This window comes from Bradyrhizobium sp. BRP20 (assembly GCF_020194215.1).
GTDB lineage: Bacteria > Pseudomonadota > Alphaproteobacteria > Rhizobiales > Xanthobacteraceae > Bradyrhizobium > Bradyrhizobium yuanmingense.
Genome location: NZ_JADYVY010000005.1, coordinates 337,563 through 434,467, shown reverse-complemented (window position 1 = coordinate 434,467; position 96,905 = coordinate 337,563). Strand labels below are relative to the sequence as shown.

Genomic DNA, 96,905 nt, shown 5'->3' with positions numbered 1-96,905 from the left:
TCCCGGAACTGCACCCCCGCCCCCGCCGTTATGGCTCGGGCGGCCGCCCGGCCGCGTCAATGTTGCAGGCGAGATGCTCGCCTCCGCCAGCCACTTTCCGCTAAAATGCCCGAAAACCGCGCCGATGCATGAGGTCAGCCATGAGCTTCCGCCGCGACACCATCACAAAGCCGATCTTCTCATGGGCGCGCGGCGTGCTGCCGGCGATGTCCGACACCGAGCGCGAGGCGCTGGAGGCGGGGGACGTCTGGTGGGATGCCGATCTCTTCACCGGCAACCCCGACTGGTCGAAGCTGCTGAAGGTCCCGCAGGCGACGCTGACGGACGAGGAGCGGGCCTTCCTCAATGGCCCCGTCGACGAGCTCTGCGCCATGCTCGATGAGTGGAAGATCTTTTGGGAATCGCGCGACCTGCCGCCGGACGTCTGGCACTTCGTCAAGCGCGAGAAATTCTTCGGCATGATCATTCCGAAGGAGTACGGCGGCCTCGGCTTCTCGCCCTACGCGCATTCGGAAGTGGTGCGCAAGATCTCGACCCGCTCGATCGCGGCCGCGGTCACCGTGATGGTGCCGAACTCGCTCGGCCCCGGCGAGCTCCTGATGCGCTTCGGCACCATTGAGCAGCAGCAGCGCTGGCTGCCGCGCCTCGCCGACGGTCGCGAGATTCCCTGCTTCGGCCTCACCAGCCCGGAAGCCGGCTCCGACGCCGCCTCGATGGTCGACACCGGCATCATCTGCAAGGGCGAATTCGAGGGTCGCGAGGTCGTCGGCCTCCGCCTCAACTGGCACAAGCGCTACATTACGCTCGGTCCCGTCGCGACGTTGCTCGGTCTCGCCTTCAAGGCCTATGATCCCGATCATCTCGTGGGCAGCCGGGAAGAGCTCGGCATCACCGTGGCGCTGATCCCGACGAACCTGCCCGGCGTCGAGATCGGGCAGCGTCATCTGCCCTCCATGCAGGTCTTTCAGAACGGCCCGAATTGGGGCCGGGACGTCTTCATCCCGCTCGACTACGTCATCGGCGGCAAGGAGCGGCTGGGGCAGGGCTGGAAGATGCTGATGACGGCGCTCGCCGCCGGCCGCGGCATCTCGCTGCCGTCGCTGTCGGCGGCCGGGGCCGCCTATGCCGCGCGCACCACCGGCGCCTATGCGCGCATCCGCGAGCAGTTCGGCATCTCGATCTCCAAGTTCGAAGGCGTCGAGGAGCCGCTCGCCCGCATCGTCGCGACCGCCTACCAGCTCGACGCCGCGCGCCGGCTCACCTGCGCGGCACTGAACGCCGGCATCCATCCCGCCGTCATCTCCGGCATCATGAAGCTGCACGCGACTGAGCGGATGCGCACCGCGGTCGACGACGCCATGGACATCCATGGCGGCAAGGCCGTGATCGACGGTCCGCAAAACTATCTCGGCAATCTCCACCGCGCCGTGCCGGTCGGCATCACCGTCGAAGGCGCCAACATCCTGACCCGCAATCTCATCGTGTTCGGACAAGGAGCCATCCGCGCCCATCCTTACCTGCTCGACGAGATGAACGCGCTCGCCGATAGCGATCGCGAGCGCGGCCTCGGCGCGTTCGACAAGGCGTTCTGGAAGCATGTCGGCCACAGCTTCAGGACACTCTTCCGCGCCATGGGTCGCAGCTGGACCTTTGGCGCATTCGCCCCAGTGCCCGATGCGGGCGATGCCACGCCCTTCTATCGCCAGCTCTCGCGCTACTCGGCGGCTTTTGCGCTCTGCGCCGACATGGCGCTGCTGACGCTCGGCGGCGCGCTCAAGCGCAAGGAAATGCTGTCGGCCCGCTTCGGCGACATCCTGTCCGAGCTCTATCTGCTCTCGGCCGCGCTGAAGCGCTGGCAGGACGAGGGGCGGCAGAAGGAGGATTTTGCCGCGCTGGAATGGTGCATGGCGACCGGGTTCAAAACCATCGAGAACCGGCTCGCCGAAATCCTGGCCAATCTGCCGAACCGCTTCGTCGCCGGCTTCCTCAGGCTCGTGGTGCAGCCGTTCGGCGCCCGCGTGCTCGGCCCGTCCGACCGCATCGTGCACCAATGCGCTGCCATCGTGCTGGAGCCGTCGGCGGCACGCGAGCGCCTCACGCCGGATCTGGCCCATGTCGACGACGACAGCGGCTTTGCCCGGCTGGAGCACGCGTTCAAGCTGGTCGCGGCGACGGATGCGATCGCCAGGCGCATGCGTGCTGCGCATATCCGCGACTGGAAGGAGGCGGTGACCAAGGGCGTAATCACGCAAGCCGAGGGCGAGCAACTCGCCGCTGCCCGCGAAGCCGTCACAAAAGTGATAGAGGTCGACGATTTTGCGCCGGAGGCGCTGTCGCCGATTTACAAGAAAACCGTCAATGTGCATCAGTTCTTCCAGGAACTCGGTGAGCAGAGGGCGGCGAGCTGATGGCACGACCGGTATTCATCGTCGACGGCAGCCGGACGCCGTTCCTGAAGGCGCGTTCGGGGCCAGGGCCGTTCACGCCGGTCGATCTCGCCGTGCAATGCGGCCGACCGCTGCTGGCGCGCCAGCCGTTCTCGCCCGATAGCTTCGACCAGGTCATCCTCGGCTGCGTCAACGTGATCGCGGACGAGATGAATCCGGCCCGCGTCGCCGCGCTACGGCTCGGCATGGGCGAGGACATGGTCGCCTTCACCGTGCAGATCAATTGCGGCTCGGGCATGCAGTCGATCGACACCGCCTACCGCTATATCCGCGAAGGCCATGCCGACATGGTTTTGGCCGGCGGCACCGAGGCGCTCAGCCACGCGCCGCTGGTCTGGCCGAATTCCGGCGTGCGCTGGTTCGCCGGCCTTGCCACCGCAAAGGGCATGGCCGCGAAGCTCGCCTCGGCGTTCAAGCTGAGGCCGCGCGATCTCAAGCCGATCATCGGCCTCGAGCGCGGCCTGACCGATCCCGTCACCGAGCTGAACATGGGCCAGACAGCCGAGGTCGTCGGCCATCTCTTCGGCATCACGCGCGCGCAGTCGGATGCCTACGCGGCCGACAGCCATCGCCGGCTCGCGCATGCGCAAAGCGCGGGTTATCTGAAGGGCGAGGTCGAAACCGCGTTTTCCCGCGACGGCAAGTTCTTCGACCACGACGATGGCGTGCGTCCGGACTCCACGGCGGAGACGCTCGCCAAGCTCCGGCCGGTGTTCGAGCGGCCGTGGGGCCAGGTCACCGCCGGCAATTCCTCGCAGATCACCGACGGTGCCTCCTGGGTGATCCTCGCCTCTGACGCTGCCGTTGCAAAGCACAAGCTGACGCCGAAAGCTGCGATCGTCGACAGCCATTGGGCCGCGCTCGACCCCAGCATCATGGGGCTCGGTCCGGTGATGTCGGTGACGCCGCTGCTGAAGCGCAACGACCTCACCCTCAAGGACGTCGAGACCTGGGAGCTGAACGAGGCTTTTGCAACGCAAGTGCTCGGCTGTCTCGCCGCCTGGAATGACGACAAGTTCTGCCGCGAAATATTGCGGCTCGACGGCGCGGCCGGCGAGATCGACCGCGAGCGGCTGAACGTCGACGGCGGCGCGATCTCGCTCGGCCATCCCGTCGGCACCTCCGGCAATCGCATCGTGCTGCATCTCGTCAACGCGATGAAGCGGCTCGGCACTCGGCGCGGAATTGCCACCGAATGCATCGGCGGCGGGCTCGGCGGCGCCATGCTGATCGAGGCGGTATGACCATGGATTCCAAGATCATGACCGTGCTCGCCGACCGCGTGCTGGAGCTCGGGCCGCGCCCTGCGCCGGATGGTCCCTACAAGCACTTCAAGCTGACGCGAGATGAAGACGGCGTCGCCTGGCTGCTGTTCGACCGCGCTGATGCCAGCGCCAACACCCTGTCCTCCGACGTGATGGAGGAGTTCGACGCCGTGCTCGCAGCGATCGAGACCGAGCGCCCCGTCGGTCTCGTCATCCGCTCGGCAAAGCCGTCCGGCTTCATCGCCGGCGCCGACGTCAATGAATTCCGCGGTGCCAACGATCCCGGCATGGTGGAGACGCGCATCCGCGCCGCGCATGCGGTGGTCGACCATCTGGAAGCCTTGAGGCTGCCGACGGTCGCGGTCATCCACGGTTTCTGCCTCGGCGGCGGCCTCGAGGTGGCGCTGGCCTGCCAGGCGCGCATCGCGATCGAAGGTGCGCGCTTCGGCTTCCCGGAGGTGATGCTCGGCCTGCATCCCGGCCTTGGCGGCACCGCGCGTTTCACTGCGCTCGTCAATCCGACGCAGTCGATGGCGCTGATGCTGACCGGGCGCACCATCGATGCGCGCCGAGCCAGATCGCTCGGCCTCGTCGACACCGTGACGCAGGAGCGGCATGTCCAGGGCGCGGTGAAGGATGCGCTGTTCGGCCGCCTGAAGCGGGCCAAGCCTGGACTGCTGATGCGTGCCGCCAATCTCGGGCCGGTGCGCGGCCTGCTGGCCAAGCGCATGCGAGCGGAGGCCGCGAAGGCCGCATCGCGCGAGCATTATCCGGCGCCCTATGCGCTGATCGATCTCTGGAAGCGCATGGCGGCAGCAAATCCGCGATGCTGAAGGCGGAACAGGCCTCGTTCGCCAAGCTGATGGTGACGCCGACCGCGCAGAATCTGATCCGGGTCTTCTTCCTGCGCGAGCAGATGAAGAAGGCGGCAGGCGCCGGCAGCACGGTGAAGCATATCCACGTCATCGGCGCCGGCGCGATGGGCGGCGACATCGCGGCCTGGTGTGCGGGGCAGGGCGTTCGCGTGTCGCTCGCCGACATGAAGCCGGAGCCGATCGCAGGCGCGGTCAAGCGCGCGGCCGACCTCTACGGCAAGATCATCCGCAAGCCCACCGACGTGCGCGACGCGCTCGATCGCCTGATCCCCGACATGGACGGCGAGGGCGTCCGCAACGCCGACCTCATTATCGAGGCGGTGCCGGAAAAGCTGGAGCTGAAACAGAAGGTCTATGCCGGACTCGAGCCGCGGATGAAGCCCGGAGCCATCCTTGCGACGAACACGTCCAGCATTCCGCTGCAGGATCTGCGCACCACGCTGGCGCGGCCGGAGCGGCTGGTCGGCCTGCATTTCTTCAACCCGGTGTCGCGGCTGCAATTGGTCGAGGTTGTCAGCCATGACGGCAACGATGCACACGTGCTGAAAGAGGCGCTCGCCTTCGTCGGCGCGATCGACCGTCTGCCGCTTCCTGTAAAGAGCTCGCCGGGTTTCCTCGTCAACCGCGCGCTGACGCCTTACATGCTGGAAGCGATGGTGATGCTGGACGAGAAGATCGACCAGCGCCTGATCGATGAAGCGGCCGTGCAGTTCGGCATGCCGATGGGTCCGATCGAGCTGGCCGATCAGGTCGGGCTCGACATCTGCCTCGACGTCGGCGACATGCTGCGCACCAAGTTCGGCGATCTCCTGCCGCCGACGCCGGCCTGGCTGCGCGAGAAGGTCGCCAAGGGCGAGCTCGGCCGCAAGACCGGCAAGGGCTTTTACACCTGGAAGGACGGCAAGGCGGAGAAAGTAGCGTTGCCGGAGACCGGACCGCGGGTCACCGACCAGATGATCGACCGCCTGGTGTTGCCGATGTCCAATGTCTGCGTCGCGGCGCTTCGCGAGGGCATTGTCGACGATGCCGACGCGGTCGATGGCGCCATGATCTTCGGCACCGGTTATGCACCCTTCCGCGGTGGCCCGCTGAATTACGCGCGCACGCGCGGCGTGGAGAACATCGTATCCACTCTGCGCGCGCTGGCGGAACGATTCGGCGCGCGCTTCGCGCCCGATCCGGGCTGGGACAATTTCAAGTGAGAGCCATATGAGCGAACAAGCGGCCGGACCGAGCGGGGATCTCTGCATCCGCACGCTGGCGATGCCGGCCGACACCAATGCCAATGGCGACATCTTCGGCGGCTGGCTGCTCAGCCAGATGGACGTCGGCGGCGGCGTGTTCGCCTCGAAGGTCGCGCGGTCGCGCACCGTGACGGTCGCGATCGAGGCGATGAATTTTCGCAAAGCGGTCTATGTCGGCGATCTCGTCTCGGTCTACGCCAATCTCGTGCGCGTCGGGCGCACCTCGCTGACCGTGCATCTCGAGGCCTGGGCATTGCGGCGCAAGGAGTTGCATCCGTTCCTCGTCACCGACGGTCATTTCACCTACGTCTCGATCGACGACCACGGCCGTCCCCAGGCGATCCAGCGAAACGATCCGCCGATCGCGACGTAATCGCGCGCGACGCACTGTCCCATATTGCGAGGCCTTGCAGCGCCGCAGAACGCGGCACGAGCAAGTCACATCGTCGCGGCTTCGCCAAGAACCAGTCAAGAACCAGTCATAAAACGGATGAGGTCCCGGCGTACTCAATTGCGTGTCGATTCGGGGTGGAAACGCCGCAATGCCCTTGGGAACCTTTGGGCGGGAGCGCCGTTGTTTGCCCGCACTGAGGAAGCCACGGACTATGCCGGACAGCTACATCATCGAAGTCGATTCGCAGACCGCAGGTATCGTCGTTCGTTCTTCTGGAGGCTACTGCTTCTTCGCCTCATCGCACCGTTTCAACCGTCTCGAAGGCCAGCTCTTCCGCAACGCCCGCGAAGCCGAGCGCGCCGCGCGCAGGCTGGTGAATGGCGACGTGAAGGAGGCGGCGTAACTGTCATTCCGGCCCGCGAGGCGTGGTCGGAATTTTTTGCCGCCCTTGATGTTGCTGCCTTCTTCCTTCTCCCCTCATGTCCGCCGAAGCCTTGGCGAAGGCGGATGCGGGAGAAGGTGGCGCGAAGCGCCGGATAAGGGGTTGGCTCCGCGAATTCAATAGAGAGTTAGATCCGCGGATAGATACCCCTCACCCGGCTTCGCTTTGCGAAGCCACCCTCTCCCGCAAGGGGAGAGGGGAAAGACGTGATCACAACTTCGTCGCCGCCCGCGACAACAGCTTCCACTCGTCGCCTTGCTTCTGCCAGTTCATCAGGATGTGAAGGTTGGTCGATACTTTTTTCCCATCGGCCGCCATCTCCTGCTCGCCCAGCCAGTGGAAACGCACGATCGCTGCGGGGCCGACGACCTTGATGGTGGGATCCTTGTATTCGATGGACAGAAACTTCGATTTGCCGTCGGTGGCGTTGGCGATGAACGCCGCCTTGTCTTCGACCTTGCCGCTGGAATGGCTGTAGCTCAGTTCCTCCGCGCAGAGCGCGCCGAGCGCCTTGGGATCGGCCGCGATCTGGGCGAGGCGGAAGGCCTCGACCCTCTTCGCCACGGCGTCCTCGTCTGCCGAAGCGGCGAGCGCCGGCGTGGCGAACGCAAGCGCGGACACGGCGAGCGTCGAGAGAGCCAGATCCCGTCGGTTGATCGTCATCGTTTCCTCCTTTTTGATCTTGCAATCAGTGTTGCAGTCGCACGCGACTTTGTCGAGTGTCACCTGCCTCATGTGGATGCGTCATTGCGCGATCGAGGCCGTATTGATACGCCTTCCGCATCGATGCGCCGCGCATTTGGGAAAGTACGGAAATGATCGAGACCAAACACGATGGAATGGGCCGGGCGCTGTTGTTCGACATCGACGGCACGCTCGCCGACACCGATCCGTTGCACTTGAAGGCTTTCAACCAGGTGCTCGGCCCGCACGGACACGTCTTCGATCACGCACGTTTCTCCCTCGAGCTGCAGGGCTTCGCCAATGTCGCGATCGGCGAGCGCTTTCTGCCCCACGAGGCGCCGGAGCGGCGCGCCCTCATCCTCGAAGAGAAGGAGGAGGTCTTCCGCACGCTGGTGGCCGGGCAGATCGCGCCGCTGCCGGGCCTGATGGCGCTGCTCGACCGCGCCGATGGCGCCGGCATCCCCATGGTCGCCGTGACCAACGCGCCGCGTCTCAACGCCGAGCTGCTGCTCTCAGGACTCGGCATCACGCATCGTTTCAAGGCGCTGGTGATCGGCGCCGAGCTGCCGCACGGCAAGCCGCATCCGCTGCCCTATCAGGAGGGGCTGCGTTTCGTCGGCGCGAGCCCGCGAGCCTCGATCGCATTCGAGGACTCCCGCACCGGCGTGCAGTCCGCAACGGCCGCCGGCATTCCGACTGTCGGCATCCGCACCAGCCTCAGCCATGCTGACCTGGTTGGAGCAGGCGCGGTCGCCTCCGCCAGCGCGTTCGACGACCCGACGCTGCTCGCACGTCTTGCAAGTGCCATGGCATGGTGAGAAATGGCGGGGTGAGGACCTTCATCCGTCAACCGTGATCGGCGTCCGCATTGACCGCAGGCGCGAACCGCCGCACCATGCATCATTCTGATTTGAGGCCTTTGCCGTGACCGGATTGACCCATCGCCAAGCCGAAATCCTCAACATCGCGCGCGCCTCCGGCCGCGTCATGGTCGAGGAGCTGGCGCGCCGCTTCGAGGTGTCGGCGCAGACCATCCGCAAGGATCTCAACGATCTCTGTGAACGGCGTTCGCTGACCCGCATCCATGGCGGCGCCATCATCGCCTCGGGCGTGGAAAACCTCGCCTATGAGGCGCGCCGCTTCGTCGCCGCCGACGAGAAGAAGGCGATTGGCGCTGCCGCCGCCTCGCTGATCCCGAACGGCTGCTCGCTCTTCATCAACATCGGCACCACGACGGAGGAGGTGGCGAGCGCGCTGACCTCGCATGAGGATCTGCTCGTCATCACCAACAACCTCAATGTCGCCATGCTGCTCTACCGCCATCCGCGCATCGAGGTGGTGGTCGCCGGCGGCACGGTGCGGCGCGCCGATGGCGCCGTGGTCGGCTCGACCGCGACGCAGCTGATCGGACAGTTCAAGGTCGACTATGCCATCATCGGCGCCTCGGCGATCGACGAGGAGGGCGCGCTGCTCGACTTCGACTACCGCGAGGTGCAGGTGGCGCAGGCCATCATCGCCAATGCCCGCAGCGTCATGCTGGTCGCCGATTCCACAAAACTTCGCCGCAGCGCGCCGGTGCGCATCGCCCACATCACCCAGATCCAGACCTTCGTCACCGACCAGGAGCTGCCCGAGCGCCTCGCCACCATCTGCCACAGCAAGGGCATCGAGGTGGTCGAGGCGATGCCGAAGGGCGCGGAGGTCGACGATGCGTCGGCCGAGGTGCAGGATGCCGCACCGGAAGCCGCACCAGTGGTGCGGCTGAGATAGAGGCTAAGCGTCGTCCCAGGGGTTGAGCAGCGGAACGCCGAAGGCCGCAAAATCCTTCACGTTGCGTGTGACGAGTGTGAGATCGTTGACCAGCGCAGTCGCCGCAAAGAAGCCGTCCATGACGGACAATGCGACGCCGCTCTTGCGGTTCTGCGCCATGAGGTCACCCCAACGCTCGGCCACTGTTTGGTCGATCGGCAGGACGCGCTCGGCAAACCGCGCAGGCAAATCGTGGGCAAGCCAGACGGCCAGCGCGGTGCGTCGGCGACCATCCTCAAGCAATGCGATGCCACGGCGAAGCTCGGCGATCGAGGCGACGCTGATGAACGCACGGTCCTCATCGATCCTATCCAGCCATGCCACAACTTTTGGCGAAGGCGCGGGCCGCTGAACTTCCGAAAGCACGTTGGTGTCCAGCAAAAGGTTCATGGCACTTCGTCGCGTGGCGCGTCGTGCAGCCGGTCGAGTTCAAGGTCGGCGCCGCGCAACGGCGAGGCCAGCAGGAATTCGGCCAGGGTGCCCTTGCGCGCTGTCTTGCGCGCCCATTCCTCGACGGAAACGATGACGGCATTCGGCTTGCCGTGACGGGTAATGACCTGCGGGCCGGTCTGGGCGCGGTCGAGCACCTCGGACAGTCGCGCCTTGGCATTGGCCAACGTCCAGCTGTCATTCGTTGGAAGCGCGTCGGGTTCAACGTTACGATTGACCATAGGGATAAACCATTTTGACTAGTATGACTATAATCGCTCGACGCTGACTAATCAAGGTACTGGTGCCTCCCAAATCGCCGTGGCGCTGCCCAACATGAACTCCTCTTGCTCACCAAGAAACTTCCGCTTTCGCTTCCTTTCGCCTCTCTTTCATCTTGCTTTCGTTTTTCGGTGTGATCTAATCAAAAGCGAAAGTAGCCGCTTGATGGAACGGGCGGTCGCCGGGGGATGCGTCTGTTGGAGCGTATTTTCGATCTCGCCATCATCGGAGGCGGTGTTAACGGCTGCGGCATTGCGCGTGACGCGGTGGGCCGCGGCAATACCGTTTTCCTGTGCGAAATGAACGATCTGGCGAGCGGGACATCGTCGTGGTCGACCAAGCTCGTGCATGGCGGCCTGCGCTATCTCGAATATTACGAGTTTCGGCTGGTCCGCGAGGCCCTGATCGAGCGCGAGATCCTCTGGGGCATCGCGCCCCACATCATCCGGCCCCTGCGTTTCGTTCTGCCGCATCACGCCGGCCTGCGCCCGGCCTGGCTGCTGCGCCTCGGCCTCTTCCTCTATGATCACATCGGCGGCCGCCACCTGTTGCCGGCGACCCGCTCGGTCGATCTCAAGCGCGATGAGGTCGGCAAGCCGCTGATCCCGAACCGCTACAGCCGCGCCTTCGAATACTCGGACTGCTTCGTCGACGACGCCCGCCTCGTCGTGCTCAATGCGCGCGATGCCGCCGACAAGGGCGCCGAGATCCGCACCCGAACCCGCGCCACCGAGATTCGCCAGTCGGACGGCGTCTGGACCGTCAGCATGGTCGATACGCTGACCGGCGCGCGCTCGCAGATCCAGGCCAAGGCGCTGATCAATGCCGGCGGGCCCTGGGTCGAGGACGTGCTCGGCCGCGGCGCCGGCGTGAATGCGAAAGCCAAGGTGCGCCTGGTGCAGGGCTCGCACATCGTCGTGAAGAAGCTCTACGACCACGACCGCGCCTACATGTTCCAGAATGCCGATGGCCGCATCATCTTCGTGATCCCGTACCAGGACGACTTCACGCTGATCGGCACCACCGACCGCGACTATGACGGCGATCCTGCCAAGGTGAAGGCGACGCCTGAAGAGATCGAGTATCTTTGCAAGGCGGCCAGCGAATATCTGGCCAAGCCCGTCGCGCCCGCCGACGTGGTCTGGACCTATTCCGGCGTGCGTCCGCTCTATGACGACGGCGCCAGCGAGGCCAAGGCCGCGACGCGCGACTACGTGTTCGAACTCGACACGCCCGGCGGCGTGCCGCTGCTGTCGATCTATGGCGGCAAGATCACGACCTATCGCAGGCTCGCCGAAGAGGCCTTGGAGCGCCTTGCGCCTTACTTGCGCAGTGCGAAAGCGCGCGAAGGCTGGACCGGCAAATGGCCGCTGCCGGGCGGTGACATGAACGTATCCGACATCGACGGCCTGATCGCCGAGCTGCAGCGCGGCTATCCCTTCCTCAGCCATGAGCATGCGCGGCGCCTGGCGCGCGCCTATGGCACCCGTGCCATCAAGCTGCTCGGCGATGCAAAATCGGCTGCGGATCTCGGCCAGGCCTTTGGCGCCACGCTAACCGAGCGCGAGGTCCGCTATCTCATGGCCAACGAATGGGCCGTCACCGCCGACGACGTGGTCTGGCGCCGTTCCAAGCTCGGCCTGCGACTATCTGCCGACGAGATCGCGACCCTCGACGACTGGATCAGGAGCCATGCCGTGGCGCAAAGTCCCCTGCTGGAAACGGGAGGACGCTCATGACCGTGACACTCGATCACGTGACCCGGACCGTGGAAGGCGTGCCGCACATCCGTGACGTCTCGCTGACGCTCGAGAGCGGTACGCTCAACGTGCTGCTCGGGCCGACGCTGTCAGGCAAGACCTCGATCATGCGGTTGCTCGCCGGCCTCGACAAGCCGACCACGGGCAAGGTGTTCGTCAACGGCAAGGACGTCACCGGCGCCGACGTGCGCCAGCGCTCGGTCGCGATGGTGTACCAGCAGTTCATCAACTACCCCTCGCTCACGGTCTACGAGAACATCGCCTCGCCCCTGCGCGTGCAGGGCAAGCCGCGCGACGAGATCGAGGCGCGCGTCGCCGAGGCCGCAAAGCTGCTGCGGCTCGAGCCGTTCCTGAAGCGCACGCCGCTCCAGCTCTCCGGCGGCCAGCAGCAGCGCACCGCGATCGCACGCGCGCTGGTCAAGGGCGCCGACCTCGTGCTGCTCGACGAGCCGCTCGCCAATCTCGACTACAAGCTGCGCGAGGAGCTGCGGGCGGAGCTGCCGCGCATCTTCGAGGCCTCCGGCGCGATCTTCGTCTATGCCACAACCGAGCCGACCGAGGCGCTGCTGCTCGGCGGCAACACGGTGTGCATGTGGGAGGGCCAGGCACTGCAGATGGGTGAGACCACCAATGTCTATCGCCGGCCGCAGACCTTGCGCGTTGCGCAGGTGTTTTCGGATCCGCCGCTGAATCTCGTGGGCCTCGAGAAGGGGAACGGCATGGTCCAATATGCGGGCGGGAGTGCAGCGCCCGCGTCCGGGCTTTATGCCGGTCTGCCCGACGGCTTCTATCGCGTCGGCTTTCGTGCCCATCAGCTCGGGCTTGCCAATGGCGAGGCCGACCGTCACGCCTTCCACGCCACTGTCACGGTGACCGAGATCACGGGTTCGGAGAGCTTCGTGCATCTGACCCGCGACGGATCGAATTGGGTGGCGGTGCTGCACGGCGTGCACGAGTTCGAGCCGGGCCAGATGCTCGATGCCGTGCTCGATCCCAATGATGTCTTCGTCTTCGATGCTGCCGACCGTCTGGTCGCGGCACCGGGCTCTTAGGAGGGAGATGCGCCATGGCCCGCATTGACCTCGTCGATCTCGCCCATTCCTACGGCGGCAACGATGCGCCGCAGGAGAGCTTTGCGCTCAAGCCTGTCACCATGACCTGGCGGCAGGGCGGTGCCTATGCGCTGCTCGGCCCCTCCGGCTGTGGCAAGACCACGCTTCTGAACGTCATCTCCGGCATCATCACGCCGTCGCGGGGGAAGATCCTGTTCGACGGCAAGGACATCACACCGCTGTCAACCCAGAAGCGCAACATCGCGCAGGTGTTCCAGTTTCCGGTGATCTACGACACCATGACGGTGGGGGAGAATCTGGCGTTTCCGCTGAAGAATCGCGGCGTGCCGAAGGCCGACATTGACAGGCGCGTCGCCGAGATCGGTCGCCTGCTCGATCTCGAGCCCTATCTGAACCGCAAGGCCACGCGCCTGACCGCCGACGCCAAGCAGAAGATCTCGCTCGGCCGCGGTCTCGTGCGCAACGACGTTGCCGCCGTGCTGTTCGACGAGCCGCTGACGGTGATCGATCCCGAGCTGAAATGGCAGCTCCGCTCCAAGCTGAAGGCGCTGCATCGCGAGCTCGACCTCACGATGATCTATGTCACCCATGACCAGACCGAGGCGCTGACCTTCGCCGACACCGTCGTGGTCATGCATGACGGTCGCGTCGTGCAGAGCGGCACGCCGGCCGAGCTGTTCGACAAGCCGGCGCATACGTTCGTCGGCTATTTCATCGGTTCGCCCGGCATGAACATCCTGCCGGCCGAGGTGAGGGGGCGCGAGGCCAGGATCGACGGCCACGTCATCGCGCTGAACCGCAGCTACGACAACCTGCCTGCAGGGGCGAAGATCGAGATCGGCGTGCGTCCCGAATTCGTCGAGGTGGTCGCGCCCGCACCTGGCCTGCTCACCGCCAGGATCGATCGCATCGACGATCTCGGCCGCATCCGCTTCGCGCGCGTGCGCGTCGGTGATGCCAAGCTCGCGGCGCGCGCTCCTGGCGGCTTCACCAGCGCGGACGGTACCGCCGGGCTGAAATTCGATCCGTCGCACGTCCACGTCTATGCCGACAGCCTTCTGGTGGAGGGAGCCGCCTGATGGACAAGACCGTCAACCAAAAAGCCTGGTTCCTGGTGCTGCCGGTGTTCCTGGTCGTCGCCTTCTCGGCGGTGCTGCCGCTGATGACGGTGGTGAACTATTCGATGCAGGACACCTTCGGCAACAACCAGTTCTTCTGGAACGGCGTGGGCTGGTTCAAGGAGCTGCTCGATCCCTCCACCGACCTCGGCGGCCGCTTCCTCGCCTCGCTCGGCCGCAACCTGTTCTTCTCGCTCGTCATCCTGGCCATCGAGGTGCCGCTCGGCATCGTCGTCGCGTTGTCGATGCCGCGCGAGGGCTGGACCGTCGCAGCCTGCCTCGTCATTCTCGCGCTGCCGCTGCTGATCCCCTGGAACGTGGTCGGCACCATCTGGCAGATCTTCGGGCGTCCCGACATCGGCCTGCTCGGCTACGTCCTCAATGCCATGGGCTTCGATTACAATTACGTCTCCAACGACGTCGATGCCTGGTTCACGGTCATCGTGATGGACGTCTGGCACTGGACCAGCCTCGTCGCGCTGCTGTGCTATGCCGGCCTGAAGTCGATTCCCGAAGCCTATTACCAGGCCGCGCAGATCGACGGCGCCTCGCGCTGGGCCGTGTTCAAGGCGATCCAGCTGCCGAAGATGAACCGCGTGCTCTTGATCGCGGTGCTGCTGCGCTTCATGGACAGCTTCATGATCTACACCGAGCCGTTCGTCGTCACCGGTGGCGGGCCCGGCAATTCCACCACCTTCGTGTCGATCGAGCTGGTCAAGATTGCGCTCGGCCAGTTCGACCTCGGCAAGGCCGCGGCGCTGTCGCTGGTCTACAACCTCATCATCCTGATCGTCTGCTGGATCTTCTACACCGTCATGACCAATGCCGGTGTCGAACGCAAAGTCCAGGCTTCGAGCGAGCCGGCGGCGGAGCCCAAGCCCGCGGCCGCGCTCAAGCCCGTGCCCGCACTCGAGCCAAGGGAAGGAGTGGCCTGATGCATTCGATCCCCGGCCGTCGCCTCATCATGGGGCTGTTCCTGATCTTCCTGCTGCTGCCGATCTACTGGCTCGTCAACATGAGCTTCAAGACCAACAGCGAGATCGTCTCGACGATGACGCTGTGGCCGCACACTCCGACGCTGCAGCACTACAAGCGCATCTTCACCGACGAGAGCTGGTATTCGGGCTACATCAATTCGCTCGAATACGTCGTCCTCAACACCATCATCTCGATCGCCGTGGCGCTGCCGGCGGCTTACGCCTTCTCGCGCTACCGTTTCCTCGGTGACAAGCATTTATTCTTCTGGCTGTTGTCGAACCGCATGGCGCCGGCGGCGGTCTATGCGCTGCCGTTCTTCAATCTCTATTCGGCGATCGGCCTGTTCGACACCCCCTGGGCCGTCGCGCTCGCGCACTGCATCTTCAACGTGCCGCTCGCGGTGTGGATCCTCGAAGGCTTCGTCTCCGGCGTGCCGCGCGAGATCGACGAGACCGCGTTCCTCGACGGCTATTCCTTCCCGCGCTTCTTCATCAAGATCCTGGTGCCGCTGATCGCGAGCGGCATCGGCGTCGCCGCCTTCTTCTGCTTCATGTTCTCCTGGGTCGAGCTCTTGCTCGCGCGCACGCTGACGTCGGTGCATGCCAAGCCGATCGCAGCGATCATGACGCGTACGGTGTCGGCGGCCGGCATGGATTGGGGCCTGCTCGCCGCCGCCGGGGTGCTCACCATTATTCCGGGCGCGCTGGTGATCTGGTTCGTCCGCAACTACATCGCGCGCGGTTTCGCGCTCGGCCGCGTCTGAGGAGGCATCAATGGAATCCATCGCATGGATGGCCTGGACGCTGCCGACCGCGATCTTCTTCGCCGCGCTCGCCTGCACGCTTCTCGTGATGACCTGGCTCGCCGCGGTCTATCCCGAGGCCGAGCGTGTCGGCGTGCTGCGCATCCCGACCACGCGCGGCGACCGTCTGTTCATCTCGCTGATCGCGGCCGCCGTCATCCACCTCGCCTGGATCGGCCTCGTCGGCACCGACGCGATCGCTACGCTGCCTATCGGCGAGGAGGGGTTTGAAATCTCGAGCCTGTGGCTCGCATCAGGAATTTCGCTGGTCACGGCCGCGCTCATTTTCCGCACGGTCTGAAGCTTGCGAAGGGACGGCCAGATCCGGGACCAACCCGGGCCTGTATAAAAGTTTGTCGCTGCAACGGAGGAACAACATGCGACAGTTTAGGAGAAGGAAAGGTCCATTGACCAAGAATAGTTTTCTGACCATGTCCAGCGCCGCTGCGATCATCGCGGTGTCGTTCGCCGTCTCGGCGCCGGTTCGCGCCGCCGACGAGGCCGTGATCCAGAAATGGATCGCGGAATTCACGCCTTCGACGCTGTCGAAGGAAGACCAGAAGAAGGAGCTGGAGTGGTTCGCCAAGGCCGCCGAGCCCTTCAAGGGCATGGAGATCAACGTCGTCTCCGAGACGATCACGACTCATGAATACGAGGCGCAGACGCTCGCCAAGGCATTCTCCGAGCTCACCGGCATCAAGCTCAAGCACGATCTCATCCAGGAAGGTGACGTCGTCGAGAAGCTCCAGACCCAGATGCAATCGGGCAAGAACGTCTATGACGGCTGGATCAACGACTCCGACCTGATCGGCACGCATTTCCGCTACGGCCAGACCATTGCGCTGTCGGACTACATGACCGGCGAGGGCAAGGACGTCACCAACCCCATGCTCGACGTCAACGACTTCATCGGCAAGTCGTTCGGCACCGGGCCGGACGGCAAGCTCTATCAGCTGCCCGACCAGCAGTTCGCGAACCTCTACTGGTTCCGCTACGACTGGTTCACCAATGCCGACTACAAGGCCAAGTTCAAGGCCAAGTATGGCTACGAGCTCGGCGTGCCCGTGAACTGGTCGGCTTATGAAGACATCGCCGAGTTCTTCACCAACGACATCAAGGAGATCAACGGCGTCAAGGTCTACGGCCATATGGACTATGGCAAGAAGGACCCCTCGCTCGGATGGCGCTTCACCGACGCCTGGCTGTCGATGGCCGGCAACGGTGACAAGGGCATTCCGAACGGTCTGCCGGTCGACGAATGGGGCATCCGGATGGAGGGCTGCCGCCCCGTCGGCTCTTCGGTGGAGCGTGGCGGCGACACCAATGGTCCGGCCGCAGTCTACTCGATCACGAAGTATCTCGACTGGATGAAGAAGTACGCCCCGCCGCAGGCGCAGGGCATGACCTTCTCCGAGTCCGGCCCCGTGCCGTCGCAGGGCAACATCGCCCAGCAGATGTTCTGGTACACCGCCTTCACTGCCGACATGGTGAAGCCGGGTCTGCCGGTGGTGAATGCGGACGGTACGCCGAAGTGGCGTATGGCTCCGTCGCCGCACGGCTCCTATTGGAAGGAAGGCATGAAGCTCGGCTACCAGGACGCTGGCTCCGCCACGCTGCTGAAGTCGACTCCGCCGGATCGCCGCAAGGCAGCCTGGCTCTATCTCCAGTTCATCGTCTCCAAGTCGGTGAGCTTGAAGAAGAGCCATGTCGGTCTCACCTTCATCCGTGAATCCGACATCTGGGACAAGTCGTTCACCGAGCGTGCGCCGAAGCTCGGCGGCCTGATCGAGTTCTACCGCTCGCCCGCGCGCGTGCAGTGGACCCCGACCGGCAACAACGTGCCCGACTATCCGAAGCTCGCGCAGCTGTGGTGGCAGAACATCGGCGATGCGTCGTCCGGTGCGAAGACGCCGCAGCAGGCGATGGATGCTCTCGCGGCGGCCCAGGACTCCGTGCTGGAGCGTCTGGAGAAGTCCGGCGTGCAGGGCGCCTGCGGTCCGAAGCTGCACAAGAAGGAGTCGGCCGAGTACTGGTTCGCCAAGGCCCAGAAGGACGGCACCATCGCGCCACAGCGCAAGCTCGCCAACGAGAAGCCGAAGGGCGAGACGGTGGACTACGACACCCTGATCAAGTCGTGGCCCGCCACTCCGCCCAAGCGCGCGGAAGTGAAGTAAGCGGCGCTTAGAGCGATATCAAACACGAAAGGCCGGGAGCGATCCCGGCCTTTTTCTTTTGTCGTTGTGGTGCGAGGGTTTTTCACACCCTCGGTGTCATTGCCCGCCTAGTGCGCAATTGCGCACAGGGGCGGGCAATCCAGTATTCCAGAGACGGTCGTGGTTGAACCGAGAAGCCGCGGCGTACTGGATGCCCCGCCTTCGCGGGGCATGACAGCGTCATGTGTGGAGAAGAACCTACTCCGCCGGCTCGGCCGCGAGCGTCGGGTAATCCGTGTAGCCCTTCGCACCACCACCGTAGAACGTGTTCTTGTCCCAATCGTTCAGCGCCGCTCCCTGCTTCAGCCGCTCGACCAGGTCGGGGTTGGAGATGAACGGCTTGCCGAAGGCGATGAGGTCGGCGGCGTTCGCGTCCAGCACCTTGCTGGCCAACTCGAAATCGTAGCCGTTGTTGGCGACGTAGGCGCCCGAGAAGCGGTTGCGCAACGATGCATAGTCGAACGGCGCGATGTCGCGCGGCCCCCCGGTGGCGCCTTCGACCACATGGAGATAGACCAGCTTCAGCGCGCTGAGGCCGTCGACGATGTGATCGTACAGGGCCTGCGGGTTGGAATCCGAGATGTCGTTGGCCGGCGTCACCGGCGAGATGCGGATGCCGGTGCGCTCGGCGCCGGCCTCGGCGACGACGGCCTTGGAGACCTCCAGCATCAGCTTCGCGCGGTTCTCGATCGAGCCGCCATAGGCATCAGTGCGCTTGTTGGCGCCGTCCTTGGCGAACTGCTCGAGCAGATAGCCGTTGGCGCCGTGGATTTCGACGCCGTCGAAGCCGGCTTCCAGCGCGTTCTTCGTGGCGCGCTTGAAGTCGTCGATGATCCCGGGAATCTCGGAGAGCTCGAGCGCGCGCGGCTCGGAGACGTCGGCGAAGCCGCCGTTGACGAAGGTCTTGCCCTTGGCTCGGATCGCGCTCGGTGCCACCGGGGCTGCGCCATTCGCCTGCAGATCGACGTGCGAGATGCGGCCGACATGCCAGAGCTGGACGAAGATCTTGCCGCCGCGTTCATGCACCTTGTCGGTGACCTTGCGCCAGCCGGCGACCTGCTCCTTGCTATAGATGCCGGGCGTGTCTTGGTAGCCCTGACCTTGTTGCGAGACCTGGCTCGCCTCGGTAATCAGGAGGCCTGCGGATGCACGCTGGGCGTAATATTCGGCGGCGAGCGGACCGGGCACGAAGGTGCCGGGTACGGCGCGGTTGCGCGTCAGCGGCGCCATGACCAGACGGTTGGCCAGCGTGATGGGGCCGAGCTTGTAGGTCTCAAACAATTTGGTCGAACGGCTCATGGGAATGCTTCCGGGCGATGAGAGGTCTCGAACAATTGTGCATCGCGACATCGGGCGCAAGGGATGAGCCATACGCAAAGTGCAGGCGAGCTACGCGGCAGGGCGCGCGTAGCATAATTCGTGTGCAATGTCGGCTGCGACAGCGAAATCCCACTGTCGCGGTCGTGCGATTTCAGAAATCAGTTCGCGCCGAGGAAATCGCGCTTGCCGATCTCGACGCCGTTGTGACGCAAGATGCCGTGGGCGATCGCGGCGTGGAAATAGAGGTTCGGCAGCGAGAACGAGCTCAGGAATTGCTGTCCCGTCATGGTGATGGTCTTGCCGGGGCCGATCGGAAAGGTGACGTCCTTGGCGTCGGCGCCCTCAAACTGCTCGGGCTTGAAGGATTTGACATAGTCGATCGTTTTCGCCAGCCGCTGCTTCAACTCCGCAAAGCTCGTTTCGGTGTCGGGCGTCGAGGGGACCTCGCTATGCGTCAGCCGCGCACAGCCTCTGGTCGGATAGTCGCTGACCAGCTGTATCTGCCGCGACAGCGGCAGCATGTCCGGGAAGAGGCGCGAGCCGAGCAGGACGCTGGGATCGATCTTCCTGGCCGCGCAATGCGCCTCAGCTTTGGTGAGCAGCCCGGTCACGCTGTTCAGCATCTGCAAATAAGCGGGGACGACGGCGTCGTAGAAGGACATGTGATGCTCGCTTCAAAGGGTGGGAAATCTCAGGAGAAAACCTGAGCCACTCACATGGGAGCCTCATGGAAAATTGCAATCGCGGAAAGCCGCTTGTGCGATGCGAAAATTCTACCGCACCGTCGTCTGGGGCAGGACCTGCGCCGTGCCGCCGCGCATGCGCGCAAGCAGCTCGGCGGTCGGCCAGGAATCCGCCGGCAGGCCGTACTTGATCTGCGTCGCCTTCACCGCGGCGCGGCTCTGCTGCCCCAGCACACCGTCGACCTTGCCGACGTTGAAGCCGGCGCGCACCAGCAGCTGCTGCAATTCCTTGAGCTCGTTGAACGGCAGCTGCGCGACCGGCGCAGCCGGCTTGCGCATCGGCGCCGCCCCGGCGATGCGCGAGGCGAGATAGCCCGCGGTGGTCGCGTAGATCAGCGAGTTGTTCCACTCGGTGTAAGCCGCGAAATTCGGATAGGCCATGAAGGCCGGCCCGAAGCGTCCCATCGGCAGCAGCACGGAGGCTGCGAGATTGTCGTTCGGCAAGGGCCGGCCGTCGGGATAGGTGACGCCGAGTTGCGCCCATGTCGAGCGCGGCTCGCGTACCGTGAGATCGGTCTTTTCCCACGGCAGGTTCGGCGGCACCTTGATCTCCTCCAGCCACGGCTCGCCGCGCCGCCACTTCAATCCGTTTGCGATGTAGTTCGCGGTCGAGCCGATCACGTCGGCCGGCGAGCGCAACAGGTCGCGCCGTCCGTCGCCGTCAAAGTCGACCGCGTAGTTGACGTAGTGCACGGGCAGGAATTGGGTCTGGCCGAGCTCGCCGGCCCAGGAGCCGATCATCTCGTCGGGATGCAGATCGCCGCGGTCGATGATCTTCAGCGCCGCGATGGTCTCGTTCACGAACATCTCCGAACGGCGGCAATCATAGGCGAGCGACACCAGCGATTTCAGCGTCGGCAAATTGCCCATGTTGGCGCCGAAATCGCTCTCGAGGCCCCAGAACGCGGCGATCACCGCGGGCGGCACGCCGTATTCCTTTTCCGCGCGCGCAAACGCCGCGGCGTATTGCTTGATGTGCTGCTGCCCGTTCTGCATGCGATAGGCCGCGGCCATGCGGCCGGCGAATTCGGTGAAGAGCTGTCCGAACACGCGCTGGCCGCGGTCGCGGTTGACGATGCCCTGGTCGTAGACGAGATAGGGCGATGCCTCCGCGATCGTGCGCTGCGACACGCCGGCGGCCACCGCCTGTTGCTTCACCTCGGTCAGGAAGCGATCGAAGCTCGCGCCATTGTGGCACGAGGCCCCGCGCGGCGAGGCGGCCTTCGGCACTGCGGGCTTGGCAGGAGGCGGAAGCATTTGGGCGGATGCCGTGGCCGTGCATGCGATAAGCGCGAGGGCCGCGATCGGAAATCGGGTCTGGACCATGGGGGTTCCGGCGGGGAAGGGCAGGCGTGGATTCGGCCGAAGTTTAGGGGAAGCGGCCGCCCCAGGCCATCCCCACCCTGCACCTGATCTGGAGGACGATAGGTCGCCCGCCTTGGTGCGCAGGGGCATGTATTCAGAAATCAAGCGATTGGCTCGGTTGGATCAATCCCGCCGAATCGGGGTTGACCTGTCGAACCCGTTACGGAAAGGCTCGTTCTGTGGCCGAGTTGCCTCCGGCGTCGACGCAACGAACACCGGCCGTGCGAGCCGCAACCTCGCCCATGCTCACGGCCGGCGGCATCGTCCTAGCCATCGGAGCCCTCTATCTCGGCCGGGAAATCTTCGTTCCCTTTGCCCTTGCGATCCTGCTGAGCTTCGTTCTCACGCCCTTGGTCAATTGGCTGAGACGTTGGAAAGTGCCCCGCATTGCAGCGGTGCTAATTGCCGTTTCCATTGCCTTCATCGTCGTCGCAGGGGTCGCCTTGGTCGTTGGGCGCCAACTGGTCCAGCTCGCCAGCAACCTTCCCAATTATCAGACCACCATCACCGAGAAGATCCGCTCGTTGCAAAGCTCCGCGCCGGGCGGTGGGGTCGTCGACGCCGTCACCACGACGATGCAGGATCTCGGCAGAGAGATCTCGGGAGATGAGAAAAAGTCGGCGGCTGCATCCTCCCGGCCTGGCACCGGCAGTGAGAGTCGGGAGCCTGTCACCGTGCGGGTGGAGCCGCCACAGCCGAGACCGCTGGAGCTCATTCGATCGGTCATAGGTCCATTGCTGGCGCCGCTTGCGACTTCCGGGCTGGTCGTCATTTTCGTGATCTTCGTGCTGCTCGAGCGCGAAGACCTGCGCGACCGATTCATCAAGTTAGCCGGAGCCGGTGACCTTCAGAAGAGTACTCAGGCCATCAACGATGCTGCCTCGCGGGTCAGCCGCTATCTGCTGATGCAGCTTGTTGTCAATCTGACTTACGGCGTGCCGATCGGTGTTGCACTCTACTTTGTTGGCGTGCCGAACGCGATTCTTTGGGGCTTGCTCGCAGCGGTACTTCGATTCATTCCCTACCTCGGTCCTTTCCTGGCTGCTATATTTCCCGTTGCCCTGGCCATCGCCGTCGATCCCGGCTGGACGATGCTGTTCTGGGTCGTCGGTTTGTTCGTTACGGCTGAACTCGTCAGCAACAATGTTGTCGAGCCTTGGCTTTACGGATCCAGCACCGGGCTGTCGTCCCTCGCAATTATCATCGCCGCGATCTTCTGGACGATGCTGTGGGGACCCGTCGGGCTGTTTCTGGCGACACCTTTGACCGTCTGCCTCGTCGTCATGGGGCGCTACGTCCCGCAGTTGGAGTTCTTGGGCGTTCTGCTCGGCAGCGACCCTGTGCTCGCGCCGGAGGAGCAACTCTACCAGCGGTTATTGGCTGGCAACCTGGAGGAGGCGGTTGAGTTCGCCGAGAACTATGTCGACGAGTGTTCCTCACGTGAGCTGTACGACAACGTTGGAATTCCGGCGCTGCGCCTGGCGGAGAATGATCGTCAGCGCAGCAGCATCGACACCAATTACCGGCGTCTCGTTGCGGATACGGCTATCTCGGTTGTCCGGGAGGTTGATGACCATATCCGCGAAAAAGCGAATGCAGTGGACGAGGGAAATCACACTGCGCAGCGACCATGCGTCCTCTGTCTCGCTGGACGCACGGAGCTCGATCATGCAGCGGCGGAGATGCTCGCGCAGGTGCTCGAGGAACGCACCATCGGCGCCAAGGTCTTGCCGCCGATCGCGGTCAGTCGGGGAGCATTGGAGCAACTCGATCTCCAGGGGGTCGACGTGGTGTGCCTGTCCTACTTTCACCCGCAGCCGCAGGTCTACGCCCGCTATGTCTTTCGTCGCCTGCGCCGTCGGGCTCCACAGGTGAAGCTTGCCGCCTGCTGCTGGAATTTGATTGCCGGAACGGAACAGACGGGAGAGCTCAAGACCCAGATGGCGGCCGACGCGGCATTCGCCTCTCTCCAAGCATGCGTCGAGCAGGTTGAAGCATGGGTCGGTCGCGCGGCAGCTCTCGGCGATACGCCCCAGCTCACGGCCGACGCCGAACGTGCGCAGCTCGCCGCGCTGCGCGGACTTGGCTTGGACGCCTCGAAACGCCAGGACCTGGATGAGGCGTCCAGAAAGGTCGCGCAAGCGTTCAACGTTCCGATCGCGCTGGTGACATTGGTCGATAATATTCAGCTAACCGCCGCTGAAGCCCGCGCCCAAGAAGTTCAAGCAGGTCTGCCGAGCAATCACGAGGGCTCCCTCGACGCGCATGTGATCGCTGCAGGCGATATGCTGGTTTCGGAGGATGTGACCGAAGACCCGCGCTTCGCCGACGATCCGCATGTGCTGGAGCGAGGCATTCGCTTCTACGCGGGGGTCCCGCTCCGGACTTCATCCGGTCATGTTGTAGGCTGCCTTTGTGTGATCGATACTCAGCCGCGGGAGTTCACCGACCGGGATCGTGACCGCCTGCAGGAGATGGCGAAGCAATTGATGATCGATATCCAGAGCGCTCGAGTGGCCACAGGCGTCGAGTCGGATGGCTCGAGAGAGGTGCATCCCGCCCCCTAGCGGAGAGGAAGCCGACCTTGCCGCTAACAGTGCGTGGCGCTAGCCGAACAGCCGCATCAGCAGCGCCTTACCGACAGGGAGCGCCCTGACGCCCCGATAGGCCCGAACATATTCGCCGGCATAGAACGCCCTGATTGCATGCACGCGCGTGTCCATGCCTTCCGCGAACCGCACGGCAAATCCATCAATGGTCCGCCGCACCACGATGGCCGCGATCGAGCGGCCGTAGATCTGGCACTCGATCGTGCTCCCAGGCGCCGGCGGATCGGGATCGATTAGCCGCGCACCGGTGATGGAGATATCGGCGAGCCGCGCCAGATGCGACCTGCCGTCCTGGCGCAGCAGCACCGGCTCGTTGCGATTGAAGCGCTCCGCCTTGCGCTTGCGCGGCTGCTCGATGCAGACGAAGCAGACCACGGTGAGGATGAACGCGTTGTAGAAGCTCCAGGCCAGCGCCAGTCCGCCATAGGCGATGTTCTCGCCGCGCTGCTGCAGGATGAAGGCATAAGCGATGGATGCGAGCGTGATGAAAAGTGCGCAGCCGTAGATGCGCAGCAGCGGCCATTCGACGAAGCGTCGGTCGCGGTCGCCGCCTTTCGCGGTGACCTTGAACTTGTGTCCCTTCGGCTTCAACAGGCCGGTCGCCACCGCCTTGAGCACGGCAGGCGCGGCAATCAGTTGGGAGACATCCGTCATCATTGCGAGCGAGCGGCCGCGCGAAAGCCAGGCCATGCTGAGGCCGTTCCAGACATAGAAGGGCAGAAAGACCCGCAACAGCTCGCTCAGATCAGCCCGCACCGCCTGGATGCCGAACAGCAGGAACAGCCAGGGCACCACAAGGCCCGCCACTTTCGAGGTGTAGACCGCGGACCAGCTCATGAAGGCGTCGGCTAGCGAGAGGCGGTCGATGAAGGGCAGCTTCGAGTCCCGCGAGAGCGGTCCGCTGCGGCCGCGCACGATCTGCATCAAGCCGAGGCACCAGCGGGCGCGCTGGGTGATGTATTCCTTCAGCCCTTCCGGCGCGAGCCCGATCGTCAGGCGCTCGTTGAGATAGATCGTATTGAGTCCGCGTTCCTTGAGGCGCAGCGTGACGAGATAGTCCTCCGTCACCGAATCGGTCGGAAAGCCGCCGATCCGCATCAGTCCGGAATAGCGGATGAGGGAGGAGGTGCCGCAGCAGAACGCGACGCCCCAGGCGTCCTTGGCCGGCATCAGGATGTCGAAGAAGAAGCGCTGCTCGTCGGGCCAGACGTCGGTCGCGGCGAGGTTGGTCTGGATCGGGTCGGGATTGATGAAGTGCTGCGGGGTCTGGACCACGCCGACCGACGCATCGTCCATGAGCGAGACGGTGCGCGCAAGGAAATCGGGCCGCGGCACGAAGTCCGCATCGAGAATGGCGACGAACTGCGGCCGCTCCGGCAGCGCCCCCACATGCCTCAGTGCGTGATTGATGTTGCCTGCTTTGGCGTGCTGGTTGTCGGGCCGCGTCAGATAGTGGCAGCCGAGCTCGCCGGACAGCCGCCGCAGCCAGGGCCGCCTTCCGTCGTCGAGCACCCAGACGCGGTAATTGCCGTAGTCCATGCCCGTCGCGCCGATGATCGTACGCTCGAGGATCCCTCGTTCCTCGTTGTAGGTGCAGATGAAGACGTCGATCAGCGGTGCGCCCGGATCGGTGGTGCGGCCGTCGACCTTCGCCGCGCCGGTGCGGTCGCGCGTCCGGCTCAGGAATAGCAGCGACAACGCGACCGCGACGAGCGAGGCCGCCTCCAGCAGCATGAAGGGGTAGCCGATCACGGCATCGACGGTCAGGCGCGGCGGCGGAAGCGTCGACATGATCCGCCAATAGAGATAGCGCAGCAGCAAGGTCACCGAGACAATGGCCAGGAACGAGCGTGCCATCGTGCTGTCGCGCCTCAGCAGCGGTACGATCGCCATGAAGGCGCCGAGCGCGATCAGGCCGGGCGTCAGCGCCGCCGTCACGGTGCGGTCTCGTGCCGCGCAAACACCACGCGGCCGGTGCGGCCGACCGTGCAGGCGCGAGCTGCGGCATCGCGCGAGGCCACGGTCACACGATAGGGCTCCTTGCTCAGCGCATCCGGATTGATGGCGAGATTGGCCGGCGCACCGGCAGCGCCGGTCAGGTTGACCACGGTGCCGGAGATCGGCTCGCCGCCGTCATTGGGCTCGAACGTCGCGTGGTCGCCGAGCTGCAGGCGGTTGTAGACGTTCTCGGTGACATTGGCGGTGATCACGGCGCCGCTGCAATCGAGCACTTTGAGCAACGGCTGGCCTGCCTGCACGTCCTCGCCCGGCGATGTCATCATTTCCCAGACGCGGCCTGCGACGGGTGTCGTAATGTTGGCTTCGGTGAGATCCGCGAACCGAACCTCCTCGACGATGATCTCGTTGGCGAGCCAGGCGATCTCCGTGTCGGTGCGCGCGAGATCGGCCTCGAGGTCGCCGGCACGCTGGCGCATCTCTTCCTCGCGCTGAACCGAGCTTGGCCGGTCGTTGTAGCTGTCGCCGAGGAAGGATCCGTTCCGTGCCGCGGCGAGCTCGACCTTGGCCGCGTCCAGCCGCTTGCGCGCACCGAGCTCGGTCTGTTGCGACACCGAGAGCTCGCGCGTCAGACGTGCCAGTTCGACGGTCGAGACATTGCCCGATTTTGCCAGCGAGGAGGCGCGCTCGACGGCGGCACTGGCCTCGTCCCGCCGCGCCGCCGCAGCCTCGATCGAGGTCTGGATCTCCGCGATGCGGGCCTCGAGCTGGAGCACGCGTCCGTCGCGAAATAGCGCGGCCTGCCGCGCCAGATCCTTTTGTGCCGCCTGCGCCGAAGCGAGCTTCGCCGCAAGGCTCGGCCGTTCATTCTCCAGGCGCGATTTCTGCCGCCGGAGATCGTCGAGCCGGGTGCGATCGCCGCGCGAGTTGAAGACGCGCAGGACGACGGTCCCGGCTTCGAGCTTGGCCTGGTCAGTGACGCGCTGGGCGGCTGCGACGCGGCCACCGATCGGAGTCCGCAAGGTGACGAGGCGGGAATTCAGCACGGCTTCGACGCTCGAATTTTCCCAGATCGCCCGCAGCGGCAGCCAGCCGAACACGGCGACGATGGCGAGCCCGATCGCGACCTTGGCGCCGCGCCGCAGATACGGCCAGCGGCGCCCCGATTCTTGCCCGCTCTTCGTCGTGGAAGCATGGTCGGACTCGTCATTGGTGAAGAGGTGCTCGTGCAGGGAGTCTTGCAAACCCTTCGCATCAGTTCTGGCGTCGTGAGGAGAGGGGGCGGATGAGGGGGCGACGGAGGCGGCGCTCGAGCGGTCTACCATGGCGGTCACCTTGCTGACGGGAGGCCAACGGGAACCCGGTCAATGCACAAGGCCAATGCCGCGTGCCCGGTTACCGCGAGTTATGCGGAAATTGCGCTTTCCAGGTTGCTAAGCCTCTGCGTGTGTTTTTGCGCAAATCCCGGTCAAGCTTTAGTGGCGGCGGAAAGGCTGGCTGGCGCCGCTAGCGTCTGCGGCTCCACGACGCACGAACCTTGCAGCCGGCGGCCGCATTCATACTTCGAAGGTGCCGGCCAGAGGTTCGCCCGCGGCCGCCCCAGGAGACGGCCATGAACTATTTTCGTACCGCAATGCTGCTCGCTGGCCTGACCGCCCTGTTCATGGGCGTCGGCTATCTGATCGGAGGCGCCTCGGGCGCCATGATCGCGCTCGTCATTGCCGCCGCAACCAACCTCTTCACCTACTGGAACTCCGACCGCATGGTGCTGTCGATGTACGGCGCCCATGAGGTCGATCGTTCGACCGCGCCGGAGCTGGTCGGCCTCGTCGCCGAGCTTGCGGGCCGTGCCGGCCTGCCGATGCCGCGCGTGTTCGTGATGGATGAGCTCCAGCCCAACGCGTTCGCCACCGGCCGCAATCCGGAAAACGCCGCGGTCGCCGTCACCACCGGTCTGATGAACCAGCTCAGCCGCGAGGAGCTCGCCGGTGTGATTGCGCACGAGCTCGCGCACATCAAGCATCACGACACGCTGCTGATGACGATCACCGCGACCATCGCCGGTGCGATCTCGATGCTGGCGCAGTTCGGCATGTTCTTTGGCGGCAATCGCGACAACAACAGCGGTCCGGGCATCATCGGCTCGATCCTGTTGATGATCCTCGCTCCGCTCGGTGCCATGCTGGTGCAGATGGCGATCAGCCGGACCCGCGAATATGCCGCCGACAATCTCGGTGCGCGCATCGTGGGACAGCCGATGTGGCTGGCCTCTGCGCTGGTGAAGATCGAGGGCGCTGCGCACCAGGTCCCGAACTACGAGGCCGAGCGAAACCCTGCGACCGCGCACATGTTCATCATCAATCCGCTGTCGGGCCATGGGGTGGACAACCTGTTCGCCACCCACCCCTCGACGCAGAACCGCGTCGCCGCGCTCCAGCAACTGGCGGCCGAGCTCGGCGCGCGCGCGGCGCCGTCGGTCGGCGCCAACGAGAACTATCCACCGCGCGGGCCGTGGGGCCGCTCCTCCTCACGTCGTAGTCCCTGGGGCTGACGGAGCCGGCAAGGATTGCGTCTGGCTTTGTGATCTGGCGCACACAGGGGGGTCCGCGACCAGTGTTAACTCCTCGGCGTGACCATTCCTTCGAAAGGGGATGGGTGGCTGACGCGCTGCCGGCCACCGTCGAAGATGACCAGAATTGCCGTACCATTGCTGATCGTCCTTTGCGTGCTCGTCGGCTTGTCCACGCACATGGTCGTCAATTGCGGCGACGAGGATGATCCCGACATCTGCTCGGCCGTGATCGGCTTCTCGCCGCTGCGCGGCTCGCTGATCGCCTTCGCCTATGCGGGACGTGGACGGATCGCGCTGCGTCACGGCGACTTCAAGCGGGCGATCGCCGATTTCGACGAGGCCATTCACCTCAATCCCAACCGCGCTTCGCTCTATCGCGACCGGGCGCTGGCGCGCCGGCAGAACGGCGACTTCGAGCTTGCCATTGCGGATTACGACGAGGCGATCGCGCACGATCCCAAGCGCGCGGCACCTTATCACCAGCGCGGTCTCGCGCTCGCCGCAATGGGCGATCTCGACCGCGCCATCCTGAGCTACAGCACGGCGGTCCGCCTCGACCCCACCGATGCGCAGGCCCGTCTCGACCGCGGCCTTGCGTTCCTCGCCCGCGGCCAGACGGACGACGCCCGCGCCGATTTCGAGGCCGCGCTGGCGCTGCCCGCCGGCAAGGACGGTCGCGCGCGAGAGGCCGCGCGCGCCAAGCTCGCGGAACTCGCCAGCGCCGAGCCGACACTGGTGGCCGCGCCGCGAAGATGAGGATCTGGCGCGGCATTTGCGGCGGCACCCTCTCACGTCTTTAGGACAGGTGGCTTGCCGCATAGCGGCGAGATCGGTGAGAGATGCGGAAAGCGAGACTGTCGCGGCTGTCTGCTGCGCGTATGAACCAATTCAACTAGTATTGAGTTGGATCAATACTGGCAGGGTCCAGAGTGCATCCATGTCGTGCGCCCCTGGAGGAGCTTCCAATGTGCAAATCGGCTTTGACGATTCTGACCCTGAGTATCGCTCTGACAGCGGGGCAGGCTCGAGCCCAAAAATATGACCCGGCTTATCCCGTTTGCTTGAACGTCATTTCTCGCGGAATGACGCCATACTACCGATGCAGCTTCACGACGATGGACCAATGCAGGGCGTCGGCAAACGGCCAGATGTGCGTCCTCAATCCCTACTACGCCGGTCCTCCGGCGAGAGGAAACGCTCGGCGGCATCATCGCCAGACCTACGCGCCACCGAGGCCGCCGGTCCAGTACCGGGCGGTACCCTATAATCACTTCAATGAACCCTATTATGGGGCATCCCAAGGTTACGCGCCTGGCGAGAAAGAGCGCTTTCTCCAAAGTGTGAGGCAATACATGTGAGGGATGTCGCTCGACTGTTCGACCAGCCCATGCCTGGGGCGGAGGAATCGTTGAGGTCGCGGTCGGCCCGATTGCGGCGGCCGCGAGGGAGCGCGTCGCAAACGCGCAACGCGGCGATCCGATCAAGCCGGAGATAATTGGGAGACAGGCCGGCGAGCCTCCAGATCGCCAATCCCGTAGCGGCGATCGGTTCAACGGCAGGGCTATCGCATTTGGGAGTTTTTCCTTGCGGCCATCCTTCGAGACGCCCGCTTTGGCGGGCTCCTCAGGATGAGGGCGGGATGCGCGGCAGCAGTTTCAACGAGCACCGATGCTGATTAGCCTCATCCTGAGGAGGCGCGTCAGCGCCGTCTCGAAGGACGAGGCGCGTGCGCAGGCCGCCGCCGCAAGTCATATGCGATAGCCCTGGGTGCAACGACTACGTCTTTTTTTTCGCTTTGGCTTTCTTTGCGGCCTTCTTCGCCGGCTTCTCGTCCTTTGCCTTCTTCTCCGCTTTCACCGTAACAGGTGTGCTGGCGGCGAGGCGCATCGACCGCGCGTAGCTGTCGGCGACGTTATCGGCGGACATCTGCAGGCGCTTGGCGGCTGCAGTCGCCTGCTCCATGGTGGCCTTGGCCATCATCTTGAAGCGCTCGCCGGTCTCCTTGCCCTTGGCCTTGACCGCAAGGCTGTTGAAGCGATCCCGCCGCTCCTTGGCACGGGTCATCAGGCCCGTATGCAGCTGTCTGGCCAGTTGCCGGATCACGACATCCAGGTCGGCTTCCGCCATGGTCTCTCATCCCCTTCGAAAACGGTATCGATGCGGGCGGGACTATGCAGATCGGACCCCGGCTTGGCAATTCCCGGCTGTGCGTCATCCGCAGCTTACCGAGCGCGCGAAACAAAAAAGCCGCGCTGTTCGCGCGGCTCTTTGGCTTGGCTTGGCGCCGTCCGCTCATTTCAGCGAGGCGACCGGGCCGTTCGAGGCCGCCGGCTCGGGGTCGAAGCCGAACACGCCGACCAGATATTTGTAATAGTCCGGCATCTTCTCCTTAAGCGCCTCGCGCGACTTCGGATCGTGGAATTCGCTCTTGCCGGCCAGGAAGATGCTGGCGGTCACCGCAAAGAACTCCATGGGATTCTTCATCGCATAGGATTCCTTGGGCAAGAGGTCTTTGGACTTGGCGAGGGCGTAGTAGGTGATCACGCCCTTGTTGGCGTAGCCGTCCGGCAGCAGCCGCGCGTGGAAGGCGTGCAGCATCTCGTGCAGCAGCACGGCCTCCTTCTCGTAGCGCATCATGTCCGGCCGCAGCATGATCACGCCGAGGCCCGAATCGACCGCGAGGTCGACGGCATTGGGATTGGTCCAGCGCTGCTTGGCGGGGTCCCAGACCGTCAGGGTCCGGGGCGCGGTGCGCTGCATGTCCGGCGTGACCCGGCCGTAGCAGGCGGTGGCGGCGCCTTCGTCGAGGCAGGCGAGTTCGCTCGCGACGATCGGAACGGTGTGGAAGAAGCGCAGCACGCGCGGGGAGAGGCCGACGCCTTCGACGACGTCGATCTGGCTCTTCAGGTTCTCGGTGAGCTTGTCGACGTCCTTGCGGTCGCGGTTCTCGGAGATGTCGAACATGTAGTCGCGGTAGCTCTGGAAGCCCGGCGGCAGCGGCTGCGCCGCGCCGGCATCGAGCGACCCGGCGATGGTTGGACTGGCGAATAGCGCGCCGACGATGGTCGCGGTCAGCAGCAACGCAATGCGCATGGTGAACCCCCTGATGTCACTTCGCCCGGCAGATTAGGCCGCCCTTGTTTGCGAAAAGTGAGTGCGGCGAGACTAAGGCACTGATGTTGAGGCGTGCTTAACCGTTGGTTGCAGATCGCGCGGGCGGATTAGGGTCGGGTTAACCAAGCGTGGATCGGCTGCGCGCTTCGGCGTAACATCCGCCCGGGCTCGAGGCCCTCACATCATAGCCGGAAGGGGAGGATGCCATGTATGCCGCCATCCGTCAGGCCAAGGCAAAAAGCGGGAGCGCGGAAGAGCTGACGCGCCGCATCAAGGACGGCGCCGTTCCCATCATCAGCGACGTCGACGGTTTCCGCGCCTATTACGTCGTCTATGGCGGCGACGACACGGTCACCGCGATCTCGATCTTCGACAAGTTCGAGCAGGCGGAGGAAGCCAACAAGCGCGCCATCGCCTGGATCGAGAAGGATCTCGGCCCGCTGCTCGCCGGCGACGCCCGCGCCGTGGCGGGACCGGTGATCGTGCATACGCTGGCGTGAGGGCGCGCGCTATTGATGACCGGAGCGGCGACCACACACTTGGTCGTTATGCCCTGGCTTGACCCGGGCATCCCCTTCTTTCTGCGTATGCGGAAGCGCGTGGATGGCCGGGTCAAGCCCGGCCATGACGGAAGAGAGAGTGTGTGCCTCACAACTCCCTTGCATTCGAGAACGCAAAGCTCGACACCCGCCGCGTCGTCTCGTCCAGGATCAACGTGCGCGTGATCGGCGGCTCGGCGCGCTGGGCGCAGTTCTCGCGCTCGCAGAGGCGACAGTTGACGCCGATCGGGGTGCCCTCGGCCTTCTCCAGGTCCATGCCGGTGGCGTAGGTCAGGCGGGCGGCGTGGCGGATCTCGCAGCCGAGGCCGATGGCAAAGCGCGGCTGCGGCAGCGGATGCGGCGCCACGGGGCGGCGCACCATCTGCGCGATCGAGAAATAGCGCGTGCCGTCGGGCAGCTCGATCACCTGCTTGAGCAGGCGATCCGGCGTGTCGAAGGTCGAATGCACATTCCAGAGCGGACACGTGCCGCCGAATTTCGAGAACGGGAAGGTGCCGGAGGAGAAACGCTTGGAGACGTTGCCGGCATTGTCGACGCGCAAGAGGAAGAACGGAATGCCGCGCGCATTCGGTCGCTGCAGCGTGGTGAGGCGGTGGCAGACCTGCTCGAAGCCGGAATTGAAGCGCTGTGCCAGCACGTGGATGTCGTAGTTCAGCGCTTCGGCGGCCGCGAGGAACGCCGGGTAGGGCATCATCACGGCGGCCGCGAAGTAATTGCCGAGCGTGATCCGGAACAGCCGCCGCGGCGCATCGTCCAGCGGGCCGGCCCGGCCGATGATGGTCTCCAGCGCCTGCGCGCATTCCGCCAGGCCCAGCTGGAAGGCGAGCTGGAATGCGCGGCCGGGCGGATCGACCAGCTCCGAGATCAGCAGCTGCCGGCGGTGGCGGTCGAATCGGCGGAGCGTCTCGCGCATCACGTCGACCGGCATGATGCGGGTCTGGATCGAGTGCTTCTCGCGCAAGCGCGTTATTAGCGCGGCATACAGCCCTTCGGCGGGCTCGTTCAACTCGTCGCGCAGATTTTCCGCCGCCTGCTCCAGCTCCGGAAAATAGTTGCGGTTGGCCTCGATCAGCTCACGCACGCGCTCGACCGGATTGGCTTCAAAGCGCGTGCCGACGTCGCGGTCGGCCATCTGCGCCGCGGCCAGGGTCTCGCCCTGACGCGCCTCGGTATAGGCCGCGTAGAGCCGCTGCAGCGCATGGGTGACGCCGGGGCAGAGCTCGGCGAGGTCGCGCAGCTCCTGCTTGGGCACGTCGATCTGCCGGAACAGGGGATCGGAGAAGATCTCGTTCAGCTCGGCGAAGAAGCGGTCCTCGTCCGCGGTGGCGAGATCGCGCAGGTCAAGGTCATAGGTCTCGGCCAGCCGCAGCAGGATCTGCGCCGTGACCGGGCGCTGGTTGCGCTCGATCAGGTTGACATAGCTGGGCGAGATCCCGAGCCCCTCGGCGATCTGGGTCTGCGACAGCCCCAATTGCTGCCGGATTCGCCGGAAGCGCGGGCCGACGAAGAGTTTCTTGCCGGAATCGGCGGGCATGTCTCAGGCCTCCAGACTCAATCAAGGTCAGAACAGTTGACCTATTATTTACAAATTTTACAAAGTGACATGTATTACACGTTCAGATGTTACATGACATCACCAATAAAAAACAAGCCATCTGTACGAACTTTTCCTTTTCGCGTTTAGCTTCTGACACGCATCTCGCAATGCATTGTCAAGAATGTCGATGGCTGCGTCGCCATCGTCAGCGAAAGGATCAGGCACATGAATTACCAGCCCCGCGGTATCAGCACCCTCCAGGGTCCGTCCTCGTATCAGGACGAAGTCAAGGCGGCTCAGGCGCTCCTCGAGACCCAGCCGACCTGGAACGGCGTGTCGGCCGAGGCCGTCGCGCGCATGCGCCTGCAGAACCGTTTCAAGACCGGCCTCGACATCGCCCGCTACACCGCGGCCGTGATGCGCGCCGACATGGCCGCCTATGACAAGGATCCCACCAAGTACACCCAGTCGCTGGGCTGCTGGCACGGCTTCATCGCCCAGCAGAAGCTGATCTCGGTCAAGAAGCATTTCGGCGGCAAGACCGACCGCACCTACCTCTATCTCTCCGGCTGGATGATCGCGGCGCTGCGCTCCGAATTCGGTCCGCTGCCCGACCAGTCCATGCACGAGAAGACCGCGGTGCCGGCGCTGATCGAGGAGCTCTACACCTTCCTGCGTCAGGCCGATTCGCGCGAGCTCAACGACATCTTCCGTCTGCTCGACAAGGCGCGCAAGGAAGGCGACAAGACTCGCGAGAAGGAGCTGATCGAGAAGATCGACAACTTCCAGACCCATGTCGTCCCCGTCATCGCCGACATCGATGCCGGCTTCGGCAACGCGGAGGCGACCTATCTGCTCGCCAAGAAGATGATCGAGGCGGGCGCCTGCGCGCTTCAGATCGAGAACCAGGTCTCCGACGAGAAGCAGTGCGGCCACCAGGACGGCAAGGTCACGGTGCCGCATGACGTCTTCCTGGCGAAGATCCGCGCCTGCCGCCACGCCTTCCTCGAGCTCGGCGTCGAAGACGGCATCGTCGTGACCCGCACCGACTCGCTCGGCGCCGGCCTGACGCAGCAGATCGCGGTCAGCCACAAGCCCGGCGACATCGGCGACCAGTACAACAGCTTCCTCGATTGCGAGGAAATCACCGCGGAGAACGCCAAGAACGGCGACGTCATCATCAACCGCAACGGCAAGCTGATGCGTCCGAAGCGGCTGCCCTCCAACCTCTACCAGTTCCGCCCCGGCACCGGTGCAGACCGCTGCGTGCTCGATTGCATCACCTCGCTGCAGAACGGCGCCGACCTGCTCTGGATCGAGACCGAGAAGCCGCATATCGAGCAGATCGCCAGCATGGTCGACCGCATCCGCAAGGTGGTGCCGAACGCCAAGCTCGCCTACAACAACTCGCCGTCGTTCAACTGGACCCTCAACTTCCGTTGGCAGGTCTACGACGCGATGAAGGAAGCGGGCCAGGACGTCAGCAAGTACAACCGTGCCGAGCTGATGAAGGCGGAGTACGACGACACGCCGCTGGCGAAGGAAGCCGACGAGCGCATCCGTACCTTCCAGGCGGATTCGGCCAAGCGCGCCGGCATCTTCCACCACCTGATCACGCTGCCGACCTATCACACGGCCGCGCTCTCGACCGACAATCTCGCCCGCGAGTATTTCGGCGAGCAGGGCATGCTGGGCTACGTCAAGAACGTCCAGCGCGCCGAGATCCGTCAGGGCATCGCCTGCGTGAAGCACCAGAACATGGCCGGCTCCGACATCGGCGACGACCACAAGGAGTACTTCGCGGGCGAAGCTGCGCTGAAGGCGGGCGGCGTCCACAACACGATGAACCAGTTCGGCTAACGGCGGATCGGACCGGTCTGGAAGCCAGGTTGGAGTCCAGGCCGGTCACGCACCTCAACAGGAGACTGACAATGACCAAAGGCAGCAATTTCTGGGTGATCGGCGGCGAGTTCGGTTCGATGAACTTCCACAAGCTCGTGGAAGGCTCGGCCCAGGTCAAAGGTCCGTTCAAGACCCGCAAGGAAGCCGAAGAGTGCTGGAAGGAAGTCTCGGAAGAAAGCCGTCACAAGGCCGGCGTCCGCTTCTCGATCGTGGAAGAGCCCTCGCGGGTCTCGGCCTGATCGCCCCGACTTAAGAAGACGTCCAAGGACGGATGGTCCCATCCAGGCCCTGCCTGGGTGGGATCGTCTGTTTTTGGCACAGGTGAAACGGCTGTGGGCGCCGTAAGTCTCTGGAATTGTAGGTCTTTGCGGAGGGTTTGGTTGCTGATAGGTTAATGGGCATAAGTCGAGGACGAGGCCGACAATGTCAGAGCCCGAGACCAGCGGGACCCATCCCGGCCAGCCGGGCCCGGTGCGGCTGCGCGATGCGCTGCTGCGCGCGCGGATCGAGGCGGCCGACCGCACCGGCGTCGTGGTCGATTTGCGCGACGCCGAGGTGGCGCGGCTCGAGATCCTCAACGATGCGCTCGATCCCCTGTTCGCGCAGGTGCCCGACCAGATCGATCTGTTCGACCGCGGTATCAGCCAGGGCGATACGCCGCGGCTGTGGATCGACGTCGTCGCCCATATCGTGATGGGCCGCGACAAGCGGATGTACCGCTTCGTCCAGGACACCCGCTTCGGCCGCATCGTGCTCGCGGAATCGCACGACACCGCCGTGATCGTCGAGGCCGTCACCGACTATGTCGCGCGCCGCATGGTCGAGCGCGAGCGGGCGATGGTGGTCCAGCCCGAACCGCAAGCACCGACCGCCGCGCCGCCGCGCCGCTCGCGCCTGTGGCCATTCGTGTTCGGCTTCGTGCTCGGCGCTGCGGCGTTGTTCGGGGTGGCAGTGCTTGCGGTCTTGCGGAGCTGGTGAGGCTCTCTCCTTCGTTATTGCGAGGAGCCCTTGCGACGAAGCAATCCAGATTGCCTCCGCGGAGAGATTCCTGGATTGCTTCGCTGCGCTCGCAATGACGACCGGGGCTAAATCAACCGCACATGCTTGATCTGCCCAACCTGAAACCCCACCCCGAGGCTTCGCACCGTCTGCTCGCAGCGCCAGCCGGCATTGTCCTTCTCGATGGTGAACAGATTATACGCCGCCGCCGGATAACGTCCGTGCGCCAGCGCGGAGGCCGACGGCACGCCGAGCGCGGGAATGTTGCCGTTTGGACCCTCGAACCACATCGTCGAATGAATGTGGTCGTGCCCGTGCAGGACCAGCTCGACGCCGTGGCGCTTCAACAGTCCCAGCAATTCCGGCGCGTCCGTCATCCGCTTCGCCCGCGCGCTGGACTTCAGCGGATGATGCACCAGCAGCACGCGGAAGACGTCTTCCGCGGCGAGCCGCTCGAGCACCTCCGCAAGCGCGGCGAGCTGATCGCGCCCGAGCGTGCCGGTCGCCATCAGCGGCAGGGTCGGCACCGCCGTGGACAGGCTGATCAGGGCAAGCGGCCCGCGCCGGCGCACCGCTGGGAAGGCTGCGCCGCCGGGTGTGTCCGCGGCGATGTAGTGCAGGAACGTCTCGCCGAAGCGATGACGCGTCGCGCTGACATAGGCGTCGTGATTGCCGGGGATCGCGGTCACGCGGTCGGGCGGGCCGACGCTTTCGAGCCAGGCCAGCGCCGGTGCGAACTCCGCCTCCAGCGCCAGGTTGACGAGATCGCCCGTCACTGCGATGTGGTCGGGCGCCTGCGCCTTCATGTCGGCGACGAGCGCGTCGAGAACCTCGCGGCGCTGGTACTTGTGGCGGTTGCGCGTCCAGTTGACATAGCCGAACGCGCGCTTGCCCGCGAGCTCGATCAGCCGCGGCTTCGGCAAAGGCGCCAGATGCGGATCGGACAGGTGGGCGAGCGTGAAGGGAGCCAGCGTGGAGGGAGTCATGGCGCGCGAATGCCTCGCTATTGCTCCGCTGTAATGGCAAGGTCGCGCGCCCCGCGCAAGCAGGGCCTGAAACGGGGCGTCGAGGAGCCTGATGGGAGAACGTCTGAACCGAGCCCGACGGAAAGCCGAGCCGCTGCTGCGGCGGTTCTTGCACGGCTATTTCCTGCTCGTCCGCGGCATGACGCTCGGCGTCCGTGCCGTGGTGCTGGATGCCGACAATCGCGTCTTCCTGGTCAGGCATAGCTACGTCAGCGGCTGGTATTTGCCTGGCGGCGGCGTCGATTTCGGCGAGACCATGGAAGAGGCGTTGCGGCGCGAGCTCAAGGAGGAGGGCGACATCGATCTGACCGGCGAGGCGATCCTGCACGGCGTCTTCCTCAACAGCCACGTCTCCCGCCGCGACCACGTCGCGGTCTACGTGGTCAGGCAGTTCAGGCAGGACCGCGTCCCTGAGCCCAACCGCGAGATCGTCGAATGCGGGTTCTTCGACAATGCCGCATTGCCCGAGGGCACCACGCCCGGCACGCGGCTGCGAATCGCCGAAGTGCTCGATGGCAGGCCCGTGATTGCGACGTGGCGCTGAGGGCGGCTTGTGCTAGTAACCCGCTCGACGCGCACGGCAGGCCACGCCGCTCGGGCGCGAGCCGACAAGCCTCGGAGTGCTGCCTGATGACCACAACGCAACTTCGTATCGCGGTGCTGGTGCCCTGCTACAACGAGGAGGCCGCGGTCGCGACCGTCGTTGCCGATTTCCGCAAGGCGCTGCCCGCGGCGGAGATCTACGTCTACGACAACAATTCGCGCGACCGGACCGCCGCGGTCGCGCGCGAAGCCGGTGCGATCGTGCGCAGCGAGCGCCGGCAGGGCAAGGGCCACGTCGTGCGCCGCATGTTCGCGGACGTCGAGGCCGACGTCTATGTGCTGGTCGATGGCGATGCCACCTATGATGCGCCGAGCGCACCCATCATGATCGACAAGCTGCTCGACGAGCATCTCGACATGGTGGTCGGGCTTCGCGTCGATCAGGTCCAGGCTGCCTACCGGCTCGGCCACCGCACCGGCAACCGCATGCTGACCGGCTTCCTGTCCGACACCTTCGGCCACGCTTTCAAGGACCTCCTGTCCGGCTACCGGGTGTTCTCGCGCCGCTTCGTCAAATCCTTTCCCGTCCTCTCCGACGGCTTCGAGATCGAGACCGAGCTTGCGGTCTATGCGCTGGAATTGTCGCTGCCGGTTGCCGAGGTCGAGACGCCCTATTATGCGCGCCCCGAAGGCTCGTTCTCCAAGCTCAACACCTGGCGCGACGGCTTTCGCATCCTCGGCACCATGCTGAAGCTCTATCGCAGCGAGCGGCCGTTGCGCTTCTTCACGGTGATCGGAATCCTGCTGGCGCTGGCGTCGATCATCTTCGCGATTCCGATCGTGATCACCTTCATCGAAACCGGCCTCGTGCCGCGCCTGCCCACTGCCGTGCTGTCGATGGGCCTGATGATCATGGCCTTGCTGTCGGTGTCGTCAGGGCTCGTGCTCGATACGGTGACGCGAGGGCGGCGGGAGATGAAGATGCTGGCCTATCTGTCCCAGCCGGCGTCGAAACGGAACGCAGGTTGAGCCAGGCTTGCACTTCGCCCGCCGGGAGGTAAACGGGGCACCGCCGCCGCCCATGGACCTTCGCAGGCGCAAGTGCTACTCCGCGAATTGACATGAACGATCTCTCACTGACCATTCTTCCCGAAGCCGCCGGCGACGCTCAGGCGATCGAGCGGCTGCACGAACGCACCTTCGGCCCCGGCCGCTTCGTGCTGAGCGCCTACCGGATCCGCGAGCACGTCGACCATCTGCTCGAACTGTCCTTCACGGCCCGTATCGGCACGCTCCTGGTCGGCTCCGTCAGGCAATTGCCGATTCTGATCGGCCAAACGCCGGCGCTGCTGCTCGGGCCGCTCACCGTCGAGCCGCCGTTCCGCGATCGCGGCATCGGCCGTCAGTTGATGGAGCGCGCGCTGAAGGACGCCAGGGAAAAAGGCCACCGCCTCGTGCTGCTGGTCGGCGACGAGCCCTATTACGGCCGCGTCGGCTTCAAGCAGGTCGCCAAGGGCCGCGTCACCATGCCCGGCCCGGTCGATGCCGCGCGCATCCTGGTGTTCGAGCTCGTCGACGGCGCCTTCGAGGGCGTGTCGGGCGCGGTCGGCCCCGACTGGAGCAAAGCGCGGACATAGGAGCGGCGCGCGTCGTTGGAAACGCCGTAGCCCGGATGGAGCGCAGCGCAATCCGGGAAGGTCTTCCGCAACGAGAGAACCCCGGATTACGCTACGCTCCATCCGGGCTACGACACTGCTCGTATCTCATCCGGCTAAGAGACCGTCGAGAAGACGCGCGGCTGCGCGCGTCATACTCCGTCATTGCGAGCGCAGCGAAGCAATCCAGAGTCTTTCCGCGGAGGCGGTCTGGATTGCTTCGTCGCAAGGGCTCCTCGCAATGACGGCGCGTGTCGTTACCTAGAACTTGAAGTTCGCGAACGCCCTGACGCCGATGCCGGGCAACAGCACCTGGTCCTTATTGAAGGAGACGGCATTGCGGATGTTCTCGTTCAACAGGTTGTTGCCGACGAGCCCGACATGCATCTCGCGCGCGCCGAACCAACGTTGATCGAGCTGCGTTTTGTAGCTGACCTCGGCCCTTAGCAGGTTGTAGCCGGGCGTCGGCGTCTCCGCGATAGGTGCGATGTCGTTTTGCGCGAACGCGTGCAGCAGGTTGATCCGGGCAAACCATTCGGCGTCGCGATAGTACACACCACCGCCCAGCCGCTGGGGCGGAATGCGTGGCACGTTAGTGCCGTCGTCGAAGGTCGCGCGCACGATGTCGTATTGACCCTCGATGCCCCAGATCCCGTTCCAGACCGGCATCACGTCGTACTGGAACTGGAATTCGCCGCCCCGGAATGTCGCGTCGCGCTGCGAATAGACCGCCTGATTCAGTTCGAGGCCAGCGCCAAGCTGGCAAACGCCGTCCTCACACGTGTTGCCGGTCAGGCGCCGGTAGATGAAACCGTTGAACTTGGTGTAGTAGCCGGTGATTTCGAAGCGAAGCGGTCCTACCGCTCGTCGCAGTCCCGCCTCGACCGACTTGGCGGTCTCGATGCCGAGATTGGGATTGCCTATGTCGAAAGTGGTGGTGGCATCGTGGCCGCCGCGCGAAAACAATTCCGCCGGTTTCGGCGCGCGTTCGACATATTGGCCGGTGATGCTGGCGACCAGATCCCAAGGAAGGCTGTGGATCAGGCCGATGCTCCCGCTCACCGGCGTGAAGTTGCGGTTGACCGCCGTTGCGGGGCCGATCGCGGCCGGATCGACGGCGAGGTCGAACACATCGGGGACGAAGGCCGGCGCCGTGCCGCTCAACCTTGCGCTCTCGACGCGTCCGGCGATCTGAGCCTTGGTGGCTTCGCTGAACTTGAACTCATTGAAGATGTACCCGGCGACCTTTGTGTTCTTGTTCGGATCGAACAGTCCGTTGATCGGGCTGCCTGGATCGTCCGGACTCGGCGCGGTCAGCTTCTGATGCGACGCCTGAACGCCCACAGCGGTGGTCAGCGCAGCAAAGCGGACGTCGAACGGCGCAAGCTGCACCTCGACGCGGCCTTCCTGTTCCTTGTTGGTGAAGGTTTGTCTCACGCCGAGGGAGCCGAGGTCGGCAGAGTCGGCGAGCCCGACCTCATCGTGCTTATAGTCGGTGGCGCTGGCCCAGAACCGGATCGCATCGATCGCCGCCGCATCCGGCCGATACTCGCCTTTTGTCGTGAACTTTGTTTGTCGTCCGTCGATCCGCGTCAGGAACTCGCTGCCCTCGATACCGGGAATGTGATAGAGCGCGTTGTGCTGCGTGATCGCCGCGCCCACGTAGCCGCCGTCGAAGATGTAGGAGCCGCCGACAGATCCGCCGTAGGCCTGCGATGCCGAATTCGGCTGGCGTCCGTTGAACGGCAGCGTCGGGTCCGTCAAGAACGGATAGCTCGGGATGTTGTAGTCGCCGGCCTTGCGGCCAAAGGCATCGGCGTGGAAGGCAAAGTTGCCGCCGCCGGCATCGAGCAGCACGGCACCTTCGGTCCCGCGATCGACCGAAGTTACGGCCGTCCGCGTTTCCGCGGTGATGCAGCCCGGCGATCCCACGTTTGCCAGCGGCGCCTTGGTCGGGAGTCCGTAAGTCGGAAAGGGCGCCGTGCAGGACGGCAAGGCATCCGGAATTCGATTGTTGGTTGCGCTGACCACGCCACCGATCGCGGTGGAGCCGTAGCGCAGCGTCGCCGGTCCGCGGATGACCTCGACCTGGGTGGCTGCCAGCGGATCAATCGGCACGAAGTGATCCTCGCCGAGATCGGACGCGCCGTTGCTGCCCGTTCCGTTCTCGATAATGCCGACCCGATTGGTGTCGAGCCCGCGAATGATCGGGCGGCTGGATGCGCCGGGTGCGTATTCAGAGCCGGTGATGCCGGGCTTGGAGAACAGGAGATCGCCGAGCGTGCCGCCGCCGTTGCGCCGAATCTCCTCGTTCGGCACCACGGTGACGGTCGCGAATTGATCGGTCACAACAGGCAGCACGCCTTGCTGGGGCGCGGCGGACACGGGAGCTGCCGGTGCCGCTTCAGCCGCCTGCTCGCGGCTGCGCACCCGCGCGGTCCGCGTGCCGCGGCCTGCGTTGCGGGTCGGCACCACTGCTCTGCGTACGATCGGGCTCGGCGCCGTTACGGTGATAGCGGGGAGTTCGGTCGACGATTTGTCTTGTGCCGGCTGTTGTGCCGGTCGTTGTGCCGAGTCCTGGGCGAACGCGGATGTAGCGGCGGCGCCGAGCAGGAGCAGGCTTGCTCCGCCAAGGCGCTGCGCGCGTCGCAATTGAAATGACATGGTCCTGATTCCACTCAGGCGCCGTCCGGATGATGCTCTGCTGATCGGAGGCGGCCTGCCGTCGCGACGCGACGGAATTCGACTTCAACTTCTCCCAGGCACTTGCCGATGTGCGGCGAGGCTGGGTGTGATCAAGCGTTGGAGTCAGGACGCAGGAGGGGCGCGCGGCTGGAACGCCGTGCGGGCCGATGTCAGATGAGCGAACTCGGCGTCGAGGCTGCGCCGGAGCAGCTCGATCGCCTGCGGCAGCAACAGCACGGGCGGCGTCGCCGACACGATCGTGCCCGCCATCGCAATGATGGCGCAGATGGCGCAACTCTCGTCGCGCGAATGCTCGCGGTCGGGACTTGAGGGCGATTGCTTCTCGACGGCGGCGCCGTCGGTTGCTGCAACGTCCTTGGCGCCGCCTTCGATGTGCTGGACCGATGATTGAGCAAAAGGCGCGGCCTGCGCGAACCAATGGCTGTGGCCGAACGTCAGCGCGAGCTGCACCAGCATCGCGAACAACGCGAGCCGGGCGCCGTGCCTGCTATTCGACCGGAACCACTTCATCTGGAAAACGCCACCCCCACACCGAGGCGTCAATCCCAGGACGCCGCGATGTTATAGTATAACATCGCCCGACCGGTTCACCGATGTCAACGGCGGGGGGATCGGCGCATGCAAGCCGCCAAGCCGATGTGTCGTTCGGGCAACTACCGCCCCTCGCGCACCCAGGTCGCCGCAAATGCGCCGAGCAGCAGCAGCAGGCCGATCAGGCCGGAGAAGATCGGCAGCACGCCGACGCCCTTGACCACGCTGGCATCGCGCATCCGCACGCCCATCCAGCCGTCGCCGTGGAACATGCCGACCGAGCGCACCGGCAGGATGCGCGGCAGCTCGAGGCTCGAGCTAGTAGCCACACGCACGGCATCGCCGCCGGTCGCCTGTGTCAGCGGCTTCAACGTATCGACCGTGGAGGTGACTTCCGAAAATTCCTTCGGGTTGGTCGGGCCGACATTGATCAGCGCCTTCAGCGTGCCGTCGGTGGCCTGCCACAGGCCGAGCTCACTCGCCGGCAGGCTGGCGCGCCACTCGCCGGGATCGCCGGCGCTCAGCGTCAGATCCTGCGACACGCCCGACGGCGATGTCACGCTGACGGGCTGGACGCTGTCCGCCATGGTCTGACGCACCACGACGAGGTCCTTGCCCTGCACCTGGAGGCGCAACGCCTCCTCGTCGAGATCAGGCTGCTTCATCAGCCAGTGCGACATCCGCCGCAGCAGGTCGAGATGCGGACCGCCGCCCTCATAGCCGCGCGCCCACAGCCAGATGTGGTCGGACAGCAGGAGCGCGACGCGGCCCTCGCCGAAGCGCGACAGGAACAGCAGCGGCTTGCCGTCGACGCCGGTCATGACGGGCGGGTTGACCGCATTGCGGGTATCGACGGTGCGGAAGAACCGGCTCCAGCGCGGCGGCTCGCTGGCGGAGCCTTCCAGCCCGCGCGTGACGGGATGGCGTTTGCCGAGGTCGGACAGATGCGCATAGAACGGCTTCTCGGTGACGCCGACCGGTTCGGCCGGCAGCACCGAATCGAGCGGCGTGCGCCAGATGCTACTGTTCGAGGCATAGTCGGGACCGGCCGAGACCAGCACGGCGCCGCCTGCACGCACGTAACGCGCCATGTTCTCGAAATAGGGGATCGGCAGCACGCCCTGGCGGGCATAGCGGTCGAAGATGATCAACTGGAATTCGTTGATCTTCTGCTGGAACAGCTCGCGGGTCGGAAACGCGATCAGCGACAATTCGTTGATCGGCGTGCCGTCCTGCTTCTCCGGCGGGCGCAGAATGGTGAAATGCACGAGGTCGACGCTGGCGTCGGACTTGAGCAGGTTGCGCCAGGTGCGCTCGCCCGAATGCGGCTCGCCCGAGACCAGCAACACGCGCAGCTTGTCGCGCACGCCGTCGATGGCGACGACGGCGCGATTGTTCACCGGCGTCAATTCGCGTTCGAGCGGCGAGGCCTCGATCTCGACGATGTTCGGCCCGGCATGCTTGATGTCGACGTCGACGCTCGCGGCCTGGCCGCTGGAGAGCGTGCGCTCGTTGATGACCTCGCCGTCGCGGCGGACGATGACCCTGGCGCGCTCGCCGGTGACACCCTGGTCGTCGAGGCGATAGGAGATGGTCTGGCTCTGCCCGACGATACCGAAGCGCGGCGCGGCGGTGATCGCGATGCGGCGGTCGCGCTCGTCCTTCTGGCCCGTGACCAGCGCGTGCACCGGCGCCTGGAAGCCGAGCGCGGCGGCGTTCGCGGGAATGTCGTGGACGCGGCCGTCGGTGATCAGGAACGCGCCGGCGACGCGGTCGACCGGGACGTCCGCCAAGGCCGAGGCCAGCGCGCCGAACAGCTTGGTGCCGTCGGTCTCGCCGTCGGCCTGTCCGGCTTCGACGACACGGACCTCGAGGCCCTTGATCTTCTTCAGGCTGTCGACCAGCGCCTCCTGCGCTTGCGCAGCTTCGCGATTGCGGTTGCCGAAGTTCTGGCTCGGGCTCTTGTCGATGACAACAGCGGCGACCGAGGTGAGGGGATCGCGGTCCTCGCGGGTGAAGGAGGGATTGGAAAGCGCCAGCAGGAACAGCGCCAGCGCGGCCACGCGCACCGCGGCGCCGCGCGCGCGCGCCAGCAGCAGCACGAGCGCGACAATGACGATCGCGGCGAGCGCGAGCCACAGCACGATGGTAGGAACAAGCGGTGTGAACGCGATCCCGTAACTCATGAGGTCACTCTCTCGGCATCGTCATGGCCGGGCTTGTCCCGGCCATCCACGACTTGCCGCGCGGCACGAAGAACGTGGATGCCCGGCACAAGGCCGGGCATGACGGCCTCCGTTGGGTCCAAATTTAACACCCGCATCATTGCCCCAGCCGTTCGATCAGCGCCGGAGCGTGCACCTGGTCGGCTTTGTAGTTGCCGGTCAGCGTGTACATCACGATGTTGGCGCCGGCGCGGTAGGCGAATTCGCGCTGGCGGGGGTCGCCGCCGGTCACCGGCAGCATGGCCTGTCCGTCGGGCCGCACCGCCCAGGCGCCGGCCAGGTCGTTCGAGGTGATGATGATTGGGGAGACGCCGTCGCCGCCGCGTGCCGGCCGCTGCGCGCTCTCATCGTCGTCTTCGCGCGGCAAGGTCTCGACCCAGGTCTGGCCGGCAGTGAAGCGGCCGGGGAAGTCGCGCAGCAGATAGAAGGTCTTGGTCAGCACATGCTCGCGCGGCACCGGCTCGAGCTCGGGCACGTCGAGCGAGGACAGGATCTCGCGCAGCGTCTGCATCGCTGGGGTCTGCGCCGCGCCGTTGGCGCCGGGCGGCGCCTCGATCGCGTCGCGGGTGTCGAACAGCACGGTGCCGCCCTGCTTCATGTAGACGTCGATCTTGTTGATGGCGTCCTGCGGCGGCTTCGGCGCGCCCGGCACGATCGGCCAGTAGATCAGCGGGAAGAACGCGAGCTCGTCGCGCGCGGGATCGACGCCGACGGGATCACCGGCCTCGAGCGCCGTGCGCTGGGCCAGGAACAGCGTCAGCCCGTTCATTCCCGCCTTGACGATGGAATCGACATCCGCATTGCCCGTGACGACATAGGCGAGGCGGGTCTGCGACACCGACTTCATCGCGAACTCGTCCGTGACGCCGTCGGCGCGCGACGGCGCCGGCGAGAGCGCCGCGAATCCCGCGAGCAGGGCGAGCACGATCATCGCGGGCGCGGCGCGGCGGCGCAGCAGCGCGGCAATGCCGCCGCCGAGCACCGCGATGATGATGGCGTCGATCAGGAACAGCGCGAGCGCCGTCGACAGCAGCCAGCCGCGCAAATCGCGCGGCTCGGCATTGGTGTAGGTGGCGTGCCGGGCGCGCAGGCTCGCGGTGTTCAGGGCGGCGATGCGGTCGGCGCTGGCAAGCGTGTTCACGGCGAGCGGTCCTTCTGCCGGGCCGTAGAAGCCGGGCGGATGATCTGATGTGGCGCGGTCGCGGTAATCCGCAGGAAGCGGCTTGGCCGTCGCGGGCGGCGGACCAAACGCGCCAAATCCGTCGAGGATGTGCAGCGGCGCCACGGTCTCAGTGGTCGCTTCGCCGGCAACGCCAGCGCCGGGCTTCGCGGTGTAGCCGGACATGTCGACCACCCGTCGCAGCATTTCGACGAAGGTGCCCGACATCGGTAAGTCAGACCAGCGCATGTCGGCGCTGACGTGGAACAGGCTGACGAGGCCCTTGCCGCGATGCTCGCCGGTGACGAGCGGGGTGCCGTCTTCCAGCGAGGCCCAGCTCTTGGTGGCGAGCACGGCGTCGGGCTCGGCCAGCACCTGCCGGCTCACGGTGACGTCCTTCGGCACTGCGACCCCGGCGAACGGACCGTCGACGGCGAAGGAGGCGAGATGCTGCGGCTTCTCCCAGGTCAGGCTGCCGCCGAGCGTGCGGCCGCCCTTGCGCAGCTTGACCGGCACGAGGTCGTCCTCCGCCTGTGCCAGCCGGGGCCCAGCGAACCGCACCAGCACGCCGCCCTGGTCGACCCAGGCATTGAGGCGTTCGCGCAACTCGGGGGCGATGGTGCCGACATCGGCGAGGATGATCATCGGTAGCTTCTGGTCGAGGAACTGCGTGATGCCCTGCTGAGGCGAGCCTTTGTCGGCGAGCCGGACGTCGGCGAACGGCGCCAGCGCGCGGGTGAGATAGAAGGTCGGCGCCAGCAGTGGCTGCGCGGTCTCGCTGGTCGCGCCCGAGATGATGCCGATGGCGCGGCGGCGCCAGCGCTTGTCGAGCAGCTGCACCGCGCCGGCCGAGCGCTCGCCGGAGATTTCCAGCCGCGTGATGTCGTTGCGCAGCTCGACCGGCAGGTCGAACGCCGCCTCGGTTTCCTTGTCCTGCGGGCCGAACGAATAGCGCGCTTCGCCGATCGGCGAGGCCTTCTGGTCCAGCGCGCGTACCGTGCCGACCGCAATCCCGCCGTCGGTGCGCAGCACCTTCACCGTCATCTTCGCTGCGGCATTCTCGGCGGCGACCAGGGCCAGCGGCGAGGAGGTGCCGCCTGCGAACACGGTCAGGCTGCGGTCGCCGATGGTCTTGCTGAGGCCGGCCACGAAGTCCTCGCCGCGGCCGGTGTCGACGCCGTCCGAGAGCCAGGCGATCTCGCAGTCGCCGGTGACCTTGAGGAAACGGTCGACCGCGGCCAGCGTCTCGACGCGGTCGATCGAATAGGGCTTTGGCGCCAGCTGCCGCAGCGCGACGCGCGCCGCACCCGCCGGCATCAGCGTGATGTCGCGGTTCGGCTCGGACAGCGGCACCAGCGCGATGCCGCGGCCGTCATTGTCGGCATTGGCGATAAGCTCATCGGCGGTCCTGATCCTGACGTCCCAGTGCGATGCGGCGCTCCAGCCGTCGTCGAACATGATCATCAGCGGCGCCTTGCTCCCGGCGACGCCCGTTTGCGGATTCCAGATCGGGCCGGCGGCGGCGAAGATCACCAGCGCGGCGGCGAGCAGGCGAAGCGCGGTCAGCCACCACGGCGTCCGTGAGGGCGTCTCTTCGCGCGGCGTGATGTCGAACAACAGCCGCGTCGGCGGAAACTCGATGCGGCGCGGCCGCGGCGGCATCACGCGCAGGAGCCACCACAGCACGGGCAGGCTGACGAGGCCGATCAGGAGCAGCGGTTGCGTGAAGGCGAGCGGCAATCCCATCATGCGGCCGGCCCCGCCTTGATCGTCGTGGTGCGTGCGCCGGACTTGCTCACCTGCATGCCGGCATGCAGGAACAGCAAGAGTTCGGCGGCGGAGCGGTCGGTCGCGTGCGTCGTGAACAGCCAGTCGAGCTTGTTGGTCTCGGCACGGATCTGGTCGCGGTGCAGCGCAAGCCGCGCGGTGTAATCCTGCGCCCAGCTCTCGGCGCGGCCGGCGGTGATCACGCCAAAACCTTCGGGCTCGACGAACTCGACGCGGCCGGAATAGGGGAACGATTCCTCGGCGGGATCGACCACCTGCACCATCGTGCCGTGCGCGCCGGAGCTGGACAGCCCGGCGAGCGTCGTCCTGATCTCGGCGATCGGCGACCAGAAATCCGACAGCACGATGATCTCGGCCAGCGCGGCCGGAACGAAGGATGGCGGCAGGCTCAGTCGGTCTGCATCGTCATGCAGCATCGCCTGCGCCATCCTGTCGATGACGCTGCGGCTTGCGGTCGGCGCCATCAGCCCGGGAATGCCGACGCGCTCGCCGCCGGCGACGAGCAGCTCGGCCAGTGCGAAGGCGACGATCAGTGTCCGCTCGAGCTTGGACTCGCGCGCGGTCTTCGAGGCGAACGCCATCGAGGGCGAGCGGTCCGGCCAGATCCAGACCGTGTGCGAGGCTTCCCATTCCAGCTCGCGCACGTACAGATGGTCGTCGCGCGCCGAGCGGCGCCAGTCGACGTTCTGCGACGGTTCGCCCGAGACGAAGCGGCGGTACTGCCAGAAGTTTTCGCCCGAGCCGGCGCGGCGCCGTCCATGCAGGCCGTGGATGACGTTGGCGGCGATGCGGCGGGCCTCGAGCACCAAGCGCGGCAATGAAGCGGCGAGCGTGCGGCTTTCGCCATCTGCACGTCGGATCGCCAATATCTCCTTCGCTGCCCGCCCGTTCTCCGCTGCCATCAACCGATCCGTGTCTTCAATTGCCGGATCACGTCCGGAATCGTGCGGCCTTCGGCGCGCGCCTGGAACGTCAACGCCATGCGGTGCTTCAGCACAGGCTCGGCAAGGTCGAGCACGTCGTCGATCGAGGGCGCCAGGCGCCCGTCGATCAGCGCACGCGCGCGTACCGCCAGCATCAGGGATTGGCTGGCGCGCGGGCCGGGACCCCAGGCAATGAACTTGCCGGCTTCGCCGGAGTCCGGACCCGGGCGGGCCGAGCGCACCAGCGAGAGAATTGCTTCCACCACGGAATCGCCGACCGGCAGGCGCCGGATCAGGCGCTGCGCGGTGATCAGCGCATCGGGCGTCATCGCGCCCTTGGCCAGCGTCTCCTCCGCGCCCGTGGTTTCAAACAGGATGCGGCGCTCGGCATCGCGGTCGGGATAGTCGACGTCGATCTCCATCAGGAAGCGGTCGAGCTGGGCTTCGGGCAGCGGATAGGTGCCTTCCTGCTCCAGCGGGTTCTGCGTCGCGAGCACGTGGAAGGGTTTCGGCAGATCGTGACGCGCGCCGGCGACGGTGATGTGCTGCTCCTGCATCGCTTGCAACAACGCCGATTGCGTGCGCGGGCTGGCGCGGTTGATCTCGTCGGCCATCAGGAGCTGCGCGAACACGGGACCGGCAATGAAGCGGAAGGCGCGCCTTCCCGCGGTGCTCTCGTCCAGCACTTCGGCGCCGAGAATGTCCGATGGCATCAAATCGGGCGTGAACTGGATGCGCTTGGCGTCGAGACCGAGCGTGACGCCGAGCGTCTCGACCAGCTTGGTCTTGGCAAGGCCCGGCACGCCGATCAGGAGCGCATGGCCGCCGGAGAGAATGGTGACCAGCGTGTTCTCGATCACGCGATCCTGGCCGAAGATGACCGAGGCGATCGCGTCCTTGGCCGCGCGAACCTGGCTCGACACCTGCTCGGCCGAACGGACGATCCCGTCCTCGAGTTTCTCGACACTCTCCGCCATTCGCTTGCTCCTTCAGCCTGTGCAACGCGGCTTGCTTGCATCGTCAGCCTGTCACGTCAGGTCATCACGCCAGATCATGGGCCCCATGCTAGACTTGCAGGAAAGCCATGTATTCGTTGAATTAACCTATCCCCACCTTATCGGCTTCGGGGTATGTACGGCATCACGAAGTGGCGACCTCCACACCGGGCTATTCCGGATGGAACCGCGCACCTAAGTACAACGTAGACCTGCACCAATCGTGCCAATCACAAAGTCAGGGCAAACCATGGCGAACCAAGGGCAGAGCGCCGATCGGGGTCTCGAGGGACTGACTGCCGCCGCCAAAAGCGCTGCCAATGCCGAAGGCGCCAAGAAGGGCCTGCCTCCGGTGCATCTGTGGAATCCGCCGTTTTGCGGCGATCTCGACATCCGAATCGCCTCCGATGGTACTTGGTTCTACATGGGGACGCCAATCGGGCGTCCCGCCCTGGTGCGGCTGTTTTCGACCATTCTCAAGCGCGAGGGCGACAAGCATTTCTTGGTCACGCCGGTGGAGAAGGTCGGTATCCGCGTCGACGATGCGCCGTTCATGGCGGTCGAGATGCAGAAGGACGGCGAGGGCAGCCATCGCGTGCTGCACTTCCGCACCAACGTCGACGACTGGGTCACCTGCGACGCGGCGCACCGGCTGCGCTTCGAGCAGGCGGAGGATGGCGGGCTGACGCCCTATCTGCACGTCCGCGCGGACCTCTGGGCCAAGGTGACGCGCGCGCTCTATTACGATCTGGTTGACATGGGCGAGGAGCGGATGGTCGATGGCCAGCCGATGTTCGGTGTCGAGTCGGCCGGCGAGTTCTTCGCCATGGCCGATGCGGAGCAGGTGAGGGCGGCGCTTTGAATTTGAACAACCCTATCCTGACGAACGAGCCGGTCGCGCTTGGCGCTGCGGATTTCTTCGCCCGCTCCAAGGCGAGGCTCGGCTTCGACGTGCCGCCCGGCCTCTATGATCCCAACATCATCCCCGCCTCGGGCGATCCCGGCACCGACAAGATGCTCGAGATCATCGCGCGCGAGCAGCCGGTGCGTCCCGCAGCGGTCCTGATCGCGGTGGTCGACCATCCCGAGCCCACCATCCTGCTGACGCAGCGCTCGGCGCATCTCAACGACCATGCCGGCCAGATCGCCTTTCCCGGCGGCAAGATCGACGCGATCGATGCCTCGCCGCTCGATGCGGCGCTGCGCGAGGCCGAGGAGGAGGTCGGGCTGGCACGCGACTTCGTCGAGCCGCTCGGCTATCTCGATCTCTACGGCACCGCCTTCGGCTTCCGCATCCTGCCGACGGTGGCGAAGGTCAGGCCGGGCTTTTCGCTCAGCATCAACCATTCCGAGGTTGATGATGCCTTCGAGGTGCCGCTATCCTTCCTGATGAATCCGGTGAACCACCAGGTGCACAGCAAGGAATTCCGCGGCACGCCGCGATCCTATTACGCGATGCCGTTCGCGGAACGCTACATCTGGGGGGCGACGGCGGGCATGCTGCGTGTGCTGTATGAGCGGATCTATTCGTCATGATCCGGACGGTTCTGACCGAGATCGGAATCTTCCTCATCCCCTTTGCCGTCTATGCGCTGTTCCTGGCGGCGACGCGGTCCGGTGTGTTCGCACGCTCCTCATGGCCGGTCGCGATCGTCGCGCGTCTTGCGCTGGTGGCGATCGTGCTGGTCATCGCCGGCCTCATCGGCTTGGCGGAGTTCTCCGGCGCGCCGCCGGATTCGACCTACGTCCCCGCCCATATCGAGGACGGCAAGCTCGTGCCGGGCACGGAAAAGTAGGGGCGGGTCCATGAGCGCGGAGCCTTTACTCGCCGATGCGCCCTGGCTGACCGCAGGCGGCACCGCGCGCGTCCTGGCGCTGCTCGGCACCGATGGCGAGGAGGCGCGTGTGGTCGGCGGCGCCGTGCGCAACGCGCTGCTCGGCCTTGCGCCGGGTGACATCGACATCGCGACCACGGCGCTGCCCGACGAGGTGATACGGCGGGCCAAGGCTGCCGGCATCAAGAGCGTGCCGACCGGCATCGACCACGGCACCGTTACGCTGGTGATCGATGCCCACCCCTATGAAGTCACGACGTTGCGCGAGGATACCGAAACCTTCGGCCGCAAGGCCAAGGTCGCGTTCGGCCGCGACTGGGTGAAGGATGCCGAGCGGCGCGACTTCACCATGAACGGCCTGTCGGTCGATGCACGCGGTGTGGTTTACGATTATGTCGGCGGCATCAACGACGCCAAAGCGCGGCGCGTGCGCTTCATCGGCGATCCCGACCAGCGCATCGCCGAGGATTACTTACGCATCCTGCGCTTCTTCCGCATCCATGCCGCCTTCGGCGCCGGCGATCCCGACCCGGACGGCTATCTCGCCTGCATCCGCCGACGCGCGGGCCTGGCCAGCCTGTCGGCCGAGCGGGTGCGCATGGAGATGGTCAAGCTGCTGGTCGCCGGCGGTGCGGCTGCGGCCGTGCGAGCCATGGCCGAGGGCGGATTGCTGCAGGCGTTGACTGGCGGCGTCGTCTATACGGGTCCCCTGGACACGATGATCGCGATCGAGCGCGAACTCGGCCTCAGGCCCAGCAGCACGCGGCGCCTGGCCGCGCTCTCGGTCGCCGTCACCGAAGACGCCAAGCGCCTCGCCGTGCGCCTGCGGCTCTCCAATGCCGAGGCCAAGGCGCTGGATTCGATGGGGCACCGCTGGTGGCGCCTCGCCACCAAGGACGAAGCCAATGCACGGCGCTTGCTGTACCGGCTCGGGCCCGAGAGCTATCACGATCGCGTATTGCTTGGCTGGGCACGCAACGGCGGCGACGTCACCTCGATACGCTGGCGCGCGCTTGCCGAGCTGCCGCAGCGCTGGACCGCGCCGAAATTTCCGCTGAAGGCCGCCGACTTCATCGCCCGCGGTCTCGCCGAAGGACCTGCGCTCGGCCATGTGTTGGCGCTCGCTGAAGACGCTTGGCTCGCAGCGGATTTCCCGCTGGAAGAAGCCGCGCTCGCTACGCTCGCCGATCAAGCCGTGGCCCGCATCAGAGGCGGCCAGAAAGATTGACCATCGTCTCGGGCTTCGCCGATATCTCGCTTCTGCAGCTTCTGCTTCGGTATGGCCGTGCCCGGCGTTCTTCGCCAAGGCCTTCGTCGATGCCGGTGCACATCCGCACCGCGATCCTCGATGCCGCCGTGATCACCGGCGGGCTGGTGATGATCTCGGCAGCGGCGAGGCAGCTCGTGGTCTAACGACGCCGGCTGAAAATGGCGTTCTTGGCGTCTGAGGAGCATCTGATGTCGCGAAAATCTGGCGGCGTCGCGTCAGGCGAACTTCGCGCGCACAAACCGTGTTCCGCAGTTCCACGCTGTGTCGCCGACGCTACAGCAATATTGCGAGACCACCTCTATACCTTGGCTTAAGCGGTGCCGCCTTGTCACGCGCACAGCGTTCGAGGGAAGTCATGAAATCCATTGTCTCCAAATCCATCGTCTCTGCTGCCCTTCTGGCCTCGGCTGTGTGTCTCTCCCACGCCGCCTCCGCGGCCGATCTTGCCAGGGCCTACACCAAGGCGCCGCCCGCGCCGGTCGCATTCAGCTGGACCGGTTTTTACGCCGGCGTGCATGGCGGTTATGGCTGGAGCGATCCGACGGCGACCTTCGATCCCGGCGCGCTCGCAACCGGGACGGTGCCCGGCTATGTCGTCACGGGTGGCACTGGGCCGTTCACCCTGGATGTGAGCCCCAAGGGCGGATTCGGCGGCGGCCAAATCGGCTATAACTGGCAGTCCGGCACGTTCGTGTACGGCCTGGAAGCGGATGTCAGCGGCGCTGCCATCAGAGAGACGGCGAGCCGCCCCTTCAGCGTCACCGGAACGATCGGCGGCGACAATGGCGCCTTCACCGGCGTATTCAATCTCAAGCAGGAAATCGACGTCTTCGGCACGATCCGCGGACGTCTCGGATACGCGGCGAACAATGTGCTGATCTACGGTACCGGTGGCTTCGCCTGGGGCCACGTCAAGAACAGCATCTTCACCTCCAACCTCGCCACGCCGAATATCGCCAATTTCAACGGCTTCTTCCCGGCCCTGACGCGAAGCGCGTCCTCGTCCGACGTCCAGGTCGGCTTCTCCGCGGGTGGCGGCATTGAATGGGCTTTCGACCCGCGCTGGACGTTCAAGGCCGAGTACATCTACATCAATCTCGGAAAGTCGAACGGCAATGCTCTTGCATTCCCCGGCGCGTCCTTCACGGACACCGAGGTTCAGCTTCATACGGCCAAGGGCGGCATCAACTATCGGTTTTGATCCGATCGGCATCAGCTCGTAGGGATGGGTTTCGCCGTTGCGAAACCCATCCTTGTGCCACTCCCGGCGTCGCAGCAGTCTCGTATTGTGATTCAGCTCGTGCTAACCGGCGCAGCTCGTCTTGCAAACGCGGACCAGACTGCTGCTTGTCCAGGGAGACGCCATGAAAGCACCCGCAAATCTCGCCGAGAAGCTCGCAACCTTTACTGATCGCTTCTCCCCGCGCACGGTGGCGACCTATAACGACAACGACATCATGGTGGCCAAGCTTGAGGGGCCGTTTCATTGGCACAAGCACGAGGACACGGACGACTTCTTTCTCGTGCTCAGCGGGACGCTCGACATCGAGCTGCGGGACCGCACGGTCACCCTCAACCCCGGCGAGGTTTTTGTCGTGCCGAAGGGCGTCGAGCACCGGCCGGTGGCGCGTGGGGAAGTGCACATCCTCTTGATCGAACCGACGGGGACGCCGAATTCCGGAGACAGGGCCACGGCGGCGCCTCGTATCCTCGTCTGATCAACCCGCGCCCGTCATCGGGGCCGCGGTGAGGCCCTCGACGCACAGCGCCTTCACCGTCGAGCCATTGGCGGCGAGCTTCGCTTGCGAAATCCATCGCTTGCGCTTCTGCGACATCCAGCGATGTCCGCTATCGCCCTGTGGTTGACAGGGAAGCGGACATCGGGCGCGCCGGAGCCGAACTCGGCTCGCACGAGAATGCAGTCCGAGAAGTGCCTACTCCTCGTCATCATCTTCGTCTTCGTCGTCCTCGTCGTCTTCTTCCACCTGCACGAGCACGGCGAGCGGCAGCGTCTCGCGGAACAGGTCGCCTTCCATGCCCATCCACAGGCACAGCGCCTCGTTCTCCTTCACCTCCGCGACGGTCAGCGGCTGACCGCCGGATTTCAGCATCACGACATCGCCGGCCTTCAGATCCATGGATTGTCCTTTCGGTTGATCGACACGGCCGACGCTAACAGGCCGTCATGACAGGCCGATCACGCCGGCTACCGGTGCCGGAAGGTGTCTCCGCGGTACGGCTCAGCTGCGCTCGCTCGTGACCGGCTGGTTCGGCAGGCACTGGTTGCTGAAATAGCCGATGGCATCGCGCGCGAGCGGAACATGGCAGAAGAAGCCGGTGGGGCGGTATCGCACCCTGATGCGATCCAGCTGCGCCATGGTCAGCGTCATGAACGCGTCCAGCCGGCGGGCCTGAAGCTGTAGCCTGTGCTCATTGCTGTCGCGTGGTTTGTCGAGCTTGCGATCGTTCGGCACGTCGTTGCCGGAGGCCGGAGCTTGCAACGCATTCGGTCCGCCGCGGAGCACCTCGAAGCAATGGTGCATCACCAGGACGTGGTGCTTGGCGCTCCACCAGTTGATGGTCACGACCTTCTGCAACGCATCGATCTCGCCATCCGCCCGCCTGGCACAGAGGTTGACGTAGGATTTGAGCCCATTGGCCGTCGGGTCGTTGCACAATTCGTCGCTGGGGCGTCCAGGATCGGCGCCATTGAAGATCGCACCCTTGAACTGCGGAAGGTTGGCGTCGGAATCGCAATCGAAGTTGTACTTGGTGAGCAGCGTTGCCGTCAGGGGATCCTGGTCAAGCGTGTGCTCTGCGGCCGGATCGCGCCCGAGGTCGCTGGGCCAGTCGATGTAGATCTCCGCCTTGCGCGCAAAGATGGCGCCGTTCCGCCGCAGCGACGTGCGCGCCTTCCAATAGTCCGAGAACGAGCCGAATGTCTTGGAGTCCACCGGAATGAAAGCGGGGCTTGCCTGCGCCTTCAGCGAGCCGAACTGCTCGCGCAGCATGGTCTCCTGCTGGATCTGCACGTCGGCGAAGGCGTCCGAGATCTCGAGGAAGGTGTCGGTCGCCTTCTGCATGTCCGCCTTGGCCTGCTCGCCGACCTTCTGTTCATAGGAATTCAGGTACTGGAAATATCCGCCCAGGAAGCCGGTCAGCAGGGTCACGGCCGTCAGTCCCTTGGTGACCGAGAGGCGGCTGTCCCAGGATTGAATTCTCTGCCAGATACCCGCCGCCTTCACCGGGGATCGCGTGCGCGCTGCCTGCTTCGGAAGGTCCTGCTCCATTGTCGCCTCCAACTCGCCACGCCCCATGGCACGAGGCTACCGCAATCCCGGATTGCGGCTTGTGAAGCATTTCACTTCAAGTAAGGCAGGCGGGCTGCCGGATGTCGGGCGGCGGCAGCTCCTCGATCGAACGGGGAGGGTGTCTGGACCACCTCCCACGCGATGCGAACGTCGCCTTGAATTCGCGGTCGGCATCGCCTAGTTTTTCGGCGTGCCGCACGGTGTCCGCCACCATCTTCGTCAACTCGCCAGAACGGCCATGTTCGTGGCGATTTTTGCGTTTGTGCTTCAGGCGGCCCTGATCTCGGTCTCGCAGGTGAAGGCGGCTGTTGGCGCCATGCCGATGCCGTCCGTCACGCTCAGCGGTTCCCTGCATTTCCACGATCAGCTGGCCGGCCACGTGCATTCCCACGCCGGCGACGACGCGGAAGGCCACGTCCATGACGGGCCGGATCACGACGAGGACGGCGCTCCCGGCGTGGCCTGGGACATGTTTGGCACCTCGATCGCCTCAGCGCAGGTCGTTCACCTGCTCAGCGTCTTCGAAGTGCTCGGCGCCATGGACCTGCCGCTCGCGCGGGCCATTGTCGGGGTGCGCCCCGACGGACTCGTCCGGCCACCAAGTACCTTCAGCATCGCGTAGTCCCGGCGGCGCTTCGGTCGCCGCCTTTTCGCATGTCTGAAGGATCTTTCGATGTTGATGAATCAGCGCTGCCCGAAAGGGCTCGCAGCTCTTGGGCTGGCTGGCGCTTTTTGGTTGGCGAGCCTGGTCTTTGCCTTGTCGGGCGCCTTTGGCCATGAGGGGCACGATCACGGCGACGCCGAGAAGACGGCCGTCGTGTCCTCAGCCTATCCGAGGATTGCCGCGCGCTCCGAGCTCTACGAAATCGTCGGCATCCTGAAGGACGGCAGGCTGTCCGTCTTCATCGATGATGCCGCGACGAACGAGCCGGTCTCGGGCGCCGCCTTGCAGGTCACGATCGGCGATTCCGCCCCGATCGAGGCATCGAGCCAGGAGGACGGCGTCTACACCGCCCCGATTCCGAACGGCACACCATCCGGATCGGTCGAGGTGATCTTCTCGATCAACGCTAGCAGGGGAAATGATCTGCTGGTCGACTCGTTCATACCGCGTGCAGAGGCCCGGCCCGCAGAGCAGAAGCACGCGCCCGGCTGGCTTCTCTCGACCCGAGCCGCCATCGCCGCGTCCGTGCTCGCCGCCTTGGGCTTCGGCGGTCTCTTCGCCTATTGGAAGCGGCGTGGCCGCTTCATGGCGGCCTCGATGTCCGCGGTGTTGGCGGGGGCTTTCGTCATTCTCGCCTCCGTCATGTTCGGCGAGGGCCGGACCAATGCAACGCAACCAAATCCGCCTGATGTTCCCGCGCTGAGCGATGCCCCGCGCCGTCTGCAAGACGGCACCGTCTTCGCGGCCAAGCCGACGCAGCGTCTGCTCGAGGTACGCACCGCTGCAGCCGAGCCGCAGACGATTCATCCCGCCGTCACCCTGATCGGCCGTGTCATGGCCGACCCCAACCGCAGCAGCATCGTGCAGAGCATCTACGGCGGCCGCGTGGTTCCCGGCGATGACGGTATCCCCCGCATCGGGCAAACCGTCCGCAAGGGCGATCTGCTCATCCGGATCGAGCCGCATCTGCCAATCGCCGACCGCACGACGATCCTCGAGAAGGTCGGCGAGATCGAACAGCTGATGGCGATCACGGACAACAAGCTGCGGCGTCTCCGGCCGCTGGCCGAACGCGGCGCGGTGCCGCAAGGGCAGGTCAACGACCTCGAAAGCGAATTGGAGGGTCTGCGGGCGCGCCGCGAGACCGTTCGCAATTCCCGCACCGGCTTCGAGGAACTGCGGGCATCGACCGATGGCATCATCACCTCAGCCAAGGTCGCGCCGGGCCAGGTCATACAGCCCCAAGACGTCCTGTTTCAGATCGCGGACCCAAGCAGTCTTTGGGTCGAGGCGCTCGCCTATGACGAAATCGGCTTGAAGCAGCCTGAAGCCGCAACGGCAATGGCTCCGAACGGGCAGCAGATTGCGCTGAGCTTCGTCGGGACGAGCCGGGCGCTGCGCCAGCATGCGTCCGTGGTTCAGTTCGCCATTCCGGAGCCACCAGCAGGTCTCAACATCGGTCAGCCGTTGAATGTGATGGTCCAGGCCGGAGCGCCCGTGTCTGGCCTGGTCGTGCCGCGCAATGCCGTCGTTCGAAGCGGCAACGGTGAGAATATCGTTTGGCTGCACACAGAGCCCGAGCGCTTCGAGCCGAGGCCGGTTCGCGTGGTGCCGGTGGACGCAGCCCGCGTGATTGTGGCCGCCGGTGTCAACGAAGGCGAACATATCGTCGTGCGCGGCACCGACCTCATCAACCAGATCCGGTAGCCGACCATGTTCAAGCTCATCGTCCAGACAAGCTTGCGCAATCGCCTATTCGTGCTGGCGGTCGCCGCCGTCCTGGTCGGCTACGGCCTGTTCGTCCTGCCGAGCGTTTCGGTCGACGTCCTGCCTGACATCAACCGCCCGACCGTCAACATCCTGACCGAGGCAGAGGGGCTGGCGCCCCAGGAGGTCGAACAGCTGGTGACGTTCCCGATCGAGACGTCGATGAACGGCATGCCCGGCGTCATTCGCGTGCGCTCGGTCTCGGGCGTTGGTCTGTCGGTCGTCTATGTCGAGTTCGACTGGGGCGTCGAAATCTACCGCGCCCGGCAATTCGTCTCCGAGCGGCTGGCGCTGATCCGCGAGCAATTGCCGTCCGCGGTCAATCCCCAGATGGGCCCGGTGACCTCGATCATGGGCGAGATCATGCTGATCGCGCTGACGAGCGATGGCACGGCTTCACCCATGGACGTGCGCGAGATCGCCGACTTCGTCGTCCGACCGCAACTCCTCGCCATTCCCGGCGTCGCCCAGGTGATACCCATCGGCGGCGAGGTCCGCCAATATCGCGTGACGCCGAACGTCGCCACCATGCAGGCACTCGGCGTCACCCATGATCAGATCGAGCAGGCGGTCGCAAGGTTCGGCACCAACAGCGGCGGCGGCTTCGTCGACCAGCATGGCCGCGAATATCTGATCCGCAATGTCGGTCTCACCAGGCGTATCGAGGACCTCCGCAACACCGTCGTCGTCAACCGCGGAGAGCAGCCGATCCTGCTGAAGCAGATTGCCTCTGTGGATTTTGCCGCGCGGACCAAGCGCGGTGACGCAGGATATAACGGCAAGCCCGCCGTCATCGTCAGCGTCATGAAGCAACCGGCTGCGGATACCGTAGCACTGACGCGCAATGTTGAATCAACGCTGCGGGAGCTGCAACGCACTATGCGCGGGGGCATCAGCGTCACCAACGTGCAGTTCCGGCAGGCCACCTTCATCGAGACCTCGATCGGCAATGTCGAGCGCGTCCTGATCGAGGCCGCGATCGTCGTCGCAATAGTCCTGTTCGTCTTCCTGATGAACGGTCGCGCCGCGTTCGTGTCGCTGACGGCCATTCCAATATCGATCCTGGTGACGGTCCTGGTGTTTCGCGCCTTCGGCCTCACGATCAACACCATGACGCTGGGCGGCCTCGCCATCGCGATCGGCGAGCTGGTCGACGATGCCGTCGTGGACGTCGAAAACATCCTGCGGCGCCTGCGGGAGAACGCCGCGTCGAGCACGCCGCGCCCTGTTCTCGACGTGATCTCCGGCGCGAGCCAGGAGGTTCGTTCCAGCATCGTCTATGCAACGATGATCATCGTCCTCGTCTTTGTGCCGCTGTTCGCCCTTCCGGGAATCGAAGGGCGGCTGTTCACGCCGCTTGGCGTGGCCTATGTGGTCTCAATCCTGGCTTCGCTGCTGACCTCGATCACGGTGACGCCGGTGCTGTCCTATTATCTGCTTTCGGGACGAGCTCATTCAGGTGACCGCGAGAGCTTTGTCGTCACGAAGCTGAAGCAGGCCAATCGGCGGGTGCTCGGCTGGGCCTTCCAGCGGCAGGGCTTGGTGCTGGTCTTCGTCGCCGCTGCGGTCGCGGTGGCAGGCTATGCCGCGAGCCAGATGCCCCGCAGCTTTCTTCCTCCTTTCAACGAGGGGACGCTGGTCCTGTCGCTGCAGTACAATCCAGGCATTTCGCTCGCGGAATCCAACCGTCTTGGCCTATTGGCGGAGCAGTTGCTCGCAAAGGTGCCCGAGGTGAAATCGGTCGGACGGCGCACCGGCCGCGCCGAACTGGATGAACACGCCGAAGGCGTGCACTACAGCGAGGTCGATGTCGATCTCACACCGTCCAAGCGCCAGAAGGCGGACATCTATGCGAGCATCCGGGAAGCCCTGTCCGCGCTGCCGGCGTCGGTGGCCATCGGACAGCCGATCAGCCACCGCCTCGATCATCTCCAGTCCGGTATTCGTGCCCAGATCGTGCTCAAGATCTTCGGCCAGGACATCGAGATGTTGCGGCGGCTGTCCGAAACGGTGCGCCAGCGTCTGTCGACGATCCCGGGTCTGGTCGATCTCCAGGTCGAGAAGCAGGTGCTGATTCCGCAAGTGCGGGTTCAAATCGACCATGCTCGCGCCGCGCTTCACGGCCTGACGCCGGCTGCGGTCACCCAGGCACTCGACGCGCTGTCCAATGGCCGGAAGGTCTCCCAAATCGTCGACGGCAATCGCCGTTTCGACGTCGTGATGCGCCTGTCGGAGCAAGACCGTTCGACGACGGGACTGCACAATTTGCTCATCCCGACCGGCTCGGAGTTCGTCCCGCTGAGCGCTTTAGCCGACATCGTCGAGACAGACGGGCCGAACCAGATTCAGCGGGAGGGGACCCAGCGCAGGATCGTCGTGTACGGCAACGGGGACGGACGCCGCGACATCGCCGATATCGCGGCCGACATTCAGAGGTCGGTTCGCGAGCTCGATTTCCCGCAAGGCTACACGACCAGCCTCGAAGGCGCGTTCCAGGCCCAGCAGGAGGCGACCTGGCGCATCGGCATTCTGTCGCTGGCCTCGATGACGATGATCTTCGTCGTCCTCTACAGCCGCTACCGGTCGATCGCACTGGCGCTGATCATCATGGGAGGTATTCCGCTCGCCCTGATCGGCAGCGTCGCCGCGCTGAAGATCTCCGGGCAGCCCTTGTCGGTGGCATCGATGATCGGCTTCATCACGCTGGCCGGCATCTCGGCGCGCAACGGGATCTTGAAGATCTCGCACTACATCAATCTCGCCATCCACGAAGGCGAGCGTTTCGGGGCCGGGCTGGTCATTCGCGGCAGCATGGAGCGCCTCAGTCCGGTGCTGATGACGGCGCTTTGCGCAGGACTAGCGCTCACGCCGCTCTTGATCGGCGCGGACGAGCCGGGCCGGGAAATCCTGCACCCGGTGGCCGTGACGATCTTCGGCGGCCTGCTCAGCGCCACGGTCCTCGACACAATCGTGACCCCGATTCTGTTTCTGATGTTCGGCCACCGGCCGCTGCAGCGGCTCGTGGCCGGACACGCCGCAACGTTCACCCCCGCGGAAGCCTATTGATGCGCGCGGACAACCACCGAGGAGCCTGCAATGAGAACTTATATCGGCCTCGCCATGACGGCTGTGATGATCGCGACGCTGGATGTTGCCGCGGCGCAGACGAAGGGCAGCAACGGCGGCCCTATCGTCAAGTCGCAAGGGCATCCGATCGAATTCGTCAGCAAGGGGACGGACATCGTCTTTTACGTTGGGGATGACGATGGATCGCCGCTGTCGACGAAGGATATGCGGGGACGCGCAACGATACAGGATGGCGGCAAGACGGTCACCGTTCCGCTTGCGCCGGCCAATCCCAACATGATGACGGGAAAGCTGCAAGCCGAGCTGTCGCCAAAGGCGATCGTGGTGTTCTCCGGCAGCTTGCACGGTCATTCGTTGACCGCGAGATACGCTGCGCAATGATTGGGGCGTGAAAGACCGCGTTTGCGCCCGCAACGCGGCGGAGCTCGCGACCTACATCGCCGAGAAAGGCAAGCCGCTGCTGACGCTCAAGGTGAAGCGTGGGAGTTGAGACAACGCGTAGGCAAAACTCGACAACGCTTGGAAGAGCGAAGCGCCACCCCTCGGCAGGTTTGCACGCCGGCGATTTCACCGCGACAAAGCGCCTGTGATAAATAGTGGATCAATCAATACAATCTGAGCATCAATCGGGATGGCATGTGCACGTAAAATAGGCCCTCAGAAAAATGTCGCAACGGAGGATCGACAATGGGCAATGCAACTCTTTTATCGAAGATTCGATTTGGCGCAGCTGGCATCCTGCTTCTTGCCGCAACCTCGATGGCATACGCGGCCTGGCCGGAAAGGAATATCACCTTTATCGTTCCATTCCCGGCGGGAGGCTCGTCCGACATGGTCGCGCGAGCAATCGGACAGAAGGTCTCCGATACGCTGCGGCAGCCGGTGGTCGTCGAAAACCGCTCCGGCGCAACGGGCGCTCTTGGAGCAACAGCGGTGGCCCGGGCGCCAGCGGACGGATACACCGTTCTCGTCGGCTCGATCGGTGTCTATGCGACGAATCCATTTCTTCAGCCTAATCTGAAGTATGATCCTCTGAAGGACTTCGACCTTTTGACGGTCGCCGTGCGCGCACCGAACGTCCTGGTCGCCAACTTGAACTTTCCGGCAAACACCGTCGCCGAATTGGTGGAGCAACTGAAGAAGGCCCCCGGCAAGATCACTTTTGCAAGCTCGGGTGCGGGTTCGTCCGATCATCTCACGGCGGCGCTGTTCTGGCAGCGCACTGGGACGACCGGTCTCCATGTGCCGTATCGCGGCGGGGCGCCTGCGGTGAGCGATCTCCTCGCGGGGCATGTCAACGTATCGTTTCAAAACATCAACGCCGTCATCGGGCAAATTCAATCCAAGCAGCTCAAGGTTCTCGCCATCACCGGCGATGCCAGATCCCCTCTTTTGCCCGAAGTGCCTACCTTGAAGGAACTTGGGATTGAAGGTGTCGACGTCTTTTCGTGGCAGGCGGTAGCTGCTCCGAAGGGCCTTCCTGCCGACGTGAAAGCAAAATTGCATGGCGAGATCGTCGCGGCGCTGAAGGCACCGGACGTACGCAAACGAATGGAGGATATCGGCCTCGAAATCGTGGCTAACACCCCGGAGCAATTCCGGGAGTTTCTGGTCTCTGAGCTGGCCCGCTGGAAGCGGGTCATCGAGACCGGCAATATCACCGTGGAATAGGTTGCCTTTGGGCGAGTTCGCCGGAGCGCGACTGGAGCATGATCCGGAAAAGTGCGTAGCGGCTTTCCGAAAAGATCATGCTCAAGCAATAAGCTTAAGCTAAAGCGCGATGACGATACATCCTAATCGCATCGCGCTCCAGGCTCGATGGCAACCCTTGCGAACGATGCCATAATACCCCTGTTTTGCCCGACGGGTCAGAAATTTTTCGTAAAACCCGTAAACCCTTGATTTTACAGCAGCGCGCTACTGTGCATGGGGTTGTTTTTCGAGTCTTGTGTTGGCGGGCTGATTACGGCCGCTCGGGCAGCAGCTCGGTCAGCGAGCGGATGATGCGGTCGGGCTTGATCGTCGAGCCCTCGGGGAGGCCCTCGCCATGCACGTCCATCCAGATCGCATAGATGCCGAGGCGCTGCGGCGTCACGACTTCCCATTCCAGATTGTCGCCGATCATCCAGGTGTCCGCAGGCGTGACGCCGAGCGCCTGCATCGCATGCAGATAGGCGCGCTCCTCGGGCTTGCCGAAACCGTGCTCGCCCTCGATCTGGATGTGGTCGAAGCGATGCGCCAGCTCGAAGCGTTCGACCTTGGCGCGCTGCATGTCGGCGGCGCCGTTGGTGACCAGCGCGAGCTTGATGCCGAGCGCCTTGAACTGATCGATCGCCTCGTGCGCGCCGGGAAAGACGAACATCTCCTCCTCGCGATAGGCGGTGAAGCGGTCGGCGAGGCGAATGGCGAGGTCGTCGGGCAGGGCGCGATGGCCTGCGGCTGCGAGCGCGGCGAAGCCGCCCTTCACCGTCAGGTGCCGCGCCTCGGCGAGCTTCATCCGCCACGCGGCTTCCGCATTGGCCCAGAAGTTTCGCGCGAAGGCCAGCACCGCGGTTGCGACCATCGGCGGCGGCAGCGGGGCGAGCTCTTCGGCGAATTCGGCGGTGATCGTATTCCAGGCGATCTCGGGCCTTCCATAGGCCGACAGGATGGTGTCGTCCATGTCGATCAACATGGCGCGGGGCAGCGGCGGCAGCACGGTGTTCATGGCCACTTCACCTCCGGCGGCAGCGACGACAGGATGGAGTCCACGTTGCCGCCCGTCTTCAGCCCGAAGATGGTGCCGCGGTCGTAGAGCAGGTTGAACTCGACGTAGCGGCCGCGTCGGATCAATTGCTCCTCGCGGTCCGCAGGCGTCCAGGCGCTCGCGAAGTTGCGCCGTACGATCTCGGGATAGATCTTCAGGAAGGCGCGGCCGACGTCCTGGGTGAAGGCGAGGTCGGCGTCCCAGTCGCCGCTGTCGTGCCAGTCGTAGAAGATGCCGCCAATGCCGCGCGCCTCTTTCCGGTGCGGCAGGTAGAAATACTCGTCGCACCATTTCTTGTACTTGTCGTAGTCGGCAACGCCGCTCGGCTGCGCGCAGGCCTGCTTCATCGCGGCATGGAAGGCAATGCTGTCGGGATCGTCCTGCGTCCGCCTTCGCTCCAGCACCGGCGTCAGGTCGGCGCCGCCGCCGAACCAGGCTTTCGTGGTGACTACGAAGCGCGTGTTCATGTGCACGGCAGGGACATTCGGATTGCGCATGTGCGCGATCAGCGAGATGCCGGAGGCCCAGAATTTTGGATCCTCCGCCGCGCCGGGGATCTGGGCCCGGAATTCGGGTGCGAACTCGCCGTGCACCGTCGAACAGTGCACGCCGACCTTCTCGAACAGCCGGCCATGCATCATCGACATCACGCCGCCGCCACCGGCCGCGCCGGAATGGTCGGTGCGCTGCCAAAGCGTGCGCTTGAAGCGGCCGACCTCGCCCGGATAGAGGCTTTGCGGCGCGTCGTCCTCGAGCCGCTCGAAGCTCGCGCAGATGTCGTCGCGCAAGCGCTCGAACCAGGCGCGGGCGCGGGCCTTGCGGGCTTCGATCGTCGTCACGTCCATCTGCATTCGCGGGTCGCGTCCTATCTGATGCCGAGCGATTTGTGGGTCTGCACGCTGAGCCGCCATTGCGGATGGTGCAGGCAATAATCGATCGCGCGCGCGGTGTTCTCGATGACCTCAGGCCCGTCCATCGGCTGCAGCGAGAAGCGCTCGAAGGCGAGATCCTCAAATGCTTCGGGCATCGCCAAGGCCTGGGGATAGACCAGCTTCAGCTCGTGGCCCTGGCGCAGGACCAGGTCGCTGCCGCCCTTGGGGCTAACGCAGATCCAGTCGAGCCCATCAGGAGCTGCGATCGTGCCGTTGGTCTCGACGCCGATCTCGAAGCCTCTTTCGTGCAGCGCCTCGATCAGTGCGGCGTCGACCTGGAGCAGCGGCTCCCCGCCGGTCAGCACCACATAGCGGTTGGCGGCCGCCGCCGTCCATTGCGCGGCGATGGTATCGGCGAGTTCCGCAGCCGAGCCATAGCGCCCGCCGAGCGTGCCGTCGGTGCCGACGAAATCCGTGTCGCAGAACTTGCAGGTCGCATCCGCGCGGTCAGCCTCCCGCCCGCTCCAGAGGTTGCAGCCGGCAAAGCGGCAGAACACCGACGCGCGCCCGGCATGGGCGCCTTCGCCTTGCAGGGTCAGGAAGATCTCCTTGACCGCGTAACTCAAGCCTCTCTCCTCAACCTGTCAAACCTTGCGGGTTCCGGGTCTGCCGCAGCGCCTCGCCGGCGGCCATGGCTACGCTCATGGCCACATTGAGCGACCGCAGCCCCGCCTTGATCGGGATCACCAGACGCGCATCGGCCGCCTCGACCACTGCGTCGGTGACGCCGGCGCTCTCGCGCCCGAATAGCAGGATGTCCGACCTCTGGTAATGAAAATCGCGGTAGTCGGTGGCGGCCTTGGTGGTGAACAGCAGCAGCCGGTGGCCCTGGCCTGCACGCCAGTCCTCGAATGTCGCCCAGGAGACGTGGCGGGTCAGCCTGACATGGTCGAGGTAGTCCATTCCCGCCCGGCGGAATAGGCGGTCCGAGATCGGGAAGCCCGCCGGTTCGATGATATGGGCATCGAGCCCCAGGCAGGCGCAGAGGCGAAGAATCGTGCCGGTGTTCTGGGGGATGTCGGGCTGGAAAAGTGCGATCTGCATGGGCGGCGGCGAGTTGGCTTGCGGGCGCAAAATGTCTCAATAAAACATCGCCCGCCCGGGAATTCGTGCATTGCACGCTCTCACGCCGTTAGCGGGCTTGCGCTCGCCCGGCAAGGGTGCCAATAGAACGATTCTGGACTGCTGTTTCACCCGTTTAGAGGTGAACAAGCCAAGTTCTGCCGCCGCGGGGGGCCGCGGGTGCCGGCAGCCTTTCCGGGGACCTCTTGGGCGCCCCTCGGAGCGGTTCCACCGGTAGCGCAAGAAGAAAGGGTTGGAATCGTGACGACAGCGTCTTCGGCGGACCATCCGACACGCCGTGATTTCTTATTCGTTGCAACAGGGGCATTTGCAGCAGTAGGGGGCGCGGCTGCGCTCTGGCCCTTCATCTCCCAAATGAATCCGGATGCCTCGACCATCGCCGCCGGTGCGCCGATCGAGGTCGATCTCAGCCCGATCGCGGAAGGCCAGGACATCAAGGTGTTCTGGCGCGGCAAGCCGATCTACATCAGTCACCGCACCAAGAAGCAGATCGACGAGGCGCGCGCCGTCAACGTGGCGAGCCTGCCGGATCCGCAGACCGACGAGGCCCGGGTCAAGTCGGGCCACGAGCAGTGGCTGGTCGTGATCGGCATCTGCACCCATCTCGGCTGTATCCCGATCGCTCATGAAGGCAGCTACGACGGGTTCTTCTGCCCCTGCCATGGTTCGGTCTACGATACGTCCGGCCGCATCCGCCAGGGCCCAGCGCCCACGAACCTGGCCGTGCCGCCGTACCAGTTCGTTTCCGACACCAAAATCCAGATCGGCTGAGCTTCGGACTCAAGTCCGAAGCTTCGCGCCGTCTCGTCGTACTATTTCCTCAGGATCGCATCATGAGCGGACCATCCGACTACCAGCCGAGCAATCCGGCCCTGCAATGGATCGAGCGGCGCCTGCCGATTTTTGGTCTCATCCATTCCTCCTTCGTCGCCTATCCCACCCCGCGCAACCTGAACTATTGGTGGACCTTCGGCGCCATTCTTTCCTTCATGCTCGGAATGCAGATCCTGACCGGCGTGATCCTGGCGATGCACTACACGCCGAACGCCGATCTCGCCTTCAAGTCGGTCGAGCTGATCGTCCGTGACGTGAACTACGGCTGGCTGCTGCGCAACATGCACGCGGTCGGCGCCTCGATGTTCTTCGTCGCCGTCTACGTCCACATGTTCCGCGGTCTGTACTACGGGTCGTACAAGGAGCCACGTGAGGTGCTGTGGATCCTCGGCGTCATCATCTACCTCCTGATGATGGCGACCGGCTTCATGGGCTACGTGCTGCCCTGGGGCCAGATGAGCTTCTGGGGCGCCACCGTCATCACCAATTTGTTCTCGGCCGTTCCCTATGTCGGCGAGAGCATCGTGACGCTGCTCTGGGGCGGCTATGCAGTCGGCAACCCGACGCTGAACCGCTTCTTCTCGCTGCACTATCTCTTGCCGTTCGTGATCGCAGGCGTCGTCGTGCTCCACGTCTGGGCGCTGCACGTCGCTGGCCAGAACAACCCTGATGGCGTCGAGCCGAAGACGGAAAAGGACACGGTGCCGTTCACGCCGCATGCGACCATCAAGGACATGTTCGGCGTCGCCTGCTTCCTGCTGCTGTACGCTTGGTTCATCTTCTACATGCCGAACTATCTCGGCGACGCCGACAACTACATTCCCGCGAACCCGGGCGTGACGCCGCCGCACATCGTGCCGGAATGGTATTACCTGCCGTTCTACGCGATCCTGCGCTCGATTCCCGACAAGCTCGCGGGCGTCATCGCGATGTTCGGGGCGATCATCATCCTGTGCTTCCTGCCCTGGCTCGACACCGCCAAGACCAGGTCCTCGAAGTACCGACCGCTCGCCAAGCAGTTCTTCTGGATCTTCGTCGCGGTCTGCATCCTGCTCGGCTATCTCGGCGCACAGCCGCCGGAAGGCATCTACGTCATCGCCGGCCGCATCCTGACGTTCTGCTATTTCGCCTACTTCCTGATCGTGCTGCCGCTGCTCGCGCGCATCGAGAAGCCGCGGCCGGTGCCGAACTCGATCTCGGATGCCGTGCTGGCCAAGACCGGCAGCCGGTCGACGCCGATGGTCTCGACCGCGATCGTGCTGGCGCTCGCCGGCTCGCTGTTCGCGGGCTCGATCGACAGCGCGAAAGCAGCCGAAGGCAGCGATAAGCCGCCAGGCAACACATGGTCGTTCTCGGGCCCTTTCGGTAAGTTCGATCGCGGCGCGCTGCAGCGCGGCCTCAAGGTCTACAAGGAGGTCTGCGCCAGTTGCCACGGCCTGTCCTTCGTCGCCTTCCGTAACCTCGCCGAGCCCGGCGGGCCCGGCTATTCGGTGGCGCAAGCCGCGGCGTTTGCATCCGAGTACAAGGTCAAGGACGGCCCGAACGATGCGGGGGACATGTTCGAGCGGCCGGGCCGGCCGGCGGACTATTTCCCCTCGCCGTTCGCGAACGAGCAGGCCGCGCGTGCCGCGAACGGCGGTGCGGCCCCGCCGGACCTGTCCCTGATCACCAAGGCGCGCTCCTACAAGCGCGGCTTCCCCTGGTTCATCTTCGACGTCTTCACCCAGTACCAGGAGCAGGGGCCTGACTACGTCGCCGCATTGCTCCAGGGCTATGAGGACAAGGTGCCGGAGGGCGTCACCCTCCCGGAGGGCTCGTACTTCAACAGGTACTTCCCGGGCCACGCCATCAAGATGCCGAAGCCGATCAGCGACGGCCAGGTGACCTATGACGACGGCTCGCCGACTACCGTTGCGCAGTACTCCAAGGACGTCACCACCTTCCTGATGTGGACCGCCGAGCCGCACATGGAAGCGCGCAAGCGCCTCGGCTTCCAGGTCTTCGTGTTCCTGATCGTCTTCGCGGGCCTGATGTACTTCACCAAGAAGAAGGTCTGGGCCGCCTCGCACTGAGCGGCGAAAGACGAGAAATGCAAAAGCCCCCGAAAGGGGGCTTTTTTTGTTGGTCCCGTGTCCCGGACGCGCGAAGCGCGAGCCGGGACACAGGATGCGTGTGGCTGGGCCCCGGATCAGCAACGTATCACGCCGCACTGGACGATGCTGCGCATCGCCAGGGGCGCGCTGCATTTCATCCGGGGCACGAGAGTGTGTTGCTCGGCACGATTGCCTATCGCCCTCCCACCCGCCAAAATGCCGCCAACCGATCCCCCAGAAACTCACCGGAGGACACCATGGGAACCAGCATCACCTTCAAGCGCCCGGACGGTAAGGACGCCTCGGGCTATCTCGCCAATGCCGGGCGCGGCAATGCGCCGGGCGTCGTCGTGATCCAGGAATGGTGGGGCCTGTCCGATCAGATCAAGGGCCTGTGCGACCGCTTCGCGCTGGCCGGCTTCGACGCGCTGGCGCCCGATCTCTACAAGGGCAAGGTGGTGCCGTATCACGACACGGACAGCGCCAACAAGGAGATGAACTCGCTCGACTTCATGGACGCCACCACGCAGACCGTGCGCGGCGCCACGCAATATCTGTCGCGCAACGGTGCCAAGGTCGGGCTGACCGGCTTCTGCCTCGGCGGTGCCGTGACCATCATCGGCGCGACCAAGATCCCGGAGCTCGCGGCGGGCGTCGTGTTCTACGGCATCCCGCCCGAGCAGGCCGCCAAGCCTGCCGACGTCAAGATCCCGCTGCAGGCCCATTTCGCCAACAAGGACGATTGGTGCACGCCGGAGCTGGTCAACAGTTTCGAGAAGGCCATGAAGGCCGCCGGCAAGTCGCTGGAGCTGTTCCGCTATGACGCCGAGCACGCCTTCGTCAACGAGCAGCGCCAGGCCGTGCACGACCGCGAAGCCGCCGAGCTCGCCTGGGGCCGAGCGACGGAGTTTTTCAGTAAGCATCTGGGGTAGGAGCGTGAAGGACAAATCTGAAGCCGATGCGCAGTCGAAGCGTGAGGCCTTCAAGGTCCCGGAGGACCATCGCGCTGCCGTTCTTGAGGGGCTCCGCGAGGCCGATCGAGCCGAGTACGCGACCGATGCAGACATGGCCGCGCTTTGGAAGCGGTGCGGCCTCTAGTCCGTAGCCCGGATGGAGCGAAGCGGAATCCGGGGACTTTCCGATTGTGGACGAACCCCGGATTGCGCTGCGCTCCATCCGGGCTACCGCCTTGCCGCACCCTTGACGCCGCCCCCGTGCCATGGTGAGTATCCGCCCATGAGCACCGCCGTCCGCCCAGCCCGTCTTTGGTGGCGCACCTCCTAAAGAGGTGACCGGTGCGATTTCATTTCTCAAAATCGTCTGAGGTCGCCACGCAGTGCGGCGGCCTGATCGTTTGTCCTGTGTGGCGTTTCCTCGACAAGTTTCGTAAGAGGACGACATGAACAGGACAGTCTTTGCCCTCCCGGCTCGAAGCGACTACGTGACCCGCGCGGGGCTTGCGATCACGCGTGTGGCCGAGCAGTTCACCGGCGGCGCCAGCCGGCTCGACGACCTGATCAACCTGCTCGACCGCCGCCGCGGCGTGGTGCTGTCCTCGGGCACGACCGTGCCCGGCCGCTACGAGAGCTTCGATCTCGGCTTCTCCGACCCGCCGCTCAAGCTCGAGACCGTTGGCATCAATTTCAAGCTGGAAGCGCTGAACGCGCGCGGAGAGGTGCTGATCGCCTTCCTCGGCGATGTCCTGCGCGAACCCTGTGTCGTCATCTCCGAGAGAACGTCGAGCCGCCTTGCCGGCCACATCATCCGCGGCGATGCCCCGGTCGAGGAGGACCAGCGCACGCGGCGTGCCAGCGTGATGTCGCTGGTGCGCGATCTCGTCGCTGCCTTCTCCGCCAGTGACGACGGCCTGCTCGGCCTGTTCGGCGCTTTCGCCTACGACCTCGTGTTCCAGATCGAGGACCTCGTGCAGAAGCGCCCGCGCGAGGCCGACCAGCGCGATATCGTGCTCTATATTCCCGATCGCCTGCTCGCCTACGACCGTGCCACCGGCCGCGGCGTGGTGCTCTCTTACGATTTCGCCTGGAAGGGCAAGTCGACCGAAGGCCTGCCGCGCGAGACCGCCGACAGCCCCTATCTGAAGACGCCGCGCCAGGGCTTTGCCGATCACGCGCCGGGCGAATATCAGGCCACGGTCGAGACAGCGCGCGCCGCCTTTGCCCGTGGCGATCTGTTCGAGGCCGTGCCGGGCCAGCTGTTCGCCGAGCCCTGCGACCGCTCGCCGGCCGAAGTGTTCCAGCGCCTCTGCGTCATCAACCCGTCGCCCTATGGTGCGCTGATGAATCTCGGCGAGGGCGAGTTTCTGGTCTCGGCTTCGCCCGAAATGTTCGTGCGTTCGGACGGCCGCCGCGTCGAGACCTGCCCGATCTCGGGCACGATCGCGCGCGGCCTTGATGCGATCGGCGATGCCGAGCAGATCCGCCAGCTGCTGAACTCGGAGAAGGACGAGTTCGAGCTCAACATGTGCACCGACGTCGACCGCAACGACAAGGCGCGCGTCTGCGTACCCGGCACCATCAAGGTCCTGGCGCGCCGCCAGATCGAGACTTACTCAAAGCTGTTCCACACCGTTGATCACGTCGAGGGCATGTTGCGCCCCGGCTTCGATGCGCTCGATGCCTTCCTCACCCACGCCTGGGCTGTCACCGTCACCGGCGCGCCAAAGCTGTGGGCGATGCAGTTCGTCGAGGACCACGAGCGCTCGCCGCGGCGCTGGTATGCCGGCGCGATCGGCGCGGTGAATTTCGACGGCAGCATTAACACCGGCCTCACCATCCGCACCATCCGCATGAAGGATGGCCTCGCCGAAGTGCGCGTCGGCGCCACCTGCCTGTTCGATTCAGACCCCGCCGCAGAAGACCGCGAGTGCCAGGTCAAGGCGGCCGCGCTGTTCCAGGCGCTGCGCGGCGATCCGCCGAAGCCGCTCTCGACCTTTGCGCCTGATGCCACCGGCTCGGGCAAGCAGGTGCTGCTGATCGACCATGACGACAGCTTCGTGCACATGCTCGCCGATTATTTCCGCCAGGTCGGCGCCAGCGTCACCGTGGTCCGCTATGTGCATGCGCTCGACATGCTCAAGCAGAAGAGGTGGGACTTGCTGGTGCTGTCGCCCGGCCCCGGGCGCCCTGAGGATTTCGGGATCAAGACGACGATCGATGCGGCGCTGGAGAAGAAGCTGCCGGTGTTCGGCGTCTGCCTCGGCGTGCAGGCGATCGGCGAATATTTCGGCGGCGAGCTCGGCCAGCTCACCCATCCCGCCCACGGCCGGCCCTCGCGGGTGCAGGTGCGCGGCGGACGGCTGATGCGCAATTTGCCGAACGAGATCGTCATCGGCCGCTATCACTCGCTCTATGTCGAGCGCGACAGCATGCCGGAGGTGCTCAGCGTCACCGCCAGCACCGAGGACGGCGTCGCCATGGCGCTGGAGCACAAGACCCTGCCGGTCGCCGGCGTGCAATTCCACCCGGAATCGCTGATGTCGCTCGGCGGCGAGGTGGGGCTACGTATTGTCGAAAACGCGTTCCGGCTGGATGCGCCGGTCAATTGAGAGGCACGAATGACTTTTGACCACGACATCAAGGCCAGCGTCCGCACCATCCCGGATTATCCCAAGCCCGGGATCATGTTCCGCGACATCACCACCCTGCTCGCGGATGCGCGCGCGTTCCGCCGAGCCGTGGACGAGCTCGTCAACCCCTGGGCCGGCAACAAGATCGACAAGGTCGCCGGCATGGAGGCGCGCGGCTTCATCATCGGCGGCGCGGTGGCGCATCAGCTCTCGGCGGGCTTCGTGCCGATCCGCAAGAAGGGCAAGCTGCCGCATACCACGGTGCGCATCGCCTATTCGCTCGAATACGGCATCGACGAGATGGAGATGCATGTCGACGCGGTCGCACCCGGCGAGCGCGTGATCCTGGTCGACGACCTCATCGCCACCGGCGGCACCGCGGAAGGCGCGGTCAAGCTGCTGCGCCAGATCGGCGCCAACGTGATTGCCGCTTGCTTCATCGTCGACCTGCCCGAGCTCGGCGGCGCCGCCAAGCTGCGCGCCATGGACGTGCCCGTGCGCACGCTGATGTCGTTCGAGGGGCACTGAGCGTCAACGAGGCAGAACAAGCTTCGGGGGCGGTGTGTGGGCCAAGGACGCGGTTCACCTCTCCCATAGGGAGAGGTCGGATCGCATCGATGAGGCGATCCGGGTGAGGGGTTCTGGTCTCACTGAACGCTGCGGCCCCTCACCCGGATTGCTCTGGACGATGCTTCGCATCGCCAAGCGCAATCCGACCTCTCCCCGCTGGGGAGAGGTGAACACCGAGCTCCCGATCGGATGCTTCACGACCGCTGCAGGATCAGGCTGAGCTCCAGCTCCCGGAACGCGATGTAATTCCGCCGCGTCCATTGGTGCAGCTCGGTCGAGGAGTCCTTCTCCTGGCGCAGGTAGCCAGTGAAGGAGAAGTTCAGTCGGTCGATATAGGTCTTGAGGAAACCGGGCAGCGCGGGAAGGCGGAACAGCCGGCCGCCTCCCATTGCCGGCGGCAGCTCGCCGCGGACGACATATTCGTTGTCCACCGTGACCAGGTTCATCCGCGGGATCCGCCCACGGAGCATCTCGTGGGCGCGGGCCGAGACGCGGTCGGTGTCGGCGACGAACAGGATCATCGGCGCAACGTGGCGCCGCGCCGCCTCCTTCAGCAGGCCGATCTCGTCGGTCATCTTGAAGAACTCGTCGAAGGCGTGGAAGCCGAGGTCGATCACCTTGGCAAGTCCGTCATCGACGATGACGCGGTCCATCAGCTGCATCTTGCCGAAGGTGTCGATCACGTCGGCGGTCTCGGTCACCTTCGGTAGGTAATCGAGCAGCGACGGCTCCTTCAGGTTGACGTCGAAGGCCGCGACGTTGCCGTTCTTGAGCAGCAGGAATTCGCTCAAAAGCCGCGCCAGCAAGGTCTTGCCGACCTGCGGGCGGGGCGAGCAGATGATGTAGACGGGTGTCGCGGGCATCGCCAGCTATATCAGGCCAACTCACCGCCCAATCCAGCCGTATCAGCCCGGCTTGCGCAACTATTTTTCGCTGTTGCGGCTGGCGGATTTCGACCCGACGATGTCAGTCAGGCGGATGCGGTCGTATTCGCTCCAGACATTGGCCAACCAGTGCCGGACATAACCGCGCAGCACGAAGGAATAGTTCGCGGCCTCGTCGCTGATGCCCTTGTTGGCCACGAATTTCAGGAACGGGACCGAGGAGACCTCGACCTGCTCATAGGCCATCTCGTTGAGCTTGGGGATGGTCAGCTCGGTCGCGTCCTTGATGCGGTGGAAGTAGGAATTATAGGTCGCCTGGTCCCACTGGAAGAACTGGGTGTCGTTGATGAAGTTCTTCACCAGGAAATATTTCGCGCCCCCCATGAAGCCTGCGGTCTCCGCGATCTCCTCCAGCGAGGCGATCGAGGGTCCGAGGATGTGGAACACGGCGAAGGTGATCTGGCCGGCCTTGGCGGCGTCGAGGAAGCCGATGTCGCGCAGCGAGGCCAGCGCCGGCGAAAGCAGGCCGGCGCGGACGTCGATCACGGTGACCGAAGGGCTGACAGCGTTGAGCGTGTCGAAGATCTTCATCTGATCGGCCGTCGTCGTCATGTCGACGATCTCGGTGATGTCGGGGTGGAAGCGCTTCAGGGTTCCGCGCGGCGACTCCGTGTCGAACGCCCGCGTCGGCACGTTGTTGGCCGAGAAATAATCGAGCAGGGTGCGCGATACCGTGGTCTTGCCGACCCCGCCCTTGTCCGCGCCCACCACAACCACTGCCGGCTTTGCCATTGCTGTCCCCTAACGCGCGCCCCCGATCGCGAGGTCGCAATCGGCCGGGCCCCAAATCGATGTCCCGAAAGACGTCCCGAGTCTGCTGTTGGGCGCGAACATGGCAGAAACAAGGGAGAATTCAATTCCTCGCGCTCCACTTACGGCAATTCCCGAGGATTTTCCCGATTGCCGGGAAACCCGGCGCATGAAGCGGCAAATCACGCCGTCAGTGACGGCCCCACGGTCCCATCGGATTGGCTGCCGGGGCTCCTGAGGGACTGGGCGCGGGAACGGGCGGCGGGTTGGCGGGACCGGCCGCATCGCTCCACGGCCCCTGCGAGAGCGGCGGCGGCCCGTCCTGCGCCTCGGCATGTTCGGTCTCGAGTTGTTCCGTCTCTTCGGCGGGGTCCGGCAGCGGTCCCGGATCGCGCCCGCCGGCGAACTTGACCAGCGCGTCGACCCGGGACTGCACGGAAGGGTGGGTCGCGAACAGGTCGGCAAAGCCCTCGCGCGGATTGTCGACGCAGAGCTCCATCACCGCCGAGGTCGCGCCCGGCAGCTCGCCGCGGCCCTCGATCTTGCGCAGCGCCGAGATCATCGCGTCGGGGTCTTTCGTCAGCTCGACCGAACCGGCGTCGGCGAGATATTCGCGCGACCGCGACAGTGCGAGCTTCACCACCTGCGACAGCAGCCAGGCCAGCACGATCAGCACGATGGCGATGATGATGACGATGATCGCGCCGCCGGCGGAGCTCTTGCTGTCGCTCGACGACGAGGACGACCGCGACGACGAGGACGAGCCCGAGGACGAGGAGCCGCCCGAGCTCCAGTTCAGATTCGTGAACAGGCGGAAGAACAATTCGCCGAAGAAGCCGACCACGCCGGCGATGATGACGGCGACCACCATGAGTTGCACATCGCCGTTCTTGATGTGGGTCAGCTCGTGGCCGAGCACCGCCTCGATCTCCTTGTCGTTGAGGGCATCGAGGAGACCCGTGGTGACTGTGATGGAATATTGCCGCGGATTGAGGCCGGTCGCGAAGGCGTTCAGCGCCGGGCTCTCCATGATCTTCAGCTTCGGCATGGTGAGGCCGCGCGAGATGCAGAGGTTCTCGAGCAGATTGTAGAGCCGCGGCTGTTCCTGCCGGGTGACGCTGTGGCCGCCGGTCACGGCATCGATCATCGACTGGTGAAAGAAATAGGCGATCACGATCCAGACCGCCGCCACGACCGTTGCAATGGGCGCGGCCTTGAGTAGGTCCGAGAAGGCGTGTCTCAGATAGTACGCGGCGGTCTCACTGTCGTCGATGAACACTTCGGCCACCAGCGCGCCGGCATAGACCAGCACATAGACAAGCGCGAACAAGCCGGCGAGCAGCAGCATCGAACGAAGCTTGTTCGAGGCGATGTGCGTGTAGAGACCATACGCGGCCATGACGCGATGCCCTGCCGGCCTATCGGCTCAAATCAGAACTTCACCTGCGGCACGGTCTCGACCTCGGTGCGGCTGGCGCCGAGATCGAAGAAGTCCTTTTTGGTGAAGCCGAACATGCCCGCGAACAGAGCTGCGGGCAGCTGCTGGATGCCGGTATTGTATTCCTGCACCGCGTTGTTGAAGAAGCGGCGGCTCGCCGCGATCTTGTTTTCGAGGTCGGAGAGCTCGGACGCGAGCTGCTGGAAATTGGCGTTGGCCTTGAGGTCGGGATAGGCCTCCGACAGCGCGATCAGCCGGCCGAGCGCGCCGGAGAGCTGGTTCTCGGCCGCGGACACCTGCGCCGGACCCTGTGCCGACATCGCCGAATTGCGCGCCTTGATGACGTCGTCGAGCGTGCCGCGCTCGTGCGAGGCGTAGCCCTTCACCGTCTCGACCAGGTTCGGGATCAGGTCGTGACGCTGCTTGAGCTGCACGTCGATGTCGGCAAAGGCCTGGCCGACACGCTGGCTCAGCGCCACCAGGCGGTTGTAGGCGCTGAAAGCGATCAGCGCGAGGACGACGATGACGCCGAGAACGATCCAGCCGGTCGACATGGAGAACTCCTGAAGAGGGAAGAAGGCGGGCGCCAGGGTAGACGAAATTAACGCAGGATGAGAGCCCGGCGCGGAGGGAAGGTAAGACTTGGTCGGATCAGGAACGGCCCGAGTTCAAGGCAGGCACGGCCAGCGAAATTAACTTTCGGACATGACGGCATCGCCCCAGCGCCAGCGCCGGGCCTCGGCATAGGCCGCCTTGTCCCGCCGCGGGACTTTTGCCGGCGCAACCCCAGCCTCCGTGCAAAGCTTGGCCGCGATCTCGGCCTTGCCGACGTCCGGCGGTGCCAGCACGCGCGCGGCGCGGCTCGCGGGCGGGGTGCGGGTCAGGGCGACGTAGATGAAGCGCTCGTCCTCGAACGGGACCTCGGCGCCCTTGATCTGCCGGTGCGCCTGCGAGCGCGGCAGGCGCTGGCGGAAATGGCACCAGTCGGGCGCGATGAGCGGGCACGGCCTTTCGTGCGGGCAGGGCGCGGTGACGAAGGCGCCAGCTGCGATCAGCTGCTGGCGCAGGGCGAGGATGCGGGCATAGCCAGCGGGCGTGCCGGGCTCGATCACCACCAGCGCGTGGCGCGCCTTGGCCCACATCGCCTCGGTCAGCTTGCGCTGATCGGCCTCGCTGAGCTCGCCGATGATGTAGCTGGCGATGACGAAATCGGCCTGTGAGACCTCGGCGAGGTTGCCGCCGGCATCGCCGGGCAGATAACGGCACTCCGCCAATCGCGAGCTGCCGTGTGCCAGTTCGAGCGCGAGCCGGCTCAGCGTGGCGTTGGCATCGAGCAGGGTAAAATCCTGTAGCGACGGAAAGGCTTCCGCGGCGGCCCAGCTGGCGGTGCCCGGACCGGCGCCGACGTCGAGCAATGTTTCGGGGGCGAGATCAGGCGCGATCTCGGTGAGCGCATTGAGGCTCGCCGCCACCGCCGCGTAGGTCGCGGGCATGCGCGCCAGCGCATAAGCGAGCGCATCTGCGTCCGACTTGATCGTGCCGGAGGTGCCGCCGGCGCGATACGTAGTCGAGATCCTCTGCGAGCGCCGGGCCGCGTCGCTGCGAGAGAAGCCCTGCAGCTTGCCGTCGAGGGCGGCTTTCAGTTCGGCGGGAAGGGTGGGGGAGATCATCAGCAACCCCACGTCATCCGGGGCTCGCGAAGCGAGAACCCGGAATCCATTTATCTGCAGCGTCGGTCGTACCATGGATTCCGGGTTCGATGCTGCGCATCGCCCCGGAATGACGGTCCAAGATCACGCCACGTTCTGGTCGAGAATGTCCACGGCCTCGGCGAGGCTCACCGACACCAGCTGCGACACGCCGCGCTCGGCCATGGTGACGCCGAACAGGCGGTTCATCCGCGCCATCGTGATCGGGTTGTGCGTGATGATGATAAAGCGCGTGTCGGTCGAGCCAGTCATCTCGTGCAGGAGGTTGCAGTACCGTTCGACGTTGTGGTCGTCGAGCGGCGCGTCGACTTCGTCCAGCACGCAGATCGGCGAGGGGTTGGTCAGGAACACCGCGAAGATCAGCGCCATCGCGGTCAGCGCCTGCTCGCCTCCCGAGAGCAGCGAGAGCGTCTGCGGCTTCTTGCCCGGCGGCTTGGCGATGATCTCGAGGCCGGCTTCCAGCGGGTCGTCGCTCTCGATCAGGTGCAGCGCGGCTTCGCCGCCGCCGAACAGCTCGACGAACAGGCGCTTGAAGTGCTCGTTGACGACGTCGAACGAGGTCAGCAGCCGCTCGCGGGCTTCCTTGTTGAGGCTCTGGATGCCCTGGCGCAGCCGCTTGATCGCCTCGACCAGGTCATCGCGCTCGGTGACGAGGCCGGTGTGCTGGGTCTCGACCTCGCGCAGCTCTTCCTCGGCGCGCAGATTGACGGCGCCGAGGCGCTCGCGGTCCCGGCGCATCTTCTCGAGGTCCTCCTCGATCTCGTGCAGCGGCGGCAGTTCGGCGCCGGGCTCGAGCTCGGCAAGGCCGGCGACGGCCTGCGGCTCGACCTCGAGCATGTCGCGGATCTCGCGCTCGATGTCTTCCAGACGGCGGCGGGCGCCTTCCATGCGCTCCTCGGCGCGGGCGGTGGCCTCGCGGGCACTCGACAGTGCTTCGAGCGTCAGCTTGGCGACTCGGTCGGTCTCGGCCATCGCGGTTTCCGCGGTGGCGAGCGCGTCGGCGGCCATGCGGCGGTCGTTCTCGGCGTATTCGATCTCGGTGATCAGCGCGCTGCGCTTTTCGGCGAACACGGCCGGGGCGTTTTCGAGCTCGCTGCGCTCGATCGTGAGCTCGGCGATGCGGGCCTGGATGGTGTCGATATGGGAGGCCGCGCTCTCCTTGCGGTTCTGCCACTCGGTGCGTTCGGCGAGGATCGCCTGCACGCGGCGATCGGCGAGCTCGGCTTCGCGTGCCAGCGCCTGCGCCTCGGCGCGGACCTGGGCGGCCATGCGGCGGCGGCCTTCGATGTCGCTGCGGACGGCGGCGAGCTGGGTCTCGGTGTCTTCGCTCGACGGCAGCTCGCCGATGCCGGCCTGGGCGTATTCGTAGGCGGCCTCGGCTTCGGCGCGATCGGCGGCGAGGCGGCTGCGCGCTTCCGACAGCGTCGCCTTGCGCGCGGCATGGCGGCTGATCTCGCGCTCGGCATTGGCGTGGCGCTCGCGCGCGACGTTCAGCTCGCGCTGGGCGGCACGCCAGGCTTCGCGGCTCGCGCCTTCGGTGCTCGCCGCCATCTGCAGCTCGGACTCGGCATTCTCCAGCGCCTGGCGCTTGATCTGCGCGTCGATGCGGGCCTGCTCCAGCTCGTTCTCGATGTCGACGAGGCGGGCGCGTTCGGCCAGGCGCCGCGCGGCGCCGGTCGGCGCGTGAGCCGCGGCGACAAAACCGTCCCAGCGCCAGACGTCGCCCTCGGGCGAGACCAGCCGCTGGCCGGTCTTGAGCTGCGAGACCAGCTCGGCGCCGCGCTCGCGCGGGACGACACCGATCTGCGCGAGGCGACGCGCCAGCTCGGCCGGCGCCTGCACATGGTTGGAGAGCGGAACGGCGCCTTCGGGCAGCTCCGGATCGCCCTCGGTGTGTCCGACATTGGTCCAGCGCATCGGCGCCGACGGATCGATCGGGGCGTCGAGATCGTCGCCGAGCGCGGCGCCGATCGCCTTTTCATAGCCCTTGTCGACGGTGATGCCGTCGATGATCGGCGGCCACAAATTCTTGGTCTCGCCGTTGACGATCTTGGAGATCGTGCGCGCCTCGGTCTCGAGCCGCTGCACGCGCTTGTCGGCCTCGACCAGCGGCGAGCGTGAGGATTCCAGCGTCTGGCGTGCCGCGACATGCGCCGCTTCGCTGGCCTGCGCCGCAGCTTCGGAGGCGGCCAGCGTCCCTTCCGCCGTCTCGACCAGCGCGGTCAGCTCGTCGAGATCGCCGAAGCCGCCGGTTGCTTCGGTGAGCTTCTGCTCTTCTGCCGTGACGTTCGCGATCTCCTGATCGAGCCGGGCGAGCTTGTCGCGATGGGTGCGGACGTTGGCCTCGAGCTGGTTGCGCTTCGCGGTGAGGTCGGCGAGCGCGGTTGTGAGCTCGGCGAAGCGCTGCTCGGTTTCGGTCAGTACCGCCTCGGCCTCGGCGACGCGCTCGTCGACGCCGGAGCGCTTCTCGACGCGCGACTTGATCTCTTCCTTCAGCTCGGCGTCTTCGGCGTCGAGCCGTTGCAGCGCGACGTCGGCGTCCATGGTTTGTTGCTGAGCACGGGAAATGTCGCCCTCGAACTGGGCGAGGCGGCGCTCGAGCTCGGCGACGCGCTCCTTGGCGCGCTCTTCCTCACGGTCGAGCTGCTCGCGGGCATTGGTCAGGCGCTGCAGGCCGGCGGCGGCGCGCGCTTCGGCATCGCGCAGCGCCGGCATCTCGGCGGCGCGGATCGCCTGGATGCGGGCGGCTTCGGCCTGGTGCTGGGTGCGCTCGGCCATCTCGCGCACGGCGAGATCGTGGGTCTGGCCGGACTCGTTGACGTCGGCATGGGCACCGACCCAGCGCAGGTGGAACAGCGTGGCTTCGGCCTTGCGGACCTTGGCGGCGACCTCGCGATAGCGCACGGCCTGGCGAGCCTGCTTCTTCAGGCCTTCCATCTGGCCGGAGAGCTGGCCGATCACATCCTCGACGCGGGTGAGGTTGGTTTCGGCCGCCTTCAGCCGCAGCTCGGCCTCGTGACGGCGGGCATGCAGGCCGGCAACGCCCGCGGCATCTTCCAGCACGCGGCGGCGCTGCTCGGGCTTGGCCTGGATGATCTCGCCGATCTTGCCCTGGTGAACGAGGGCGGGCGAGCGTGCGCCGGTGGCGGCGTCCGCGAACAGGATCTGCACGTCGCGGGCCCGCACGTCGCGGCCGTTGATGCGGTAGACCGAGCCGGCCTCGCGCTCGATGCGGCGGGAGATTTCCAGGATCTGGCTGTCGTTCATCGCCGCCGGCGCGGTGCGATCGGCATTGTCGATCGTCATCGTCACTTCGGCATGGTTGCGCGCCGGACGATTGCCGGAGCCGGCGAAGATCACCGCATCCATGTCGGCCGCGCGCAGCGACTTGTAGGAGGTCTCGCCCATCGCCCAGCGCAGCGCCTCGACGAGATTGGACTTGCCGCAGCCGTTGGGGCCGACCACGCCGGTCAGGCCGGGCTCGATGACGAAGTCCGTGGGCTCAACGAAGGACTTGAAACCGTGAAGGCGCAGGCGGGTGATTTTCATAAGCACGCATCTCTGTTGGCAGGCGCGAATCCCCCTGCCGGGACAATACCATGGAAGGCAATGTCGCTGTCTGGGTGAGTCGCGCGAGGCGCCTCATGCGGCTGGACAATGGCCGCGGTGCGCCGCGAGGGCAACCGGCGAAAGCCGCTTTTCCCAAGGGATTTATGCCGGGAAAGATACGGCTTTCGAGATGCGAATCAGGATCTTGACGCGCGAATCAGCTCTTCAGCAGCGGGTTGATCTTCTTGGCGAACTCCTCGAACGAGGTGTCGCCCTTGATCTTCTCGCCGTTGATGAAGAAGGTCGGCGTCGAATCCACCTTGAGCACGTCGCTGGCATATTTCTGGTCGGCGGCAATCTTGTCGAGCAGCGCCTGGTCCTTCAGGCAGGCCTCGACCTGCTGCTGGGTGAGGCCGGCCTGCTTGCCGATCCGCGTCAGGGTCTCGGTGGTGTTCTTCATCACCCAGTCATTCTGCTGGCGGAACAGCATGTCGGTGACCGCGAAGTATTTCGGCGCATCGTCCTTGGCGATGCAGCGCGACAGCATCGAGCCGGCGGCGGCTTTGATGTCGAGCGGGAACTCGCGGAAGATGTAACGCACCTTGCCGGTGTCGATGTATTCCGTCTTGATCTTCGGGAACACCTGCTCGTTGAAGGCGGCGCAGTGCGGGCACGTCATCGAGGCGTATTCGGTGATGGTGACGGCGGCATCCTTCGGGCCGAGCGCCATGTCGGGCAGCGACACCGGCTTGGCGACGTCGGCGGCCGACTGCGCCATTGCTTCAGGGATCATGGCGTCCGAGATGAACCGCAGCGGCGAGAGCCCGGCGAACGCGGCAAGCCCGGTCAGCGACAGCATCGTGGTGAAGGCGCGGCGGGTGATGATCAAGGTCGGCTCCCGGGATTGGCAAGGTTCGCCCAAAGGACGGGTCAAGGTTTCCTGCTCGGACGGCCTGTCGCTAGCTTGAAACGTCGTTTGAGGCAATGGCGGGCGCTACGGACAGGTCCAGTTTGGCCGCGGAATGAGGCTCAATTTCGCTTGATGGCGGCCCCGAGGCGCGCCAGCGCGGTCTTCAGTTCTTCATCTTCGATCTCGGTCAGGTTCTCCGCCACCTTGGCGACAGCCTTGGGGTCGGGTGGGCCGGGCCGCTTCCGGGCCCGCGGCCGCGACAGGGGCGCCTGGCGGAAGGCCAGCTTGCCGACCGCGCTCCAGCCGAAGAAGCGGTTGACCCGCTCCAGGATCACGTCGGCCGAATGCTGAATCTCCAGCGCCATCGGCCCCTCGACCCGTAGCACCAGGGTTGCCGGCTCCTGCGGCTGACCCTCGACCGGCCGCGGCCATTGCATCTTGAGCGGCTCGGCATGGGCCGCGATCTCCGGCCCCGCGATCTGTGCCCACCGCGTCACCAGCTCGCGCGCCGCAAAGCCCTGCTTGGCATAGGCCTCGGCAAAGACGTCGTTGAGCAGGATCCCGAGCGGTTTGGCGCTGACCGGGCCGGGCTTGAAGATGGGGCCGGATTTGGACATGAGCCGTCCGTTATGCCGCGGCGCGAGGCCGGATGGCCTTGAGGTCGCGATCGATCTCGCGCCGTCGTTGCATCAGATCATAGTCCATCTGCAGACCCAGGAAAAAGCCCTCCGACAGACCGAAATAGCGGGCGAGCCGCAGGTCAGTGTCGGCGGTGATGTCGCGCTTGCCGAGGACGATCTCGTTGATCCGCCGCGGCGGGACGTGAACGGCCCGCGCCAGCGCGTTCTGGCTCAGCTCCATCGGCTTCAAAAACTCCTCCAGCAGGATCTCGCCGGGATGGGGATTGCGGAGGAACCCGTTCCTGGTGGTAGTCGACGATTTCGACATCTCTCGGTCCTCCTTCATCCCACACAAAACAGATGCGCCACTGATCGTTGATCCGGATCGAGTGCTGACCTTCGCGGTTGGCTTTCAGGGCTTCCAGCCGATTGCCCGGCGGAACCTTGAGATCCGCCAACACCCGCGCCTGGTTTAGCAAGCGCAGCTTTCGCAAAGCCACATTCTGAATGTCGGACGGCAGTTTTCGACTTCGCCGACCGGACCAGATCAACTCTGTCTCGGAGTTGGCGAAGCTCTGGATCATGTCTGTGTATAACGCAAGGCGTTATAGCGCGCAACGGTCCGGTCGCGCTGGCCACAGGCGGAATCCTCCTCTAGTAAAGGTGCATGCTCTCCACGACTGCGCGCAAGAAGGAACAGAGTACGGCGTCGTCGGTTCGCCCGCTCGCGCTCCTGCAATGGTACGACCGCCACCGCCGCCGATTGCCGTGGCGCGCCGCGCCGGGCGAGGCATCCGATCCCTATCGCGTCTGGCTCTCCGAGATCATGCTCCAGCAGACCACCGTGAAGGCGGTCGGCCCCTATTTCGAAAAGTTCGTCGCGCGCTGGCCTGATGTCACGGCGCTGGGGCGAGCCTCGCAGGACGACGTGCTGCGGATGTGGGCGGGGCTCGGCTACTATTCGCGCGCACGCAACCTCCACGCCTGCGCGGTCGCGGTGACGCGCGAACATGGCGGCGTGTTTCCGGATACCGAGGAGGGCCTGCGCGCGCTGCCGGGGATCGGGCCCTACACGGCGGCGGCGATTGCGGCGATCGCGTTCGACCGCCGCACCATGCCGGTCGACGGCAATATCGAGCGCGTGGTGTCGCGGCTGTTCGCGGTCGAGGAGGAGCTGCCGCAAGCCAAGCCGCTCATCCAGCAACTGGCCGCGACGCTGCTGGCGGAGTCTCGCGCCGGCGACAGCGCGCAGGCGCTGATGGATCTCGGCGCCTCGATCTGCACGCCGAAGAAGCCGGCCTGCTCGCTGTGTCCGCTGAACGAGGACTGCGCGGCACGCGCGCAGGGCACCCAGGAGACGTTCCCGCGCAAGGCACCGAAGAAGAGCGGGACGCTCAGGCGCGGTGCCGCCTTCGTGGTCACGCGCGGCGACGAGCTGCTCGTCCGCTCGAGGCCCGAAAAGGGGTTGCTCGGCGGCATGACGGAGGTGCCGTGCTCGGACTGGCTCGCCGGCCAGGACGATGCAACGGCGAAGCAGCAGGCGCCGCAGCTGAAGGGGCTGTCGCGCTGGCAGCGCAAGGTGGGCGCCGTCACCCACGTCTTCACGCATTTTCCGCTCGAGCTAGTGGTCTACACGGCCAAGGCCGAGGCCCGGGTCCGCGCGCCCGAGGGCATGCGTTGGGTGCCGATCGCGACTCTGGCAGATGAGGCGCTGCCCAACGTCATGCGCAAGGTCATCGCGCATGGATTGGATCTCTAGCATCCATCCTGCTGACAGCAGGCTGTCAGCAGGCTTGCGCTAACAGGGGGCAAAGGAGATCTCGCATGGTCAAGACCGCGCTCGATAACTTCCCAAGGCCCCCATGCGCCGAGCTGCTCGGCTGGCGCCTGCTCGATGCCCGTCCGGAGGAGGGCTGGATCAAGCTCGGCTTCGACGGCAAGCCGGAGTTCTGCAACCCCGCGGGCTTCATCCAGGGCGGCATGCTCTCGGCGATGCTCGACGACACCATGGGTCCGGCGGTGCTGGTGATGAGCGAGGGCCGGCTCTACACCACCACGATCAGCATGACCGTGAATTTTTTGGCACCCGCAAAGCCCGGTCCGATCACCGGCGAAGCCAAGGTCACGCAGCTCGGCAAGACCATCGCCTTCGTCGAAGCCAAGCTGATGGCAGAGGACGGCACGGTGCTGGCGACGGCAAGCGCCAGCGAGCGATTGTTGGAGGCGGCGAGGGTGGTGGGAAAATAGTTCGGCGGTGCGCACTGCTCTTCCTTCTCCCCTTGCGGGAGAAGGTGGCGCGAAGCGCCGGATGAGGGGTTGCCTCAGCGAATTCTACGGCAAAAGATTTACCTGCGGACAGAACCCCTCACCCAAGTGAGTCCGCTTCTACCTGCGTCGCTGCCCTCTCCCGCAAGGGGAGAGGGCGTATTCGCGCACATCTCGCCTTGAGCAAAGAACTCACCCCTTCGCCCGCGCGTCCTTGCTCACGATCGGCGGCTTCGCATTCAGCGCCTCGACCTGAAATCCCGCAACGCGCTTGTAGTTGGCGGCGATGTCCTCCAGCTCCTTTTGCGACAGCACGTCGGTGACGACCTTGTACCCGTCAGGCGCGCGCTCCTCGACCAGCTGCATCACCTGCTCGGGACCGTTCTTGCGGTTGAGCAGGACGAGGTCGGTGGTTGCGGGCCGTCGCTCGGCCTCATAGGCGAGCAGTGCCGCCTGCGTCGGGCCGTGCGCCAGGATCTCGCGCGTGATGACGCGCGCGTCGAGGATCGCCTGCGAGGCGCCGTTCGAGCCGATCGGGTACATCGGATGCGCGGCATCGCCCATCAGCGTGACGCGGCCGAAGGTCCATTGCGACACCGGATCGCGATCGACCAGCGGATATTCGTAGGCGTGCGGGCAGTTCCTGATCAGGGCGGGCACATCGAGCCAGTCGAACTGCCAGCTCTCGAACCAGGGCAGGAACTCCTCGAGCCGCGCCGTGCGGTTATAGTCCTCGCGACGCCACTGATAGGTCGGCGGCATGTGGCGCTCCGCGACCCAGTTGATGAGGTGGTTGCCGTCGGCGTCCGCTTCTTTCGAGATCGGATAGCAGACGAATTTCAGGATCTCGTGACCGGCCATGATCATGCTGCGGCCGGTGAGGAAGGCTTTGGCCGGCGTGACGCCGCGCCAGAGGATGCGGCCGTTCCAGATCGGCGGGCCTTCGTTCGGATAGAGCTTCTCTCGCGCGGCGGAATGGATGCCGTCGGCGGCGATCAGGATCGCGCCCTCGTAGGTGCCGGCGGCCTTGCCGGTCGCCCTGTCGACGAAGTCGGCGCGCACGCCGCCCGCCGTCTCGGTCCAGCCGGTCAGATGATGGCTGGTGAGGATGTTGTCGCGGCCGAGCCGCTCGAGCGCGGTGTCGAGCAGGATCTGCTGCAGCGTGCCGCGATGGATCGAGAATTGCGGCCATTTGTAGCCGGCCTCAAGGCCGCGCGGCTCGCTCCAGATCGGCTTGCCGTGCTTGGAGAAATATGCGAGCTCGCGCGTCCGCACACCGCTGGCGTCCAGCTTGTCCAGCAGGCCGAGCTCGATCAGCTCGCGCACCGCATGCGGCAGCACGTTGATGCCGACCCCGAGCGGCTTCAGTTCCGCGACACTCTCGAACACTTTCACGGGAACGCCGATTTGATGCAGGCTGAGCGCAAGCGTCAGCCCGCCGATGCCGCCACCGGCGATGAGTACCGTCATGAGAAAACCCCTCCGATGGAGGCGTCTTGGCACAGCCGGGCGGCCGTGGGCAACTGCGAACAGGCCGCCTATGGACGGCGCGGCGGAGGACCGTTAACCTCCGGTTTTCCCCATGAGGTCCGACATGCTCAAGCTCTACTACGCCACCGGCACCTGCGCGCTCGCCACCTACATCACCCTGGAAGAGGCCGGCGCCGACTACACCGCTGAGCGGCTGAGCTTCAAGGATAACCAGCAGAACAGCCCGGACTATCTCGCCATCAACCCGAAGGGCCGGGTGCCGGCGCTGGTCACCGACCGCGGCGTCCTGACCGAGACGCCGGCGATGCTGGCCTATCTCGCGCAGACCTTCCCCAAGGCGAAGCTCGCGCCGCTCGACGATCCCTTCGACTTCGCCCAGGTGCAGTCGTTCAACTCCTATCTCTGCTCGACCGTGCACATCAACCACGCCCACAAGATGCGCGGCGCGCGCTGGGCGACCGAGGAGAGCTCGTTCGCCGACATGAAGGCGATGGTGCCGAAGACCATGGGCGCCTGCTTCAAGCTGATCGAGCAGAAGATGTTTCGGGGACCCTGGGTGATGGGCGATCAGTACACGATCTGCGATCCCTATCTCTATACGCTCTCGACCTGGCTCGAAGGCGACAGCGTCGACATGAATGCGACGCCGAAGATCGCCGATCACTTCAAGCGCATGTCCGATCGCCCCGCGGTGAGCAAGGTGATGGCGGCGCAGAAGGCGTAGGAGCGCAGCTGTTGTGGGGTGGGTTAGCGCAGCGTAACCCACCTCTTCTGTCGCTGCGGAAGCCAAAGTGGTGGGTTACGCCTTCGGCTAACCCACCCTACGAGAGTTGCTACGGGAGTTTCCGCCTGGCTTGCTCCAGCTGCCGCCCCGTCTCCAGCATCAGCCTTCTCAGCCAGATCGAACCGGGGTCCATCTGCGCGCGCGTCGGGTGGAACATGAACTGCTCGTCGATCCCTGGATCGAGCGGCGGCGTCACCGTGACGAGGCCGAGCTGCTGCGACAGCGCGGCGATCAGCCGGCGCGGCACGAAGGCGACGAGATCGGTGCGCGCGGCAACGTGCAAGGCTTCGAGATAGCCCGGCACGACCAGCGAGATATGTCGCTCGACGCCTTTGCTGTGCAGCCAGGTGTCGATGAGATCCTCGGCATTGCCGCGGATGATCACGCCGACATGGCGGGCGGCCAGGAACGCCTCGCGTCGCTTCAGCCTCGCTCCGACGGGATGGCCGCGCCGCACCGCCAGCGCGTCGCTGTCGGTGTAGAGCAACTGGCGATGAAACCCCTTGAAGGCGTTGCCGATCGAGATCACGAGATCGATGGTGCGGGCGAACTCGGCGTGGAAGATCGCAGGTCCCCGCCACGGCACCACGTCGATGCGGACGTTGGGGGCAAGGCGCGTCACTTTCGCCATCAAGGGCGGCATCAACAGCTCGACCGCGAGATCCGGCATCATCAGGCGGAACTGCCGCTCGCTGCGCGCGGCATTGAAGTCATCGGGCAAGAACAGCCCGCGGACCTGGTCGAGCGCCTGCGCCAGCGGCGCACGCAGGGCGAGCGCCCGCGGCGTCAGCTCCATCCGTACGCCCGTGCGCACCAGCAGCGGGTCACCGAAGATGTCGCGCAGGCGCTGCAAGGCGTGGCTCGTGGCCGGCTGTGACAGGCCAATCCTCAGGGCCGCGCGGCTGACATTGGCCTCGCGGAGCAATGCGTCGAGCGCGGTCAATAGGTTGAGGTCGAGCGTTTTCAAATTCATGAGGTGAATAGATATCATATTTCATATCGATTTGAAGAATGACGTTGGCCCGGCGATGATCTCGGCGTTGTCACCACGAGGAGATGCCGCCATGAACGCGAGCGCCAACAAGAAACTGCTGCAGGATATCTTTGCCGCGGCCGCCAATCCCGATCCCGCCGCGCGCGACCGCGCCCTGTTCAGCGCAAGTCTCGCCGACGACGCCAAATGGGTCGTCACCGGGCAATATTCCTGGTCGCGCACCTTTGCCGGCAAGGAGGCGATCCTCAAGGATCTGCACGGTTATGTCCGCACGCGCCTGCGCGACCGCACGCGTACCGTCGCCCATCGCTTCATCGCCGATGACGACATCGTGGTGGTCGAAGCCAAGGGCGATAACGTCACGCCCGAGGGCGTGCGTTACGACAACGATTATTGCCTCGTGTTTCGTCTGGAGGACGGCAGGATCAAGGAGATTCGCGAGTACTGCGACTCCGTGCTGACCGAGAAGGCGCTCGGCCCGTTTCCGCAAGCTCCCGCCAGGGCAGCGAGCTGACCAGATTGGATCAGGTCGCGTCCACCGGCCGCTCCTGTTCGTCACGGCCCGCGATGTTTGTGCGGGCCTGCCGGGCGCTGCTGGAACTCATGCAGACCCGGCACGAGCGGTCTCGGATCCGCTGCCAGCTCGCGGCCATGACCGAACGCGAGCTTCAGGATTTCGGGATGTCCCGGAGCGAGATCGAGCACGAGCTCAGAAGGACGGTTCGGCGGAAATGAACGGAGTGGACCCCCCATGTCTCGCCTCTCGCGGTGCCAAGGCCGGCGGAACTATTGCGTGCCGCCGGCGTTCCCTCGGTTGCCGGGCGCGCCGCGCCCGCGGCAACCTGCGTTCTCGGGAATTTCATGCTGGCTGGGGCTTCGGACGTTTCAACGCAGGGAGGCCGCAGCTTCTCCGGACTGCGCGAACGACTAAGAGACGCAACGTCGGCCGCGCACCGCGACCTCGACGCGCAGCTATCGGCGTTCGATCTGACCGAGCTCTCCGGCTATCGGCGCTTTCTGCAAGCCAGCGCCGGCGCCTTGCTGCCGCTCGAGACGGCACTCGTCGAGGCCGACGTCAGCAGCGCTTTCCCGGACTGGCCTGAGCGGTCGCGAAGCGCGGCAATTCTGGCTGATCTCGAGCGCCTCGGCAGCGCGGTGCCGCGGCTGGCGTCCGTGCCCCCACTGACGCGCAGCGGCGTTGTGGGCACGATGTATGTGCTCGAAGGCTCCCGTCTCGGGGCAAAATTCCTGCTGAAGATGGTCGCGGATTCCGCCAATCCGCGCATCTGCGAAGCTGTCGCCTATCTCAGTCACGGCACCGGCAGGCGGTTTTGGCAAACTTTCCTGGCGAAGCTTGCAATCGACGAGCGTTGGGATGAGGACGAGGCGATCGCGGCGGCCCACATCGCCTTCGCCGCATTCGAGCAGGCGGCGGACCGGGCATGAACCAGGCCGTCAATCTCACCAATTGCGACCGCGAGCCGATCCACATTCCCGGCAGTGTGCAGCCGTTTGGCTTCCTGCTGGCCGTGCTCTCGGATTTCACGATCTGCATGGCCTCGGATAACGTCGGGAGCTTTCTTGGAACGGATGTTGCCGACCTGCTGCAGCGGCCGCTGTCGGGCGTGATCTCCGAGGCGGCGGTCGAAACGATCCGCAGCCGGGTCGATCATCTCGGCGGTCCGGATGCGACCGAGCGCCTGTTCGGCGTCGAGCTGCAGCCCGGCAAGCCACCCTTTGATCTTTCGATCCATCTCTCCGGCGTCTATCTGATCATCGAGGCGGAGCCGAGCGTCCACGAGCCCGGCGTCAATTCCGGCGAGCTCGTGCGCTTGATGCTCGAACGGATCCGCAAGACGCGCGGAATGGCCGATCTTGCGCGCGAGGCGGCGCGTCAGCTCAAGGTGCTGACCGGCTTCGACCGCGTCATGGTCTATCAGTTTCACCCGGACGGGTCCGGCGAGGTGATCGCCGAGACGGCGGAGTCCGGGCTCGAATCCTTTTTCGGTCTGCGTTACCCCGCCTCCGACATCCCAAGGCAGGCGCGCGCGCTCTATCAGCGCAACTGGCTGCGCATCATCGCCGACGTCGACGCGCGGCCTGCCGCGCTGATGTCCACGGCCACGCATAATGCGGGACTGCTCGACCTGTCGATGAGCGTGCTGCGCTCGGTGTCGCCGATCCACATCGAATATCTGCGCAACATGGGCGTTGCCGCCTCCATGTCGGTGTCGATCCTGCGCGACGGCAAGCTGTGGGGTCTGTTTGCCTGCCACCATTATTCGCCGCGTTACATTTCGTTCGACAAACGCACGGCCTCCGAGCTGTTCGGTCAGATGTTCTCGTGGATCGTGGAAGGCCGCGAGCGCGAGGGTGACGTCGCCTATGAGGCCCGCGCGCATCAGGTCCAGGAGCGATTGATCGAGATCGCGGCCTCGCACGACCACAGCCGGCGGGCGATCGTCGATTTCCTGGGCGACTACCGCAAGATGATCGAGTGCGACGGTGTCGCAGTCTGGTCCGATAATACCATCGCGCTCGAGGGCGAGACCCCGACCGAAGACGAGGTGAAGGATCTCGTCGCCTTCATCAACCGGACTTCGCCGGGCCGGATCTTCGCCAGCGCCGAGATCGCCCAGGTCTACGCCGCCGGCCAGGCCTTCCGTGACCGCGCGGCGGGCTTTCTCGCCATCCCGATCTCGCGCACGCCGCGCGATTGCCTGATCTTCTTCCGCCGCGAAGTCACGCGATCGGTGAAATGGGCCGCCGATCCCAACAAGGTCTACGACGAAGGGCCGCACGGGCCGCGCCTCACCCCGCGCAAGAGCTTCGAGCTATGGCAGGAAACCGTGGCGGGGCAGTCGAAGCCGTGGTCGGCGGCCGATATCCGCATCGCCGAGAGCCTGCGCGTCACGCTGCTGGAGGTGATCCTGCAACTGTCCGACCTCGCCGCGCGCGAGCGCCGCGGGGCACAGGAGCGGCAGGAACTGATGATCGCCGAGCTCAATCATCGCGTCCGCAACATCCTGAGCCTCGTGCGCGCCCTGGTGGCGCAGAGCAAGGAGACTGCGACCGGCATCGAGGAGTTCGCCAGCGTGCTCGGCGGCCGCATCCAGGCCCTCGCGCGCGCCCACGACCAGATCACGAACCTGAACTGGGCACCCGTCGCGCTCCGCACCCTGGTCGAGTCCGAGGCCGGCGCCTATCTCGGTGCGCGCGCAGACCGGGTGAAGATGGGCGGTCCGGACGTCGCGCTCGATCCAAAGGCGTTCGCGACGCTGGCGCTCGTCGTTCATGAGATGATGACCAATTCCGCCAAGTACGGCGCGCTTGCCGATTCCACCGGCAGTGTCGAGGTGGTCTGGCGCCTCGACCCGTCTTCCAGCCTCGTCATCGAGTGGAAGGAGAGCGGCGGTCCGCCCGTGCAGCCGCCGTCGCGGCGCGGCTTCGGCACCACCATCATCGAGCGGTCGGTGCCGTTCGATCTCAAGGGCGATGCCGAGATCCGTTTCGACCTCCTGGGCGTCCAGGCGAAGTTCGTCATTCCGCCCAACTTCGTCCAGCTCGTCCCATCCATCGCGGGAGCCGCCATCCGTATCGAGGAGCAGCAATCTGCCCGTCCACGGATTTCCGACACGGCCCTGATCGTGGAGGACAACCTGATCATCGCGATGGCCGCGGAGGTCATCCTGCTCGACCTCGGCGCCCGCCACGTCGACACCGCCGCAACCGTCGACCAGGCACTGCGCTCGATCGAGCGTTCGCGGCCGAGCTTTGCCCTGCTCGACCTCAATCTCGGCAGCGAGAGCAGCATCAAGGTGGCGCAGAAGCTGAAGGAGATCGGGGTGCCCTTCATCTTCGCGACCGGCTATGGCGAGCGCGCGCCGATCCCCGAGCCATTGGCCTCCGCGCCGGTGGTCCAGAAGCCCTACACGCTGGAAGTGGTCGAAAATGCACTCGGCAAATTGCAGCAGGCCGGCGCCCAATAGGCATCCCCTGACGAACAGCATGCATCGGCGTGCATGGCACAGCGGATTCGCATGCGGCTTTGCATAGCTGCCGCCAAAATCAGCAGATTTGGTGCAGGTCGAGACCGGGCGCGCGAGGAATTTGAAGGTTCAATTAAGAAGTGTCCCCCATTGTGTCGCGGTGCAGCGTAGGCCGCCAGGGCGCGGCGTGCGGCTGCCGGAGTGGCCGTGACGATCGCCGGAGTCGTTCGGCCCCTCGAATTCACATGCATCTGGGTGGACAGTGGGAATGCCGAAATTTCGTTTGCGGATCAGGGGACGCCTGTACGCAGGCTTCATGGCCCTGGTGGCGGTGGGTGTCGTGATGGCGGTGGTTGCCGTCTGGAATTTGCGGGATGTGCAGGATCAGGTCGCAAGACAATCCGCCCTCTCGGACAGCACGGCGCGGGTGCTGGAAATATCGGCCCATCTGCAGGCGATTCAGCGGGCCAATTTGCGCTACGTCTACGACGGCAACGAGTCCGCAATGAAGGAAGCGCAAGAGCGCGAGACCGCGGCGAGCGAGCTGCTCCGGATCGGCGCTCAGGGGGCGCTCTCCGAGGAGCGGCGCGCGCTCTACAACGGCCTGATCGACGAGATCGCGAAAATGCGGCGCCTGCGTGACAATCTCGGCGACGCCGTCAACGAGACGAGAACGGGAAAGGCGACGCTGCTGCCGAGTGGCGAGGACCTGGCCACCAAGACGAACAAGCTCGTCGACGTGGCGCGCGCCGCCGTCGATGAAGATACCGCTTCCCTCGTCGCCGATCTCGAATCCCGAATCCTGCTCGTGAGGATCGTAAATTGGCGTTTTCTGGCCCTTCGCGATGCGCAGGGCCCTGCGACCTTCAGGGCGAGCATCGACAGGGCATTACAACGGCTCGGGGCACTCGAAAAGAGCCCGCAGGCGGCGGCGTTGCGCGCCACGCTGGCGCCGGTGAAGACCTCGCTTGAAACCTACAAGACGGCGTTCGAGACGACCTCCGCAGCGATGCTTAAAGCGGACGAGATCTACCACAAGAGCCTCGCGCCCCTCATCGTCGACAGCATCGGCAAGCTCAAGGTGGCGGAAACGACGCTGAAGGAGGACTACCAGGCATCGCGCACCACCGCCGAGGCCGTGATCGCGGGAACGACGACCGTGCAGGAGATCGCCGGCGGCCTTGCCATCCTGTTCGGAGGCATCGTCGCCTTCCTCATCGCCCGCAGCATCGTCGGTCCGCTGACCTCGATGACGCAGGCGATGGGGCGGCTTGCCGGCGGCAATCTCGAGGTCGAGATTCCCGGCCGCGGCAGGGCCGACGAGATCGGCGACATGGCCAAGGCGATCCAGGTCTTCAAGGACAACATGATCGAGACCGAGAGCATGCGCGCCGAGCAGGCCGAACTCGAGGCGCGGCAGGCCGAGAACCGCAGGAAAGACATGGCCAGGCTCGCCGATCAGTTCGAGCAGGCCGTCGGCGAGATCGTCAACACGGTGTCGTCGGCATCGGGCGAGCTCGAAGCCTCCGCCGGCACGTTGACGACGACTGCCGCGCGCGCCCAGGACCTCTCGACGGAGGTCGCCAGCGCTTCGCAGGAGGCCTCGGCCAATGTGCAGGCGGTCGCCTCTGCAACCGAGGAGCTCTCCTCCTCGGTCTCCGAGATCGCCCGCCAGGTGCAGGAATCCGCCCGCATCGCCACCGAGGCTGTCGGTCAGGCGAGCCGGACCAACGAGCGCGTCGGCGCGCTCTCCAAGGCCGCCGCGCGGATCGGCGACGTGGTCGAGCTGATCAGCACCATTGCCGGCCAGACCAACCTCTTGGCGCTGAACGCCACGATCGAGGCGGCGCGCGCGGGCGAAGCCGGCCGCGGCTTTGCCGTGGTCGCTACCGAGGTCAAGGCGCTCGCCGAGCAGACGGCCAGGGCCACCGGCGAGATCGCCCAGCAGGTCTCCGGCATCCAGGCCGCGACCGAGGAGTCGGTCGGCTCGATCCGGGAGATCAGCGGCACCATCGAGCGGCTGTCGGAGATCGCCTCAACGGTCGCCGCGGCCGTGGAGCAGCAGGGCGCGGCGACGCAGGAGATATCCCGCAACGTCCAGCAGGCGGCCCAGGGCACGCAGCTCGTCTCGTCCAACATCGGCGACGTGCAGCGCGGCGCCTCCGAGACCGGCTCGGCCTCCTCGCAGGTGTTGTCGGCGGCGCGCTCGCTGTCGGCCGACAGCAACCGGTTGAAGCAGGAAGTCGCCAAGTTCCTGAGCTCGGTCCACGCTGCCTGACGTCTTGAAAGCAAGAGGCCACGCGGATGCGCGTGGCCTCGAACAGCGGCGCGATCAAGCCACCTTGGTGGTCATGTGCTTGAACATGTTGGCTCGCGCTTCGTCGTCCATCTCCGCCTTGAAGGTGAACTTGTCCTTCAGGGCGACCGCGCGCGCCGCCGCCGGGCGCGCCGAGATCTCGTCGACCAGCCGCTTCACATTCGGGTATCGCGCAAAGGCGTCGTCGCCGAGCTTGAACGGCACCATCCGCGCCCAGCCCCACAGCGCCATGTCGACGATCGAATAGCTGTCGCCGACCATGTAGCGGCGGTCCTTCAGGTGAGCGTCGAGGATCTTGTAGTGGCGGTCGGTCTCGTACTGATAGCGGTTATGGGCGTAGTCGTGGTTCTGGTCCTTCGGCGCAAAATGCTTGAAGTGCACGGCCTGACCCGAAAACGGCCCGACGCCGCTCGCGACGAACATCAGCCAGGACAAGAGCTCGGCGCGGTTGGTTGGGAGGAATTTGCCGGTCTTCTCGGCGAGATAGAGCAGGATGGCGTTCGAATCGAACACGATGGTGCCGCCATCGTCGATCGCCGGCACCTTGCCGTTCGGATTGATCTTGAGGAATTCCGGCGTGAACTGCTCGCCCTTGCGGGTGTCGATCTTCACCGGCTCGAACGGCAGGCCGGATTCTTCGAGATAGAGCGCGACCTTGGTCGGGTTCGGTGATCCATTGAAATAGAACTTGAGCATCAAGCATCTCCCCGGTGTCTATATTGCCGCGCGCGGCCGCGGCCTCGTTGGGCGAGCCTGTCTTGCCTGAACCTCGCCCGAGAGAGCAACCGGCGAGTTTGCCGGGCGGTGTCTGCGCGGTACGCAGATCAGGCGGCGTAACAGAGGCCGATTGCCGCCGCGACGACCATGGCCGCGCCCACGGCCTCCAGCCGCAGGCCGAGCCGCGCGGCGAGATGCATGTCCGAGGCCCGCGCCGCGCGCTCCGACCCGCGCGCATAGCCGTGAACGATGACGTCGTGGTTGAAAGTATCGTGCGCCTCGTTGCTGCTGGCGAGCCCGACGCAGATCACGAGCACACCGAACAGCGCCAGGCCGAAGAATCCGAGCAGCGCGATCAGGAACATCGGAAACATGCCGATCAGGAAGATCGGCAGCAGCGGCACCAGCAGCAATGTCTCGGACTGTCGTCGCATGGGAGCAGGCCGGTCAGGACGGAGGCTGATGGGGGCGAGTCTAGTCCTGGTTGGCGCGGCTTTCAACTCACGCGGACGTCATTCCGGGGCGCGCGAAGCGCGAGCCCGGAATCCATTGGGCGGCATGGGACGCTGTTGGATGGATTCCGGGCTCGCGCGCTTTGCGCGCGTCCC

General features: G+C 65.3%; 86 protein-coding genes and 3 pseudogenes. 51 read left to right on the top strand and 38 right to left on the bottom strand.

What is annotated here, in order from left to right:
• The first annotated feature begins 140 nt into the window (after nucleotides 1-140).
• The 5 genes and pseudogenes from I6F33_RS15690 to I6F33_RS15670 all read left to right on the top strand — a co-directional run bounded on the left by I6F33_RS15690 (nucleotide 141) and on the right by I6F33_RS15670 (nucleotide 6,628).
• On the top strand, nucleotides 141-2,408 hold the full coding sequence (locus tag I6F33_RS15690) for an acyl-CoA dehydrogenase (protein ID WP_225143212.1): 2,268 nt from the start codon (nucleotides 141-143) through the stop codon (nucleotides 2,406-2,408).
• Entirely contained in the window at nucleotides 2,408-3,691 is a 1,284-nt protein-coding gene (locus tag I6F33_RS15685) for an acetyl-CoA C-acetyltransferase (RefSeq protein ID WP_036024789.1), read from the top strand. The genes I6F33_RS15690 and I6F33_RS15685 overlap by 1 nt, the downstream gene beginning before the upstream one ends.
• Before the next feature lie 2 nt (nucleotides 3,692-3,693).
• Nucleotides 3,694-5,789 (top strand): annotated as a pseudogene (locus I6F33_RS15680) (3-hydroxyacyl-CoA dehydrogenase NAD-binding domain-containing protein).
• A gap of 7 nt (nucleotides 5,790-5,796) precedes the next feature.
• Nucleotides 5,797-6,204 carry an acyl-CoA thioesterase gene (locus tag I6F33_RS15675; RefSeq protein WP_036013863.1) on the top strand — a complete coding sequence of 136 codons (408 nt, stop codon included), beginning with the start codon at nucleotides 5,797-5,799 and terminating at the stop codon, nucleotides 6,202-6,204.
• A 232-nt stretch (nucleotides 6,205-6,436) separates the two neighbouring features.
• Entirely contained in the window at nucleotides 6,437-6,628 is a 192-nt protein-coding gene (locus tag I6F33_RS15670; RefSeq protein WP_036013862.1) for a hypothetical protein, read from the top strand.
• A 249-nt stretch (nucleotides 6,629-6,877) separates the two neighbouring features.
• Here the strand turns inward: I6F33_RS15670 and I6F33_RS15665 are convergent, their stop codons facing one another.
• On the bottom strand, nucleotides 6,878-7,330 hold the full coding sequence (locus I6F33_RS15665) for a nuclear transport factor 2 family protein (protein ID WP_036013866.1): 453 nt from the start codon (nucleotides 7,328-7,330) through the stop codon (nucleotides 6,878-6,880).
• Between the two features lie 152 nt (nucleotides 7,331-7,482).
• Here I6F33_RS15665 and I6F33_RS15660 point away from each other — a divergent pair, with 152 nt between their 5' ends.
• Both I6F33_RS15660 and I6F33_RS15655 read left to right on the top strand, forming a co-directional pair.
• On the top strand, nucleotides 7,483-8,169 hold the full coding sequence (locus I6F33_RS15660) for an HAD family phosphatase (RefSeq protein WP_036013861.1): 687 nt from the start codon (nucleotides 7,483-7,485) through the stop codon (nucleotides 8,167-8,169).
• 106 nt (nucleotides 8,170-8,275) lie between these two features.
• Nucleotides 8,276-9,121, top strand: coding sequence for a DeoR/GlpR family DNA-binding transcription regulator (locus tag I6F33_RS15655; RefSeq protein WP_036013860.1), 846 nt, complete (start codon nucleotides 8,276-8,278; stop codon nucleotides 9,119-9,121).
• 3 nt (nucleotides 9,122-9,124) lie between these two features.
• Here the strand turns inward: I6F33_RS15655 and I6F33_RS15650 are convergent, their stop codons facing one another.
• Together I6F33_RS15650 and I6F33_RS15645 are read right to left on the bottom strand one after the other, a co-directional pair.
• The gene (locus I6F33_RS15650; protein ID WP_225143210.1) at nucleotides 9,125-9,550 is read right to left on the bottom strand and encodes a type II toxin-antitoxin system VapC family toxin; all 426 of its coding nucleotides are present in this window, start codon (nucleotides 9,548-9,550) and stop codon (nucleotides 9,125-9,127) included.
• The gene (locus tag I6F33_RS15645; RefSeq protein WP_057026246.1) at nucleotides 9,547-9,831 is read right to left on the bottom strand and encodes a type II toxin-antitoxin system Phd/YefM family antitoxin; all 285 of its coding nucleotides are present in this window, start codon (nucleotides 9,829-9,831) and stop codon (nucleotides 9,547-9,549) included. Before I6F33_RS15645 ends, I6F33_RS15650 begins: the two co-directional genes overlap by 4 nt.
• Nucleotides 9,832-10,059: 228 nt before the next feature.
• On the opposite strand from I6F33_RS15645, the gene glpD reads away from it, so the two are divergent.
• The 7 genes from glpD (at nucleotide 10,060) to I6F33_RS15610 (ending at nucleotide 17,776) form a co-directional block, all read left to right on the top strand.
• Nucleotides 10,060-11,610, top strand: coding sequence for a glycerol-3-phosphate dehydrogenase (gene glpD / locus I6F33_RS15640; protein WP_225143208.1), 1,551 nt, complete (start codon nucleotides 10,060-10,062; stop codon nucleotides 11,608-11,610).
• Nucleotides 11,607-12,683, top strand: a complete 1,077-nt coding sequence (locus I6F33_RS15635; RefSeq protein WP_057026248.1) for an ABC transporter ATP-binding protein — start codon at nucleotides 11,607-11,609, stop codon at nucleotides 12,681-12,683. Before glpD ends, I6F33_RS15635 begins: the two co-directional genes overlap by 4 nt.
• 14 nt (nucleotides 12,684-12,697) lie before the next feature.
• A complete protein-coding gene (locus tag I6F33_RS15630; RefSeq protein ID WP_225143206.1) occupies nucleotides 12,698-13,783 on the top strand; it encodes an ABC transporter ATP-binding protein in 1,086 nt (361 codons plus the stop codon).
• Nucleotides 13,783-14,757, top strand: coding sequence for a carbohydrate ABC transporter permease (locus I6F33_RS15625; protein ID WP_036024799.1), 975 nt, complete (start codon nucleotides 13,783-13,785; stop codon nucleotides 14,755-14,757). The genes I6F33_RS15630 and I6F33_RS15625 overlap by 1 nt, the downstream gene beginning before the upstream one ends.
• On the top strand, nucleotides 14,757-15,563 hold the full coding sequence (locus tag I6F33_RS15620) for a carbohydrate ABC transporter permease (RefSeq protein ID WP_036013847.1): 807 nt from the start codon (nucleotides 14,757-14,759) through the stop codon (nucleotides 15,561-15,563). The genes I6F33_RS15625 and I6F33_RS15620 overlap by 1 nt, the downstream gene beginning before the upstream one ends.
• 10 nt (nucleotides 15,564-15,573) lie before the next feature.
• Nucleotides 15,574-15,903, top strand: coding sequence for a DUF2160 domain-containing protein (locus tag I6F33_RS15615; protein WP_036013844.1), 330 nt, complete (start codon nucleotides 15,574-15,576; stop codon nucleotides 15,901-15,903).
• Between the two features lie 130 nt (nucleotides 15,904-16,033).
• On the top strand, nucleotides 16,034-17,776 hold the full coding sequence (locus I6F33_RS15610) for an ABC transporter substrate-binding protein (RefSeq protein WP_036013842.1): 1,743 nt from the start codon (nucleotides 16,034-16,036) through the stop codon (nucleotides 17,774-17,776).
• A 237-nt stretch (nucleotides 17,777-18,013) separates the two neighbouring features.
• On the opposite strand, the gene I6F33_RS15605 is transcribed toward I6F33_RS15610, so the two are convergent.
• From I6F33_RS15605 to I6F33_RS15595, 3 genes are all read right to left on the bottom strand, one after another.
• Nucleotides 18,014-19,114 (bottom strand): alkene reductase, encoded by a 1,101-nt coding sequence (locus I6F33_RS15605; protein WP_225143204.1) that lies wholly within the window; start codon nucleotides 19,112-19,114, stop codon nucleotides 18,014-18,016.
• A 179-nt stretch (nucleotides 19,115-19,293) separates the two neighbouring features.
• Entirely contained in the window at nucleotides 19,294-19,797 is a 504-nt protein-coding gene (locus I6F33_RS15600; RefSeq protein ID WP_036013837.1) for a DUF1993 family protein, read from the bottom strand.
• Between the two features lie 111 nt (nucleotides 19,798-19,908).
• Nucleotides 19,909-21,204 carry a lytic murein transglycosylase gene (locus I6F33_RS15595; protein ID WP_225138011.1) on the bottom strand — a complete coding sequence of 432 codons (1,296 nt, stop codon included), beginning with the start codon at nucleotides 21,202-21,204 and terminating at the stop codon, nucleotides 19,909-19,911.
• Nucleotides 21,205-21,485: 281 nt separating this feature from the next.
• Between I6F33_RS15595 and I6F33_RS15590 the strand changes: the two genes are divergently transcribed.
• Nucleotides 21,486-23,810, top strand: a complete 2,325-nt coding sequence (locus tag I6F33_RS15590; RefSeq protein ID WP_225143203.1) for an AI-2E family transporter — start codon at nucleotides 21,486-21,488, stop codon at nucleotides 23,808-23,810.
• Between the two features lie 39 nt (nucleotides 23,811-23,849).
• Here I6F33_RS15590 and I6F33_RS15585 read toward each other — a convergent pair whose 3' ends face one another.
• Nucleotides 23,850-25,790: a glycosyltransferase gene (locus I6F33_RS15585; protein ID WP_225143201.1), complete on the bottom strand. Its 1,941-nt coding sequence runs from the start codon at nucleotides 25,788-25,790 to the stop codon at nucleotides 23,850-23,852.
• Nucleotides 25,787-27,133 carry an HlyD family secretion protein gene (locus I6F33_RS15580; RefSeq protein WP_225143199.1) on the bottom strand — a complete coding sequence of 449 codons (1,347 nt, stop codon included), beginning with the start codon at nucleotides 27,131-27,133 and terminating at the stop codon, nucleotides 25,787-25,789. Before I6F33_RS15580 ends, I6F33_RS15585 begins: the two co-directional genes overlap by 4 nt.
• 287 nt (nucleotides 27,134-27,420) lie before the next feature.
• On the opposite strand from I6F33_RS15580, the gene htpX reads away from it, so the two are divergent.
• From htpX to I6F33_RS38485, 3 genes are all read left to right on the top strand, one after another.
• Nucleotides 27,421-28,359, top strand: coding sequence for a zinc metalloprotease HtpX (gene htpX, locus I6F33_RS15575; protein ID WP_225143197.1), 939 nt, complete (start codon nucleotides 27,421-27,423; stop codon nucleotides 28,357-28,359).
• 135 nt (nucleotides 28,360-28,494) lie between these two features.
• Nucleotides 28,495-29,136 carry a tetratricopeptide repeat protein gene (locus I6F33_RS15570; protein ID WP_192893321.1) on the top strand — a complete coding sequence of 214 codons (642 nt, stop codon included), beginning with the start codon at nucleotides 28,495-28,497 and terminating at the stop codon, nucleotides 29,134-29,136.
• 209 nt (nucleotides 29,137-29,345) lie between these two features.
• Complete coding sequence (locus tag I6F33_RS38485) at nucleotides 29,346-29,738, top strand: DUF3551 domain-containing protein (RefSeq protein WP_346657205.1); 393 nt, start codon at nucleotides 29,346-29,348, stop codon at nucleotides 29,736-29,738.
• Between the two features lie 418 nt (nucleotides 29,739-30,156).
• Here the strand turns inward: I6F33_RS38485 and I6F33_RS15560 are convergent, their stop codons facing one another.
• Both I6F33_RS15560 and I6F33_RS15555 read right to left on the bottom strand, forming a co-directional pair.
• Nucleotides 30,157-30,507, bottom strand: a complete 351-nt coding sequence (locus I6F33_RS15560) for a hypothetical protein (protein ID WP_225143195.1) — start codon at nucleotides 30,505-30,507, stop codon at nucleotides 30,157-30,159.
• A gap of 165 nt (nucleotides 30,508-30,672) precedes the next feature.
• Nucleotides 30,673-31,473 (bottom strand): hypothetical protein, encoded by an 801-nt coding sequence (locus tag I6F33_RS15555; RefSeq protein WP_225143193.1) that lies wholly within the window; start codon nucleotides 31,471-31,473, stop codon nucleotides 30,673-30,675.
• Nucleotides 31,474-31,700: 227 nt separating this feature from the next.
• On the opposite strand from I6F33_RS15555, the gene I6F33_RS15550 reads away from it, so the two are divergent.
• The gene (locus tag I6F33_RS15550) at nucleotides 31,701-31,994 is read left to right on the top strand and encodes a hypothetical protein (protein ID WP_036013813.1); all 294 of its coding nucleotides are present in this window, start codon (nucleotides 31,701-31,703) and stop codon (nucleotides 31,992-31,994) included.
• 148 nt (nucleotides 31,995-32,142) lie between these two features.
• Here I6F33_RS15550 and I6F33_RS15545 read toward each other — a convergent pair whose 3' ends face one another.
• Complete coding sequence (locus tag I6F33_RS15545) at nucleotides 32,143-33,588, bottom strand: short-chain fatty acyl-CoA regulator family protein (protein WP_036013804.1); 1,446 nt, start codon at nucleotides 33,586-33,588, stop codon at nucleotides 32,143-32,145.
• Between the two features lie 228 nt (nucleotides 33,589-33,816).
• Here I6F33_RS15545 and I6F33_RS15540 point away from each other — a divergent pair, with 228 nt between their 5' ends.
• The 3 genes from I6F33_RS15540 to I6F33_RS15530 all read left to right on the top strand — a co-directional run bounded on the left by I6F33_RS15540 (nucleotide 33,817) and on the right by I6F33_RS15530 (nucleotide 36,471).
• A complete protein-coding gene (locus tag I6F33_RS15540) occupies nucleotides 33,817-35,451 on the top strand; it encodes an isocitrate lyase (protein WP_036013803.1) in 1,635 nt (544 codons plus the stop codon).
• Nucleotides 35,452-35,522: 71 nt separating this feature from the next.
• A complete protein-coding gene (locus I6F33_RS15535) occupies nucleotides 35,523-35,732 on the top strand; it encodes a hypothetical protein (protein WP_036013800.1) in 210 nt (69 codons plus the stop codon).
• A 184-nt stretch (nucleotides 35,733-35,916) separates the two neighbouring features.
• Nucleotides 35,917-36,471 (top strand): hypothetical protein, encoded by a 555-nt coding sequence (locus I6F33_RS15530; RefSeq protein ID WP_225143191.1) that lies wholly within the window; start codon nucleotides 35,917-35,919, stop codon nucleotides 36,469-36,471.
• Between the two features lie 107 nt (nucleotides 36,472-36,578).
• Here I6F33_RS15530 and I6F33_RS15525 read toward each other — a convergent pair whose 3' ends face one another.
• Nucleotides 36,579-37,463, bottom strand: a complete 885-nt coding sequence (locus I6F33_RS15525) for a metallophosphoesterase (RefSeq protein WP_225143229.1) — start codon at nucleotides 37,461-37,463, stop codon at nucleotides 36,579-36,581.
• Nucleotides 37,464-37,569: 106 nt separating this feature from the next.
• On the opposite strand from I6F33_RS15525, the gene I6F33_RS15520 reads away from it, so the two are divergent.
• The 3 genes from I6F33_RS15520 (at nucleotide 37,570) to I6F33_RS15510 (ending at nucleotide 39,697) form a co-directional block, all read left to right on the top strand.
• Nucleotides 37,570-38,061 carry an NUDIX domain-containing protein gene (locus I6F33_RS15520; protein WP_036013806.1) on the top strand — a complete coding sequence of 164 codons (492 nt, stop codon included), beginning with the start codon at nucleotides 37,570-37,572 and terminating at the stop codon, nucleotides 38,059-38,061.
• An 86-nt stretch (nucleotides 38,062-38,147) separates the two neighbouring features.
• Nucleotides 38,148-39,089 carry a glycosyltransferase family 2 protein gene (locus I6F33_RS15515; RefSeq protein WP_036013795.1) on the top strand — a complete coding sequence of 314 codons (942 nt, stop codon included), beginning with the start codon at nucleotides 38,148-38,150 and terminating at the stop codon, nucleotides 39,087-39,089.
• Nucleotides 39,090-39,181: 92 nt separating this feature from the next.
• The gene (locus tag I6F33_RS15510) at nucleotides 39,182-39,697 is read left to right on the top strand and encodes a GNAT family N-acetyltransferase (RefSeq protein WP_057026259.1); all 516 of its coding nucleotides are present in this window, start codon (nucleotides 39,182-39,184) and stop codon (nucleotides 39,695-39,697) included.
• Nucleotides 39,698-39,976: 279 nt separating this feature from the next.
• Here I6F33_RS15510 and I6F33_RS15505 read toward each other — a convergent pair whose 3' ends face one another.
• The 6 genes from I6F33_RS15505 to I6F33_RS15480 all read right to left on the bottom strand — a co-directional run bounded on the left by I6F33_RS15505 (nucleotide 39,977) and on the right by I6F33_RS15480 (nucleotide 50,024).
• The gene (locus I6F33_RS15505; protein ID WP_225143189.1) at nucleotides 39,977-42,379 is read right to left on the bottom strand and encodes a TonB-dependent receptor; all 2,403 of its coding nucleotides are present in this window, start codon (nucleotides 42,377-42,379) and stop codon (nucleotides 39,977-39,979) included.
• A 144-nt stretch (nucleotides 42,380-42,523) separates the two neighbouring features.
• Entirely contained in the window at nucleotides 42,524-42,931 is a 408-nt protein-coding gene (locus I6F33_RS15500; RefSeq protein WP_036013788.1) for a DUF2946 domain-containing protein, read from the bottom strand.
• A gap of 143 nt (nucleotides 42,932-43,074) precedes the next feature.
• On the bottom strand, nucleotides 43,075-45,138 hold the full coding sequence (locus I6F33_RS15495; protein WP_225143187.1) for a hypothetical protein: 2,064 nt from the start codon (nucleotides 45,136-45,138) through the stop codon (nucleotides 43,075-43,077).
• Between the two features lie 136 nt (nucleotides 45,139-45,274).
• Nucleotides 45,275-48,085 (bottom strand): DUF4159 domain-containing protein, encoded by a 2,811-nt coding sequence (locus tag I6F33_RS15490; protein WP_225143185.1) that lies wholly within the window; start codon nucleotides 48,083-48,085, stop codon nucleotides 45,275-45,277.
• Nucleotides 48,082-49,026 (bottom strand): DUF58 domain-containing protein, encoded by a 945-nt coding sequence (locus I6F33_RS15485; protein WP_036013782.1) that lies wholly within the window; start codon nucleotides 49,024-49,026, stop codon nucleotides 48,082-48,084. Before I6F33_RS15485 ends, I6F33_RS15490 begins: the two co-directional genes overlap by 4 nt.
• Nucleotides 49,026-50,024, bottom strand: coding sequence for a MoxR family ATPase (locus tag I6F33_RS15480; RefSeq protein ID WP_036013780.1), 999 nt, complete (start codon nucleotides 50,022-50,024; stop codon nucleotides 49,026-49,028). The genes I6F33_RS15485 and I6F33_RS15480 overlap by 1 nt, the downstream gene beginning before the upstream one ends.
• Before the next feature lie 268 nt (nucleotides 50,025-50,292).
• On the opposite strand from I6F33_RS15480, the gene I6F33_RS15475 reads away from it, so the two are divergent.
• From I6F33_RS15475 to I6F33_RS15445, 7 genes and pseudogenes are all read left to right on the top strand, one after another.
• Nucleotides 50,293-50,904: a DUF1285 domain-containing protein gene (locus I6F33_RS15475; protein ID WP_225143183.1), complete on the top strand. Its 612-nt coding sequence runs from the start codon at nucleotides 50,293-50,295 to the stop codon at nucleotides 50,902-50,904.
• Nucleotides 50,905-50,906: 2 nt separating this feature from the next.
• Entirely contained in the window at nucleotides 50,907-51,578 is a 672-nt protein-coding gene (locus I6F33_RS15470) for a CoA pyrophosphatase (protein ID WP_036024826.1), read from the top strand.
• On the top strand, nucleotides 51,575-51,838 hold the full coding sequence (locus tag I6F33_RS15465) for a DUF6111 family protein (RefSeq protein ID WP_036013774.1): 264 nt from the start codon (nucleotides 51,575-51,577) through the stop codon (nucleotides 51,836-51,838). The genes I6F33_RS15470 and I6F33_RS15465 overlap by 4 nt, the downstream gene beginning before the upstream one ends.
• Before the next feature lie 10 nt (nucleotides 51,839-51,848).
• A complete protein-coding gene (locus I6F33_RS15460) occupies nucleotides 51,849-53,105 on the top strand; it encodes a CCA tRNA nucleotidyltransferase (RefSeq protein ID WP_225143181.1) in 1,257 nt (418 codons plus the stop codon).
• 64 nt (nucleotides 53,106-53,169) lie between these two features.
• Nucleotides 53,170-53,290, top strand: a pseudogene (locus tag I6F33_RS38480) (sulfite exporter TauE/SafE family protein); the annotation flags it as partial.
• A gap of 212 nt (nucleotides 53,291-53,502) precedes the next feature.
• Nucleotides 53,503-54,348, top strand: a complete 846-nt coding sequence (locus I6F33_RS15450; protein ID WP_225143179.1) for an outer membrane protein — start codon at nucleotides 53,503-53,505, stop codon at nucleotides 54,346-54,348.
• 163 nt (nucleotides 54,349-54,511) lie between these two features.
• The gene (locus I6F33_RS15445; protein WP_109145945.1) at nucleotides 54,512-54,865 is read left to right on the top strand and encodes a cupin domain-containing protein; all 354 of its coding nucleotides are present in this window, start codon (nucleotides 54,512-54,514) and stop codon (nucleotides 54,863-54,865) included.
• 216 nt (nucleotides 54,866-55,081) lie between these two features.
• Here I6F33_RS15445 and I6F33_RS15440 read toward each other — a convergent pair whose 3' ends face one another.
• Nucleotides 55,082-55,285: a DUF2158 domain-containing protein gene (locus tag I6F33_RS15440; protein ID WP_036024831.1), complete on the bottom strand. Its 204-nt coding sequence runs from the start codon at nucleotides 55,283-55,285 to the stop codon at nucleotides 55,082-55,084.
• A gap of 102 nt (nucleotides 55,286-55,387) precedes the next feature.
• Nucleotides 55,388-56,437 carry a hypothetical protein gene (locus I6F33_RS15435; protein WP_128263021.1) on the bottom strand — a complete coding sequence of 350 codons (1,050 nt, stop codon included), beginning with the start codon at nucleotides 56,435-56,437 and terminating at the stop codon, nucleotides 55,388-55,390.
• 259 nt (nucleotides 56,438-56,696) lie between these two features.
• Here I6F33_RS15435 and I6F33_RS15430 point away from each other — a divergent pair, with 259 nt between their 5' ends.
• The 5 genes from I6F33_RS15430 (at nucleotide 56,697) to I6F33_RS15410 (ending at nucleotide 63,647) form a co-directional block, all read left to right on the top strand.
• Entirely contained in the window at nucleotides 56,697-57,080 is a 384-nt protein-coding gene (locus I6F33_RS15430; RefSeq protein WP_225141486.1) for a hypothetical protein, read from the top strand.
• Nucleotides 57,081-57,131: 51 nt separating this feature from the next.
• The gene (locus I6F33_RS15425) at nucleotides 57,132-58,829 is read left to right on the top strand and encodes an efflux RND transporter periplasmic adaptor subunit (RefSeq protein WP_225143177.1); all 1,698 of its coding nucleotides are present in this window, start codon (nucleotides 57,132-57,134) and stop codon (nucleotides 58,827-58,829) included.
• Between the two features lie 6 nt (nucleotides 58,830-58,835).
• Nucleotides 58,836-61,955, top strand: a complete 3,120-nt coding sequence (locus tag I6F33_RS15420; RefSeq protein WP_225143175.1) for an efflux RND transporter permease subunit — start codon at nucleotides 58,836-58,838, stop codon at nucleotides 61,953-61,955.
• A 30-nt stretch (nucleotides 61,956-61,985) separates the two neighbouring features.
• Nucleotides 61,986-62,357 (top strand): hypothetical protein, encoded by a 372-nt coding sequence (locus I6F33_RS15415; protein WP_225143173.1) that lies wholly within the window; start codon nucleotides 61,986-61,988, stop codon nucleotides 62,355-62,357.
• A gap of 306 nt (nucleotides 62,358-62,663) precedes the next feature.
• Nucleotides 62,664-63,647: a tripartite tricarboxylate transporter substrate binding protein gene (locus I6F33_RS15410; RefSeq protein WP_225143171.1), complete on the top strand. Its 984-nt coding sequence runs from the start codon at nucleotides 62,664-62,666 to the stop codon at nucleotides 63,645-63,647.
• Between the two features lie 292 nt (nucleotides 63,648-63,939).
• On the opposite strand, the gene I6F33_RS15405 is transcribed toward I6F33_RS15410, so the two are convergent.
• The 4 genes from I6F33_RS15405 to I6F33_RS15390 are packed head-to-tail and all read right to left on the bottom strand — an operon-like array spanning nucleotide 63,940 to nucleotide 66,698.
• Nucleotides 63,940-64,683 carry an HAD family hydrolase gene (locus I6F33_RS15405; RefSeq protein ID WP_225143227.1) on the bottom strand — a complete coding sequence of 248 codons (744 nt, stop codon included), beginning with the start codon at nucleotides 64,681-64,683 and terminating at the stop codon, nucleotides 63,940-63,942.
• Nucleotides 64,680-65,567, bottom strand: coding sequence for an oxygen-dependent coproporphyrinogen oxidase (gene hemF / locus I6F33_RS15400; protein WP_225143225.1), 888 nt, complete (start codon nucleotides 65,565-65,567; stop codon nucleotides 64,680-64,682). Before hemF ends, I6F33_RS15405 begins: the two co-directional genes overlap by 4 nt.
• Before the next feature lie 20 nt (nucleotides 65,568-65,587).
• Nucleotides 65,588-66,220, bottom strand: coding sequence for a 7-carboxy-7-deazaguanine synthase (gene queE, locus I6F33_RS15395; RefSeq protein WP_225141493.1), 633 nt, complete (start codon nucleotides 66,218-66,220; stop codon nucleotides 65,588-65,590).
• A gap of 10 nt (nucleotides 66,221-66,230) precedes the next feature.
• Nucleotides 66,231-66,698, bottom strand: coding sequence for a tRNA (cytidine(34)-2'-O)-methyltransferase (locus tag I6F33_RS15390; protein ID WP_036006263.1), 468 nt, complete (start codon nucleotides 66,696-66,698; stop codon nucleotides 66,231-66,233).
• A gap of 279 nt (nucleotides 66,699-66,977) precedes the next feature.
• On the opposite strand from I6F33_RS15390, the gene petA reads away from it, so the two are divergent.
• The 6 genes from petA to I6F33_RS15360 all read left to right on the top strand — a co-directional run bounded on the left by petA (nucleotide 66,978) and on the right by I6F33_RS15360 (nucleotide 73,778).
• Nucleotides 66,978-67,508, top strand: a complete 531-nt coding sequence (gene petA, locus I6F33_RS15385) for a ubiquinol-cytochrome c reductase iron-sulfur subunit (protein WP_036006265.1) — start codon at nucleotides 66,978-66,980, stop codon at nucleotides 67,506-67,508.
• A 62-nt stretch (nucleotides 67,509-67,570) separates the two neighbouring features.
• Nucleotides 67,571-69,643 (top strand): cytochrome b/c1, encoded by a 2,073-nt coding sequence (fbcH, locus tag I6F33_RS15380; RefSeq protein WP_225143169.1) that lies wholly within the window; start codon nucleotides 67,571-67,573, stop codon nucleotides 69,641-69,643.
• A gap of 278 nt (nucleotides 69,644-69,921) precedes the next feature.
• Nucleotides 69,922-70,596, top strand: a complete 675-nt coding sequence (locus I6F33_RS15375) for a dienelactone hydrolase family protein (RefSeq protein ID WP_225143168.1) — start codon at nucleotides 69,922-69,924, stop codon at nucleotides 70,594-70,596.
• A 4-nt stretch (nucleotides 70,597-70,600) separates the two neighbouring features.
• A complete protein-coding gene (locus I6F33_RS15370) occupies nucleotides 70,601-70,762 on the top strand; it encodes a hypothetical protein (protein WP_157784007.1) in 162 nt (53 codons plus the stop codon).
• A gap of 301 nt (nucleotides 70,763-71,063) precedes the next feature.
• The gene (locus I6F33_RS15365; RefSeq protein WP_225143166.1) at nucleotides 71,064-73,229 is read left to right on the top strand and encodes an anthranilate synthase component I; all 2,166 of its coding nucleotides are present in this window, start codon (nucleotides 71,064-71,066) and stop codon (nucleotides 73,227-73,229) included.
• Nucleotides 73,230-73,238: 9 nt separating this feature from the next.
• The gene (locus tag I6F33_RS15360) at nucleotides 73,239-73,778 is read left to right on the top strand and encodes an adenine phosphoribosyltransferase (protein ID WP_036006280.1); all 540 of its coding nucleotides are present in this window, start codon (nucleotides 73,239-73,241) and stop codon (nucleotides 73,776-73,778) included.
• A 236-nt stretch (nucleotides 73,779-74,014) separates the two neighbouring features.
• Here I6F33_RS15360 and I6F33_RS15355 read toward each other — a convergent pair whose 3' ends face one another.
• The 10 genes and pseudogenes from I6F33_RS15355 to I6F33_RS15310 all read right to left on the bottom strand — a co-directional run.
• Nucleotides 74,015-74,683 (bottom strand): hypothetical protein, encoded by a 669-nt coding sequence (locus I6F33_RS15355; protein WP_036006282.1) that lies wholly within the window; start codon nucleotides 74,681-74,683, stop codon nucleotides 74,015-74,017.
• Between the two features lie 60 nt (nucleotides 74,684-74,743).
• On the bottom strand, nucleotides 74,744-75,496 hold the full coding sequence (locus tag I6F33_RS15350; RefSeq protein WP_036006284.1) for a hypothetical protein: 753 nt from the start codon (nucleotides 75,494-75,496) through the stop codon (nucleotides 74,744-74,746).
• 208 nt (nucleotides 75,497-75,704) lie between these two features.
• Complete coding sequence (locus tag I6F33_RS15345) at nucleotides 75,705-76,913, bottom strand: M48 family metallopeptidase (protein ID WP_225143164.1); 1,209 nt, start codon at nucleotides 76,911-76,913, stop codon at nucleotides 75,705-75,707.
• A gap of 32 nt (nucleotides 76,914-76,945) precedes the next feature.
• A complete protein-coding gene (locus I6F33_RS15340) occupies nucleotides 76,946-77,506 on the bottom strand; it encodes a LemA family protein (RefSeq protein ID WP_036006288.1) in 561 nt (186 codons plus the stop codon).
• 138 nt (nucleotides 77,507-77,644) lie between these two features.
• Nucleotides 77,645-78,622 (bottom strand): small ribosomal subunit Rsm22 family protein, encoded by a 978-nt coding sequence (locus I6F33_RS15335; protein WP_225143163.1) that lies wholly within the window; start codon nucleotides 78,620-78,622, stop codon nucleotides 77,645-77,647.
• Nucleotides 78,623-78,745: 123 nt separating this feature from the next.
• Nucleotides 78,746-82,210: a chromosome segregation protein SMC gene (gene smc, locus I6F33_RS15330; protein ID WP_225143161.1), complete on the bottom strand. Its 3,465-nt coding sequence runs from the start codon at nucleotides 82,208-82,210 to the stop codon at nucleotides 78,746-78,748.
• Between the two features lie 217 nt (nucleotides 82,211-82,427).
• Entirely contained in the window at nucleotides 82,428-83,099 is a 672-nt protein-coding gene (locus I6F33_RS15325) for a DsbA family protein (RefSeq protein WP_036006292.1), read from the bottom strand.
• Between the two features lie 140 nt (nucleotides 83,100-83,239).
• The gene (locus I6F33_RS15320) at nucleotides 83,240-83,737 is read right to left on the bottom strand and encodes a DUF721 domain-containing protein (RefSeq protein WP_225127840.1); all 498 of its coding nucleotides are present in this window, start codon (nucleotides 83,735-83,737) and stop codon (nucleotides 83,240-83,242) included.
• Between the two features lie 10 nt (nucleotides 83,738-83,747).
• A complete protein-coding gene (locus I6F33_RS15315) occupies nucleotides 83,748-84,068 on the bottom strand; it encodes a HigA family addiction module antitoxin (protein WP_036024868.1) in 321 nt (106 codons plus the stop codon).
• Nucleotides 84,046-84,324, bottom strand: a pseudogene (locus I6F33_RS15310) (type II toxin-antitoxin system RelE/ParE family toxin); the annotation flags it as partial. The gene I6F33_RS15315 and the pseudogene I6F33_RS15310, both read right to left, overlap by 23 nt.
• 83 nt (nucleotides 84,325-84,407) lie before the next feature.
• On the opposite strand from I6F33_RS15310, the gene mutY reads away from it, so the two are divergent.
• Complete coding sequence (mutY, locus tag I6F33_RS15305; protein WP_036024854.1) at nucleotides 84,408-85,499, top strand: A/G-specific adenine glycosylase; 1,092 nt, start codon at nucleotides 84,408-84,410, stop codon at nucleotides 85,497-85,499.
• Between the two features lie 65 nt (nucleotides 85,500-85,564).
• Nucleotides 85,565-85,987 carry a PaaI family thioesterase gene (locus tag I6F33_RS15300; RefSeq protein ID WP_036006298.1) on the top strand — a complete coding sequence of 141 codons (423 nt, stop codon included), beginning with the start codon at nucleotides 85,565-85,567 and terminating at the stop codon, nucleotides 85,985-85,987.
• A 210-nt stretch (nucleotides 85,988-86,197) separates the two neighbouring features.
• Here I6F33_RS15300 and I6F33_RS15295 read toward each other — a convergent pair whose 3' ends face one another.
• Nucleotides 86,198-87,475, bottom strand: coding sequence for a flavin-dependent oxidoreductase (locus I6F33_RS15295; RefSeq protein ID WP_225127837.1), 1,278 nt, complete (start codon nucleotides 87,473-87,475; stop codon nucleotides 86,198-86,200).
• Nucleotides 87,476-87,599: 124 nt separating this feature from the next.
• Between I6F33_RS15295 and I6F33_RS15290 the strand changes: the two genes are divergently transcribed.
• Nucleotides 87,600-88,220, top strand: a complete 621-nt coding sequence (locus I6F33_RS15290) for a glutathione S-transferase family protein (protein ID WP_225143159.1) — start codon at nucleotides 87,600-87,602, stop codon at nucleotides 88,218-88,220.
• Between the two features lie 109 nt (nucleotides 88,221-88,329).
• On the opposite strand, the gene I6F33_RS15285 is transcribed toward I6F33_RS15290, so the two are convergent.
• A complete protein-coding gene (locus I6F33_RS15285; protein ID WP_225143157.1) occupies nucleotides 88,330-89,253 on the bottom strand; it encodes a LysR family transcriptional regulator in 924 nt (307 codons plus the stop codon).
• Between the two features lie 91 nt (nucleotides 89,254-89,344).
• Between I6F33_RS15285 and I6F33_RS15280 the strand changes: the two genes are divergently transcribed.
• The 5 genes from I6F33_RS15280 to I6F33_RS15260 all read left to right on the top strand — a co-directional run bounded on the left by I6F33_RS15280 (nucleotide 89,345) and on the right by I6F33_RS15260 (nucleotide 95,541).
• Entirely contained in the window at nucleotides 89,345-89,788 is a 444-nt protein-coding gene (locus tag I6F33_RS15280) for a nuclear transport factor 2 family protein (protein WP_225143155.1), read from the top strand.
• A 53-nt stretch (nucleotides 89,789-89,841) separates the two neighbouring features.
• Nucleotides 89,842-90,009: a DUF1127 domain-containing protein gene (locus I6F33_RS38325; protein WP_225143223.1), complete on the top strand. Its 168-nt coding sequence runs from the start codon at nucleotides 89,842-89,844 to the stop codon at nucleotides 90,007-90,009.
• A gap of 126 nt (nucleotides 90,010-90,135) precedes the next feature.
• On the top strand, nucleotides 90,136-90,720 hold the full coding sequence (locus I6F33_RS15270; RefSeq protein ID WP_225143153.1) for a biliverdin-producing heme oxygenase: 585 nt from the start codon (nucleotides 90,136-90,138) through the stop codon (nucleotides 90,718-90,720).
• Nucleotides 90,717-93,263: an HWE histidine kinase domain-containing protein gene (locus tag I6F33_RS15265; protein WP_225143151.1), complete on the top strand. Its 2,547-nt coding sequence runs from the start codon at nucleotides 90,717-90,719 to the stop codon at nucleotides 93,261-93,263. The genes I6F33_RS15270 and I6F33_RS15265 overlap by 4 nt, the downstream gene beginning before the upstream one ends.
• A 268-nt stretch (nucleotides 93,264-93,531) precedes the next feature.
• A complete protein-coding gene (locus I6F33_RS15260) occupies nucleotides 93,532-95,541 on the top strand; it encodes a methyl-accepting chemotaxis protein (protein WP_225143149.1) in 2,010 nt (669 codons plus the stop codon).
• A 54-nt stretch (nucleotides 95,542-95,595) separates the two neighbouring features.
• Here the strand turns inward: I6F33_RS15260 and I6F33_RS15255 are convergent, their stop codons facing one another.
• Both I6F33_RS15255 and I6F33_RS15250 read right to left on the bottom strand, forming a co-directional pair.
• The gene (locus I6F33_RS15255) at nucleotides 95,596-96,276 is read right to left on the bottom strand and encodes a glutathione S-transferase family protein (RefSeq protein WP_225143147.1); all 681 of its coding nucleotides are present in this window, start codon (nucleotides 96,274-96,276) and stop codon (nucleotides 95,596-95,598) included.
• Nucleotides 96,277-96,404: 128 nt separating this feature from the next.
• Nucleotides 96,405-96,731, bottom strand: coding sequence for a hypothetical protein (locus I6F33_RS15250; RefSeq protein WP_036037226.1), 327 nt, complete (start codon nucleotides 96,729-96,731; stop codon nucleotides 96,405-96,407).
• Between the last annotated feature and the right edge of the window lie 174 nt (nucleotides 96,732-96,905).

What these genes read in the sequence shown, in the direction of transcription:
- I6F33_RS15505 (WP_225143189.1), bottom strand. Translation starts at nt 42,379, where the DNA reads ATGTCATTTCAATTGCGACGCGCGCAGCGCCTTGGCGGAGCAAGCCTG.
- I6F33_RS15545 (WP_036013804.1), bottom strand. Translation starts at nt 33,588, where the DNA reads ATGCCCGCCGATTCCGGCAAGAAACTCTTCGTCGGCCCGCGCTTCCGG.
- I6F33_RS15340 (WP_036006288.1), bottom strand. Translation starts at nt 77,506, where the DNA reads ATGTCGACCGGCTGGATCGTTCTCGGCGTCATCGTCGTCCTCGCGCTG.
- I6F33_RS15495 (WP_225143187.1), bottom strand. Translation starts at nt 45,138, where the DNA reads ATGAGTTACGGGATCGCGTTCACACCGCTTGTTCCTACCATCGTGCTG.
- I6F33_RS15670 (WP_036013862.1), top strand. Translation starts at nt 6,437, where the DNA reads ATGCCGGACAGCTACATCATCGAAGTCGATTCGCAGACCGCAGGTATC.
- I6F33_RS15360 (WP_036006280.1), top strand. Translation starts at nt 73,239, where the DNA reads ATGACTTTTGACCACGACATCAAGGCCAGCGTCCGCACCATCCCGGAT.
- I6F33_RS15445 (WP_109145945.1), top strand. Translation starts at nt 54,512, where the DNA reads ATGAAAGCACCCGCAAATCTCGCCGAGAAGCTCGCAACCTTTACTGAT.
- I6F33_RS15645 (WP_057026246.1), bottom strand. Translation starts at nt 9,831, where the DNA reads ATGGTCAATCGTAACGTTGAACCCGACGCGCTTCCAACGAATGACAGC.
- I6F33_RS15580 (WP_225143199.1), bottom strand. Translation starts at nt 27,133, where the DNA reads ATGGTAGACCGCTCGAGCGCCGCCTCCGTCGCCCCCTCATCCGCCCCC.
- I6F33_RS15555 (WP_225143193.1), bottom strand. Translation starts at nt 31,473, where the DNA reads ATGCGCATTGCGTTGCTGCTGACCGCGACCATCGTCGGCGCGCTATTC.
- I6F33_RS15690 (WP_225143212.1), top strand. Translation starts at nt 141, where the DNA reads ATGAGCTTCCGCCGCGACACCATCACAAAGCCGATCTTCTCATGGGCG.
- I6F33_RS15480 (WP_036013780.1), bottom strand. Translation starts at nt 50,024, where the DNA reads ATGGCGGAGAGTGTCGAGAAACTCGAGGACGGGATCGTCCGTTCGGCC.
- I6F33_RS15375 (WP_225143168.1), top strand. Translation starts at nt 69,922, where the DNA reads ATGGGAACCAGCATCACCTTCAAGCGCCCGGACGGTAAGGACGCCTCG.
- I6F33_RS15465 (WP_036013774.1), top strand. Translation starts at nt 51,575, where the DNA reads ATGATCCGGACGGTTCTGACCGAGATCGGAATCTTCCTCATCCCCTTT.
- I6F33_RS15630 (WP_225143206.1), top strand. Translation starts at nt 12,698, where the DNA reads ATGGCCCGCATTGACCTCGTCGATCTCGCCCATTCCTACGGCGGCAAC.
- fbcH (WP_225143169.1), top strand. Translation starts at nt 67,571, where the DNA reads ATGAGCGGACCATCCGACTACCAGCCGAGCAATCCGGCCCTGCAATGG.
- I6F33_RS15345 (WP_225143164.1), bottom strand. Translation starts at nt 76,913, where the DNA reads ATGGCCGCGTATGGTCTCTACACGCACATCGCCTCGAACAAGCTTCGT.
- glpD (WP_225143208.1), top strand. Translation starts at nt 10,060, where the DNA reads ATGCGTCTGTTGGAGCGTATTTTCGATCTCGCCATCATCGGAGGCGGT.
- I6F33_RS15300 (WP_036006298.1), top strand. Translation starts at nt 85,565, where the DNA reads ATGGTCAAGACCGCGCTCGATAACTTCCCAAGGCCCCCATGCGCCGAG.
- smc (WP_225143161.1), bottom strand. Translation starts at nt 82,210, where the DNA reads ATGAAAATCACCCGCCTGCGCCTTCACGGTTTCAAGTCCTTCGTTGAG.
- mutY (WP_036024854.1), top strand. Translation starts at nt 84,408, where the DNA reads ATGCTCTCCACGACTGCGCGCAAGAAGGAACAGAGTACGGCGTCGTCG.
- I6F33_RS15315 (WP_036024868.1), bottom strand. Translation starts at nt 84,068, where the DNA reads ATGTCGAAATCGTCGACTACCACCAGGAACGGGTTCCTCCGCAATCCC.
- I6F33_RS15450 (WP_225143179.1), top strand. Translation starts at nt 53,503, where the DNA reads ATGAAATCCATTGTCTCCAAATCCATCGTCTCTGCTGCCCTTCTGGCC.
- I6F33_RS15335 (WP_225143163.1), bottom strand. Translation starts at nt 78,622, where the DNA reads ATGATCTCCCCCACCCTTCCCGCCGAACTGAAAGCCGCCCTCGACGGC.
- I6F33_RS15405 (WP_225143227.1), bottom strand. Translation starts at nt 64,683, where the DNA reads ATGAACACCGTGCTGCCGCCGCTGCCCCGCGCCATGTTGATCGACATG.
- I6F33_RS15660 (WP_036013861.1), top strand. Translation starts at nt 7,483, where the DNA reads ATGATCGAGACCAAACACGATGGAATGGGCCGGGCGCTGTTGTTCGAC.
- I6F33_RS15255 (WP_225143147.1), bottom strand. Translation starts at nt 96,276, where the DNA reads ATGCTCAAGTTCTATTTCAATGGATCACCGAACCCGACCAAGGTCGCG.
- I6F33_RS15530 (WP_225143191.1), top strand. Translation starts at nt 35,917, where the DNA reads ATGTCAGAGCCCGAGACCAGCGGGACCCATCCCGGCCAGCCGGGCCCG.
- I6F33_RS15520 (WP_036013806.1), top strand. Translation starts at nt 37,570, where the DNA reads ATGGGAGAACGTCTGAACCGAGCCCGACGGAAAGCCGAGCCGCTGCTG.
- I6F33_RS15570 (WP_192893321.1), top strand. Translation starts at nt 28,495, where the DNA reads ATGACCAGAATTGCCGTACCATTGCTGATCGTCCTTTGCGTGCTCGTC.
- I6F33_RS15605 (WP_225143204.1), bottom strand. Translation starts at nt 19,114, where the DNA reads ATGAGCCGTTCGACCAAATTGTTTGAGACCTACAAGCTCGGCCCCATC.
- I6F33_RS15250 (WP_036037226.1), bottom strand. Translation starts at nt 96,731, where the DNA reads ATGCGACGACAGTCCGAGACATTGCTGCTGGTGCCGCTGCTGCCGATC.
- I6F33_RS15320 (WP_225127840.1), bottom strand. Translation starts at nt 83,737, where the DNA reads ATGTCCAAATCCGGCCCCATCTTCAAGCCCGGCCCGGTCAGCGCCAAA.
- I6F33_RS38485 (WP_346657205.1), top strand. Translation starts at nt 29,346, where the DNA reads ATGTGCAAATCGGCTTTGACGATTCTGACCCTGAGTATCGCTCTGACA.
- I6F33_RS15675 (WP_036013863.1), top strand. Translation starts at nt 5,797, where the DNA reads ATGAGCGAACAAGCGGCCGGACCGAGCGGGGATCTCTGCATCCGCACG.
- I6F33_RS15270 (WP_225143153.1), top strand. Translation starts at nt 90,136, where the DNA reads ATGCTGGCTGGGGCTTCGGACGTTTCAACGCAGGGAGGCCGCAGCTTC.
- I6F33_RS15415 (WP_225143173.1), top strand. Translation starts at nt 61,986, where the DNA reads ATGAGAACTTATATCGGCCTCGCCATGACGGCTGTGATGATCGCGACG.
- I6F33_RS15350 (WP_036006284.1), bottom strand. Translation starts at nt 75,496, where the DNA reads ATGGCAAAGCCGGCAGTGGTTGTGGTGGGCGCGGACAAGGGCGGGGTC.
- I6F33_RS15500 (WP_036013788.1), bottom strand. Translation starts at nt 42,931, where the DNA reads ATGAAGTGGTTCCGGTCGAATAGCAGGCACGGCGCCCGGCTCGCGTTG.
- I6F33_RS15475 (WP_225143183.1), top strand. Translation starts at nt 50,293, where the DNA reads ATGGCGAACCAAGGGCAGAGCGCCGATCGGGGTCTCGAGGGACTGACT.
- I6F33_RS15650 (WP_225143210.1), bottom strand. Translation starts at nt 9,550, where the DNA reads ATGAACCTTTTGCTGGACACCAACGTGCTTTCGGAAGTTCAGCGGCCC.
- I6F33_RS15615 (WP_036013844.1), top strand. Translation starts at nt 15,574, where the DNA reads ATGGAATCCATCGCATGGATGGCCTGGACGCTGCCGACCGCGATCTTC.
- I6F33_RS38325 (WP_225143223.1), top strand. Translation starts at nt 89,842, where the DNA reads ATGTTTGTGCGGGCCTGCCGGGCGCTGCTGGAACTCATGCAGACCCGG.
- I6F33_RS15265 (WP_225143151.1), top strand. Translation starts at nt 90,717, where the DNA reads ATGAACCAGGCCGTCAATCTCACCAATTGCGACCGCGAGCCGATCCAC.
- I6F33_RS15685 (WP_036024789.1), top strand. Translation starts at nt 2,408, where the DNA reads ATGGCACGACCGGTATTCATCGTCGACGGCAGCCGGACGCCGTTCCTG.
- I6F33_RS15425 (WP_225143177.1), top strand. Translation starts at nt 57,132, where the DNA reads ATGTTGATGAATCAGCGCTGCCCGAAAGGGCTCGCAGCTCTTGGGCTG.
- I6F33_RS15420 (WP_225143175.1), top strand. Translation starts at nt 58,836, where the DNA reads ATGTTCAAGCTCATCGTCCAGACAAGCTTGCGCAATCGCCTATTCGTG.
- I6F33_RS15560 (WP_225143195.1), bottom strand. Translation starts at nt 30,507, where the DNA reads ATGGCGGAAGCCGACCTGGATGTCGTGATCCGGCAACTGGCCAGACAG.
- I6F33_RS15535 (WP_036013800.1), top strand. Translation starts at nt 35,523, where the DNA reads ATGACCAAAGGCAGCAATTTCTGGGTGATCGGCGGCGAGTTCGGTTCG.
- I6F33_RS15290 (WP_225143159.1), top strand. Translation starts at nt 87,600, where the DNA reads ATGCTCAAGCTCTACTACGCCACCGGCACCTGCGCGCTCGCCACCTAC.
- I6F33_RS15635 (WP_057026248.1), top strand. Translation starts at nt 11,607, where the DNA reads ATGACCGTGACACTCGATCACGTGACCCGGACCGTGGAAGGCGTGCCG.
- I6F33_RS15460 (WP_225143181.1), top strand. Translation starts at nt 51,849, where the DNA reads ATGAGCGCGGAGCCTTTACTCGCCGATGCGCCCTGGCTGACCGCAGGC.
- I6F33_RS15490 (WP_225143185.1), bottom strand. Translation starts at nt 48,085, where the DNA reads ATGATGGGATTGCCGCTCGCCTTCACGCAACCGCTGCTCCTGATCGGC.
- I6F33_RS15510 (WP_057026259.1), top strand. Translation starts at nt 39,182, where the DNA reads ATGAACGATCTCTCACTGACCATTCTTCCCGAAGCCGCCGGCGACGCT.
- I6F33_RS15365 (WP_225143166.1), top strand. Translation starts at nt 71,064, where the DNA reads ATGAACAGGACAGTCTTTGCCCTCCCGGCTCGAAGCGACTACGTGACC.
- I6F33_RS15430 (WP_225141486.1), top strand. Translation starts at nt 56,697, where the DNA reads ATGTTCGTGGCGATTTTTGCGTTTGTGCTTCAGGCGGCCCTGATCTCG.
- hemF (WP_225143225.1), bottom strand. Translation starts at nt 65,567, where the DNA reads ATGGACGTGACGACGATCGAAGCCCGCAAGGCCCGCGCCCGCGCCTGG.
- I6F33_RS15390 (WP_036006263.1), bottom strand. Translation starts at nt 66,698, where the DNA reads ATGCAGATCGCACTTTTCCAGCCCGACATCCCCCAGAACACCGGCACG.
- I6F33_RS15285 (WP_225143157.1), bottom strand. Translation starts at nt 89,253, where the DNA reads ATGAATTTGAAAACGCTCGACCTCAACCTATTGACCGCGCTCGACGCA.
- I6F33_RS15435 (WP_128263021.1), bottom strand. Translation starts at nt 56,437, where the DNA reads ATGGAGCAGGACCTTCCGAAGCAGGCAGCGCGCACGCGATCCCCGGTG.
- I6F33_RS15590 (WP_225143203.1), top strand. Translation starts at nt 21,486, where the DNA reads ATGCTCACGGCCGGCGGCATCGTCCTAGCCATCGGAGCCCTCTATCTC.
- I6F33_RS15600 (WP_036013837.1), bottom strand. Translation starts at nt 19,797, where the DNA reads ATGTCCTTCTACGACGCCGTCGTCCCCGCTTATTTGCAGATGCTGAAC.
- I6F33_RS15540 (WP_036013803.1), top strand. Translation starts at nt 33,817, where the DNA reads ATGAATTACCAGCCCCGCGGTATCAGCACCCTCCAGGGTCCGTCCTCG.
- I6F33_RS15410 (WP_225143171.1), top strand. Translation starts at nt 62,664, where the DNA reads ATGGGCAATGCAACTCTTTTATCGAAGATTCGATTTGGCGCAGCTGGC.
- I6F33_RS15515 (WP_036013795.1), top strand. Translation starts at nt 38,148, where the DNA reads ATGACCACAACGCAACTTCGTATCGCGGTGCTGGTGCCCTGCTACAAC.
- I6F33_RS15355 (WP_036006282.1), bottom strand. Translation starts at nt 74,683, where the DNA reads ATGCCCGCGACACCCGTCTACATCATCTGCTCGCCCCGCCCGCAGGTC.
- I6F33_RS15625 (WP_036024799.1), top strand. Translation starts at nt 13,783, where the DNA reads ATGGACAAGACCGTCAACCAAAAAGCCTGGTTCCTGGTGCTGCCGGTG.
- I6F33_RS15610 (WP_036013842.1), top strand. Translation starts at nt 16,034, where the DNA reads ATGTCCAGCGCCGCTGCGATCATCGCGGTGTCGTTCGCCGTCTCGGCG.
- I6F33_RS15620 (WP_036013847.1), top strand. Translation starts at nt 14,757, where the DNA reads ATGCATTCGATCCCCGGCCGTCGCCTCATCATGGGGCTGTTCCTGATC.
- I6F33_RS15485 (WP_036013782.1), bottom strand. Translation starts at nt 49,026, where the DNA reads ATGGCAGCGGAGAACGGGCGGGCAGCGAAGGAGATATTGGCGATCCGA.
- I6F33_RS15595 (WP_225138011.1), bottom strand. Translation starts at nt 21,204, where the DNA reads ATGGTCCAGACCCGATTTCCGATCGCGGCCCTCGCGCTTATCGCATGC.
- I6F33_RS15260 (WP_225143149.1), top strand. Translation starts at nt 93,532, where the DNA reads ATGCCGAAATTTCGTTTGCGGATCAGGGGACGCCTGTACGCAGGCTTC.
- htpX (WP_225143197.1), top strand. Translation starts at nt 27,421, where the DNA reads ATGAACTATTTTCGTACCGCAATGCTGCTCGCTGGCCTGACCGCCCTG.
- I6F33_RS15295 (WP_225127837.1), bottom strand. Translation starts at nt 87,475, where the DNA reads ATGACGGTACTCATCGCCGGTGGCGGCATCGGCGGGCTGACGCTTGCG.
- I6F33_RS15550 (WP_036013813.1), top strand. Translation starts at nt 31,701, where the DNA reads ATGTATGCCGCCATCCGTCAGGCCAAGGCAAAAAGCGGGAGCGCGGAA.
- I6F33_RS15665 (WP_036013866.1), bottom strand. Translation starts at nt 7,330, where the DNA reads ATGACGATCAACCGACGGGATCTGGCTCTCTCGACGCTCGCCGTGTCC.
- I6F33_RS15440 (WP_036024831.1), bottom strand. Translation starts at nt 55,285, where the DNA reads ATGGATCTGAAGGCCGGCGATGTCGTGATGCTGAAATCCGGCGGTCAG.
- I6F33_RS15280 (WP_225143155.1), top strand. Translation starts at nt 89,345, where the DNA reads ATGAACGCGAGCGCCAACAAGAAACTGCTGCAGGATATCTTTGCCGCG.